The 113071-nt window shown below is 58.5% G+C and carries 108 protein-coding genes and 1 tRNA gene (1 of these 109 running past the window's edge); 60 read left to right on the top strand and 49 right to left on the bottom strand.

Annotated features, from left to right (window positions below; all coding sequences use genetic code 11):
* On the top strand, positions 1 to 243 hold the 3' portion of the coding sequence (mqo, locus tag HMPREF2875_RS08865; protein ID WP_070672231.1) for a malate dehydrogenase (quinone). It extends 1260 nt beyond the left edge of the window; the window shows 243 of its 1503 coding nt (coding positions 1261-1503); its start codon lies off the left edge, out of view; the stop codon is at positions 241 to 243.
* Between the two features lie 247 nt (positions 244 to 490).
* Here the strand turns inward: mqo and HMPREF2875_RS08860 are convergent, their stop codons facing one another.
* Together HMPREF2875_RS08860 and HMPREF2875_RS08855 are read right to left on the bottom strand one after the other, a co-directional pair.
* Entirely contained in the window at positions 491 to 1879 is a 1389-nt protein-coding gene (locus HMPREF2875_RS08860; RefSeq protein WP_070672229.1) for a protein adenylyltransferase SelO family protein, read from the bottom strand.
* A 1-nt stretch (position 1880) separates the two neighbouring features.
* Positions 1881 to 2699 carry a PhzF family phenazine biosynthesis protein gene (locus HMPREF2875_RS08855; RefSeq protein ID WP_070672227.1) on the bottom strand — a complete coding sequence of 273 codons (819 nt, stop codon included), beginning with the start codon at positions 2697 to 2699 and terminating at the stop codon, positions 1881 to 1883.
* Positions 2700 to 2750: 51 nt separating this feature from the next.
* Between HMPREF2875_RS08855 and HMPREF2875_RS08850 the strand changes: the two genes are divergently transcribed.
* A complete protein-coding gene (locus HMPREF2875_RS08850) occupies positions 2751 to 4064 on the top strand; it encodes a DUF4921 family protein (protein ID WP_210388179.1) in 1314 nt (437 codons plus the stop codon).
* Between the two features lie 4 nt (positions 4065 to 4068).
* Here the strand turns inward: HMPREF2875_RS08850 and HMPREF2875_RS13845 are convergent, their stop codons facing one another.
* Together HMPREF2875_RS13845 and yaaA are read right to left on the bottom strand one after the other, a co-directional pair.
* On the bottom strand, positions 4069 to 4233 hold the full coding sequence (locus HMPREF2875_RS13845) for a hypothetical protein (protein ID WP_210388178.1): 165 nt from the start codon (positions 4231 to 4233) through the stop codon (positions 4069 to 4071).
* A 58-nt stretch (positions 4234 to 4291) separates the two neighbouring features.
* Entirely contained in the window at positions 4292 to 5011 is a 720-nt protein-coding gene (gene yaaA, locus HMPREF2875_RS08845; RefSeq protein WP_070672225.1) for a peroxide stress protein YaaA, read from the bottom strand.
* Positions 5012 to 5043: 32 nt separating this feature from the next.
* On the opposite strand from yaaA, the gene HMPREF2875_RS08840 reads away from it, so the two are divergent.
* Both HMPREF2875_RS08840 and HMPREF2875_RS08835 read left to right on the top strand, forming a co-directional pair.
* Positions 5044 to 6813 carry a proline--tRNA ligase gene (locus tag HMPREF2875_RS08840; protein WP_070672224.1) on the top strand — a complete coding sequence of 590 codons (1770 nt, stop codon included), beginning with the start codon at positions 5044 to 5046 and terminating at the stop codon, positions 6811 to 6813.
* A gap of 26 nt (positions 6814 to 6839) precedes the next feature.
* Positions 6840 to 7223 (top strand): DoxX family protein, encoded by a 384-nt coding sequence (locus HMPREF2875_RS08835; RefSeq protein ID WP_070672222.1) that lies wholly within the window; start codon positions 6840 to 6842, stop codon positions 7221 to 7223.
* A gap of 9 nt (positions 7224 to 7232) precedes the next feature.
* On the opposite strand, the gene HMPREF2875_RS08830 is transcribed toward HMPREF2875_RS08835, so the two are convergent.
* Positions 7233 to 8102 (bottom strand): hypothetical protein, encoded by an 870-nt coding sequence (locus HMPREF2875_RS08830; protein ID WP_070672220.1) that lies wholly within the window; start codon positions 8100 to 8102, stop codon positions 7233 to 7235.
* Positions 8103 to 8139: 37 nt separating this feature from the next.
* Here HMPREF2875_RS08830 and rimP point away from each other — a divergent pair, with 37 nt between their 5' ends.
* The 9 genes from rimP (at position 8140) to HMPREF2875_RS08785 (ending at position 17417) form a co-directional block, all read left to right on the top strand.
* Positions 8140 to 8706 (top strand): ribosome maturation factor RimP, encoded by a 567-nt coding sequence (gene rimP / locus HMPREF2875_RS08825; protein ID WP_070672218.1) that lies wholly within the window; start codon positions 8140 to 8142, stop codon positions 8704 to 8706.
* Positions 8707 to 8709: 3 nt separating this feature from the next.
* Positions 8710 to 9726 carry a transcription termination factor NusA gene (gene nusA, locus HMPREF2875_RS08820; protein WP_070672216.1) on the top strand — a complete coding sequence of 339 codons (1017 nt, stop codon included), beginning with the start codon at positions 8710 to 8712 and terminating at the stop codon, positions 9724 to 9726.
* Between the two features lie 108 nt (positions 9727 to 9834).
* Complete coding sequence (locus HMPREF2875_RS08815; RefSeq protein WP_070672214.1) at positions 9835 to 10170, top strand: YlxR family protein; 336 nt, start codon at positions 9835 to 9837, stop codon at positions 10168 to 10170.
* A 109-nt stretch (positions 10171 to 10279) separates the two neighbouring features.
* Positions 10280 to 13033 carry a translation initiation factor IF-2 gene (gene infB / locus HMPREF2875_RS08810; RefSeq protein ID WP_070672212.1) on the top strand — a complete coding sequence of 918 codons (2754 nt, stop codon included), beginning with the start codon at positions 10280 to 10282 and terminating at the stop codon, positions 13031 to 13033.
* Positions 13034 to 13178: 145 nt separating this feature from the next.
* Positions 13179 to 13622 (top strand): 30S ribosome-binding factor RbfA, encoded by a 444-nt coding sequence (rbfA, locus tag HMPREF2875_RS08805; RefSeq protein WP_070672210.1) that lies wholly within the window; start codon positions 13179 to 13181, stop codon positions 13620 to 13622.
* Complete coding sequence (locus tag HMPREF2875_RS08800; RefSeq protein ID WP_070672209.1) at positions 13623 to 14585, top strand: DHH family phosphoesterase; 963 nt, start codon at positions 13623 to 13625, stop codon at positions 14583 to 14585.
* Positions 14586 to 15884: an MATE family efflux transporter gene (locus HMPREF2875_RS08795; RefSeq protein ID WP_070672207.1), complete on the top strand. Its 1299-nt coding sequence runs from the start codon at positions 14586 to 14588 to the stop codon at positions 15882 to 15884.
* Positions 15885 to 15928: 44 nt separating this feature from the next.
* Positions 15929 to 16750 (top strand): metallophosphoesterase family protein, encoded by an 822-nt coding sequence (locus tag HMPREF2875_RS08790; RefSeq protein ID WP_070672205.1) that lies wholly within the window; start codon positions 15929 to 15931, stop codon positions 16748 to 16750.
* On the top strand, positions 16743 to 17417 hold the full coding sequence (locus HMPREF2875_RS08785) for a 4'-phosphopantetheinyl transferase family protein (RefSeq protein WP_070672203.1): 675 nt from the start codon (positions 16743 to 16745) through the stop codon (positions 17415 to 17417). Before HMPREF2875_RS08790 ends, HMPREF2875_RS08785 begins: the two co-directional genes overlap by 8 nt.
* A 9-nt stretch (positions 17418 to 17426) precedes the next feature.
* Here the strand turns inward: HMPREF2875_RS08785 and truB are convergent, their stop codons facing one another.
* Positions 17427 to 18320 carry a tRNA pseudouridine(55) synthase TruB gene (gene truB, locus HMPREF2875_RS08780; RefSeq protein WP_070672200.1) on the bottom strand — a complete coding sequence of 298 codons (894 nt, stop codon included), beginning with the start codon at positions 18318 to 18320 and terminating at the stop codon, positions 17427 to 17429.
* Between the two features lie 37 nt (positions 18321 to 18357).
* Here truB and HMPREF2875_RS08775 point away from each other — a divergent pair, with 37 nt between their 5' ends.
* From HMPREF2875_RS08775 to HMPREF2875_RS08760, 4 genes are all read left to right on the top strand, one after another.
* Complete coding sequence (locus HMPREF2875_RS08775; RefSeq protein ID WP_070672198.1) at positions 18358 to 19338, top strand: bifunctional riboflavin kinase/FAD synthetase; 981 nt, start codon at positions 18358 to 18360, stop codon at positions 19336 to 19338.
* Positions 19339 to 20259 (top strand): nucleoside hydrolase, encoded by a 921-nt coding sequence (locus HMPREF2875_RS08770; protein WP_070672196.1) that lies wholly within the window; start codon positions 19339 to 19341, stop codon positions 20257 to 20259.
* 79 nt (positions 20260 to 20338) lie between these two features.
* Positions 20339 to 20608, top strand: coding sequence for a 30S ribosomal protein S15 (gene rpsO, locus HMPREF2875_RS08765; protein WP_039675855.1), 270 nt, complete (start codon positions 20339 to 20341; stop codon positions 20606 to 20608).
* 140 nt (positions 20609 to 20748) lie between these two features.
* A complete protein-coding gene (locus HMPREF2875_RS08760; RefSeq protein ID WP_070672193.1) occupies positions 20749 to 23028 on the top strand; it encodes a polyribonucleotide nucleotidyltransferase in 2280 nt (759 codons plus the stop codon).
* A gap of 88 nt (positions 23029 to 23116) precedes the next feature.
* On the opposite strand, the gene HMPREF2875_RS08755 is transcribed toward HMPREF2875_RS08760, so the two are convergent.
* The gene (locus tag HMPREF2875_RS08755; protein WP_210388177.1) at positions 23117 to 23785 is read right to left on the bottom strand and encodes an AMIN-like domain-containing (lipo)protein; all 669 of its coding nucleotides are present in this window, start codon (positions 23783 to 23785) and stop codon (positions 23117 to 23119) included.
* Positions 23786 to 24207: 422 nt separating this feature from the next.
* Between HMPREF2875_RS08755 and HMPREF2875_RS08750 the strand changes: the two genes are divergently transcribed.
* The 10 genes from HMPREF2875_RS08750 to HMPREF2875_RS08705 all read left to right on the top strand — a co-directional run bounded on the left by HMPREF2875_RS08750 (position 24208) and on the right by HMPREF2875_RS08705 (position 36841).
* On the top strand, positions 24208 to 24684 hold the full coding sequence (locus HMPREF2875_RS08750) for a hypothetical protein (RefSeq protein WP_070672192.1): 477 nt from the start codon (positions 24208 to 24210) through the stop codon (positions 24682 to 24684).
* Positions 24684 to 25001 carry a hypothetical protein gene (locus HMPREF2875_RS13530; RefSeq protein WP_141754606.1) on the top strand — a complete coding sequence of 106 codons (318 nt, stop codon included), beginning with the start codon at positions 24684 to 24686 and terminating at the stop codon, positions 24999 to 25001. Before HMPREF2875_RS08750 ends, HMPREF2875_RS13530 begins: the two co-directional genes overlap by 1 nt.
* Positions 24998 to 25393, top strand: a complete 396-nt coding sequence (locus tag HMPREF2875_RS08745; RefSeq protein WP_070672189.1) for a hypothetical protein — start codon at positions 24998 to 25000, stop codon at positions 25391 to 25393. The genes HMPREF2875_RS13530 and HMPREF2875_RS08745 overlap by 4 nt, the downstream gene beginning before the upstream one ends.
* A gap of 1565 nt (positions 25394 to 26958) precedes the next feature.
* Positions 26959 to 27705: a 4-hydroxy-tetrahydrodipicolinate reductase gene (dapB, locus tag HMPREF2875_RS08735; protein ID WP_070672187.1), complete on the top strand. Its 747-nt coding sequence runs from the start codon at positions 26959 to 26961 to the stop codon at positions 27703 to 27705.
* The gene (gene thyX / locus HMPREF2875_RS08730) at positions 27705 to 28454 is read left to right on the top strand and encodes an FAD-dependent thymidylate synthase (protein ID WP_070672185.1); all 750 of its coding nucleotides are present in this window, start codon (positions 27705 to 27707) and stop codon (positions 28452 to 28454) included. The genes dapB and thyX overlap by 1 nt, the downstream gene beginning before the upstream one ends.
* A gap of 70 nt (positions 28455 to 28524) precedes the next feature.
* On the top strand, positions 28525 to 29433 hold the full coding sequence (gene dapA / locus HMPREF2875_RS08725) for a 4-hydroxy-tetrahydrodipicolinate synthase (protein ID WP_070672182.1): 909 nt from the start codon (positions 28525 to 28527) through the stop codon (positions 29431 to 29433).
* A gap of 2 nt (positions 29434 to 29435) precedes the next feature.
* The gene (locus HMPREF2875_RS08720) at positions 29436 to 31532 is read left to right on the top strand and encodes a ribonuclease J (protein ID WP_083311896.1); all 2097 of its coding nucleotides are present in this window, start codon (positions 29436 to 29438) and stop codon (positions 31530 to 31532) included.
* A gap of 42 nt (positions 31533 to 31574) precedes the next feature.
* Positions 31575 to 32213, top strand: coding sequence for a TIGR03085 family metal-binding protein (locus HMPREF2875_RS08715; protein WP_070672179.1), 639 nt, complete (start codon positions 31575 to 31577; stop codon positions 32211 to 32213).
* A 77-nt stretch (positions 32214 to 32290) separates the two neighbouring features.
* Positions 32291 to 35542: a DNA translocase FtsK gene (locus tag HMPREF2875_RS08710; protein WP_070672176.1), complete on the top strand. Its 3252-nt coding sequence runs from the start codon at positions 32291 to 32293 to the stop codon at positions 35540 to 35542.
* 180 nt (positions 35543 to 35722) lie between these two features.
* A complete protein-coding gene (locus HMPREF2875_RS08705; RefSeq protein ID WP_070672174.1) occupies positions 35723 to 36841 on the top strand; it encodes a TerC family protein in 1119 nt (372 codons plus the stop codon).
* 55 nt (positions 36842 to 36896) lie between these two features.
* On the opposite strand, the gene HMPREF2875_RS08700 is transcribed toward HMPREF2875_RS08705, so the two are convergent.
* A complete protein-coding gene (locus HMPREF2875_RS08700; protein WP_070672172.1) occupies positions 36897 to 37187 on the bottom strand; it encodes a YciI family protein in 291 nt (96 codons plus the stop codon).
* 117 nt (positions 37188 to 37304) lie between these two features.
* On the opposite strand from HMPREF2875_RS08700, the gene pgsA reads away from it, so the two are divergent.
* The 4 genes from pgsA to HMPREF2875_RS08680 all read left to right on the top strand — a co-directional run bounded on the left by pgsA (position 37305) and on the right by HMPREF2875_RS08680 (position 39752).
* Positions 37305 to 37913: a CDP-diacylglycerol--glycerol-3-phosphate 3-phosphatidyltransferase gene (gene pgsA / locus HMPREF2875_RS08695; RefSeq protein ID WP_168165574.1), complete on the top strand. Its 609-nt coding sequence runs from the start codon at positions 37305 to 37307 to the stop codon at positions 37911 to 37913.
* Positions 37903 to 38379, top strand: coding sequence for a CinA family protein (locus HMPREF2875_RS08690; RefSeq protein ID WP_070672170.1), 477 nt, complete (start codon positions 37903 to 37905; stop codon positions 38377 to 38379). The genes pgsA and HMPREF2875_RS08690 overlap by 11 nt, the downstream gene beginning before the upstream one ends.
* Positions 38380 to 38424: 45 nt before the next feature.
* Positions 38425 to 38775 (top strand): helix-turn-helix domain-containing protein, encoded by a 351-nt coding sequence (locus tag HMPREF2875_RS08685; protein WP_070672169.1) that lies wholly within the window; start codon positions 38425 to 38427, stop codon positions 38773 to 38775.
* 140 nt (positions 38776 to 38915) lie between these two features.
* Positions 38916 to 39752 carry a PspA/IM30 family protein gene (locus HMPREF2875_RS08680; RefSeq protein ID WP_070672167.1) on the top strand — a complete coding sequence of 279 codons (837 nt, stop codon included), beginning with the start codon at positions 38916 to 38918 and terminating at the stop codon, positions 39750 to 39752.
* A 13-nt stretch (positions 39753 to 39765) separates the two neighbouring features.
* Here the strand turns inward: HMPREF2875_RS08680 and HMPREF2875_RS08675 are convergent, their stop codons facing one another.
* The 3 genes from HMPREF2875_RS08675 to HMPREF2875_RS08665 are packed head-to-tail and all read right to left on the bottom strand — an operon-like array spanning position 39766 to position 41677.
* Positions 39766 to 40380, bottom strand: coding sequence for an energy-coupling factor transporter transmembrane component T family protein (locus HMPREF2875_RS08675; protein WP_070672165.1), 615 nt, complete (start codon positions 40378 to 40380; stop codon positions 39766 to 39768).
* 4 nt (positions 40381 to 40384) lie between these two features.
* Positions 40385 to 41077: an energy-coupling factor ABC transporter ATP-binding protein gene (locus HMPREF2875_RS08670; protein WP_070672164.1), complete on the bottom strand. Its 693-nt coding sequence runs from the start codon at positions 41075 to 41077 to the stop codon at positions 40385 to 40387.
* 9 nt (positions 41078 to 41086) lie between these two features.
* Positions 41087 to 41677, bottom strand: a complete 591-nt coding sequence (locus HMPREF2875_RS08665) for a biotin transporter BioY (RefSeq protein ID WP_070672162.1) — start codon at positions 41675 to 41677, stop codon at positions 41087 to 41089.
* Between the two features lie 111 nt (positions 41678 to 41788).
* On the opposite strand from HMPREF2875_RS08665, the gene HMPREF2875_RS08660 reads away from it, so the two are divergent.
* From HMPREF2875_RS08660 to recX, 3 genes are all read left to right on the top strand, one after another.
* Complete coding sequence (locus HMPREF2875_RS08660) at positions 41789 to 42277, top strand: hypothetical protein (RefSeq protein WP_141754604.1); 489 nt, start codon at positions 41789 to 41791, stop codon at positions 42275 to 42277.
* Positions 42278 to 42543: 266 nt separating this feature from the next.
* Positions 42544 to 43677, top strand: a complete 1134-nt coding sequence (recA, locus tag HMPREF2875_RS08655) for a recombinase RecA (RefSeq protein ID WP_039675824.1) — start codon at positions 42544 to 42546, stop codon at positions 43675 to 43677.
* Positions 43678 to 43689: 12 nt separating this feature from the next.
* Positions 43690 to 44283 (top strand): recombination regulator RecX, encoded by a 594-nt coding sequence (recX, locus tag HMPREF2875_RS08650; RefSeq protein ID WP_070672158.1) that lies wholly within the window; start codon positions 43690 to 43692, stop codon positions 44281 to 44283.
* 34 nt (positions 44284 to 44317) lie between these two features.
* On the opposite strand, the gene HMPREF2875_RS08645 is transcribed toward recX, so the two are convergent.
* From HMPREF2875_RS08645 to gluA, 4 genes are all read right to left on the bottom strand, one after another.
* Complete coding sequence (locus HMPREF2875_RS08645; protein ID WP_070672156.1) at positions 44318 to 45256, bottom strand: amino acid ABC transporter permease; 939 nt, start codon at positions 45254 to 45256, stop codon at positions 44318 to 44320.
* Entirely contained in the window at positions 45256 to 45942 is a 687-nt protein-coding gene (gene gluC / locus HMPREF2875_RS08640; protein ID WP_070672154.1) for a glutamate ABC transporter permease GluC, read from the bottom strand. Before gluC ends, HMPREF2875_RS08645 begins: the two co-directional genes overlap by 1 nt.
* A gap of 82 nt (positions 45943 to 46024) precedes the next feature.
* Complete coding sequence (locus HMPREF2875_RS08635) at positions 46025 to 46912, bottom strand: glutamate ABC transporter substrate-binding protein (protein WP_070672153.1); 888 nt, start codon at positions 46910 to 46912, stop codon at positions 46025 to 46027.
* A 51-nt stretch (positions 46913 to 46963) separates the two neighbouring features.
* On the bottom strand, positions 46964 to 47692 hold the full coding sequence (gluA, locus tag HMPREF2875_RS08630) for a glutamate ABC transporter ATP-binding protein GluA (protein ID WP_070672304.1): 729 nt from the start codon (positions 47690 to 47692) through the stop codon (positions 46964 to 46966).
* 138 nt (positions 47693 to 47830) lie between these two features.
* Between gluA and miaB the strand changes: the two genes are divergently transcribed.
* Complete coding sequence (gene miaB / locus HMPREF2875_RS08625) at positions 47831 to 49402, top strand: tRNA (N6-isopentenyl adenosine(37)-C2)-methylthiotransferase MiaB (protein WP_083311895.1); 1572 nt, start codon at positions 47831 to 47833, stop codon at positions 49400 to 49402.
* Between the two features lie 22 nt (positions 49403 to 49424).
* Entirely contained in the window at positions 49425 to 50066 is a 642-nt protein-coding gene (locus tag HMPREF2875_RS08620) for an Rv2732c family membrane protein (protein ID WP_070672151.1), read from the top strand.
* Positions 50067 to 50091: 25 nt separating this feature from the next.
* Here the strand turns inward: HMPREF2875_RS08620 and HMPREF2875_RS08615 are convergent, their stop codons facing one another.
* A complete protein-coding gene (locus HMPREF2875_RS08615) occupies positions 50092 to 51168 on the bottom strand; it encodes a GNAT family N-acetyltransferase (RefSeq protein WP_070672149.1) in 1077 nt (358 codons plus the stop codon).
* Positions 51169 to 51192: 24 nt separating this feature from the next.
* Complete coding sequence (locus HMPREF2875_RS08610) at positions 51193 to 52509, bottom strand: DUF349 domain-containing protein (RefSeq protein WP_070672147.1); 1317 nt, start codon at positions 52507 to 52509, stop codon at positions 51193 to 51195.
* 132 nt (positions 52510 to 52641) lie between these two features.
* Here HMPREF2875_RS08610 and HMPREF2875_RS08605 point away from each other — a divergent pair, with 132 nt between their 5' ends.
* The 3 genes from HMPREF2875_RS08605 to dapF are packed head-to-tail and all read left to right on the top strand — an operon-like array spanning position 52642 to position 55033.
* Positions 52642 to 53268 (top strand): hypothetical protein, encoded by a 627-nt coding sequence (locus HMPREF2875_RS08605; protein WP_070672146.1) that lies wholly within the window; start codon positions 52642 to 52644, stop codon positions 53266 to 53268.
* Positions 53268 to 54185, top strand: coding sequence for a tRNA (adenosine(37)-N6)-dimethylallyltransferase MiaA (miaA, locus tag HMPREF2875_RS08600; protein WP_070672144.1), 918 nt, complete (start codon positions 53268 to 53270; stop codon positions 54183 to 54185). Before HMPREF2875_RS08605 ends, miaA begins: the two co-directional genes overlap by 1 nt.
* A gap of 11 nt (positions 54186 to 54196) precedes the next feature.
* On the top strand, positions 54197 to 55033 hold the full coding sequence (dapF, locus tag HMPREF2875_RS08595) for a diaminopimelate epimerase (protein WP_070672141.1): 837 nt from the start codon (positions 54197 to 54199) through the stop codon (positions 55031 to 55033).
* A 14-nt stretch (positions 55034 to 55047) separates the two neighbouring features.
* On the opposite strand, the gene HMPREF2875_RS08590 is transcribed toward dapF, so the two are convergent.
* Together HMPREF2875_RS08590 and HMPREF2875_RS08585 are read right to left on the bottom strand one after the other, a co-directional pair.
* Complete coding sequence (locus tag HMPREF2875_RS08590; protein WP_070672139.1) at positions 55048 to 55566, bottom strand: hypothetical protein; 519 nt, start codon at positions 55564 to 55566, stop codon at positions 55048 to 55050.
* Between the two features lie 35 nt (positions 55567 to 55601).
* Positions 55602 to 56375, bottom strand: a complete 774-nt coding sequence (locus tag HMPREF2875_RS08585; RefSeq protein WP_070672137.1) for a hypothetical protein — start codon at positions 56373 to 56375, stop codon at positions 55602 to 55604.
* Between the two features lie 121 nt (positions 56376 to 56496).
* Here HMPREF2875_RS08585 and hflX point away from each other — a divergent pair, with 121 nt between their 5' ends.
* Positions 56497 to 57972, top strand: coding sequence for a GTPase HflX (gene hflX, locus HMPREF2875_RS08580; RefSeq protein WP_070672134.1), 1476 nt, complete (start codon positions 56497 to 56499; stop codon positions 57970 to 57972).
* Between the two features lie 34 nt (positions 57973 to 58006).
* The gene (locus HMPREF2875_RS08575; RefSeq protein ID WP_070672132.1) at positions 58007 to 59287 is read left to right on the top strand and encodes a uracil-xanthine permease family protein; all 1281 of its coding nucleotides are present in this window, start codon (positions 58007 to 58009) and stop codon (positions 59285 to 59287) included.
* Between the two features lie 127 nt (positions 59288 to 59414).
* Here HMPREF2875_RS08575 and HMPREF2875_RS08570 read toward each other — a convergent pair whose 3' ends face one another.
* The 4 genes from HMPREF2875_RS08570 to HMPREF2875_RS08555 form a co-directional block, all read right to left on the bottom strand.
* Positions 59415 to 59954, bottom strand: a complete 540-nt coding sequence (locus HMPREF2875_RS08570; RefSeq protein WP_070672130.1) for a hypothetical protein — start codon at positions 59952 to 59954, stop codon at positions 59415 to 59417.
* A gap of 151 nt (positions 59955 to 60105) precedes the next feature.
* Positions 60106 to 60375: an HPr family phosphocarrier protein gene (locus tag HMPREF2875_RS08565; RefSeq protein WP_070672128.1), complete on the bottom strand. Its 270-nt coding sequence runs from the start codon at positions 60373 to 60375 to the stop codon at positions 60106 to 60108.
* A gap of 73 nt (positions 60376 to 60448) precedes the next feature.
* Positions 60449 to 62551, bottom strand: coding sequence for a PTS fructose transporter subunit IIABC (locus HMPREF2875_RS08560; protein WP_070672126.1), 2103 nt, complete (start codon positions 62549 to 62551; stop codon positions 60449 to 60451).
* Between the two features lie 22 nt (positions 62552 to 62573).
* Positions 62574 to 63545, bottom strand: coding sequence for a 1-phosphofructokinase family hexose kinase (locus tag HMPREF2875_RS08555; RefSeq protein WP_070672124.1), 972 nt, complete (start codon positions 63543 to 63545; stop codon positions 62574 to 62576).
* A gap of 236 nt (positions 63546 to 63781) precedes the next feature.
* On the opposite strand from HMPREF2875_RS08555, the gene ptsP reads away from it, so the two are divergent.
* On the top strand, positions 63782 to 65467 hold the full coding sequence (gene ptsP, locus HMPREF2875_RS08550) for a phosphoenolpyruvate--protein phosphotransferase (RefSeq protein ID WP_070672123.1): 1686 nt from the start codon (positions 63782 to 63784) through the stop codon (positions 65465 to 65467).
* 148 nt (positions 65468 to 65615) lie between these two features.
* Here ptsP and HMPREF2875_RS08545 read toward each other — a convergent pair whose 3' ends face one another.
* Together HMPREF2875_RS08545 and lexA are read right to left on the bottom strand one after the other, a co-directional pair.
* Positions 65616 to 66398, bottom strand: a complete 783-nt coding sequence (locus tag HMPREF2875_RS08545; protein ID WP_070672121.1) for a DeoR/GlpR family DNA-binding transcription regulator — start codon at positions 66396 to 66398, stop codon at positions 65616 to 65618.
* Between the two features lie 375 nt (positions 66399 to 66773).
* A complete protein-coding gene (gene lexA, locus HMPREF2875_RS08540; RefSeq protein ID WP_070672119.1) occupies positions 66774 to 67496 on the bottom strand; it encodes a transcriptional repressor LexA in 723 nt (240 codons plus the stop codon).
* Between the two features lie 835 nt (positions 67497 to 68331).
* Between lexA and nrdR the strand changes: the two genes are divergently transcribed.
* Positions 68332 to 68790 carry a transcriptional regulator NrdR gene (nrdR, locus tag HMPREF2875_RS08535; protein WP_070672117.1) on the top strand — a complete coding sequence of 153 codons (459 nt, stop codon included), beginning with the start codon at positions 68332 to 68334 and terminating at the stop codon, positions 68788 to 68790.
* Here nrdR and hrpA read toward each other — a convergent pair.
* Complete coding sequence (gene hrpA, locus HMPREF2875_RS08530) at positions 68787 to 72662, bottom strand: ATP-dependent RNA helicase HrpA (protein ID WP_070672116.1); 3876 nt, start codon at positions 72660 to 72662, stop codon at positions 68787 to 68789. The two genes, nrdR and hrpA, sit on opposite strands and share 4 nt — an antisense overlap.
* 94 nt (positions 72663 to 72756) lie before the next feature.
* Between hrpA and HMPREF2875_RS08525 the strand changes: the two genes are divergently transcribed.
* Positions 72757 to 73881: a hypothetical protein gene (locus HMPREF2875_RS08525; protein WP_070672114.1), complete on the top strand. Its 1125-nt coding sequence runs from the start codon at positions 72757 to 72759 to the stop codon at positions 73879 to 73881.
* Between the two features lie 88 nt (positions 73882 to 73969).
* On the opposite strand, the gene HMPREF2875_RS08520 is transcribed toward HMPREF2875_RS08525, so the two are convergent.
* Positions 73970 to 74941, bottom strand: coding sequence for a hydrogen peroxide-inducible genes activator (locus tag HMPREF2875_RS08520; RefSeq protein WP_070672112.1), 972 nt, complete (start codon positions 74939 to 74941; stop codon positions 73970 to 73972).
* Between the two features lie 159 nt (positions 74942 to 75100).
* Here HMPREF2875_RS08520 and HMPREF2875_RS08515 point away from each other — a divergent pair, with 159 nt between their 5' ends.
* Complete coding sequence (locus tag HMPREF2875_RS08515) at positions 75101 to 75694, top strand: peroxiredoxin (protein ID WP_039675772.1); 594 nt, start codon at positions 75101 to 75103, stop codon at positions 75692 to 75694.
* 46 nt (positions 75695 to 75740) lie between these two features.
* Positions 75741 to 76271 carry an alkylhydroperoxidase, AhpD family gene (locus HMPREF2875_RS08510; RefSeq protein ID WP_070672109.1) on the top strand — a complete coding sequence of 177 codons (531 nt, stop codon included), beginning with the start codon at positions 75741 to 75743 and terminating at the stop codon, positions 76269 to 76271.
* A 111-nt stretch (positions 76272 to 76382) separates the two neighbouring features.
* Here the strand turns inward: HMPREF2875_RS08510 and HMPREF2875_RS08505 are convergent, their stop codons facing one another.
* The 4 genes from HMPREF2875_RS08505 to HMPREF2875_RS08490 form a co-directional block, all read right to left on the bottom strand.
* Positions 76383 to 77093, bottom strand: coding sequence for a VIT1/CCC1 transporter family protein (locus HMPREF2875_RS08505; RefSeq protein ID WP_070672107.1), 711 nt, complete (start codon positions 77091 to 77093; stop codon positions 76383 to 76385).
* 148 nt (positions 77094 to 77241) lie between these two features.
* On the bottom strand, positions 77242 to 77619 hold the full coding sequence (locus tag HMPREF2875_RS08500; protein ID WP_070672105.1) for a hypothetical protein: 378 nt from the start codon (positions 77617 to 77619) through the stop codon (positions 77242 to 77244).
* A gap of 88 nt (positions 77620 to 77707) precedes the next feature.
* Entirely contained in the window at positions 77708 to 80269 is a 2562-nt protein-coding gene (locus HMPREF2875_RS08495; RefSeq protein ID WP_070672102.1) for a DEAD/DEAH box helicase, read from the bottom strand.
* Between the two features lie 100 nt (positions 80270 to 80369).
* Positions 80370 to 81404: a PAC2 family protein gene (locus tag HMPREF2875_RS08490; RefSeq protein ID WP_070672100.1), complete on the bottom strand. Its 1035-nt coding sequence runs from the start codon at positions 81402 to 81404 to the stop codon at positions 80370 to 80372.
* A gap of 361 nt (positions 81405 to 81765) precedes the next feature.
* On the opposite strand from HMPREF2875_RS08490, the gene HMPREF2875_RS08485 reads away from it, so the two are divergent.
* Entirely contained in the window at positions 81766 to 82923 is a 1158-nt protein-coding gene (locus HMPREF2875_RS08485) for a DUF4192 domain-containing protein (RefSeq protein WP_070672098.1), read from the top strand.
* Here HMPREF2875_RS08485 and galE read toward each other — a convergent pair.
* The 9 genes from galE to HMPREF2875_RS08440 all read right to left on the bottom strand — a co-directional run bounded on the left by galE (position 82880) and on the right by HMPREF2875_RS08440 (position 92708).
* Entirely contained in the window at positions 82880 to 83863 is a 984-nt protein-coding gene (gene galE / locus HMPREF2875_RS08480) for a UDP-glucose 4-epimerase GalE (RefSeq protein ID WP_070672096.1), read from the bottom strand. The two genes, HMPREF2875_RS08485 and galE, sit on opposite strands and share 44 nt — an antisense overlap.
* A gap of 2 nt (positions 83864 to 83865) precedes the next feature.
* The gene (locus HMPREF2875_RS08475; protein WP_039675759.1) at positions 83866 to 84546 is read right to left on the bottom strand and encodes a metal-dependent transcriptional regulator; all 681 of its coding nucleotides are present in this window, start codon (positions 84544 to 84546) and stop codon (positions 83866 to 83868) included.
* 388 nt (positions 84547 to 84934) lie between these two features.
* The gene (locus HMPREF2875_RS08470; RefSeq protein WP_070672094.1) at positions 84935 to 85948 is read right to left on the bottom strand and encodes a sigma-70 family RNA polymerase sigma factor; all 1014 of its coding nucleotides are present in this window, start codon (positions 85946 to 85948) and stop codon (positions 84935 to 84937) included.
* A gap of 195 nt (positions 85949 to 86143) precedes the next feature.
* Positions 86144 to 86902 carry a helix-turn-helix transcriptional regulator gene (locus HMPREF2875_RS08465; protein WP_246817078.1) on the bottom strand — a complete coding sequence of 253 codons (759 nt, stop codon included), beginning with the start codon at positions 86900 to 86902 and terminating at the stop codon, positions 86144 to 86146.
* Positions 86903 to 87027: 125 nt separating this feature from the next.
* The gene (locus HMPREF2875_RS08460) at positions 87028 to 88404 is read right to left on the bottom strand and encodes an L-serine ammonia-lyase (protein WP_070672090.1); all 1377 of its coding nucleotides are present in this window, start codon (positions 88402 to 88404) and stop codon (positions 87028 to 87030) included.
* A gap of 45 nt (positions 88405 to 88449) precedes the next feature.
* The gene (locus HMPREF2875_RS08455) at positions 88450 to 89811 is read right to left on the bottom strand and encodes an SLC5/6 family protein (RefSeq protein WP_371327566.1); all 1362 of its coding nucleotides are present in this window, start codon (positions 89809 to 89811) and stop codon (positions 88450 to 88452) included.
* Between the two features lie 351 nt (positions 89812 to 90162).
* Positions 90163 to 90606 carry a D-aminoacyl-tRNA deacylase gene (dtd, locus tag HMPREF2875_RS08450; protein ID WP_070672086.1) on the bottom strand — a complete coding sequence of 148 codons (444 nt, stop codon included), beginning with the start codon at positions 90604 to 90606 and terminating at the stop codon, positions 90163 to 90165.
* 55 nt (positions 90607 to 90661) lie between these two features.
* Entirely contained in the window at positions 90662 to 92203 is a 1542-nt protein-coding gene (locus HMPREF2875_RS08445; RefSeq protein ID WP_070672298.1) for a DUF7782 domain-containing protein, read from the bottom strand.
* Between the two features lie 55 nt (positions 92204 to 92258).
* Positions 92259 to 92708: a DUF3099 domain-containing protein gene (locus tag HMPREF2875_RS08440; protein WP_070672084.1), complete on the bottom strand. Its 450-nt coding sequence runs from the start codon at positions 92706 to 92708 to the stop codon at positions 92259 to 92261.
* A 48-nt stretch (positions 92709 to 92756) separates the two neighbouring features.
* On the opposite strand from HMPREF2875_RS08440, the gene HMPREF2875_RS08435 reads away from it, so the two are divergent.
* From HMPREF2875_RS08435 to HMPREF2875_RS08410, 6 genes are all read left to right on the top strand, one after another.
* The gene (locus tag HMPREF2875_RS08435; RefSeq protein WP_070672082.1) at positions 92757 to 93008 is read left to right on the top strand and encodes a DUF3039 domain-containing protein; all 252 of its coding nucleotides are present in this window, start codon (positions 92757 to 92759) and stop codon (positions 93006 to 93008) included.
* 124 nt (positions 93009 to 93132) lie between these two features.
* Complete coding sequence (locus HMPREF2875_RS08430) at positions 93133 to 94938, top strand: DEAD/DEAH box helicase (protein WP_070672079.1); 1806 nt, start codon at positions 93133 to 93135, stop codon at positions 94936 to 94938.
* Between the two features lie 173 nt (positions 94939 to 95111).
* The gene (dhaK, locus tag HMPREF2875_RS08425) at positions 95112 to 96113 is read left to right on the top strand and encodes a dihydroxyacetone kinase subunit DhaK (protein WP_070672077.1); all 1002 of its coding nucleotides are present in this window, start codon (positions 95112 to 95114) and stop codon (positions 96111 to 96113) included.
* A gap of 2 nt (positions 96114 to 96115) precedes the next feature.
* Positions 96116 to 96796: a dihydroxyacetone kinase subunit DhaL gene (dhaL, locus tag HMPREF2875_RS08420; RefSeq protein WP_070672076.1), complete on the top strand. Its 681-nt coding sequence runs from the start codon at positions 96116 to 96118 to the stop codon at positions 96794 to 96796.
* A 3-nt stretch (positions 96797 to 96799) separates the two neighbouring features.
* Positions 96800 to 97525, top strand: coding sequence for a dihydroxyacetone kinase phosphoryl donor subunit DhaM (gene dhaM / locus HMPREF2875_RS08415; RefSeq protein WP_070672073.1), 726 nt, complete (start codon positions 96800 to 96802; stop codon positions 97523 to 97525).
* Positions 97526 to 97653: 128 nt separating this feature from the next.
* On the top strand, positions 97654 to 98085 hold the full coding sequence (locus HMPREF2875_RS08410) for a hypothetical protein (protein ID WP_070672071.1): 432 nt from the start codon (positions 97654 to 97656) through the stop codon (positions 98083 to 98085).
* Positions 98086 to 98176: 91 nt separating this feature from the next.
* Here the strand turns inward: HMPREF2875_RS08410 and HMPREF2875_RS08405 are convergent, their stop codons facing one another.
* Together HMPREF2875_RS08405 and ppgK are read right to left on the bottom strand one after the other, a co-directional pair.
* Positions 98177 to 99661, bottom strand: coding sequence for an RNA polymerase sigma factor (locus HMPREF2875_RS08405; RefSeq protein ID WP_070672069.1), 1485 nt, complete (start codon positions 99659 to 99661; stop codon positions 98177 to 98179).
* Positions 99662 to 99862: 201 nt separating this feature from the next.
* Positions 99863 to 100648, bottom strand: coding sequence for a polyphosphate--glucose phosphotransferase (gene ppgK, locus HMPREF2875_RS08400; protein ID WP_070672066.1), 786 nt, complete (start codon positions 100646 to 100648; stop codon positions 99863 to 99865).
* A 314-nt stretch (positions 100649 to 100962) separates the two neighbouring features.
* On the opposite strand from ppgK, the gene HMPREF2875_RS08395 reads away from it, so the two are divergent.
* The gene (locus tag HMPREF2875_RS08395; protein WP_039675725.1) at positions 100963 to 101253 is read left to right on the top strand and encodes a DUF4193 domain-containing protein; all 291 of its coding nucleotides are present in this window, start codon (positions 100963 to 100965) and stop codon (positions 101251 to 101253) included.
* Between the two features lie 61 nt (positions 101254 to 101314).
* Here the strand turns inward: HMPREF2875_RS08395 and HMPREF2875_RS08390 are convergent, their stop codons facing one another.
* Positions 101315 to 101845, bottom strand: coding sequence for a DUF3093 domain-containing protein (locus tag HMPREF2875_RS08390; RefSeq protein ID WP_070672064.1), 531 nt, complete (start codon positions 101843 to 101845; stop codon positions 101315 to 101317).
* A 119-nt stretch (positions 101846 to 101964) separates the two neighbouring features.
* Between HMPREF2875_RS08390 and dut the strand changes: the two genes are divergently transcribed.
* The 5 genes from dut to dxs all read left to right on the top strand — a co-directional run bounded on the left by dut (position 101965) and on the right by dxs (position 107559).
* Entirely contained in the window at positions 101965 to 102441 is a 477-nt protein-coding gene (gene dut, locus HMPREF2875_RS08385) for a dUTP diphosphatase (protein WP_070672062.1), read from the top strand.
* A gap of 92 nt (positions 102442 to 102533) precedes the next feature.
* Positions 102534 to 103442 (top strand): DUF3710 domain-containing protein, encoded by a 909-nt coding sequence (locus HMPREF2875_RS08380; protein WP_070672060.1) that lies wholly within the window; start codon positions 102534 to 102536, stop codon positions 103440 to 103442.
* 27 nt (positions 103443 to 103469) lie between these two features.
* The gene (locus HMPREF2875_RS08375; protein ID WP_070672059.1) at positions 103470 to 104240 is read left to right on the top strand and encodes a DUF3159 domain-containing protein; all 771 of its coding nucleotides are present in this window, start codon (positions 103470 to 103472) and stop codon (positions 104238 to 104240) included.
* Positions 104233 to 105543: a class I SAM-dependent RNA methyltransferase gene (locus HMPREF2875_RS08370; RefSeq protein ID WP_070672056.1), complete on the top strand. Its 1311-nt coding sequence runs from the start codon at positions 104233 to 104235 to the stop codon at positions 105541 to 105543. The genes HMPREF2875_RS08375 and HMPREF2875_RS08370 overlap by 8 nt, the downstream gene beginning before the upstream one ends.
* A gap of 99 nt (positions 105544 to 105642) precedes the next feature.
* Positions 105643 to 107559 carry a 1-deoxy-D-xylulose-5-phosphate synthase gene (gene dxs / locus HMPREF2875_RS08365; protein ID WP_070672054.1) on the top strand — a complete coding sequence of 639 codons (1917 nt, stop codon included), beginning with the start codon at positions 105643 to 105645 and terminating at the stop codon, positions 107557 to 107559.
* On the opposite strand, the gene HMPREF2875_RS08360 is transcribed toward dxs, so the two are convergent.
* Positions 107556 to 108788 carry an HRDC domain-containing protein gene (locus HMPREF2875_RS08360; RefSeq protein WP_070672052.1) on the bottom strand — a complete coding sequence of 411 codons (1233 nt, stop codon included), beginning with the start codon at positions 108786 to 108788 and terminating at the stop codon, positions 107556 to 107558. The genes dxs and HMPREF2875_RS08360 overlap by 4 nt on opposite strands.
* Positions 108789 to 108825: 37 nt before the next feature.
* Complete coding sequence (locus HMPREF2875_RS08355; protein WP_070672050.1) at positions 108826 to 109491, bottom strand: DUF3000 domain-containing protein; 666 nt, start codon at positions 109489 to 109491, stop codon at positions 108826 to 108828.
* Between the two features lie 125 nt (positions 109492 to 109616).
* Here HMPREF2875_RS08355 and hemQ point away from each other — a divergent pair, with 125 nt between their 5' ends.
* A complete protein-coding gene (gene hemQ, locus HMPREF2875_RS08350) occupies positions 109617 to 110318 on the top strand; it encodes a hydrogen peroxide-dependent heme synthase (RefSeq protein WP_070672048.1) in 702 nt (233 codons plus the stop codon).
* A 33-nt stretch (positions 110319 to 110351) separates the two neighbouring features.
* On the opposite strand, the gene msrB is transcribed toward hemQ, so the two are convergent.
* The 4 genes from msrB to HMPREF2875_RS08330 all read right to left on the bottom strand — a co-directional run bounded on the left by msrB (position 110352) and on the right by HMPREF2875_RS08330 (position 112824).
* Positions 110352 to 110765, bottom strand: a complete 414-nt coding sequence (msrB, locus tag HMPREF2875_RS08345; RefSeq protein ID WP_070672046.1) for a peptide-methionine (R)-S-oxide reductase MsrB — start codon at positions 110763 to 110765, stop codon at positions 110352 to 110354.
* On the bottom strand, positions 110762 to 111958 hold the full coding sequence (locus HMPREF2875_RS08340) for a glycosyltransferase family 87 protein (RefSeq protein ID WP_083311894.1): 1197 nt from the start codon (positions 111956 to 111958) through the stop codon (positions 110762 to 110764). Before HMPREF2875_RS08340 ends, msrB begins: the two co-directional genes overlap by 4 nt.
* A gap of 11 nt (positions 111959 to 111969) precedes the next feature.
* A complete protein-coding gene (locus HMPREF2875_RS08335; RefSeq protein ID WP_070672043.1) occupies positions 111970 to 112620 on the bottom strand; it encodes a dihydrofolate reductase family protein in 651 nt (216 codons plus the stop codon).
* Between the two features lie 129 nt (positions 112621 to 112749).
* Positions 112750 to 112824 (bottom strand) — tRNA-Val (locus HMPREF2875_RS08330).
* Between the last annotated feature and the right edge of the window lie 247 nt (positions 112825 to 113071).

The following is a 113071-nucleotide window of genomic DNA, read 5'->3' as shown; positions in this document are numbered from 1 at the left end:
ACTCTTATCAACAACCCGGAGGGCAATATCGCTGGTTTGCTCGGCGCATCCCCGGGTGCCTCGATTACGCCGGCCGTGATGGTGGAACTGCTCGAGCGTTGCTTCGGTGAGCACATGATCCAGTGGGGCGACAAGATTCAGGAAATGATCCCGTCCTATGGCATCAAGCTCTCCAAGGATAAGAGGCTCTACAACGAGATGTGGGAGTACACCCAGAAGACTCTGCAGCTTGAGCAGAAGTAAGCATCCAGCCAACTCTCAGTAACTCGCAGGAAGCGTTCAGTGCGATGGGACGCTTCCTCAAGGCTCAAGCTCCATACTTATGTTGTGCGTTTGAGAGAGCGCATGCGAGAGATAGAGAGAACCCCAACCACGCGGGGCAGTCGGCCTGAGAAACCGACTGGGAGCGTGGCAGTGAGAGATAGAGACGCACCGGCGCCCCGAGACTCCGTTCCCTTTCCTGCGGAGACCTCGGGGCGTCGGTGCTTTTCTACGTGCCGCAGAAAGTCAGGTAGCCCTCGGTACCGCCAGGCTTTTCGTACTCAGGTGCTGCGTTGTAGGGATGGGTTGCGGTGTGGTAGAAGCGAGCAAACTCGGCTCGGTCAGCGAGTGCCTCTTCCACGAATCGCGGGCGAGGAATCACGCGTGGAACGGATCCTTCCAGTGCTGCGACATCGGGGGCGCTAGCGCAGTAACGATCGACGAACTCCTCGTCCCCAAAGAGTCCGTATGCTTCTGTGCGGTCTCCAGCGGCGGCCGTCACGAGTGCGCGGTGAGCACGCGTGAGATCTGGGCCAGCGGTTGTGAGTGCAGCGGTGTAGTCGGCGTAAAGCTCTTCCGGCAGCTGCAACCGTTGTGACACCTCCTTAAAGCGTGCCTGTTCATAGCGCTCTCCAAAGGAGTTGATAGCCTCCTGCGCCCAGGTGAGGGCGGTGTCTGGGGAGGCGTCGACAAGCGGCAGCAGTGACTCCGCCAGACGCGCCAAATTCCATCCCACCATGTCCGGCTGGCGGCCGAAACGATAGCGGCCCTGCGTATCAATGGAACTAAAGCACTCGTTAAGGTCATAGTTTTCGACGAAGGCGCAGGGGCCATAGTCGATAGTTTCACCAGATAGCGTGGTGTTATCGGTATTCATGACACCGTGGATGAAGCCTAACTGCATCCAACTAGCCACGGTGGCTGCTTGCGCATCCATGACGCGAGTGAAGAGTTCACGATAATCCACACCGGGGTAGTGGCGTTCAATTGTGTAATCCGCGAGCTTTCTCAGCAATCCTGGCTGCTGTGAGTGGGCAGCAAAATGGAAGGAGCCGACGCGAATGTGGCTCGATGCCACACGTACGAGTACGCCGGCTTCCTCAACAGTCTGGCGCTGGATGGGCCGCCCAGTGGCAATGACAGCTAATGACCGCGTCGTTGGCACACCGAGCGCATGCATAGCTTCAGAGAAAAGGTACTCGCGCAACATGGAGCGCAGGGTGCCGCGGCCGTCGGAACCGTAGCGCGAATAAGGGGTAACGCCGGTTCCTTTGGCATGGAGGTCCCAGAGGCCGGTTGGGTTCTGCGGGGCGGTGGGCCCGCTGATTTCGCCGAGAAGAAGCGCGCGGCCATCACCCATGGAAGGGTTGTACTGGCCAAACTGGAAGCCAGCATAGGCCATGGCATGGGGAGTGTCGGGACCGTGCCCAAGAAGGAACTCGAGGCCCTGTTCACTGCGCAGCCAGTCAGGGTCGAGGCCCAGGTCGACGGCGAGCTCCTCATTGAGGGCTATGAGTCGTGCCGCTGGCTGCTCTTCTCCGCGGGCAGCGGCAACCATACTGGGCAGGTGGGCGGCGAAGTCATGGTGGAGTTTAAAAGGGAGAGTCGAGTCAGCCATGTTAGGACTCCAGTGTTCCGCGCACACGCACGTGGGCTTCGCCACCGACCCAGATACTCGTGCCGTCATCCTCAATGAAGACGCGGCCATCGCGGCCGACCTTGCTTCCTTGGGCCGCCGTGTACTGCGCGGGAACGGCGTCCTTCGCGCGCAAGAACTGCGCTGCACCGCCGTTGAAGGAACCAGTGACGGGGTCTTCGAATTGTGCAGTGATGGCGCGGACCTCGTAGGCTGGGCCCTCGGCGTTATCGGTGCTGGAGTCAAGCCCCACGACACCAACCTTGACGCCTGGGGTCGGCGTGGGGTTAAGAGCGCGCACGGCATCAGCGGAACCGAGTTGGACAAGGCGCCAACCAGGGCCGTTGTCGACCCATCCGGAATCAACCACCTCGTCTGTGGAGATTCCCAATGCCGACAATGCTTCAGCTAGTTCCTCTTCTGATAACTTTCCCTCGCGCAGGAGAGGTGGGGTAGCGAAGGCAAAGCGGCCTTCTTCCTGGCGAACAGTCACCAGGCCCACTCCGCATTCTTGTACCAAGGTTCCGCTCTTGCCGGAGAGCTCCGCCGCGACGCGTGCGCTGCCCAACGTCGGGTGACCAGCAAAAGGGAATTCCTCGTAGGGAGTGAAGATCCTGACAAGGTAATCGGCAGCCGGATCGGTGGGCGAGCACAGGAAGGTGGTTTCTGAGAAGTTGGTCCAGTGCGCGATGCGCTGCATCTCTTCGGTACTTAAGCCATCAGCATCGGCAACGACGGCCAACGGGTTACCGCTGAATGGACCGGTGGCAAAGACATCTACTTCGAAGAATCGGTGCTGCATAGGCTCCCAGTCTAGTCGCATGGATATGTGTGGAGGTCTACGCTAGGCTGCATGAGCCAAGCACTCTTTAGCCGCGTCGAGCCAATCCAGACCATGGCGGATGGCACCGTAAAACAGGTCAACCCCTTTTCCGGAACCGAGGTGTGGACGGTGCCAGGTCGCGGTAACCGCCCGCTCGCGCGCCCAGCAAAAGACCCACAGCCGCTAGGTGCTGACGCTTACTCTCAGACCTGTGCCTTCTGCTCTGGTCGCATGCTTGATACCCCACCTGAGAAGTCCCGCATTCTTCCCTCCGGGGAGATTCAGCGCGGCCTTCTGCCGCAAGAGCTCGAAAGTTCACGTCCGGCCTTCAGGCGCGTGCCGAATTTGTTTGAAATCGTCTCCTACGACTACTGGCATGACAATTATGGTTTCACCATGGACGTCGACTTAGCACAACACAAGGAACGTTATGAAGCCGATGAGGCTGGGCGCGCGCACGTGCTGAACGTGGTGCGCACAAAGCTCACGGCGGCGGGTAAGGACGCCGAGCTTGACGACGATTCCCTGCTCGCCCTCGCCGATGGTTTCTTTGGCGGCTGTCACGACGTCATTATCGGCTCGCGTCACTTCGTCGACGGCGCCACGGACGATAGTCAACTGGCCTCCTCGGGCACGCTGAGTCCTGATGAGCACTTTTTGCTTACGACCTTTACTGCTGATTCGACCCGTGAGCTTTACCAACGTAACCGTTACGCTGCCTACGTGGCTGTCTTCCAAAACTGGTTAGCTCCCGCAGGCGCGTCCTTTGACCACCTGCACAAGCAGCTCGTGGCTATCGACGCCCTGGGCATGGCCGCTAACCAGGAGAACGCCATCTTGCGCGGGCACCCGAATATGTACAACGACTGGGCAGTGGGCTACGCCGCCAAACGCAATCTCGTAATCGCGGAAAATGAGTATGCAGTGCTCTTCGCTGGTTTTGGGCACCGCTATCCCACTTTGGAAATATTTTCCAAGTCGCCTCGCTGTGAGCCATGGGAACAAACCCCAGGAGAGGTTCGTGGCATGTCGGATCTCATCCACGCCGCGCATGCGGCAGTCGGACCAGACGTGGCCTGCAACGAAGAGTGGCACCACCGCCCACCAAGTGTGGACTTGCCGCAGCCGTGGCGCGTCATGATCAAGCTGCGTGTGTCCACACTCGCCGGATTTGAGGGCGGCACCAAGGTCTATATCAACACCATCGATCCGTGGGGTCTGCGTGACCGCGTCGTGGATGCGCTTTTCCGCCTGCGCGAACGAGGCGAAATTGCTTCCGGCATTGCCATTGCCACGGAGTGCGAGCTTAAGCGCAACAGTCTGCGCTATAACCCGTTGGTGTAGCGCGTCAATCTACGAGCGTTTGCTCACCACCAGAGCTTAAATACTCACGCAGATAGGGCAGGCCCAGTGCGACTGTGCCGTGGCGAGGAGCATCGATAAACCCTTGTTCTAGGAGGCGAGCCCTCACTTCGCTAGTCGACGTCGTTGAAGACTTCAATTCTTCAGCCATTGGATAAATGGATAAATGGATAAATTGCAGGGGCTGGATAAATAGATAAATGGATAAGTCAGACCACGAGGACTAGCTCACTGCCACGCAGCTCAGTGCTCATGCCAGCAGCCTCAGCAAAGCGTGCTGCATCGTCGATGGACTCCACCTCGCTGCCGTGGAGCGCGAGTACTCGAGCGAGTTCCCCCTTGTAGTGCTTGTTGAAGTGGGAGACCACCTTGCGTGAACCATCTTCTTGGACGGACTCCACCCGGACTGTAGCGGCCTCCTTGAGCTTGCCCAGCTGCTGGTAAGTACCAGAACGCATGTCGATGACAAGTTCCTCGGCGGCAAGCGCGCGCAGCTCGTCGCTAATGGCAGTACCCCAGTGTGACTTAAGAGTCTTCCCACCCAACTTCGTGCCGCCGGAGAGCCGGTAGCGCGGGATGAGGTCATCGGCGTGCACCAGACCAAATAATGCATCGCCTACGGCGAGGTAGCGCCGCGCTTCTGGGGGAAGGGAAGGGGCATCGAGGGCGTCGTACAGCACTCCGGTAAAGCGCTCCAGTGCAGGCATGGTGGGCGAGGTCTCCAACTGGCGGTTGGATTCGGCCTCCGCGCGTAATTTCTCCGAAATCTTCAGTACCTCGAGGGCCTCATCAACGTCGAGAGACTGAAGCTCGGCGGCAATCTCACGCCGAATGGGATTGAGCGCTGGGAAGGAGAGCCCATCCCAGTTGAGGGCGGCGCCGTTGCCGCCGTGGGCCTTTGTCTCAGATGGAGGGAGGATGATCAGCATGGCTACATGCTAGCGATGTAGACTGAGCAACCATGATTACACGTCTTTCTGAGCTTTTCCTCCGCACTCTTCGTGAGGATCCGGCTGATGCCGAAGTACCCAGCCACAAGCTTCTCGTCCGTGCAGGTTACGTGCGCCGCGTCGCGCCGGGCGTGTACACGTGGCTGCCGCTTGGTCTTCGCGCCATGCGCAAGATTGAGGACGTTATCCGTGAGGAGATGAACGCCATCGGCGGCCAAGAAGTTCTCTTCCCAGCCCTGTTGCCGCGTGAGCCTTATGAGGCCTCCAACCGTTGGACGGAATACGGCGATAACCTTTTCCGCCTCCAGGACCGCAAGGGCGCGGACATGCTGCTAGGCCCCACACATGAGGAGATGTTCACCACCGCAGTGAAGGATATGTACTCCTCCTACAAGGATTTCCCAGTCACGCTTTACCAAATTCAGACGAAGTACCGCGATGAGGAGCGCCCCCGTGCCGGCGTGCTTCGCGGACGAGAGTTCACCATGAAGGATTCCTATTCCTTCGACATGACGGAGGAGGGGCTCGATGAGTCTTATGCCCGTCACCGCAAGGCCTACCAGAATATCTTCGACCGACTAGAGATCGATTACGCGATCTGCAAGGCTACCTCCGGTGCTATGGGTGGTTCCGCCTCCGAAGAGTTCCTGGCTGTGTCCGAGGTCGGCGAAGATACTTTCGTGCGCTCTACCGAGGGTGACTACGCCGCCAACGTGGAAGCAGTAGTAACCCAGGCACCGGAAGAAATCCCCTTCGATGGTGTGCCGGAAGCGCAGGAGCATGACACCCCGGACGCCGAGACCATTGAGTCTCTGGTGGAGTGGGCACAGGGTGCTGGCATTACTGTCGACGGCCGCGAGGTCACCGCAGCGGACACCCTCAAGTGCATGATGATCAAGGTAGCCGGCCCCGCGGCCACGGAGGAAGAGAAGGAATGGGAGCTCGCCGCCGTGCTCATTCCGGGAGACCGCGGTCTCGATGAGAAGCGCCTCGAAGCGTCACTGGAACCGGCTGAGTTCGAGCTCGCAGGGGAGGAAGACTTCAAGAAGAATTCCTTCCTGGTCAAGGGCTACGTCGGTCCGCGTGCGCTTAACGCCAATGACGTCAGGGTTTATGCTGATCCGCGCGTGGTTTCTGGTACCTCCTGGATTACCGGCGCAGATGCCCCGCAGCGCCACGTCGTCGGTTGCGTAGCAGGCCGTGACTTCACCGTGGACGAGTTCATTGAGGCCGCCGAGGTTAAGGAAGGCGACCCTGCCCCGAATGACCAAGGCACGCTGACCCTGGAGCGCGGCATTGAGCTGGGCCACATCTTCCAGTTGGGTCGCAAGTACACCGAAGCCTTTGACGTGCAGATCCTCGATGAGAATGGCAAGCGCGCTGTTCCCACTATGGGTTCCTACGGCATTGGCGTGACCCGCATGCTCGCCGTGCTGGCGGAGCAGCGCCACGATGAGAAGGGCCTCAACTGGCCTGTGGCCGTAGCCCCGTACCAGGTGCATGTGGCTGTGGCTAATAAGGACGCTGCCGCCATGGAAGCCGGTCAGAAGCTTGTGGAGGACTTGGACCGTGCGGGCATCGAGGTGCTTTTCGACGATCGCCCCAAGGTCTCCCCAGGCGTGAAGTTCAAGGACGCCGAACTACTCGGCATGCCCTTTATTGCAATCCTTGGTCGCTCCTTCGCCGACGGCATCATTGAGCTGCGCATTCGCGGTGGAGAGACCCGCGAGGTTCCGGCTGACGAGATCGTGGATACCCTCACCGAGCTCATCCGCGGCTAGCTGACAGGAAGCGTACGCTTGCGGGCATGAGTTCACACAAACCCGCACTGACGTACCCGATGGCCGGAGCACTCTCCGCCATGGGCATCATGCACTTCGCTAAGCCGGAGCCTTTCGAGTCGATCATTCCGCCGCAGTTGCCGGGGTCGGCTCGCTTCTACAACTTCACCTCTGGTGCTTGGGAGGTGGTGACCGGTGGGCTGCTGGCCAACCCCTCGACGCGCAAGCTTGGTGGCCTGTCCGCCTTTGCTTTGCTGGCAACGGTGTGGCCTGCGAACTTCTATCAGGCGTACAAGGATCTTTCGAGTGGCAAGGCGTCCACTGGCAAGAAGATCTATCACGCGGTGCGCTTGCCGCTGCAGATTCCTGTTATGCGCTACGCCTGGTCGCTGTACGCGGACAAGAACTAGGCCACGCGCTTAGGCGGTGTGGAAGCGGTGCGATTGAGCAGCCACCGCTATGAGCCATCGCTGCCATGCAGCGGTGGCTTCAGCCTCGCTGTCGCTCTCCGATGCTGCCGCGGCGTGCGTCGCGGCATCGGTCCATTTCAACGTGTCATTGTGTGCTACCTCGTCGATGAAGGAACGAGCGGAGTCGGCATCATTCGGTAGTCCATCGGTGGGGGAGTCATAGGCAGCTGCCGGCTGGGGCACTGTGCCGAGCTGCGCGAGAGCCGCCTGCAGAAGCAGGATTCGGTGCTCATGCAGGGAGAGGCGCTCGTCAATGGTTTCCTCCAGATCGGGAGTGACATAAGAGCGCGCAAAGTCAAGGGCGTATACCTGCTGGTATTCCCATTCGAGTAGTTCCGCTGCCTGATCCTGCTCCGAGGTGGTGAGCTCGGGCGTATCACCCGGTTCCTCCCCATTCCAGGATTCGAGCGCAATGGCCTGAGCCACGACGAGTGCTCGGGATTCGGATGCGACATGGTCGATCTGCTCTTCGGTGGCGGCGGAGGCGTCGCCAAGCACGGCCGCAACATCGGAAGCCTCCCGCGGCTCAATATCGTGGTCGACCTCGCAGGAGCGTGGGGCTTTGCCTTCCTCATTGCGCCCACACAGACGCTCAATTTCCGCGTAGAGCTCCTCAGCCTGCTGTGCACGCAGCGACGCGGCATCGGCATCGATCTCCTTCAGAGCTTCAGAATCAGCACGTGCTGCCTGCGCCAGGGAGGCTAAGGCGGGGTCAGCGCGCGGTCCAAAATAATCCACGATGGCATCGGTGGCTTGGCAGCCACTTAGCCACGGCGCGGCACAGAGGAACAAGGCAGGTACTACTACTCGGCGGTTCACGCGATAGACCCTACCCGTGTGGCCTAGTCTAGAGCGCATGGCATTCCCAACACCCGCTCAACTTACTGACATCCTGCAACCGGTCGCTGCGTCCCGGGGCCTCGACGTTGAGGACGTGAAGACCACGCGTGCGGGAAAGAAATCACAGGTCATCATCCGCGTCGACGGTGACGAGCGCCCAAGCTCCGATGTCATTGAGGAATTGTCGCAGGAAATCTCTGCGTTGTTCGATGCGAAGGAAGATGCAGGCGAGCTCAATTTTGGTGCTGGCTACACCCTTGAGGTCTCGACTCCAGGCGTGGATTTCCCACTTACCGCCGCGCGGCACTGGCGCCGTAACCGTCAGCGTCTGGTGGGCTTTGCTCTTGTCGACGCCCCCGATACCACCCACGTCGCCCGCATCGGCGCCGTATCGGAGGATGGGGAATCAGTGGCGCTCATCACGACTGTGAAGAAGGAGGTGCAGTACCAGATTCAGCGATTGGAAAACCTCACCCGTGCAGTGGTAGAAATTGAATTTGCTCAACCTTCAGCACAGGAGCTGGAGGCGGCTATGCAGACGTTTGACTTCGCCGAGCAGAACTCGGCAACCCGAGAGGATTAATAAGTGAATATCGACCTAGAGGCACTTCGTACGATTCAGCGCGAGCGTGGCGTCCCCGTCAAGGACCTGCTCGAAGCCATCGCGGGTGCCCTTTTGTATTCCTACCTGGATTACCGTACTGAGTCTGCCGAGACTAAGGCAGCCGGAACGAAGTCCCGCGTGGACATCGATGCTGATACCGGCGCTGTGGCGGTCATCGTCACCGAGAGCGATCCGGAGACTGGTGAGGTCATCAGCGAATACGATGACACCCCGGAGAATTTCGGCCGCATTGGTGCTCAGGCAGTACGTGATGCCATCCTGCGCAAGCTGCGCGAGGATGAGGCCGAGCGTACCTACGACTCCTATTCTGAGCTCATCGGAACGGTTGTATCAGGCGTGGTCCAGCGCGATATTCACGCTAATAAACGAGGCGTCGTTGTGGTGCAGTTGGGCACCGAGCATGATTCGCAGGATGCTATTTTGCTGCCGGCCGAACAGCTACCGGGCGAGAAACTCGAGCACGGTGACCGCGTGAAGGCCTATGTCGTGGGTGTTAACCGAAACGGTGCCAAGGTTCAGATCACGTTGTCGCGTACGCACCCAGAACTGGTGCGTGGCCTCTTCGAGCTCGAGATTCCAGAAGTTGCTGACGGTGCCGTAGAGCTTATCGCCATCGCCCGCGAAGCTGGACACCGTTCCAAGGTCTCTGTTGTGGGGCACGCCAAGGGTCTCAACGCCAAAGGTGCGTGCATCGGACCGAAAGGTGCGCGCGTGAGCAATATCATGCGTGAAATCGGCGGCGAGAAGATCGACATTATCGATTTCAACGAGGACCCCGCCATTTACGTAGGCAATGCCTTGGCGCCCTCCAAGGTTGTCCGTGTGGAGGTCCTAGATCAAGAGGCGCAGGTCGCCAAGGTCACCGTGCCCGACTACCAGCTTTCGTTGGCTATTGGCAAGGAAGGCCAGAACGCCCGCCTTGCAGCACGTCTGACCGGATGGAAGATTGATATTCACTCCGACGCTGCACGAGACTAAACCGCGCCGGAATTAAAGGTTTGGCCCGTTTTCGCGTAGACTAGACAACGGCCCACATGCAGGAATGCTGTGGCGTAGTAATAGTGGCGGCGCAACGTAAGGAGTTGGATGTCTCAGGGACAACGACTCCGTACTTGTATCGCCACGCGCCAGAAGCATCCCGACACGGAACTGCTCAGAGTCGTCGCCGATAGGGACGATCCTGAAGGTCGCCGTGTCGTTCCAGACCCGCGCCGCACGCTGCCCGGAAGGGGAGCGTGGATTACGCCAGATCTGGAAGCAGTAGCGCTGGCGGAGCGAACTCGTGCCTTCAGGCGCGCGCTCCGGTTGTCCACTGATGTGGACACAGGTCACGTACGTGAGTACCTTGCTGCTCTGCAGCAGGTGCAGTCGGCGGGCGTTAGCCCGTGCGACCCAGAGTTAAAAAGGAAGACCGAACACTGATGAGCGCACAACCATGAAGCAGCATCAGCGATGAAAGTCCATAGCCATTAACTAGGGGTCAAGCCGTGTTCCGCGGCCTTGGCTCCTAGGACGATTAAAGAGGAGACAAGTGCCCGGAAAGCTACGCGTACACGAGTTGGCAAAACAGCTCGGCGTAACCAGCAAGGAACTACTCGCCACGCTGAAGGAACAGGGCGAGTTCGTTAAGACCGCGTCCTCGACCATCGAACCGCCGGTGGTGAAGAAGATGCGTGCGCACTACGAATCTAAGGAAGACCAGAGCGGGGAGAAAAAGGATAAGCCTGCCGCATCCGGTTCGAGTGCGAAAAAGCCTGCCGCGAAGAAGCCGGCAGACAACAAGTCTGCTGCGTCCGCCCCGAAGCCAGGCGCGGCCCCGAAGCCCGGAGCAAGCGCACCCAAACCGGGTGGTGCTCCGAAGCCGGGTGCAGCTGCACCGAAGCCAGGCGGAGCCCCGAAACCGGGCGCAAACGCGCCCAAGCCGGGTGGCGCCCCTAAGCCAGGCGCTCAGCAGAAGAGCACGGCTAAGAGCGGCGAACGCGCTACGCCACGTTCCATGCCGAAGCCGGGTGGTACTCGCCGCGTAGCCAACAACCCGTTCTCCACGGGTGGCTCCAGCGATCGCCCAAGCCCCGGACCGCGTCCGGGTGGCTCGAAGGGTCAGCGTCCCGGCGCTAAGCCGGGTGATACCCGTGGCAACAAGGGCGGCGGACGCCCGCAGGGTGAAGGCAACAAGGGCGGCGGTGGTCGTCGTCCATCGCCAGCCATGATGCCGTCTCACCCGAACCCGGCCAGCATGCCGTCGAAGGCCCCTGGCGGCGGAGGCGGCGGTCGTGGCCGTGGTGGTCGCGGTGGCGGCCCTGGCCACGGTGGACCCGGTGGCGGGCCTGGCGGTTTCCGCGGTGGACGCGGCGGCCGTCGCGGCGGCACCGCTGGTGCATTCGGCCGTCCTGGTGGCGCTCCTCGTCGTGGCAAGAAGTCGAAGCGTCAGAAGCGCCATGAGTTTGAAGAGCAGCAGAAGCACGAGGTAGGCGGCGTACGCCTGCCTGACGGTGGCGGCAAGGTCGTACGCCTGCGTCGCGGTGCTTCCCTGGCGGACTTCGCTGAGAAGATCGGTGCCGATCCGGCAGCATTGGTCCAGGCACTGTTCAACCTTGGTGAAATGGTGACCGCAACGGCTTCCGTCTCCGAGGACACTCTGCAGCTGCTTGGCTCTGAGATTAACTACGAGGTTCAGGTCGTCTCCCCAGAGGACGAGGACCGTGAGCTGCTCGAGTCTTTCGACCTCCAGTTTGGTGAGGACGAGGGCGGCGAAGAGGCTCTGGAGAAACGCCCGCCGGTCGTGACCGTCATGGGCCACGTTGACCACGGTAAGACCCGCCTGCTCGATACCATCCGTAAGACCAACGAAGGTGCGGATGAGGCTGGCGGCATTACCCAGGGCATTGGTGCTTACCAGACCACCGTTGACCTTGAGGATGGCGAGCGCACCATTACCTTCCTGGATACCCCTGGTCACGAAGCCTTCACGGCTATGCGTGCCCGCGGTGCCAAGTCGACCGACTTGGCCATCCTGGTGGTTGCTGCTGATGACGGCGTGATGCCGCAGACCATCGAGGCAATCAACCACGCCAAGGCTGCGGATATCCCGGTTGTGGTGGCAGTGAACAAGATTGATAAGCCAGAGGCATCCCCGGACAAGATTCGTGGTCAGCTCACCGAGTACGGTCTCGTACCGGAAGAGTACGGTGGCGACACCATGTTCGTGGACATCTCCGCTAAGAACAACATCAACATTGATGAGTTGCTGGAGGCAGTCATCCTGACTGCTGACGCCGCGCTGGAGCTCACCGCGAACCCGGACATGGACGCCCAGGGCGCTGCTATCGAGGCACACCTCGACCGTGGCCGTGGCCCGGTGGCTACTGTCATCATTCAGCGCGGTACGCTGCGCATTGGTGACTCCATCGTTGTCGGTGACTCGCACGGCCGTGTGCGCCGCATGCTGGATGAGTTTGGTAACGACGTCGAAGAGGCCGGCCCGTCCCGTCCGGTTCAGGTCCAGGGCCTTAACGGCGTGCCGGGAGCTGGTGACAACCTGCTCGTCGTTGAAGACGACCGCGTGGCACGACAGATCGCAGCACAGCGCGACGCCCGTAAGCGTTCTGCACTCCAGGCAAAGGCACGCAAGCGCGTGTCCCTCGAGGACCTGGATGCAGTGCTCAAGGAAACGTCGACGCTCAACCTTATTCTCAAGGGCGACAACGCCGGTTCCGTCGAAGCCCTCGAGGATGCGCTTCTGGAGATCGACGTCGACGACGAGGTACAGCTCAACATCATCGACCGTGGTGTTGGTGCCGTCACTCAGACCAACGTTTCCTTGGCAGCCGCTTCCGACGCCGTCATTATTGCCTTCAACGTCCGCGCTGAGGGTAAGGCCACCGAGGAAGCAAACGCTGAGGGCGTCGACGTGCGCTACTACACGGTGATTTACCGCGCTATCGAAGAGGTCGAGGCTGCTCTCAAGGGCATGCTCAAGCCCATCTACGAGGAGCGCGATACTGGCTCCGCAGAGATCCGCGCACTGTTCAAGTCCTCCGCTGTCGGCACCATCGCTGGTTGCATGGTTACCGAGGGCAAGGTCAAGCGCAACGGCAAGGTTCGCCTCGTGCGTGACGGCAACGTCGTCACCAGCGATGCGAAGATTGAGTCGCTGCGTCACGAAAAGGATGATGCCAACGAGATCAACGCCGGCTACGAGTGCGGTATGGTCCTGTCCTACCCGGACATTCAGGTAGGCGATATCATCCAGGCCTACGAAGAGGTCGAGGTCCCGCGCGACTAACCGCGCACAACAGGTTCGCCTGTGATTGAAGCCCAGCCAGAAATACTGGCTGGGCTTCGTCGTTCTTTGCGTGCGGTTTCGGCAGGCCGTGTCGGATCGGTATCCTAGACTAGTTATCACGAACAGAACTCAAAGGAGCATCACCATGGTTGATCACGCACGTGCGGCCCGCATGGCCAAGCGCATCCAGGCCATCGTGGCCAGTGCTATCGAACGCCAGATTAAAGATCGCCGCCTCGAATTGGTGACTATCACCGACGCCCGCGTTACCGGTGACCTACATGATGCCACCGTGTTCTACACCGTTCGCGGTAAAGATATTGACTCAGAACCCGACTTCGACCAAGCTGCTGAAGCCCTTAACCGAGCCAGAGGTCAGCTGCGCAAGATTGTGGGTGACCAGCTCTCAGTGCGTTTTACTCCGACGTTGTCCTTCGAGCTTGATACTGTCCCCGAGGCTTCCGCACATATGGAGGACCTCCTCGCCCGTGCCCGTGCACGAGATGAGGAGTTGGCGAAGCTGAAGGAGAATGCGAAGCCGGCTGGTGATGCTAACCCGTACAAGACCTCGGATAGGGAAGAGGACTAAGTGTCACGGACCAACTACGAAGCTGCAGTGGATGCGCTGGTGCAAGCCAGCAGCGTCTGCATCATTACACATCTGCGGCCAGATGCTGATGCAGTGGGTTCGGCGGCAGCGCTTACCCTTGCCCTGCGCCAACGCGGTAAGCAAACCCGCACAGTCATCGGTCAGCGTCGGGATATTTCCGCCAACCTGTTTTCTATTCCGACTGTGGATGAAATTGAGTTGGTAGATGAGCTTCCTATGGGCTACGACCTGTACGTCACCCTGGACTGTGGCTCGTTGGACCGTACTGGCTCGGTAGCGGACAGCATCGCAGAGATGGCCGCTGCCGGCCGTGTTTTGTGCATCGACCACCACTCCTCGAACGAGGGTTTTGGCTCGATTAACGTGGTGGATCCGGTGTGCGAGTCCACGACGGTCGTGCTGCTGGATATCCTCGATAGAATCTCCGTCCAGATTGACCGGGTCATTGCGCACTGCCTCTATGCGGGACTAGTGACCGATACCGGTAACTTCCGCTGGGGGCGTCCCGCCATGCATGACATTGCTGCGCGCCTTATGCTCTACGGGCTTGATACCAAGAACATCGCGCTTGAGCTCATGGATTCCAATACTGCCGATGACCTCCAGATGATCGGCCGTGTGCTTTCTGGGCTCACCATTAAGGAAGCAGGCGAGCACCGCCTCGCCGTGCTCTTCGTGCCCTATGAGGAAGTCATCTCCCACGCAGATTCTGCCATTGAATCCTTCGTGGATTACGTCCGTGCCTTGAAAGGCACTGATATCGGCGTCGTTTTTAAGGAACAGGCTCCCCAGGTGTGGGCGGTGTCTCTGCGATCGTCCGCCGTTAACTGTGCGGACGTGGCCCTCACTTTCGGTGGTGGAGGACACGTCCCGGCAGCCGGCTACACCGCGCACGGTACCCCTGAGGAAGTTACTGCACAGCTGGTAGGTGCGCTGACCTAGATGGCGCTCGAGCAACCAGTCAAGGTAACCGCCGGCGAGGTTTTTCGCCTCGCCATTCCCGCACTTGGTGTTCTTGCGGCTATGCCGCTGTACCTTTTGCTTGATACCGCAGTCGTGGGACGGCTTGGCGCCTCCCAATTGGCATCGCTAGGTGCGGCGGCCACCCTGCATTCGGTCGTCACTACCCAGCTCACCTTCCTTTCTTATGGTACGACCGCGCGGTCGTCACGCCTGTTTGGTGCAGGAAAACGCGAGGAAGCTGTGGCCGAAGGTGTCCAGGCCACGTGGGTCGCCGTGGGTGTCGGTATGATTTTGGCGACCATCATGTGGCTCTTCGCGGGAGTTTTCGCTTCTTGGCTGACCGGTAATCCGGAAACAGCTCAAGGAACAGCCCAGTGGCTGCGCATTGCGGCCTTCGCAATTCCTCTCACACTCGTTGAGATGGCAGGAAATGGCTGGATGCGGGGAGTGCAAGATACTCGAAAACCCCTGTACTTCACCCTCGCTGGCATGATCCCGGGTGCCATCGCGGTACCCATTTTCGTTCATTTTTGGGGGTTGCCGGGCTCAGCCGCTGCCACGGTGATGGGAATGGGCATCATTGCCGCCTTCTTCCTGTGGGAATTACGCCGAGAGCACTCGGGTTCATGGGAGGTGAAGTGGCACGTCGTGCGCCGCCAATTGGTCCTTGGCCGCGACCTCATCGTGCGCTCACTGAGCTTCCAAGTAGCTTTTCTTTCCGCAGCGGCGGTGGCTTCCCGAATCGGCACTGCGCAACTTGCCGCACATCAAATCATGATGCAGATGTGGAACTTCCTCGCCCTCGTGCTGGACTCGCTTGCCATTGCAGCCCAAGCGCTGACAGGTGCTGCCTTGGGTGCCGGTTCCACGCGCTATGCCCGCACGGTGGGCACGAAGGTGACGATGTACTCCACGTCTTTCTCCCTTGCTCTTGCCGCCATCCTGGCACTGGGTTCTGGTGTTATCCCACGTATTTTCACCACCAGCCCTGAGGTTCTTGACGTTATTTCTGGCCCCTGGTGGATCATGACCTTCCTTGTCGTGATCGGCGGAGTGGTCTTTGCTCTCGATGGCGTGCTCTTGGGGGCGGGGGATGCCGCCTTCCTTCGCACGCTGACCCTAGCGTCTGTGCTCGTGGGCTTCCTACCTGGCGTGTGGCTGGCGTATGCCCTTAATGCCGGTTTGGCTGGGGTCTGGGGCGGCATTGCAGCATTTATCCTTATCCGTATGGTGGGCGTGGTCTGGCGCTTCTACTCGATGCGGTGGGCACGGGTCTAACCCTGTGGTAAAAGTAGAGGGAATATTTATGTGAAGGAGGCACCATGACCACCCTGTGGGCCGTCTCCGATCTTCATGCCGCTGTACGCGTTAACGGCGACCGCATCGATGAACTGGTTCCTCCTGATCCCCGTGACTGGTTAATCGTGGCGGGCGACGTGGCCGAGCGAATCGACTTGGTTCTCAGCACTCTCGCTCGCCTGAAGAATCGCTATGCCACTGTTATCTGGGCGCCCGGCAACCACGAGCTGTTTTCGCGAGGACAAGACCTTTATAAGGGCCGAGATAAATACGACCGCCTCGTTGAAGGGTGCCGTGAAATTGGTGTCATTACACCAGAGGATCCTTTCCCAGTCTTTGGTGGGGTCACCGTAGTTCCGCTTTTTACTCTCTACGATTACAGCTTCCGTCCACCCGGAACTACGGTGGAGCACGCGCTGGCTAGCGCCAAGCAAAAACAGATTGTTATGACAGACGAATTCGCCATCGCACCTTTTGTGGATGTCCGCGCTTGGTGCTGGGACCGCTTGGCCTATTCCATCAAGCGGCTCTCCCGTGTGGAGGGAGAAACCGTTCTGGTTAACCATTGGCCTTTGGTCCAGGAACCAACGTTGTACATGCGCTGGCCCGAGGTGGCTTTGTGGTGCGGTACCCGCCACACGAGGGCGTGGCCACGGCGCTACAATGCCAAGGCTGTTATCTACGGCCACCTCCACATGCCGAACCGCACCAACATTGACGGTGTAGATCACATCGAGGTGTCGTTAGGGTATCCACGCGAATGGCAAGCGCATGGAGAGCTGCAGCCGTGGCCGTATCCAGTATTAGTGATAGATGAAAGGACGGGGAGGGCAGATCATGCTTGAACCTTTCCTGTTCCCGGAATCCGCTCGCTACTGCTACGTGCGTACCGATGACTCGTTCACGGACCTGCTCAACTACAACCACCTCTCCCCAGAGGAGCGTTCGGTGGTCTCCCAAGCTGTTGACATCCGCAAGGCTGAGTTTGGTGATGCCCGCTGGTGCGCTCACCGCGCCCTTGAAGAATTGAACTACACCCGCGCCGAGCCCATTCTCCGCGGGGAGCGTGGCATGCCGTTGTGGCCTGAAGGATTTACAGGTTCGATGACGCATACAGAGGGTTTGCGCGCTGCGGTAGCTGCACCTACGACCCACGTGCGCTCGATGGGCCTCGATGCCGAACCCGCTGAACCGCTGCCGGACCATGTTTTGACCATGATTGCCCGGGCAGGGGAGATGCCGCAGTTAACCCGGCTGCAGGAAGCTGGTGTTACGTGCCCCGACCGGTTGTTGTTCTGTGCCAAGGAGGCCACGTATAAAACGTGGTTTCCCATGACGCGGCGCTGGCTCGACTTCGACCAAGCCGAAATCGATCTGCGCCTTGACGGCACGCTCATCTCCTATATCTTGGCGCGGCCCACTCCGGTGCCGTTTATCACTGGGCGTTGGATTATCCGGGAAGGCTACGTCATCGTGGCTACCTCCGTGCCCGCACTCAACTTCGATAAGTAGCGGGGGCGCTTAAAGCGTCGACGGACGCGCCACAAACACAGTGGCTAAGCGCTTGCCCTTTTCCTTTACCAGTGCGATAAAACGGCCTTCTGGATCGACGGCGGCATAGGTTTCCTTCAACCCACGCGGCTGCAGCCATTTTCCCATAGCAAGGGCCCGAGCTTCGTCCGCAGTAACATCGAGGACCGGGTAGCTGCGAGCCAGCGCTTCATCGAGAGACAAGGACAACACGGGGTTTTCTTCAAGGGTGGAGAGGGGGAGGGCGTCGTCAAGCGTAAATGGCCCCACCTCCGTGCGGCGCAGTGAGGTGAGATGCCCGCCTACGCCGAGGGCCTCCCCGAGGTCGCGGGCGAGGGAACGAATGTAGGTTCCCGAGGAACACGACACAGACACGTCGAGGTCAACGAAGTCACCCTCGCGGCGCAGTTCCGTGACATCGAAGCGGCTTACTGTCACCGGGCGAGCGGGAATCTCCACATCCTCGCCGGCACGTACTCTCTCATGCGCGCGCTTGCCATCAATTTTGATGGCAGAGACGGCGGCGGGGCGCTGCATGATATCTCCAGTGAGATTGCTGATCTCTTGGGCAATGGTTTCCTCGCTCAGGTTTTCTGCTGATTCGCCCCAGGTGCGTTCTCCTTCCGCATCGTCGGTGTGGGTGGCCATGCCCAGGCGGATCGTCGCGTCATAAGCCTTCGTTGAAGCGACCATGTGGGCAAGAAATTTGGTACCTCGCTCCAACCCCACTACCAGCACGCCTGTGGCCATGGGGTCGAGTGTGCCCGCATGACCAACTTTGCGTGTGTGGAAATAGCGGCGGAGTTTTCCCACCACATCGTGGGAGGTCATACCTGCGGGCTTATCGACGACCACGAGGCCGGAACGTGCGAGCGGATCAGTCATGCCCTGTAGTCTAAGCCACAGGCAGTTGTGGGATAGCATGGTGCTCGTGGATATTTGGTACGGAATCGATAACATCCCCGCGGACCTCGGGCCGACCACGGTGACGATTGGCGTCTTCGATGGCGTGCACCGCGGCCACCAGCAGCTCATTACTAGGGCCGTCGACCATGCGCGTGCCAATGACTACCGCGCAGTAATGGTGACTTTCGATCCGCACCCGGTGTCGGTTTTCCTCCCCGAACGTGCACCGCTGGCCGTGGTTACTTTTGAGCGCCGCATGCAGTTGGCTGAAGAGATGGGTATCGACGCTGTGCTCGTTATCGACTTCACTCAGGAATTGCGCGGCGTTGAGCCCCGTCAGTACGTGGAAGACTTGCTCGTTGGCGACCTGCATTCGAAGCATATTGTGGTGGGGGAGAACTTCACTTTTGGTGCCGGGGCTGCGGGTACGGCGAGTGCTCTGGCAGAGTTTGGCGCTGAGTTCGGATTCGATGTCGATATCGTGCCGCTGCTGAACGACGACGGTGAGCGCATCTGCTCCACGAATATTCGTGCCGCACTTGATCGCGGCGATATTGCCCGCGCGAATTGGGCATTGGGGCGCCACTTCTCGGTGACCGGTCCCGTCGTCCGCGGCGCCGGGCGTGGTGGCAAGGAGCTGGGCTTTCCGACGGCCAACCAGTACTTCCCGGAGTCCGTTGCCATTCCAGCCGATGGTGTCTACGCGGGTTGGTTTGTCATTGAGCCCACCGATGCACCCGTTGAAGGCGATATGGAGCCAGGCGTGCCTTACCCGGCAGCTATTTCTGTGGGCACGAATCCCACGTTCGGGGATGAAGAGCGCTCGGTGGAGTCCTTCGTCCTTGACCGTGATGCTGACCTATACGGGCACGAGGCCACCGTCCACTTCGTGGACCATGTGCGCGACATGGAAAAGTTCAACTCTGTTGATGAGCTGCTCACCGCCATGAAGCGCGACGTCGCACGTGTGCGTGAGATTCTTGCCCAGGAGTCCTAAATGAAGATCATCCTCGACCTCGATACCGGCATCGATGACGCCTTGGCCTTGGCATATGCCCTGGCGCACCCCGACCTCGACCTCATCGGTATTACCGGAACCTATGGCAATGTGCCTGTAGAGCTTGGCGTGCGCAATGCACTTGCCCTCTTAGGGCTGCTCGGTGCTGACAACGTCCCCGTCTATACCGGGCCAACGAGGGAGGGATTCACCGTAGCGCCGATTTCCGCCTTTATCCACGGACGCAATGGCCTCGGTGAGATCCTGCTGCCCCCGCCGCGGCGTACCGCACAGGGCGACGCTGTGGATTTCCTCATCCAATCCGTCCGGGAACATGGGGAAGAGCTGGTGATTGTGCCCACGGGGCCGTCGACAAGCATTGCGGCCGCCATGCAGAAGGACCCGGACTTCGCACGCAACGCTCGCATTGTCATGATGGGCGGAGCGCTTACCGTGCCGGGCAATGTCACTCCCTTCGCGGAGGCCAACGTCTTCCAAGATCCGCAGGCCACAGATTATGTCTTCCGCCATGCACAGGACCTCACCATGGTGGGGCTCGACGTCACGCTGCGCACGCTTCTCACTACAGAACACACCGCGCAGTGGCGCACTACCCATGTAGGGCGGGTATATGCCGACATCGTGGGCTATTACATCGGTGCCTATGCCACGACATCGCCGCACTTAGGTGGCTGTGGGCTCCACGACCCCCTTGCCGTAGCTGTCGCCGCTGATCCGTCGTTTGTTGAGTGCATCGATCTCAACCTTCGGTGCGAGGAGAATGGGCGCACTATCGGCGACTCCGAACGCCTCTCTGCTCCTGCTACGACTCGCGTCGCGGTCGGAGTGGATGCTCCGCGCTTCGTTGATGATTTGATGTCGAAGCTCACCAGCCTCTATACTTCTACTTCGGCTTGCTGACTGCGGTCCACAGTAGTCACTAGCAGCGCTTCATCGCGCATTATTTCATGTGGACTGAAATACAATAGGAGATTTTTCCATGGCTTTGACCACCGAGAAGAAGGCAGAAATCCTCAAGGAGTTCGGCCTGCACGAGACCGATACCGGTTCCACCGAGGCACAGGTTGCCCTGCTGACCTCCCGCATCAACAACCTGACCGAGCACCTCAAGGGCCACAAGCACGACCACCACTCCCGTCGTGGCCTGCTGCTCATGGTTGGTCGTCGTCGCGGCCTCCTGAAGTACCTGGAGTCCAACGACGTTGATCGTTACCGTGACCTGATTTCTCGTCTGGGTCTGCGTCGCTAAGCACGCACCAGTTCAACCCCCGCACTCCCTGCGGGGGTTTTCTTATGCCATCTGGTAAAATCCTTGGACGTTGTCAGAAATACCGAATCGAAGAGGCGGCACCGAAGATCGCCAGGACACCTCCAAGGAGAGTCACAAACATGAGCGCTAGAAACGCCAAAAACACCAAGCACACTGCCAACAACACCGTCGAGTTCGCTATCGACGATGATTATGGCATTACCGAAGCCATCGCCACTTTGGACAATGGCGACTTTGGTACCCGCACCATTCGCTTTGAGACGGGCCAGCTTGCCCGTCAGGCCGGCGGTTCCGTGACCACCTATCTGGACGAGGACACCATGCTCCTGTCCACCACCACCGCGTCCAACCAGCCACGCGAAGGTTTCGACTTCTTCCCGCTGACCGTGGACGTCGAGGAGCGCATGTACGCAGCGGGCAAGATCCCGGGCTCCTTCTTCCGCCGGGAGGGCCGCCCCTCCACTGAGGCTATCCTGGCATGCCGCCTTATTGACCGCCCGTTGCGTCCGACCTTTGTGAAGGGCCTGCGCAACGAGGTCCAGGTTGTCGTCACGGTTCTCTCCATGGACCCGGAAGAGTACTACGACGTTGTTGCCATTAATGGCGCTTCTGCTTCTACCCAGCTCTCCGGCCTGCCGGTCTCCGGTCCTGTGGGAGGTGTGCGCATGGCACTCATTGCTGATGACAAGCACCCGAAGGGCCAGTGGGTAGCCTTCCCGAACAACGAGCAGCATGAGCGCGCCCTGTTTGAGATGGTCGTTGCCGGCCGCATTGTCAAGAAGGGCAACAAGGACGATGTCGCCATCATGATGGTGGAGGCAGGCGCCGGCGTGAACGTGGCTGAACGCATCAAGGAAGGCGCCCCGGCACCCCAGGAATCCACCGTGGCCGAGGGCTTGGAAGCTGCCAAGCCCTTCATCAAGACCCTGTGCGAGGCTCAGGCAGGTCTGGCTGAGCGCGCCGCGAAGGAGACCCAGGAGTTCCCGCTCTTCCCGGCCTACAGCGAGGATGTATACGAGGCAGTGGAGAAGGCAGCCTCCAAGAAGCTGCAGAAGCTGCTCACCATCCCGGGTAAGCAAGACCGTGATGATGCAACGAACGAGTACATGGAGCAGATTGAAGCCGATCTCCTTGACGAGTTCGATGACCTTGAGGAGGCGGATGCCTCCAAGCAGATCCGTAACGCCTTCAACGCTGTGATGAAGGATATCGTCCGTAACAAGATCCTCACTGAAGGCTTCCGCATTGATGGTCGTGGTGTTACTGACCTGCGTGACCTCGGCGTGGAGGTGGACCTTATCCCGCGTGCACACGGCTCCTCCCTGTTTGAGCGTGGCGAGACTCAGATCCTAGGTGTCACCACCTTGGACATGCTCAAGATGGAGCAACAGATTGACTCCCTGACCCCGGTGGAGTCCAAGCGCTACATGCACCACTACAACTTCCCGCCTTACTCCACGGGTGAGACCGGCCGCGTGGGGTCCCCGAAGCGCCGCGAGATTGGTCACGGTGCGCTGGCTGAGCGCGCCTTGCTGCCGGTTATTCCGTCTCGCGAGGAGTTCCCTTACGCTATCCGCCAGGTCTCCGAGGCTCTGGGCTCCAACGGTTCCACCTCCATGGGTTCGGTGTGTGCCTCCACCTTGTCCCTGTACAACGCAGGTGTTCCGCTCAAGGCTCCGGTGGCTGGTATCGCTATGGGCCTTGTCTCCGGTGAGGTCAAGGGTAAGGAAAAGTTCGTGGCGCTGACCGATATCCTCGGCGCCGAGGACGCTTTCGGTGACATGGACTTTAAGGTCGCAGGTACCTCCGAGTTCATCACCGCTCTGCAGCTGGACACCAAGCTGGATGGCATTCCATCGCACGTGCTTGCCGACGCCCTCGAGCAAGCCCGCGATGCCCGTTCCGCCATCCTCGAAACCATGGCTGAGGTTATCGAGGGCCCGGACGAGATGTCCGGCCTTGCCCCGCGTATCACCTCGGTGACCATCCCGGTCAACAAGATTGGTGAGCTTATCGGCCCGAAGGGCAAGACCATCAACACCATCACCGAGGAAACCGGTGCTGACGTCTCCATCGAGGAGGACGGCACCGTCTACGTTTCCGCCGCCACCGGTGAGGCTGCTGAGGCTGCCATCGAGCGCGTCAACAGCATTGCCAACCCGCAGCTGCCGAAGGTTGGCGAGCGTTTCCTCGGCACCGTAGTGAAGACTGTCGCTTTCGGTGCCTTCGTATCCCTGACCCCGGGCCGCGACGGCTTGGTGCACATCTCGAAGCTGGGCGGCGATGAGCGTATCGAAAAGGTCGAAGACGTGGTCAACGTCGGCGACAAGATCCAGGTCGAAATCGCGGACATCGATAACCGCGGCAAGATTTCCCTGGTTCCGGTTGAGGAAGACTAATTCCTAAACCTCATAAGCCAGAGCCCCGCTCTCCAGCTCGTTCACGGGCTGCGATGGCGGGGCTCTTAGCTTGTTGGGTGCCTAGCTGCTAGTCCTGGAAATCAAGTACAAGTCGTTTGGGGTCCTCGAGAAATGTCACCGAGTACGGAGTCCTTTTCTGCAGACCAATGATGAATTGCGATTGTGACTCAAATGAGCTGGTGTAGACCACTTCGCTCACGACTCCAGTTCCAGGAGTAGTTCCCTGCTGAATATGCCGTTCCTCAAGCTCAGGCGTAGATGACCAAGGAGTTCCCTCGATTCCGAGGTCGAGAAAAATGTTTCCTTTTGCCTCAACCGGGTAACCGGAGGCTTGCTGAGTTGGGCTTTCCGTGTAGGTGGTAAACCAGCCCGGTTCACCGTCCCCTTCAAGATCAATGACTACGCGGGTAAACCCATCATGGGCACCTACGCGCACATTAGTTGGCGTGAGATCTCCCAGCCGTTCGGGCATGTGGTGCTGATTTTCCAGCGCTGCTGTACCCATGCCCGCAAACTGTGCTGCAGTCATCGCCTCCGAGCTGCTTTGCGCTCCCGAGTCCTTTGGGGTCACTTTGTCACTGGCTGGAGCTTCAGAAACTCGCGGACTGGATTCAACCGAACTAAAAGCAGGTGAATTTGTGGTGTGCGAACCACCATCAGAGCATGCGGTGATGGTCAACGCACATCCGGCAATGATGACCCCGATGACGGTGGTCGGTGCAATCAAGCGAGCCATTTTTATCCCTTCAGCTGTGACAGCAGGATCCAGCTTCCTAGACCATCATAACGAGCAGCAACACGTGGGCATCACTGCCTAACCCCGCTGGACCCCGAGGGGCATTCTCAGGCCATCTAGCCTCCCTAACTCTTAAAAGTTCCGCTCAGTTCCAAAAACTGCGCCGACTTTTTACCATTAGGGAGGCTTTTCTTTATCTCCCTCCGGCCCCGGCTCCCGCGACCCTTCGTCGTTTGATTCGACGGCTTGGGGTTGTGCGGGGTGAGTTTTGGGTTCATCGTTTGTTTCGACGGCGCGGGGCTTATCCGTGTGTTCATCCTTCTTAGTTATGCGTACCGAACGGAGGTTCTATGGATTTGAGAGGACTTTCCATCTACTGTCATGAGTGAAGTGCATTCCCAACGCTAAGAAAGGTAAAGAATATGGTTAAAAAGTCTGCAAGAAAAGTTCGTTTGGCATTGGTTTGTGGTGCTGTCTTGGCTCTTGCCGCCCCCAGTAGCGCGTTTGCTCAGGATGCAGAAGCGACCTTGGATGGTGATACGGTTCCTGCTGCAGACAGTGAATCGGGATTTGAGTTGTCTTCCGGAGAAACCAAGACTGTAGACCTGTCGGATGCCAAGGAGAAACAGTCAGCGGAAATCCATGTGGAAGGTGAGCCGACTATAAGCTTCTATGATGCATCAAACACTGCCCCTGCGTGTGTGTCTGCTGAGCATCATCAAGCTGAGATCAAAATTCGGAATAATTGCCCTACACCTGTTCGGGTGAAAGTCATCATGACGGGTTGGGTGGGTTCTCAGGATATTGAGTGCACAGGGGTTGCCCCGGGCGCTGAAGAAACCGTTTCCAAGTTGAAGGTTCCAGGTATTACTCGCATCGATCGAGTGGAGAATTGCTAATGAAGAAATTACGTGCTTTGGCGCTTACACTCGCTCTTCCTTCTGCAGTGTTTGCTCAAACGCAAGTCGCGCAAGCAGCGGGTGTTGTTAAAAATGAACTAGGCATGATCACCATGAAATGCCAGGTAGTGGAGAATGCCCCCGGCAATCCTATTGTGGGCTTTGTCATAGGTAATCATCCAACAGATCCTAATGCTGCCAAATCCGATGCAAATTTGTATGAAAGCAAGTTTAACAATGCCCATAAGAGGCATTGCTATCCTCAGCGGAAGTACCGTCCGTCGGGTGCCTATGACACGAGTTGGAACCCTAAATGATGTCCAGCGAAATTACCCTGACAAAGACCTATTTCCTTGCGAGAGAAGAGGATTTGCCTCGGTTTTATCAGCGCTATCTTGAACGAGTGGAGCGCGTGAAACAGTTCACGACCGTCTATCTGGTCGCTGATGTGGAGATTGATGAGTCGGATTCCGTTGTGAAAAATAACTTGCTCCATGATCTCCAGGCTCAGAGTGATGAACCGGTTAACGAGGATGAATGGAATATGTATAGCTATTCCACCGCATTAGGGACGATCGACGAGCCTATTGAGCCTGGGGCGGCTGTGTCACGTTTGTGGGAGGACATGCTTTTGACCGACGATGAGGAGTGGCCTCGGTCTTTTATCAGCTCTGTTGATTTCGCGTCGTTTATGTCACGGCCGAAGTAACGGACTGGAAGCCGTTCGGTGCAGGTGGTGAAGTTTTGTCGAGGGAGTCACGCTTAACGTGACTCCCTGAGCTATTGTTCTCTATTTTTGTGAAGCTAACCCGTTAAGAACATTTGTTCCATCTTTCCAGAGAGTGTGTCTCCCTCCTGTTATATAATCAATAGTGCTTCGCGGGTTGAGCTAAGCAGTGATCTAGGACTCGACATCCTAGGTACCTTAGCAATAGCAGTGTTATACCTGATTGCTCTTTGGATTATTGAAAGTGTAGGTCAGCCTTTTTCAAAGAAGTTTCTTGTTTGCATAAATAAAGAAAAGGAGCAGAGAATGGGTCATAACAATCGCAGTCGCATTATCGCGTCAATTGAAAATATAGGTACTGGAGCAATCGGTAGCTCACTGCTCATGCTGAACTCGTGAAGCAAAGGTTAGAAGCCCTAGAACCGTTTATACGAATCTAGGGCTTCTTTGTCGTTTTAGAAATTTCGTGCGAGATCTTCCGGGTTATGATTGCGAAGCCTTCATGACCTGATGTCCAACGAGCCGTAGGCGAGGCGGGAGAAGGATACTCGTCATGCTCCTTCAAAGCGCGTGATAATCTGTCGTTTCGTTGGCGCATTAGGGTTTGCACACTCTAATGCGACCATTACTACATGGTGAAGATTATTCATGTTTCAGACCAGAGGTTACGACCGTTTCGTACGGCCAAGCAATTTGAGTTAACTGAGCGAGATCGGCTCCTCTTGACTGTTTGGTTGCGTTTGAAGCTATGGCGCGCGACCACGTTGCCAGGCTGTGGGGAATTTACGATTCGGGAGCTTGTAAGCGTCTTCGATTGCTCCGGGACAAAGGGTTCATTGACGATAAAAGCGTTTTCACGGGCTTCCCCAGCATTCTCACCATCACCAGCAAAGGCTGCAGGCACAGTAGATGGACGCACATTACTGATAAAGGAAATGTTGTCGGGGATTTCAAGCCTCCTCGCTTTAGCGCGGGTGGAACCCTGGCACACACGCTTTTGGTTATGGATTCAGCTCTATCCTGGTCAATTTATGCGCACACGGTCGTAAGCGAGCGAGTGATAAAGGCCCAGGACCGGTAAGCATCTCAGTAAAGGAAACCACCACCCGGTAGATGCTATCGATAGGTAAAAGGCGGATGCTAGGTGCTGTTATTATCCGGATTTTTTATCCCTACCGGACTGAAGCGTCCTGATGCTAAAGAAGGCGTCCGGCAGGATGGTGGTGCTCATTGGCGTATCCCCCGAGAAAATAGTGTTAGAAGAAGTGTTCTACAACTAATCCTAGTGCCGGCACAAACCAAAGTCTATAGCCTGCGGGGATAAACTTCGCTAACCAAGAAGCATGGGGGTGTTGAGTAATGCTTTAGGTTGTGTGTTCGACTCTTGTCGAGCTGGGGGTATAGGTTTTACTGATACACAACAACGGGGGTAGGTGAATGGTGCAATCGAAGAAAGATGGCGCCACATGCCCCTTTCTGAGCGCTGCATATCTTCAGGGATAGACTGGACACAATTGACCGCACGAACATGGATGAAGGGATTGTGTATGACTATCAAGGTGGGCGTTCTCGGCGCGAAGGGGCGCGTGGGGCAGGCAATCGTGGAGGGCGTCAACGCTGCAGAGGATCTGGAGCTCGTTGCTGAAATTGATCGGGATACTCCGTTGCAGCAGTTGGTTGATGCTGGTGCCCAGGTAGCCGTGGACTTCACCCAGCCGGCGTCTGTCATGGATAACCTTGAGTTCTGCACTCAGAACGGTATTCATGCTGTTGTCGGTACCACTGGTTTCGATGCCGAGCGTCTTGCCAAGGTTGAGGAGTGGACGAAGAAGGAGGGGGCTGGCCATGTTCTCATCGCTCCGAACTTCGCCATCTCGGCGGTTTTGACCATGGTCTTCGCGGCTCAGGCTGCGAAGTTCTTTGATAGCGCTGAGGTTGTGGAATACCACCACCCCAATAAGCTTGATGCTCCTTCAGGTACCGCTGTTCACACTGCCCAAGGTATTGCGAATGCGCGCAAGGAAGCGGGCCTTGATGCCATGCCGGACAAGACTGAGCAGTCGCTTGACGGAGCGCGTGGCGCAGACGTCGACGGCGTTCATGTACATGCAGTGCGTATGCAGGGAATGGTGGCGCATGAAGAAGTTATCTTTGGCACTCAAGGCCAATCCCTGACCATCCGTCAGGATTCTTATGACCGTTCCTCCTTCACGCCTGGTGTACTCGTTGGTGTACGGGAAATTGAGTCTCATCCAGGGCTGACCGTGGGCCTTGAGAATTACCTGGGGCTGTAATGGCAAAGGTCACTGAGCTTGATGTTCAGCTCATCGCGGCGACATCCTTTCACGCGCCACGGGGAGTGGAGTGGGAGGTGGATGAGGGGGCGTCGGACAGCGAGGCGTTAGTAGAATTTGCTGGTCGCGCTTGTTATGAGTCCTTCGATAAGCCAAATCCCCGGACGGCCTCCAACCAGGCTTATCTGCACCACATCTTGGAAGTTGGACACGACGCTCTGCTTGAGCATGCGACGGCTACGTTGTACATCCGCGGCCTATCGCGTTCAGCTACTCATGAACTGGTCCGGCACCGCCACTTTTCCTTTTCGCAGCTCTCGCAGCGCTTTGTTCACCCCGAGGAAACTGAGGTGGTGCTGCCGAAACTCATTGCGGAGGATGAACAACTTACCCGATTGACTCTGCAGGCGGCCGATGATGCTCGTTTCGTCTATGAAGAGCTCTTGGATGCTCTTGAGTCCAAACTCGAGCAGGAACCCAACGCGCTACTGCGGAAGAAGCAAGCGCGACAGGCTGCCCGAGCCGTTCTGCCCAATCTCACAGAATCGCGCATCGTCGTGACCGGAAACTACCGTGCGTGGCGGCACTTCATTGGCGCACGGGCAACGGAGCAAGCAGATACCGAGTTGCGCCAGCTAGCCGTGACGTGTCTCAAGTTGTTGCGGGAGCAATCGCCAGTGCTTTTCGACGATTTCAATATCACCACCCTCGCCGACGGCACCGAAATGGCATCCAGTCCATACGCCTAAGAAGAAATTTAAGACTCGCGCGCGGCCCCGATTCAGCTAACAGAGCACAAAGCGGGTAATCTTGACGCCTATGAGCACAGGTATGGCAGTACAGACGGGCGTCGACATCTTTGGACGCGTGGGCGTAGCCATGGTCACTCCCTTTGACCAGGCAGGTGCGCTGGACGTGTCTGCGGGGCGTCGCCTAGCAGCTCATCTTGTTGATAATGGCGTCGATTCTCTCATCCTGGCAGGTACTACGGGTGAGTCGCCGACGACGTCACTGGATGAGAAGCTGGAGCTGTTTGCAGCTGTGAAGGACGAGGTGGGGGACCGCGCCAAGCTGTGCGCTGGCGCAGGAACCAATAACACCGCTACCAGCATCGAGGCCGCACGCGCCTTTGCCGATGCTGGGGCGGACAGCCTCTTGGTCGTCACCCCGTACTACTCCAAGCCCTCCCAGGCTGGTGTGTATGCGCACTTCACTGCCGTAGCGGAAGCCGTAAACCTCCCCATTTGTCTGTACGACATCCCTGGCCGCTCGGGTATCCCGATTGAGACGGAGACACTTCTTCGCCTCGCGGAGGTGCCGAACATCCAGGCCGTTAAGGACGCCAAAGGCGATCTTGCTGCGGCCGCACCGCTTATCCAGGAGACCGGTTTGGCGTGGTACTCCGGTGATGACGGCCTGAACCTGCCGTGGCTAGCCCTCGGCGCCTCAGGTGTTATCTCCGTGATTGGCCACATCGCACCGCGCGCCCTGGCTGATCTCTACGTAGCCTTCGACGAAGGTGACGGTGCACGTGCACGTGAGATCAACGCGAAAACTTTAACCCCGCTCATCCAGGCACAAGGCCGGTTGGGCGGAGCAACACTCGTTAAGGCTGCCCTGCGCCTGCAGGGCATTGAAGTAGGAGACCCTCGCCTCCCAGTGTCCGCGGCAAACGCGGACGAGGTTGAGGCCCTCCGCCACGATTTGGAGAAGGCTGGAGTCCTTTAAGAATGACTGAACCCCGTAACCGCTCCCGCAAGGTAACCCGCAAGGCGGGCCCGCCTGCGGAGACTGAGACCGCCTCGAATGAGGCGGCTTCGCCGGTTTTCCAAGCGCCGAATGAATCGGCTGCGACTGGCACTAATTCGAACGAGTCTGACAACTCGAACAACTCAAATTCCGAGGACGGCAACCGCCGCTCCCGTTCCCGTGGTTCCCGCGGCGGCCGTGGCCGCGGCCGCGGTGGCAATGGTGGCGCTAACAATAACGGTAATAACGGCAACAACAATGGTGGTCGCAACAACGGCCGCAACCGCAATAACAACCGTGGCCGCCGCAACGTGCCTAAATCCATGCAGGGCGCGGACCTGACCAAGCGTTTGCCGGAACCTCCGAAGCAACAAAAGGATGCCCTGCGCATTTATGCTCTGGGTGGTATCTCTGAGATCGGTCGCAACATGACCGTCTTTGAGTACCAGGATGAACTTCTCATCATCGACTGTGGTGTGCTTTTCCCGTCCTCCGGTGAGCCGGGCGTTGACTTGATCCTTCCGGACTTTGGTCCGATTGAGAAGAAGATCCACAAGGTCAAGGCCCTCGTGGTGACCCACGCACACGAGGATCACATTGGCGCTATCCCGTGGCTTTTGAAGCTGCGCCCGGATATCCCGATCGTGGCGTCGCGCTTCACCATCGCGCTCATCGCTGCAAAGTGTAAGGAGCACCGCCAGAAGCCGAAGTTCGTTGAAGTCAACGAGAAATCTGATGTGAACTACGGCCCGTTCCGCTGCCGCTTCTGGGCAGTGAACCACTCGGTCCCGGACGCGCTTGGTGTCATGCTGGGTACCCCGGCCGGCAATATCATTCACACCGGTGATATCAAGCTGGACCAGACTCCGTTGGATAACCGCCCGACTGACCTCCCGGCACTGTCGCGTTACGGCGATGAGGGCGTGGACCTCATGCTGTGTGACTCCACCAACGCCAACATCCCGGGTGTTTCTGCCTCTGAAGGTGACATTCCGGCAACCTTTAAGCGTTTGGTTTCTGGAGCCAAGCAGCGCGTGATTATCGCGTCCTTCGCGTCGAACGTGTACCGCGTGCAGGCGGCTATCGACGCTGCCGTGGCTGCCGGCCGAAAGGTCGCATTCAACGGCCGTTCCATGATGCGCAACATGGAGATTGCGGAAAAGATGGGCTTCCTCAAAGTTCCGCGCGGCACCATCATCCCGATCGATGAGGCAGCCAAGATGGCTCCGCACAAGGTTCTGCTCATCACTACGGGTACCCAGGGTGAGCCGATGGCTGCTTTGTCCCGCATGGCTCGTCGCGAGCACCGTCAGATCACGGTCCGTGATGGTGACCTCATCATCTTCTCCTCCTCGCTCATTCCGGGTAACGAGGAGGCAGTATTCGGTGTCATCAACATGCTGTCCCAGATTGGTGCTGAAGTTATCACCAATAAGGAGGCCAAGGTTCACGCCTCCGGCCACGGCTACGGTGGTGAGCTGCTGTTCCTGTACAACGCAGCACGCCCGAAGAACGCCATGCCGGTTCACGGCGAATGGCGCCACCTGCGCGCGAACAAGGAGCTTGCAATTTCCACGGGTGTTTCCCGTGATCGCGTAGTCCTTGTTCAGAACGGTGTCGTGGTTGACTTGCGCAATGGCCGCGCCGAGGTCGTCGGCCAGATCCAGGTGGGCAACCTTTACGTCGATGGCGTGTCCATGGGTGACGTCGACGCGGACACCTTGGCAGACCGCACCAACTTGGGTGCAGGAGGCGTGGTGTCGATTACCTGTGTGATCGACAACCGCACCTCGCGTCTGCTCGAGCACCCAGCGGTCTCCACTACTGGTTTCTCTGATGACGACCGCGGCATCGTGCCGGAGGTCGCAGAGATGGTGGAGGATACCATGAACGATCTCGCCGCAGAGGGTGAGAACGATACCTACCGAATGGTGCAGAAGATTCGCCGTAAGGTAGCCAAGCTCATGTCGTCGAAGTACAAGCGTGAGCCTGTTATTTTGCCGACGATCGTTCCGACCAACTCGGACATCCTGTTGCCGGACGACGACGAGGTACAAGCCTCCCGCGAGTCGCTCTAAAACAGCGACGATTGCGCCCCAGCGTTCCTGCCATCGGTAGGTATGCTGGGGCGCATGTCGTTTTCATCTGCCGAGCGCGCCAAGATGGTGGCGCTGTTTCATGACCTAGGCCCCGACGCACCCACGCTGTGTGAAGGCTGGACTACCCGAGACCTCGCCGCACACTTGTGGGTGCGCGAAAACCGTCTTGATGCTTCCGCTGGGCTGTTCGTGCCGGCTCTCTCTTCGCGCCTTGAGAAGGCGACGGAGGAAGCGCTCAAACACGATTTTGACGAGCTGGTGGATGACTGGGGGAGAGGGGCAGGCAAGCTCAATCCTTTCCGTTACGCCGACAAGCTAGTTAACTCGGCTGAGCACTTTGTGCATCACGAGGACATTCGCCGCGCGAATGGACGTACCGAAGCGCGTGAATTTTCCCATGCTGCGCAGAAAGAACTGCTTCTTTCCCTGAAGACGATGGGGGCTGGGTTGCTGTCGAAGTCGCGCCGTCCTGTGGTGCTTGAGCCCGTTGGTTTCCCGCCCATCGTGGCAGCGGATAAACATGGTGTCGCGGAACAGGGTGACGACATCGTTCGCGTGCGTGGCACTGTGTCCGAAATCTTGTTGTGGGCGTTCGGACGCGATGCTGCACACGTGAAGATTGTGGGGGATAAGAGCGCCATCACTAGGTCAAGCCTCTAGGCTGAACCCGTTGGAAATTTCGCCACACGCGTGTGGCTTATGTTGTTAATGGTGCATTTGCTACTAGAGTGGCAGACATGTCTGTCAAAAACGCTCCGTCTCGCGCTTCCGGTCGAGGTCGCGCCGCCGATCGCTCGCGGCCGTCCGGCCGAAGCAATTACTCGCTGACGTCTGCAACTCGCGCTGCTGAGACCTCCGAAGAGAGGACCGGCAGCGCCTTTCGTGCCGTAGGGCGAGGCTTAGGAACCGTTTTTGGCGCGACCGCCCGCGGAATGGGTGGCATGGCGAGAGGCGTCGGCCATGGCTTGGCTGGTTTGAAACCGGTTGAATACAGTGACCGCGACGAGAATGTCTACGACGGTGACTATGATGCCTATGACGCTCATGAAGCAGAAGCGTACGAGGATTACGACGAGTTGAGGGAGCCAGGGGCAATTTCTGGGCGCGCGAAAAACAAGAAGGCTACGAACACCACACATGAAACAGCGGCTAAAGCGGCGTCAAAGAAGAACAAGGTGACCCGCGCGCGCGACGTTGATGGGGACGCAGCTACCACTGTCATGGATCGCCCGGTTTCAGCGGAGAAGAGCATTCGCATCTCGAACCCGGATGCTGTGGCCCTAGTGCTCATCGGCATCGCCATCATCCTGGCCTGTGCCACGTGGTTCCAGGTCGCGGGCATCATCGGTGAATACCTGACCGATGCCGTGCGCTACGTCATTGGCGCGGGTGCGTATGTCCTGCCTGTTGGCCTCCTGGCCGTCGCCATCGCGCTCATGATGGATTTTTCGGGTCCTGCTGGACATTTTAAACCCCGTGTCGTGGGCGGGACGTCGCTCATCATCGTGTGCATGCTGAGCCTGATTCATATTTTCGCCGGCCTCCCTGACCTAACCTGGAAGAATAATGCGGCCGGTGAAGCAGGTGGCGCCATCGGCTTCGGAATCGGTGAGCTGCTCGTTGCGGCTTTCTCCAGCTACGTGGCCGTGCCTCTGTTGTTCCTGCTCATCGTTTATGGAGCTCTCAATGTCACGGGCATTACCCTGCGTGAAGCCTATGACTTCGTAGCAGCGCAGTTCTCCGGCCTAGTGGATGGTATTCGTAACCGCAAGCAGGGCAGGGAAGAGGAGCTGCTTGACGACGTCCCCGAGGATGATTACGGCTACGTCACCGATGACATCGATGCGATTGCCGAGGGGCGCGAGCGCCCCGAACGCCAGTCTTATACTCCGCGTCCTCGACCGCGTCCGCGCCCGGTACAGGCCTACCCTGTAGCGGAGCCGGACGAGCATGCCACGGTGTCCTTCGATTCCGCGGCGTCCGCAAAGCCGGTACAGAACGAGCCGGTTCAGCAAGAACCGATCCAACACGGCCGTCCGTCCTTCGACTCTGAGCGCACGGCTCAGATTGATGACACAGACGAGTTCCCGGCAGTTCCGGAACCAGAGCCTGAATCTGCTCCGGCACCGAAGCCTGCCCCCAAGAAGCGTCCGCGCGTGGATGTCGGCGGGGCAGCCGGTGCGGCACTCGGTGCGGCGGCAGCGGGGACGTCGGCAAGCGCGGCCCAAAAGACTGCCGCTAGCGGTGATGTCGTGTCCGACGCGCATTCCGAGGCCGTGCGCCTCTTCCAGCAGCGTTCTGGACGCGATGCAACGACCGGCGCCAAGGTAGATGAAGAGCCGCCGGCACAGCAGGAAACCCCGGCAGAACCGAGCGGTGCTGAAGACACAGCACTCGGCGGAGGCTACGACGTCCCGACGACGGACTTGCTCACTGCCGGTAAGCCAGCCAAGGCTCGTACCGAAGCCAACGACCGCATTATCGAGGCCATTACTGAGGTTTTCGAGGAATTCAAGGTCAACGCCCAGGTCACTGGCTTTAGCCGTGGACCGACAGTCACGCGCTACGAGATTGAGCTGGGCCCAGGCGTGAAGGTTTCCAAGATCACGAACCTGCAGTCCAACTTGGCTTATGCCGTGGCGACGGATAACCTGCGCCTGCTGACGCCGATTCCGGGCAAGTCCGCCGTGGGTATCGAGGTGCCGAATGCTGATCGTGAGATGGTGCGCCTGCGCGATGTGCTCGATTCCCCAGCCCTACGCGCTGACAACGACCCCATGCTCATTGGTTTGGGCAAGGATATCGAAGGTGAGTACACGTCCTTCTCCGTGAAGAAGATGCCGCACTTGCTTGTCGCCGGTGCTACTGGTTCCGGTAAATCGGCATTCGTGAATTCCATGCTCGTCTCGTTGCTCACGCGCGCGACGCCGGAAGATGTGCGCCTCATCCTCGTTGATCCGAAGATGGTGGAGCTCACGCCGTACGAGGGTATTCCGCACCTCATCACTCCGATCATTACGCAGCCGAAGAAGGCTGCGGCCGCACTGCAGTGGCTGGTGGAGGAAATGGAGCAGCGCTATATGGATATGCAGGCAGCCCGTGTGCGCAAGATCGAGGACTTCAACCGCAAGGTCCGCAGTGGGGAGTACCAGGCACCGGCTGGATCGCAGCGAGAGATGCGCCCCTACCCGTACATCGTCTGCGTTGTCGACGAGTTGGCTGACCTCATGATGACGGCTCCGAAGGAGATTGAGGATTCCATCGTCCGCATCACTCAGAAGGCGCGTGCGGCTGGCATCCACCTGGTGCTGGCGACGCAGCGCCCGTCCGTCGACGTGGTGACCGGCCTTATCAAGACCAACGTGCCGTCCCGCCTGGCGTTTGCGACCTCCTCGCTGACAGACTCCCGCGTCATCCTGGACCAGGGCGGCGCAGAGAAGCTCATTGGCATGGGCGATGGCCTCTTCATCCCGCAGGGCGGGCGTCCGGTGCGTATGCAGGGCGCCTTCGTTTCCGACGAAGAGGTGCAGGCAGTTGTCGACGCCGCCAAGGCACAGGGCACCCCGAACTACACCGAGGGCGTGACGGACGACAAGACCTCCGAGGCAAAGAAGGAGATCGACGAGGAGATCGGCAAGGACATGGACGACCTCCTCGAGGCCGTCGACCTTGTAGTCACCTCCCAGCTGGGCTCGACGTCGATGCTGCAGCGCAAGTTGCGTATCGGCTTCGCCAAGGCCGGTCGCCTCATGGACCTCATGGAATCCCGCGGTGTGGTCGGCCCGTCCGAGGGCTCCAAGGCACGTGAGGTGCTAGTGAAGCCGGAGGAGCTCGACACTATCATCTGGATGATTAAGGGCGCAGATCCTGCTGAGGCGCCGAAGGAGATTCAGGACGCTGAGGCTGACAGTGACAGTGCAGACGCCTCGAGCGATGACGACACACGCACCGTCCAGATCAACGCCAACCCCTCTGCAGGTGCGTTCTAGATTCCGTGTAGGATAGGACAAGTCTTGGAGGGGAGTACCCCACTCTTCGGCGCTGATCGTCAACACGGCAACTGCGAGACGGTTCCCGGTCGCGTCGGCTAGCACTGCCTCCGTATGGAGGCTGCTAGCGGGGGAGACCTCCGGTCTTTGTAGCCACGCCGACCGGAGGGATAGGGCACTATGCATGTACCACTATGGGTCTGGGCCATCACCATCGCGGTGATCCTGGGCTTCTTTATTTTCGACTTCTACAGCCACGTTCGTTCACCACACGAGCCCACCATTAAGGAATCCGGTGGCTGGACACTGTTTTACATGGCAATCGCCGTCGTCTTTGGCGGTGTCGTGTGGGTGTTGTGGGACAGCGAACATGCAGCGCAGTTCTATACCGGTTGGGTAACGGAACAGGCACTGAGTGTGGACAACCTATTCGTCTTCTCTCTCATTATGGGGTCTTTCAAAATCCCGCGCAGGTATCAGCAGAAGGTGCTGCTCATTGGCATCGTGCTGGCGTTGGTCTTCCGCCTCGCCTTCATTTTGATGGGTGCGGCTATCATCGCTGCCTGGTCTGATGTCTTCTACATCTTCGCAATCTTCCTCATCTACACAGCGGTGAAGCTGCTCATTGATGAGATAAATGGCACGCCTGAGACCGATCCCAATGACATGCTGGTGGTTAAGTGGCTGCGCAAGGTGGTACACGTAACCCCGCGCTACCACGGCGACAAGCTCACTCACCGTGAAGAATCCGGTGAGAAGAAGGGCAAGTTTGCTCTGACACCACTCTTTGTGGCCTTGGCGGCCATCGGGCTTATCGACGTCATGTTTGCCTTCGACTCCATCCCCGCCATCTATGGCATTACGTCGGAGCCCTTCTTGGTATTCACCACCAACGCGTTTGCCCTGATGGGTCTGCGCCAGATGTTCTTCCTCATTGATGGCCTGTTGGACCGCCTTGTTTACCTGTCTTATGGCCTGGGTATTATCCTGCTCTTCATCGGCGTCAAGCTGCTGTTCCACGCCTTGCACGAAAACAACCTGCCGTTTATCAATGGTGGCGAAAACGTCAGTGCGGTTCCGGAAATTACGACTCTTACCTCACTTTTGGTCATCGTCGGAGTTCTCGGCATCACGGTGTTGCTTTCGGTGTGGAAAGACAAGCGCGATCAAGCCCAGGGTGGTGTGGTTATTTCCCACAACCACTACGACTGGGATGATTTTGGCAACAAGATCGTCCGCAACAAGGAGGGTGAGCTCGTCGGCAAGGCGGACGAGCTTCCGAAGTCTGAGCTGCCCTAAAGAGGCGCTCTAGGCGAAAGCGCCGCTCTAGGCAAGGCCAAATTGGGCGGGGAGCCTAGAAGGAGTTAATGACGGGGTTCCACTCGCGGAAGGCGCGGCCGGTGACGGCACCCTCGGTGTAGAAGGGATCCTGGTCCATAAGCTTGATAACCTGAGCCACTTCGATGGATTCGTCTTCAAACTGGAGCACGATGAGTGCGCCACCTTTCGAATCTGTGAATGGGCCCGAACCGCAAACCTGGCCCTTCTCATGCAATGCGCCAATGAACTCGCGGTGCTGAGGGCGAGTCTGGGCGATGATTGGGTTATTCGGGTTGTACTCATAGGACACTGCGAAATACTTCATGCACTCCATGCTAGTTCGCAGCGAGTGCGTGAGAGGGCCGTTCAGAATATGGGTAGGGAGGGTGCTACCTCAGTTGTGACGTTGTGGCACTCAGGGTGGGGTGCTCACGGTAGGATGATGGGCGTGAAGAATTCCCAGGATGCGCAAAACCAATCTCATGCCACGGATGTTAATCCCGAGGTATCCAATTGGAACCTGCCCAACATCCTGACGAGTGTGCGAATCCTTTTCATCCCGCTTTTCGTGTGGCTCGTGCTTGGCGGGCACGATTGGTGGGCCTTCGGCTGTTTCGTGGCTCTCATGATCACGGACAAGCTAGACGGTGATATTGCGCGGTCGCGGGGTCTTGTCACCAACTTTGGAAAGATCGCTGATCCCATTGCGGATAAGGCGCTCATGACCGCGGCCTTTGTGTGCCTCAACATCATTGGCGTGTTGCCGGTGTGGGTGACCGTTCTGATTCTCGTTCGTGAGTTTGGCATTACGATCTGGCGCTTTGTCCTGCTGCGTCAAGGTAAGGTCGTGCCGGCTTCCCAAGGTGGAAAGCTCAAGACGGCACTGCAGACATTGGCGGTGGCACTCTACCTGTGCCCGTTGCCTAGCTGGATGGACGTCCCCAGCTTTATCGTCATGATTGCCGCTGTCATCGTCACCGTTGTCACGGGTATTCAGTACCTCATCGACGGCTACAAAGAAAATAGAGCGGGGCACGCCAATGGCCGTTGAGAGCGACCTTGTCGCAAAACTTCGCGAACGCGGGGAGACAGTGGCGTTCTGTGAGTCCCTCACTGCCGGTCTCGCAGCGGCGAGTATAGCTAGCGTGCCTGGGGCATCTGCAGTTTTACGCGGTGGGTTGGTCACGTATGCCATTGAGGTGAAGGCGCACTTCCTTCACACGTCGGTGGACCGCCTCGAAGAACAGGGAGTTGTTTCTGCAGACACGGCCGTGGAGATGGCGCACGCAGCGTGTGTGGAAACGGGCGCTGACTGGGGCATCGGGCTTACCGGCGTGGCTGGGCCAGATCTGCAGGAGGGAAAACCTGCAGGGACGGTGTACGTGGGGCTGTACCGGAGGGACGTCGTTAAGCGCGGCGTTCTCATCGAACTCGATGAGGGAGAAAGAAACGCCATTCGCGCCGCCGCTGTAGAGGCGTCCTTGAGCCTGCTTCTATCAACTATTCAAGAAAAGTAGGCGATTTTGGGAACAAGAAGGGGCGCTCGGCCGTTATACCGAGTGATGAACACTTCAGTTGCACTTCTTGAAAAACCCACTCCGGCAGTAGCCCGGACCGCAGAGCAGGCTCCAGAGCCGCTTCTTCGTGAGGCGCTGGGGTTGACGCTGCGGGCCTTCCGTGCGGATAAAGGCGTGACTTTGCGTGAACTCGCAGGTGTGGCGCGTGTGTCCCCGGGGTACCTTTCGGAGTTGGAGCGCGGACGCAAAGAGGTTTCCTCTGAGCTTCTGGCATCGGTGTGCCATGCGCTTGATGTCAGCGTGTCTGATGTCCTCATTGAGGCAGCCGGATACATGGCATTGCCGTCGATGGATGAAGAGCTAGCCTCCACTGCGCCGGCTGCATCGGAACTTTAAGCCCTATCCCACATCTGGATTTAATCGGCGACGCATTTCCATTGGCTTCGCTACTATTGGACGGGTAGAACATCCACTCGGTGAGTGGCGTAAATAATCAACGTGAACATTCCTAACTGCTGAGAAAGGCATCTTCTGTCATGGCGAACCCATTCGTAAAGGCGTGGAAGTACTTGATGGCTCTCTTCGATTCCAAGATTGAGGAGAACGCGGATCCGAAGGTACAGATCGAGCAGGCCATCGAAGAAGCGCAGCGTCAGCACCAAGAGCTGTCCCAGCAGGCAGCTGCGGTCATTGGTAACCAGCGTCAGCTGGAGATGCAGCTCAACCGTCGCTTGAGCGAAATTGAGAAGCTGCAGCAGAATACCCGCAATGCCCTGAACCTCGCGGACAAGGCCCGCGCTGAGGGCGATGTACAGAAGGCTACGGAGTACGAGAAGGCCGCTGAGGCTTTCGCCGCCCAGCTCGTGACTGCAGAACAGTCCGTGGAAGACACGAAGAAGCTGCACGATCAGGCACTGCAGCAGGCAGATCAGGCTAAGAAGGCAGTCGAGCGCAATGGCATGGCCTTGCGTGAGAAGGTTAATGAGCGCTCGAAGCTGCTGTCCCAGCTGGAGCAGGCCAAGATGCAGGAGAAGGTATCCGAGTCTCTGAACTCGATGAACGAGCTCACTGCTAACGGCAATTCTCCGTCCCTCGATGCCGTGCGCGACAAGATTGAGCGCCGTTACTCCAAGGCGCTGGGCCAGGCAGAGCTGGCTGAGAACTCCGTATCTAACCGCATGCAGGAAATCGAGCAGGCAGGCGTGCAACTGGCTGGCCACTCGCGCCTCGAGCAGATTCGCGCAGAGATGAATAGCACCAAGGCTGTGGAGGGCAACTCTCAGCAGGCTATTGGTGCGGGTGAGAACAACGCCCAGCCGAGCGCGGCCGATGATGCTGTCCAGGCCCGCCTGCGTGAGCTGCGTGGCGAGTAAGAACTGAGAATTTCTAGTCGCCGACGCCGCGTGCGTGAAGGGCCTCGCCCATAGCGCGGGCGCGGCGAATAGAGCGAATGATAACCGGGGTACCGAATGCGGTCAGTGAGGCCGTGGCACCCCGGGCTTTTCGTGCGTCAAGTACTTCGAGGACAGTGCCAAGCATGAGTGGCAGGAGGCGGATGGTGAGAGACATTGCCAGCGTGATGTTCTCTACGGGCACACCCAGTTTGCCAAGAGGTGCGAGAGCGCGGTCGAAAGAGTCCATCATCTCCGAAACCTTCGTGGTGAGGGTGAGCAGTACGGCCGCGGTGACGGCCACATAGACCGTAAGAAACATGATCGCTGCCGAGGTGAGATCTTTCTGCCACCATTGAAATGCTGCGAGCGCTACCAGCAGATAGAGCGGGGGAGCGAGCTGACCTACTGCCACCCGGAGGGGGATGTGAGCGACGGGGAAGAGGATGAGAGGAATAGCAAGGCTCAAGCCTGCCCACGCAATCGTCTTCACTGCTAACGAGGTGACGAGGATGAAGGAGATAAGGGCGAGGAACTTCACCGCAGCAGGGATGCGGTGAATAATCGTGTCTGCGTCGACGTAAAAGCCGAGGGGGATGTTCTTGGGCATGATTCTAGAGCGGGCGTGAGGCCATGAGCCTGGTGTAGAAGGGGAGGACCTCATCGGGAGGCCCATCAGCGGCGACGTGGTGCTCATCGATGCATATCACGCGGTCGAAGTCTGAGAGAAAGTCCAGGTCGTGGGTTACCACAATCAGTTGCTGTTGAAGGCTCTTGAATTCGCGGCGAATGCGATCGCGATTACGTAAATCCAGTAACGTCGTGGGTTCATCGGCGATGATGACGGTGGGTTCCATGACGAGGACGGCAGCGAGGGCGAGCAGCTGCTTTTGCCCGCCCGACAGCGTATGGGGAGATTGGTCAGACAGAGGGGTCAATCCAAAACGATCAAGGACAGCATCAACCCGCGCAGCTCGTTCCTCTTTGGATAACTTGAGCCTGCGCAGCGAAAAATCCACGTCATCCCGTACATTTGGCATGACGATTTGGTTTTCTGCATCGGAGAAGACGAAGCCCACCTTGCGGCGAACCTCTTTGCCGTGCTTGGCAACGTCCACTCCGTCCACCAGCACGGTGCCTTCCGTTGGCTCCCCGAGGCCGTTGATGAGTCGAACGAGGGTAGATTTGCCGCCGCCATTGGCGCCGATGATGCCGATACGCTGCTCGTTCAACGTCATCGAAACGCTATCAAGGACCTTCTTATCGTCGAAGGAAACGGAGACGTTGTGAAAATCAATCTGAGGCACGGCGGCAGCTTAGTTCTGGGCTTGTAGCTGTGGTTTCTGAGCGCGGCGCCCCATGAGATCTGGGAAAGCGGCGTGGACACCGGCTGCAATGGCGACCATGATGGCTACCTTGATGAGGTCCGGGACGATGAACGGTCCCTGGGCCAGAATCGCGGCGCCAAAGGACATATCAGAGCGAACCATGAGACCGAGGCTGCCGCAGAGATACTGGATAGCAAGGCCAATGATGCCGGCGATAGCGAGCGTGAAAATCATGCCGCCCTTATTCCGCGGTGCGCGGTAGGCGATGAGACCCGCGATGGCGGGGGCAATGATGTAGCCGACGAGGTATCCCACGGTGGGGCCGGCGATGGCACTGAGCGCGCTGCGGCCACCAGCCAAGATAGGAAGGCCTACCAGGCCGAGGGCCATAAAGAGGAGGCCAACGAAGAAGCCACGGCGACCGCCCAGGACGAGGCCGGCAAGAATAATGACGGCGTTCTGGATGACGATCGGCACGCCCGCGGTTGGGGTGGGGATAGACACAAACGCGAAAACGATGATGAGTGCGGTAAAGACTGCGACGTAAGCGATGTCGAGAGCGACAGAATTCTTTTTCATGGGCCAAAGTTTATCTAGTAGGAGAAGTTAGCAGCAAATGGGCACTTTTGAACACCGTTCAAGCTTGGCTTTTGGGCGGCGAAACTACCCCATACGGGGTACTCTCTGGGCATGACTAAACTACGGGCAATAAAGGTAGCGTGCAGCGGTGCGGTCATCGTTGCGACTTCGGTGGTGATGTCGGGGTGTTCGCTTATTAACTCGGCTAACGTGATTGAGAATATCGATGCTGCTGCAGGCGTTGCCGACGGTGAAGTGGGAGAGGTCACGATGCCTGTCGGTGATATCTTCGATACCCAGTATCAGCGCGTTATTTTTATTTGCTCAGGTGCCACTGAATCCGATGTTGATGAAGCTAGTGGTGGAACCTGGCAGGGAGGCTCTGATGAAGATGATGAGTGGTATCCGCCATCGCGTGGCACCGTGGAGATTTATCGCGACACTGAAGGCTCGGGATTCTCCAAGTATGTCACCTCTTTCGCTCCCGAAGACGATCTTGATGTGTGTCGAAACATGGGCGGTGTTGTTGCCGTGCTGCCGGCAAGCGAAGAAGTGACCTTTGTGCGCTCCGAACAGGATGGCCCCTGGGTGAAGCAATAGTAGTTCGACATGCCAGGGATGAGAGTCGCAAATCGAACACTTGTGTGTGTATTGTGAGTGGGGAGTCCGCTAGGGGCGTTAGAGTACCGTCGTGGTGTGAAACAAAAGCGAAACCGCAGTTGTTGACAGACCTGGGAACCGAAGCCTCTGTGCGGCAGTCTAATTTGGTGACTCCCGCGTCAGCGGCACGAAAACCGCATTAAAAATCAGCTATCACACCAGTTATCGCTCATCGTAAAACACTCGACAAAGTAGTGAGGAAGTAAATGGCTACGAAGAAGAAGTCCTCGGCAGCAAGCAAGGGTGACGATCGTCAGAAAGCCCTTGACGCCGCAATGTCCATGATTGAAAAGGATTTCGGCAAGGGCGCTGTTATGCGCTTGGGTGACGATGATCGCCCGCCAATCCGGGCTATTTCTTCCGGTAACACTGCCATCGATATTGCCTTGGGTGTGGGAGGATTCCCGCGCGGGCGCATCGTGGAGATTTATGGCCCTGAGTCCTCTGGTAAAACCACGGTGGCTCTGCACGCTATTGCCTCCGCACAAAAGGAAGGCGGTATCGCGGCTTTCATCGATGCTGAGCATGCCCTCGATCCTGAGTATGCACGTCTTCTGGGTGTGGATACAGACAATCTTTTGGTTTCTCAGCCGGACACGGGTGAACAGGCACTGGAAATTGCGGACATGCTCGTGCGTTCCGGCGCTATTGACATCATCGTCATTGACTCCGTAGCGGCACTGACGCCGAAGGCGGAGATTGAGGGTGAAATGGGTGACAGCCACGTGGGCTTGCAGGCTCGCCTGATGTCCCAAGCACTGCGCAAGATGACCGGTGCCCTGTACAACTCTGGGACGACCGCCATCTTCATTAACCAGCTGCGTGAGAAGATTGGCGTGATGTTCGGTTCGCCGGAGACCACCACCGGTGGCAAGGCGCTGAAGTTCTACGCCTCCGTGCGTTGCGACATTCGCCGCATTCAGACTCTAAAGGATGGCCAGGACGCCATTGGTAACCGCACCAAACTCAAGATCGTGAAGAACAAGGTTTCCCCGCCGTTTAAGATTGCGGAATTCGACATCATGTATGGCGAAGGTATTTCACGCGAATCCTCCATCATTGATCTGGGCGTCGAGCACGGTTTCATCAAGAAGTCCGGTTCGTGGTTCACCTATGAAGGTGACCAGCTGGGGCAGGGCAAAGAGAAGGCCCGCAACTTCTTGAAGGAGAATCCAGACTTGGCGGATGAGATTGAGAAGAAGATCTTCGTCAAGCTTGGTGTAGGGCCAGCCGCTGCTGAGGCAGGGGATGACGTAGCCATGGATGTTCCTGGCGCAGATGATCCGCTGACTGATGAGTCCGTCGGCTTGGTTCCGAACGTCGACTTCGACGACGACTAAGCCGCGTCGGAGATGGTCCAACCCTCACTGGAGAAGATAGAGAAGCTGCGCCAAGCACTCGAAGACTATGAATCGGGTGCTGCGGGCGGACAGCTCATTGATGCCGAGGCCGAGGAGGCAAAGGCCTCAGTGCGCTCCCGAGCACTACGGCTTCTTGACCAGCGGGCGCGTTCGCGCGAAGAACTACGCGAACGCCTCCTTGCAGCAGAGTTCGAGCCGGATGTTATCGATGCGGTCCTTGATGATCTTGCGGGTGTGGGCCTTATTAATGACGAGAGCTTCGCACGCGAGTGGGTACGTCAACGGCATGTGCGTCGTGGCAAATCTGCACGCGCCTTGAACATGGAGCTCAAGGATAAAGGCGTCGATGCTGCTGACCGTGCGGTGGCTTTGGAACAAATCACCGAGGAATCGGAAGAAGCAGCTGCCCGCAAGGTGGCGGAGAAGAAGGCGCGGACGCTCAAGAAGGTGCCTGCGGACCGGCATGAGCGCGACAAGTTCCTCAGACGAATAGTGGGGACGCTGGCACGCCGCGGCTACAGTCACAGCCTGACGATGCGAGTATCCATCGAGGCATTGGATGCCCGCATCGCTGAACTGACCTGAGCCGCACCCCGCTAACTGCTGTAGATCAACAGGTTTACTCGGCTGGGTTGCGGATTTCCGTGTAGCCCTTCGAGTGCCAGTCCACGTTGACGTTGTCCTTGGTATCGAGGCCTTGGTCCGGCTGCTCAGGGACCTTCGCCACAATGTTTTTGCGGGCACGACCAGCGCGCAGCTGGCGCTCAATGCGCTCGGCCAGAAGGCTGAGCCCCCAGTTGATGAGAATCATGATGATGGCGACGACAACGAGCGAAGCTAGGTAGTTCTTGTTATAAGACGCCGATTGGATACCGGAGCGCACCACCTCGACGTAGCCAATCTGGTAGCCCAAGGCAGAGTCCTTGAGCGCGATGATCATCTGCGAAATCAATGCCGGCAGCATAGCGGCCACTGCCTGCGGGAGCAGGATGGTGAGCATGGTTTGATTGTGCGAAAGGCCTAGTGCGCGGGCAGCCTCCGTCTGGCCCTTGGGCAGGGACTTGATGCCCGAGCGAAGAATTTCTGCCACCACCGAGCCGTTGTACAGAGTCAGGGCAAAGACTACGGCGCTGAATGCTAGGTGCTTAGACGGCACGACGTCATAAATGGCAAAAAGCTGGTAGGCGAAAATCATGAGCAGCAGTACGGGAATGGCACGGAAGAATTCGACGACCACTCCGCACACAGTGCGGATGATGACGTTCTCACTCAACCGGCCGAGCCCGAAAATCACGCCGAAAATAATGGCGAAGACAATCGAGGCCACTGCGGAGAAGATAGTTCCCCGTAAGCCAGGGATGAGGTACGTCGTCCACGTCTGACTATTGAGAAACGGGGACCATAACTCGGACGCGAGCTGTCCACGCTCATGCAAGGTGGACAGCACCCAATAAAGAACCGCTGCAGAAAGTACGAAGGTGATGATGGTGTAGATGAGGTTGCGACGCTTGCCTTTGGGGCCAGGGGCGTCGTAAAGCACTGTTGCACGTACAGACATTATTTCTTCACCGCCAGAGTCTCAGAAAGCTTGCCCAGTCCAAGTCCCATGGGCAGGGTCAGGAGGATAAAGCCGACCGCGAAGATAAAGAAGATGAGGAACAGCTGGCTGGCATGCATCTCAATCGTGGACTTCATGAGCAGTGACGCTTCGGCTACGCCAATCACTGAGGCGATAGTTGTGTTCTTAGTGAGTGCGATAAGCGTGTTGCCCAGTGGGACGATCGCTGCGCGGACCGCTTGTGGGAAAATGATGGTGCTGAACGTCTGTGTAAAGCTCAACCCCAATGAACGAGCTGCCTCAGCCTGGCCAAAGTCCACGGTGTTGATGCCGGAGCGCAGCGACTCCGCTACGAAAGCCGAGGTATAGAGGATGAAGCCTAAGATGGCGAGGCGGAAGTTATTGTCCACAAGGAATGTCGCAGAATCCCTACTCGCCAGCGCTAAGCCCAGGTTTTGGTAAAGACCAAAAGAACAGAACAGAATAATGAGCGTGAGTGGGGTATTGCGCACCATTGTGATGTATGTAGTGGCAATCCACCGCAAGATGCTGACCGGGGAGACACGCATTGCGGTGAGAATGGTGCCTAGAATCATCGCGCCAATGGCGGACCAGAAAGTCAGTTGGATGGTGAGCCAAAAGGCCGGCCATAGATTAGGGCCAAGTGCAGCCCACATGGAGTCCATAAGATTCTCCTAGGAATACGTCTGCGCCGAGGAACAGAGTGGCCTCGGCGCAGACTACGGGAAAGGCGTAGGTGACTAGTGCTTAGGATTCGAGGAAGGAAAGGTCACCGATGGTGGCTTCGTCGATACCTTCGCCCTTGTCCAAATTCTCAGACACGAGCTTGTCGAATTCACCGGAGGAATGCAGCTCCTCCAATGCCTTATTGACGGCGTCGGTAGCTTCCTGGTCGTCCTTCTTCAGACCTGCACCGTAGTATTCGTCAGTGAACGGCTTGCCGTCCTTTTCCAGCTCAACCACCTTGAACTTGCCTGGGTTCTGAGCCGCGTAACCATTGAGAATCGTGGCATCCGTCGTCATGGCGTCCACGTTGCCCTGGCTCAAAGCCTCCACGCAGGAGGAGTAGGTGTCGTACTCCTGCAGCTGAACGCTGGGGAGGGCTTCCTTGACCTTCTGGGCTGGAGTCGAGCCGGTCACTGAGCAGAGAATCTTGCCGTCGAGTCCATCCAGGCCGGTGATGTCTGAGTTATCTTCCTGGGTAAGCAGTGCCTGGTGCGTAACGAGGTATGGGCCGGCAAAGTTGACCTTCTCGGCGCGTGACGCATTGATGGAATAGGTAGCGGTAATGAGATCGACCTCGCCGTTCTCAATGAGGGTCTCACGCTGTGCAGACGGGGTCTCACGCCACTCGATTTCTGGCTCTTCCCAGCCATTGGCCTCGGCGATGTGGTTTACCACATAGGTCGCGATGTCCACATCGAGACCGGTCATGGAGCCATCGCCTTCACGCAGACCCAAGCCTGGCTGGTCGAATTTGGTTCCGAGCGTGACGTTACCTGCCTCAATGTGAGCAAGTAGGCCTTCACCACCACCGGCGGAATCAGCGGAATCGCCACCACAGGCAACGAGTAGCGAGCTCGAAGCAACGAGGGCAGCAACGGTGGCGGTGACGCGGGTAAAGGTGCGGGACATGAGATTCTCCTTGAATAGAGTGAGATGGAAAGTTGTGTGAGGTAGTGACGGTTAGTGCTGCAGAATCTTGCCAAGGAAGTCCTTGGCGCGATCCGACTGCGGGTTGGTGAAGAAAGATTCTGGGTCGGTGTCTTCGACGATGCTTCCGTCGGCCATGAAGAGGATGCGGTCAGCAGCGCGCCGCGCAAAGCCCATTTCGTGGGTGACCACGACCATGGTCATGCCTTCCTTGGCGAGGTCCGTCATGACGTCCAGAACTTCATTGACCATTTCTGGGTCAAGAGCCGAGGTCGGCTCGTCGAACAACATGACCTTGGGGCGCATGGCCAGTGCACGGGCGATAGCCACGCGCTGCTGCTGGCCACCAGAGAGTTGAGCGGGGTATTTCTCGGCTTGGTTAGCAATACCCACGCGTTCCAGCAGCTGCATGGCGAGGTCCTCAGCCTCCGATTTCTTCATCTTGCGCACCTTTATCGGACCTAGTGTGACGTTGTCCTTGATTGTCTTGTGCGGAAAGAGATTGAACTGCTGGAAGACCATGCCCACGTCGGCGCGCAGCTTGGCTAGCTCGCGGCCTTCTTCGGGGAGCTGGGTGCTGTCTATGGAGATGCTTCCTTCCTCGATGGTTTCGAGGCGGTTGATCGTGCGACAGAGCGTGGATTTTCCGGAACCGGAGGGGCCGAGGACGACGACCACCTCTCCGCGGCCGATCTCCAAATTGATATCGCGGAGAGCATGGTAATCGCCGAAGTATTTGTTGACTCCGGAGATTTCAATCATGGGACGCTTCGTGTTAGACATGCCACACCCCCTTCGTGAAAGTGAACTGAATCATAGGTAGAAGAATAAGGGGTGGGGAAAGGGGATGATGCAACTTTGGGTAACGAATGTATAACGCTTGGCTGCGTGCGAGGCATTATGAGTAGTGGGACGTGGCCGTTAGAATGTCCCCACGTGAGCACCCCTGTAACTGAACACCAGCCCCGCACCTATGAGGTGCGCACCTTTGGCTGCCAGATGAACGTGCATGATTCTGAGCGTATTTCCGGCCTTCTTGAAGAGGCCGGCTACATTGCCGCACCTGCTGACGTTGAACCGGATCTCGTTGTTTTCAACACCTGCGCGGTGCGCGAAAACGCTGATAAGCGCTTGTACGGAACGCTGGGCGCGTTGAAGAAGACCAAGGAGAACCACCCCGGCATGCAGATTGCCGTCGGTGGCTGCTTGGCGCAGAAAGATAAGGACACTGTCCTCGATCATGCGCCGTGGGTGGACGCTGTCTTTGGTACCCACAACATGGCGGCCCTGCCGACACTGCTGGAGCGCGCCCGTCACAATGATGAGGCCCAGGTGGAGATCGTCGACTCCCTCGAGGCCTTTCCCTCCGTACTGCCGGCCAAACGAGAGTCCGCCTATGCCGGCTGGGTTTCGGTATCAGTGGGCTGCAATAACACCTGTACTTTCTGCATCGTGCCTTCTTTGCGTGGTAAGGAAGAAGACCGCCGACCCGGCGATATCCTCGCTGAAGTCCAGGCGCTCGTGGACCAGGGTGTGTCTGAAGTGACCTTGCTGGGCCAAAACGTCAATGCCTACGGCGTAAACTTCGCGGATTCGGACATGCCACGTGACCGTTTTGCTTTCTCCAAGCTGTTGCGTGAAGTGGGCAAGATTGAAGGCTTGGAGCGTCTGCGCTTTACCTCGCCGCATCCAGCGGAGTTCACCTCAGATGTTATTGATGCGATGGCAGAGACCCCGTCTGTGTGTCCGCAGCTGCATATGCCGCTGCAATCAGGTTCGGACAAGGTACTGAAAGACATGCGCCGCTCCTACCGTACGAAGAAGTTCTTCGGCATCCTCGATGAGGTGCGCGAGAAGATGCCGCATGCGGCCATCACCACCGATATTATTGTGGGTTTCCCAGGGGAGACCGAAGAGGACTTCGAGGCCACCATGGATGTAGTGCGCCGCGCGCGTTTCGCTTCCGCCTTCACCTTCCAGTATTCACCTCGACCGGGCACCCCGGCAGCTGAAATGGAGGATCAGATCCCCAAGGAAGTTGTCCAAGAGCGTTTCGAGCGCCTCGTCGCGCTGCAGGATTCCATTCAGGCGGAAGAGAATGCCAAGCTTGTGGGCACCGACGTTGAGTTGCTTGTCCAAGCAGAGGGTGGCCGCAAGAACGATGAAACACATCGCATGTCCGGCCGTGCCCGCGATGGCCGCTTGGTGCACTTCGCGCCTGTCGACGCCACGGGGAAGGACATCTCCGACGAGATTCGCGCCGGTGATGTCGTCCACACCACAGTGACGGACTCTGGTTCCTTCTTCCTCGTCGCCGATTCCGGAGTAACCGAGCATCGCCGCACTACGGCTGGTGACATGTCCGCGGCTGGTCAAACGCCTACTACCGCACCGATTGGTGTGGGGTTGGGTCTGCCGGGCGTCGGCAAGCCTAGCGCCCCAGCCGCGTCAGCCGACGCGTGTGGTTGCTAAGGGGAGAGTAGGCTCCACGTACATGAGTGATGACCTGAATGCCGTGCAGGACGCCGTTGCCGCTGAGCGCCGTGCTGCCAAGACTATCGAGCTCGGTGCTCACCGCTATGCGCTCATCGTTTCGGTGGTGTTGTGGATAGCGTATCTGCTCCTTCCGTATGCCGGCGAAGCTCATGGCTGGGAAGCACTCATGTTGGGAACAACCTCTGAGGGTGTCAAGATTTCGCTCGTGGAGGCAATCAGCGCATGGTTGGCATTGGTCGGCGTGGGAGTGCTCACGACCGCCACCATCGTGACGCGGCGCACCGCTCTGGCACTAGTGGCCTGGATGATGACCACGGTTTCCTTCTTCGCGAACCTCTGGGGCTTTTGGTACCGCGACAGCGCAGCGGACGGCGCCGGAATTGGCATGTACGTAGGCGCGCTATCCACGTTTATCGCCTTCATCGTCTACTGCCAGGTGGCGCTTCGCCGCAGCCCGGAGCAGCTCGCGGCAGCAGAACGGGTGCGCGAGGTTTCGGGACAATTGGATCATGTAGGTGTTCTGCAATCGGAGGCCGCAACAGATGTTCCGGCCGAAGAGAATCCGCTGCTCATCGATAACCGTCGCTCCCAAGCGGCCTCCCGCCACCGCCGTCAACAGGAAGACTCTGACGACAACTAAGGCGTGGTTATACCGACTATCCCTTCTACACGGTCAGCTCGTAGGCGCTGCTGGCAGAAATAGCGTGTGCGCCTAGCCGCGCATATAACGCATTCATGGCGGGATCGGCATCCGCGACGGAGCAGTAGGCGCGGCGCACATCGGGCCAGTGCTGCGCCACCGCATGCTGAGCATGCTGTTTGGCACGCGTGGCGAGCCCGCGGCGACGGTGTTCACGGTCGGTGACCGTGAGCGTCCACTCGCAGACCTCTGGGTCAGCATCGCCATGTCGGGAAAGTTCCGTAAGGGCGACGACGCTGCCGTTCTCAATGAGCCCGACGAGCAGCGTGTGAGCCCCGCGAGAGCGAAGCCGTGCATGCGCCTCAGTGAGGCGTTGGCGCGTCCACACAATGGGCTCCACGCTTAAGTCACCAAAGATGGCGTCGGTGGAGGCGACAGTGAGCAGCCGGAGGACGTCATCGAGAAACTCCTCTGGGATGTCATAGTCCGCCCACACCTGCGCGCCGAGCACTGGGGGAGTAGGGCTGATATCGACATACAGCTGATGCTCGGCGTGCTTAGGCTTAAAACCCAGCTCAAGGTAGGCCTGCGACATCGGATCGTAGGTATAGTCCGCATCCGGTGGGTACAGCATGCCTACTTGGGCGGTGCGGCGACCGAGCTGGCGGGTCAAGCGCAGGGCCTGCTGCGCAAGTGCACGCGTTACCTCGAGGGCATCGGGCTCCAGCTCTTCCCCGGGCAGGGGCAGGAGTTCCGCCGACAGTACACATTCGATATCGGCGTTCTCGGTTTCCTCCAGCAGCGGCAGGGAAATGTGGATGAAACCATCGAAATCGATCTCCGGGCTGGGCTCCGCCGCGGAAATTACAGGAAGCCCGAGCTCACCTGCCTCACCCAGCGCGGAATCAGTCAACCCAAAAAGCAAGGTGCGGGACTCTGTTGAGCCTTGGAGGCGCTGGAGTACGCGGCGCGGGGAGCCACTTGCAGCCGGATCACCGCTGGCTTCTTGGGCTGCAAGGTTGGCATCAAAGACGAAACTTCGCAGACAATCCGCCGGTTCAGCATGGGCTGAGCCCGGCGGGGCGACAATCTGAACAAACACCTCAGTGGTGGTTGATGAAGACGTTTACTTGTCGTTGACAGCAGCTGCGGCAGCGTCCGCGAACTCCTGCCACTGAGCCGCCTGAGCGCGAAGGTCCTCGGCCTTCTTAGTGTTTCCCTTCGCCTCTGCAGCGTCTGCCTGGGCGGTAAAGTCATCGACCTTGGCCTGGAACTGGGCTACGCGGGCCTGGGCCTCCGGATCAGTGCGGCGCCATTCGGAGTCCTCAGCTTCGCTCACGCGCTTTTCCAGCGCAGAGATTTTTGCCTCATACTCACGAACCTGGTTGCGCGGGACGAAACCAATCTCTTCCCACTTCTCCTGCAGCTCGCGCAGCTTGGCCTTGGCTCCATCGATGGACTTGGACGGGTCAATCTGGGAGTCATACTCCTCAATGAGCGCATCCTTGGCCGCGGCGTTCTCAGCGAATTGCTTATCGCGCTCGTCGTTGACTGCGTTGCGGGCATTGAAGAAGTAATCCTGGGCTGCGCGGAACTGGGCCCAGAGCTTATCGTCCACCTCGCGTGGAGCGCGGCCAGCTGCCTTCCACTCCGTCATGAGATCACGGTACGCGCGGGCAGTCTCACCCCAGTTGGTGGATTCCTTGATGGCCTCGGCGCGCTCTACCAGTTCCTCCTTCTTAGCGCGGGCAGCTGCGCGGTTGCGGTCCAGCTCGGCAAAGTGAGAGCCGCGACGGCGGTTGAAAGAATCGCGAGCGCGGGAGTAACGCTTCCACAGTGCATCATCGGTCTTCCGGTCGATGCCGCGGATCTGCTTCCACTCTTCCAGAATGGCGCGGATGCGATCACCGGCAGCCTTCCACTCAGTGGAGTTCGCGGCGATGTCCTCTGCCTCAGCGGCGAGCTTCTCCTTCTTTGCAATGGCTTCTTCGCGGCGACGGGCCTTATCAGCTTGTGCCTGCTCCCCGGCTTCGACGGAGTGCTCGATAACCGCTGCGAGGCGCTTGTCCAGAGCGGCGATATCGCCAATGACGGCCTGAGTAGGGAGAGACTCGCGCAGTTCGGCAGCGGTGGTCTTGATAGAAGATGCATCCCCCGGGTGGGCATTCAGACGCGACTCGAGCAGCTCAACTTCTGTAGACAGGTCGTCGTAGCGTGCGCCGTAGTGAGCGAGTCCTTCCTCCGGAGTGCCGGCTTGCCAGTCACCAATCTTGCGCTCGCCCTCAGGGGCGTTGACATACACCGAGCCATCAGCGTCGACGCGACCCCACTTGGCCGGGTCATTCTTCGGGGGCTGAGCGGGGCGTGCTGCCGGTGCGGAGGGCTTAGGGCCGGAACGAGCGCCTTTGCGGGGCATTGCTCCAGGGCTAGGGATAGCGGACATGGTAGGAAACCACCTTCGGTACAATCGCGCCGCGCGACACGGCTGCCAGAACTTATGTGACACAACACTACCGTTTCCGCCGCGCAGTCGCGTGCTAACCCCACATTTGTGACCATTATAGGATGGGAGTTGATGCAGAATCTCATGATTATGCCGGCCTCACCGGCGCTAGCAGAAGAACTCTCACCGGGCGACGATGCTTCCCGCGCACTCCTGCGTGCCGCATGCGAGCTGGCTTGCGATGCCGCGCGCGTGATTACTGGCGGCGCCACTCCACTACCCGTAGATATTGTGGGCTCCCGCGATCCGCGCTGGCGCACTGAGCTTCCGGGAAGCTTGCGCGCATGGGGCGCCCCACAGGTCAACGTCGGTGGCGGGCAGTACCTCCCGGAGCTCATGGCTCGCTATGCCCTTACCCAGGCGCTGGGCACAGAGGGCTTTGAAGTCGTGGATTCACGGTCCGATATTGAGGAAATCAAGGACGGGCGGCTGACGGTGGTGTGCATCGACGGCTCTGCTGGATTGACCGACCGCGCCCCGCTTGCTTTGGTGGACGGCGCGCGCGACGCGCATTTGTGGTGTGAATCGGTCTTATCCGGAGCGGACGTTCACTGTGATGAGGAAAAACTGCGTTCAGCGGGAGTTCTGGAAACCGACTTGTGGGCACAGCTGGCGACTGTGCACCCACATTATGCGGAGTTGCGGGCAGCCGATTCCACCCTCGGCGTTGGCCGCTATGTAGCGGGGTGGCAGCGCTGATGAACTCCTCTGCGCCAACCCCCATCGCGGTGGTGGGGCCCACGGCCTCCGGAAAGTCTGCTCTGGGTGTGTCACTTGCCCACGAGCTGGACGGTGAAGTCGTCAACGTGGATTCCATGCAGCTCTACCGCGGTATGGATATTGGCACCGCCAAGCTGACACTGGAAGAACGTGAGGGGATTCCGCACCATCAACTTGATGTGTGGGAGGTGACGGAGACCGCGTCCGTAGCACGCTACCAGGCAGCCGCTATCGCTGATGTGGAGGACATTCTCTCCCGCGGAAAAACTCCGATCTTGGTGGGCGGTTCGATGCTGTACGTGCAATCGTTGGTGGATAATTGGCAGTTCCCGCCGACCGATCCCGCGGTTCGTGCTCGTTTTGAAGCCCGCCGCCAAGAGATTGGCACCGACGCTTTGCATGCAGAGCTCGCCGAAATCGATCCTGCCGCAGCAGCAATCATCGAGGACAAAGACCCCCGTCGCACCGTGCGCGCCCTGGAAGTCATCGAGCTGACCGGCAAGCCGTTCAAGGCCAGCCAGCCGCCCAAGAACGCGCCGCCGCGGTGGGGTACGCGAATCCTCGGGCTTCGCACTGAAGCTGAATGGCTCAATCCCCGTATTGATCTGCGCAGTCGCCTCATGTTCGACAACGGCCTCGTCGAGGAAGTTGAAAAGCTCCAGACTCAGGGCTTGGTCGCAGACTCCACAGCTGGGCGGGCCATCGGCTACGCCCAGGTCCTCGATGCCCAGCGCGGGGAGCTGACCTGGGACGAGGCCATTGAGCGCACCATCACCGGCACGCGGCGTTATGTGCGTAGGCAACGCGCCTGGTTTAACAGGGATAAGCGCATTTCGTGGTTGGATGCCGCCGGCGATACACGGGAAGAAGCTTTGCGTGTCCTGGAGAGTCGTTAGACTCTACAAATATGAACTTTGCCAAGGGACACGGAACTGAGAACGACTTTGTCATTGTGGAAGGAACACAGCCCCTTCCACCAGAGAAAGTCCAGGCCCTCTGCGATCGTCGCGCCGGTATCGGCGGCGATGGCGTGCTCCGCGTCATCCGCGCTGGAGAATTGCTGGCAGCTGGTGACATCGACGAGCTCGCGCCGGGCATTGATGCGCAGGACTGGTTTATGGATTACCGCAATGCCGACGGCTCAGTAGCAGAAATGTGTGGCAACGGTACCCGCGTCTTTGCCCACTGGGTGCGCTCCCGTGGGCTGGTGGACAAAGACAATTTCACGGTGGGTACTCGTGCCGGAGCCAAACGTGTGACCGTTCACTCTTTCACTGAGACCGATGCTGAGGTCAGTGTTGAGATGGGCCCGGCTACTGTGCTTGGTGTGTCCACAGCGTCGATGGCGGGGGAGAAGTTTGCGGGCCTTGGCGTGGATATGGGAAACCCACATTTGGCTGCGGTTATCCCAGGGCTGAGCGCGGAGGCATTGGCGGAAAAGACCCTTGAGCAACCAGTAATTGACACCGAGTTTTTCCCGGCGGGAGTGAATGTCGAGATTGTGACTCCGCTGGAGGCGGGCGCTGTTCACATGCGAGTCTTCGAGCGCGGCGTCGGGGAGACCCGTTCCTGCGGTACCGGCACGGTGGCGGCTGCACGTGCCGCGCTTGCCGACGCCTCCCGGGCAACCGGCACCGTCCGTGTCATTGTCCCCGGTGGTGAGGTCACAGTGGAGATTACTGAGGACGGCTCCACACTCACTGGGCCATCGCGCATCGTGGCTACCGGAGAGACGTCGCTGTAGTTAAGACGGGGCGTCTATTTGTAATCTGTGCCCAGCGCCAAGGCAGCGCGGCGCGCGGCCAGCCAGGATTCCTTGAGTTCCGCCGCGCGTTCATCGGCCACCTTGAGCAAGGATTCCAGCTCGCTGGTTTCGACATCGGGGGCGTTAATCCGCGCATTGAGTCGGCGAAGGAAACGCTGCGCTCCATGCATCTCGTAGTGAAAGGCCTCGATGGAGGGGTTGGTGCAGTCGACGTCGACAAGCGCTGGGCGGTGCAGTGTGCGATCTGCCAACGCATCTGAATCCTCGCTCGTGGCGAAGGTCGTGTAATCCTGGATGACGTCGGTGATGTCCTCGACCGTTAAGGCGATGGAGGCGCGGAGGGCCGCGTGTTCCGAGGCGTCTGGGCGGGCGCCGGCGATAAGCCACAGCGCTCCGCACACAAGAAAGGCGAGGATGACTCCCGGCAGCTTCAGCGTCACTACCAACACTACGGCCGTGACCGCAGCGAGGAGCAGAGCAAGCCTGCGACGCTGAGATGCGGAAAAATTCATGGGAACAACTTTACGGCATTAGTTCTCTCGGTGGCTTAGTGGCCGCCGCAGCCACAGCCGCCGGAACCGCAGCCGCCCTCGCCACCACAGCCGCCAGTCGGCATCGCAATCGACGCAGTCAGCATCGCCGTGCCCGCCAGTACAGAATCCTTGGCTGGCAGTTCACCAAAGCTCTCGGGGAGGCACAGGTCAAACGGGAACACACCATCCATGACCAAGTGCATAAAGCGCTGTCCGGTGAGCTGGTTGTGGCGCCACTCTGATTCCATGACTCGCGCAGCAAAGGTGCAGCCCGGGGTCGGCGCGGCAGCTCCCGAACCAGAAGCGACAATCTGTGCGCCCTGGGATTCAAAGGCGGCGGGGTAGGAGCCCTTCTCGGACTCGTAAGCCTCTGCGGTTTCAAAGTGCGTAACGTCGAGACCCATTGCGGTGAGTTCCACCTGTTGCCACTGCTGCGTGTCTTCGTCGACAAGCAGCGGGCCCTGGGCCAAGTTGGCGGTGGCCTGTGCCAGGACGGTGCCGAAAGGATCGATGATGTCAAGGTAGGCGAGAACGTCATTGATCATCGAGACATGCGCAAAGCCCTGAGTGACGGAATCGAAACCAATGAAGGTGGCGAAAGGCTCGACCGCCAAAATGTTGAGCTGCGCGCCGGAAGCATCCGCAAACTGGATAAGCTGCCCGCCGCGTACCTCGCCGGTCACTGCCAGCTGATTGGTGGAAATCGCGGCCTCCACGGCGTCCTGCCAGCGCTCGTAGTTCAGGCCAATGGCCTGCATCTCTGGGTGGGTCTTCTCGTTGACGGTCATGTCGACTATTGTATCCGCCGCGAGGAGGAGTCAAAAATAGCCTTGAGAAGCTAACTCACCTCAGTCTTCGCACTCACGCAATTCCCGTTTTGGCACGTCGACGTGCAAGAATAGGGAGCATATGACGAAACAAACCCATGATGAACTCCTCGCGCAGGCCTTTGGTGAGCCTGCCCCCGCGCCGCAGGATCCGACGATTGGTGACTTGGACCTTGCCGAGCGCAATGCCTTCCGCCGTGTGACGCGGGAGACCACCATCCGTGCTGAAGACACCACTGACGGATACGAGGTGGAATACCGAAAGCTCCGTCTGGAGCAAGTGATCCTCGTTGGTGTGTGGACCGAGGGAACCGTGGCCGAAGTGGAGGCCACGATGGCTGAGCTGGCAGCCTTGACGGAAACTGCTGGCGCAGAGGTGGTGGAGGCGCTCTACCAGAAGCGTGAGAAGCCCGACCCAGGAACCTATATTGGCTCAGGCAAGGCTGCTGAGCTCAAGGATATTGTGGCCGCGACCGGTGCCGATACCGTCGTCTGCGATGGTGAGCTCACCCCCGGTCAGCTCTCTGCTCTCGAGCGCGCTCTCAACACGAAGGTCATTGACCGCACCATGCTCATCCTCGATATCTTTGCGCAGCACGCGAAGTCCAAGGAGGGTAAGGCACAGGTCTCCCTGGCGCAGCTGGAATACCTCTACACGCACACGCGTGGTTGGGGTGGCAATCTTTCGCGCCAGGCAGGTGGCCGTGCCGGTTCCAACGGCGGTGTGGGTTTGCGTGGTCCTGGTGAAACCAAGATTGAGACGGACCGACGTCGCATCCGTACCCAGATGGCGCTGCTGCGCAAAGAACTTAAGGCGATGAAGACTGCCCGCGAGGTCAAGCGCGCGAAGCGCCAGCGCTCCACGGTGCCGCAAATTGCGATTGCTGGATACACCAATGCTGGAAAGTCCTCTCTCATCAACGCGATGACGGGCGCAGGCGTGCTGGTTGAGGATGCCCTGTTCGCCACGCTGGATCCCACGACGCGCCGAGCCGAGCTTGCCGACGGTCGCCAGGTAGTCTTCACCGACACCGTCGGTTTCGTGCGCCACTTGCCGACGCAGCTGGTGGAAGCCTTCAAGTCCACGCTGGAAGAAGTCCTCGCCGCAGATCTCATGCTGCACGTAGTTGATGGGTCTGACCCGTTCCCGCTCAAGCAGATTGAGGCGGTGAACAACGTTATCTACGACATCGTGAAGGAAACCGGCGAGGAAGCTCCGCCGGAGATCATCGTGATCAACAAGATTGACCAAGCCGATCCACTCGTTCTGGCAGAGCTGCGCCACGTGCTCGATCGCGACAATGTGGTCTACGTGTCCGCAAAGACCGGCGAGGGCGTGGACGAGCTCACGGCACGCGTGGAGCTTTTCCTTAACTCCCGCGACGAGCACGTGCATCTGCTTATCCCTTTTACTCGTGGTGACGTGGTGGCGCGCCTCCACGCGGAGGGTACCGTGCGCAGTGAGGAGTACTCGGGGGAGGGCACGCTTGTCGACGTCCGCCTCCCAGCCTCCGTCGCCGCCGAGCTAGCCGAGTTCCGCGTGGAGGATTCCGCTTAGGATTCGGCGCTCGGGTGGGCCATAATAAAGGCTCGTGAGTATCTTTTCCTGGGACGTCCATGGGGACGGAAAAACTATTAAACCGGGTGCGGTTGTTGCGCCCGAAGAACGATTGAGCTGGGGCCGCACCATTGGCATCGGCATGCAGCATGTCGTGGCCATGTTTGGCGCGACGCTGCTTGTGCCCACGCTGACCGGTTTCCCGGTCAACACCACACTGCTCTTCTCTGGTCTGGGAACAATCCTGTTCCTAATGATCACGCGCAACCGCTTGCCCTCCTACCTGGGCTCGTCCTTTGCGTTCATTGCACCACTGACCGCCTCGCAGCAGTACGGCATCGGTGCGCAAGCTGGCTCGGTCCTCGTGACCGGCCTGGTTCTTGTGCTCATCGGTTTCGCTGTGAAGGCCGCTGGCCGCAAGGTACTTGACGCAGTCATGCCACCCGCGGTTACCGGCGCCATCGTGGCACTCATCGGCCTAAACCTGGCGCCTAACGCGGCCTCCAACTTCTCTAGCCAGCCCCTCGTGGCCACCGTGACCCTGGCGGTCATCATCTTGGCCACTGTGGCTGGCCGTGGCATGGTCTCGCGTCTGTCTATCCTCATCGGCGTTGTTGTGGGATGGGCCTTCGCGGCCGTCACCGGCAACCTGGGGGAGGGCGCCGTGGAATCTATTCGTGAGGCTGCCTGGATTGGCGTCCCGCAGTTCCACGCCCCAGAGTTCCATGTCTCCGCCATCCTGGCGGCGCTGCCGGTTCTCGTCGTCCTCATCGCTGAGAACGTCGGCCACGTCAAGGCCGTCTCCGAAATGACGAAGCGCGACCTCGACGATCTGGCAGGCGATGCCCTTATCGCTGACGGCCTCGCGACCTCCCTAGCTGGTGGCTTCGGTGGCTCCGGCACCACGACCTACGCTGAGAATATCGGCGTCATGGCTGCAACTCGCGTTTATTCCACGGCCGCGTATTGGGTTGCCGCCATCACCGCTATCGCGCTGGCTTTCATCCCGAAGTTTGGCGCACTCATCTTCACCATCCCTACCGGCGTATTGGGTGGTGCCTGCCTGGTGCTCTACGGGCTCATCGGCATGCTCGGCGTGCGCATCTGGATGGATAACAAGGTCAACTTCAACAACCCTGTCAACCTCACCGCCGCGGCTGTAGCGCTCATTGCCGGCATTGGAAACCTCACCCTCGACGTTTTCGGTGTCACCTTGGAGGGCATCGCCTGGGGATCGGTGGGCATCATCGTGCTGTACCCAGTCATGAAGAAGCTCTACGAGTCCGTCGGTGAGGGACAGCACGCCAAGTACTAGCTAGGACGTGTGCTGCCTCCGTGGGGCATTGCTTCCGAGGCAGGGGTGGGAGCGGAGTAAAGGCACCATTTGGAGCCGCTTTCAACTAAAACCCCAGGTGAATCCGTGCAGGAAACTGCATAAGGTGCTATTGCTCTGGTACTTTCCACTGAGGCTTCAGCCTCGCAACGAAATCGTCGTTCAGCCAGACATCATCACTGCCGTTTCGAGCCTGTACGTAGTCAAGCAGCTCTCGCACCGTCTGCACATAGACCTCGTCTTCAGTATGAGTCGGCCACGTGACGTTTTCGGGATGGGTGAAATCTGCCTTTCCAATTGGATAGTCTCCAGCTAGCTGATCGGCCCAGAGGAGTGAGGCAACTCCGTGATGGAGCGTATCGGTATCGAGGTCGCTGCGGAACCGGGTCAACGCTCCCATGACTTCGTAGCCCAGAAAGGCCAATCCCTGTTCGCGTTCAGTCTCAATGGCCAGCACGGTATCGATGGCCAGCTTGTGCCTAATGAGCGCGACGACGGTGAATTTCGGTTCTTTCCACATGCCCTCGTGCCGGTAATGATTCTCGGAAGCGGTAAAGCTATCCAAGCGCGGGGCTAAGCATTCCGCAATCAGCGCCAGATTCAGCGCTTCGATGCCGAAGTCTGAGGGCGTTATGGGCTGGTCGGTCATATCTTTGACACTAACACAGCGGGTCACTTCATCGAGCGGCGATGAAAAAGATGCAGAGTCCGAGACGCCCCAGAAAGGCGAAACAAAAAGCTCCCGCCACCCTCAACTATGAGGGAAGCGGGAGCATGCGCTTCAAGCGACGAGGCGCTGTTTAGGAAGCGTCGAGGTCCTGCTCGATGAGGCCAGCAATCTTCTCAACAGCCTCTTCGTTGTCGGAGGTCACAGTGACCTCGTCCCCCTGCTCGGCGCCGAGAGCCATAATCATCAGGGAAGAAGCAGCATCGGTCTCATCCTCGTCATCGTCACCAACGAGGGTCAGGAAAATGTCCTCATCAAACTCAGCAGCGGCATCAGCAATGATGGAAGCCGGACGTGCGTGCAATCCGACGGAGGAACCAACCTTGACGGTCTTAGAAGCCATGATGATAGTCCTTTCGACTTAAAGATTTTTCGTGGTTTCAAGTCTACGCGCCTTCTAAGAAAGACGGCGCAGTTTATGCGGCAGCCTTGGCGGTTTCTGCCTTCGCAGCAGCCTCTTCGGCGGTCTTATTTGGCCAGAACTGCTTCATAGCGATGACAGCGATGGCCGCCACCGCCACGCCCGCGAGGATGGCCACGAAGTAAGCCCATGCAGGCTCGATTGCGAAGATGACGAAGATGCCGCCGTGCGGAGCGCGGGACATGACACCCAGCGCCATCGACAGTGCGCCGGTGACCGCACCGCCGAGCATCATGGACGGGATGACGCGAAGCGGGTCGGCGGCAGCGAATGGGATAGCACCTTCGGAGACGAAGGACAGGCCCAGCAGCCATGCGGATTTGCCGTTCTCCTGCTCCGCCGGGGTGAAGAGGTTCTTGCGCACGAAGGTAGCGATAGACAGTGCGATGGGGGCGACCATACCGGAGGCCATGACAGCGGCCATGATCTTCATGGAAGCTTCGTCACCGGTGGACAGACCTGCGGTGGCGAAGAGGTAAGCGGCCTTGTTGACCGGACCGCCCAGGTCAGAGCACATCATGAGACCGAGGATGATGCCCAGCAACACAGCGGAGGAGTCGGACATGGAGGCGAGCCAGTTCTGCAAACCGTTCATGATGGCGGCCAATGGAGCACCGAGTAGCAGGTACATGAGCAGACCAGTAATCATGGTGGCAAGAAGCGGAATGATGACGACCGGCATGAGGGAGCCGACCCAGCGTGGGACCTTCCACTTGCCAATCCACATGGCAACGAAACCAGCGATAAGACCGGTGACCAGACCGCCGATGAAGCCGGCGCCCAAGGTGACGGCGATGGCGCCGCCGGCGAAGCCCGGCGCAATGCCTGGGCGTCCCGCCAGTGCGAAGGCAATATAGCCGGAGAGAGCCGCGACAATGAATCCCATCGCCGCTTGGCCGATGGCGAAGAGCACGGCGCCAAGGTAGAGACCAAGGCCTGAGTGCTTGAACGTCATCGTTGCGCCGTCGACCACTACGTCATGGCCAGGCAGGTTCGTCAGCGAGTAGTCGGTGGTGATGGCCTGCCATCCGTTGGCTACGTCGTAGCCGCCAAGCAAGAATCCCAGCGCCAGGAGAAGGCCGCCTGCGGCGACGAAGGGCACCATGTAGGACACGCCGGTCATGATGGCTTGCTGGATGCGCTTGCCCCAGCCGAGGCCCTCGCCTTCCTCTTGAGCGTTCGAGGAAGCGGCACCAGCAGTGCCTGACACCTTGTGAGCGTTCGGGTTCTTCGAGGCAGCAATAGCCTCGTCGATCATTACGCCCGGTTCGTTAATGGCGCGTTTGACTCCGGATTCGATGACCGGCTTACCTGCGAAGCGCTCACGGTCGCGCACTCCGACGTCGGTGGCGAAAATGACGGCGTCAGCATTCTCGATGACGTTAGCGGACACAGCGGTGTTGTTGGAGGAACCTTGCGTCTCAACGGTGAGCTCGACATCGTCGCGCTCTTCGGCGGTCTGGGTAAGGGCATCAGCAGCCATGTACGTGTGCGCGATACCGGTGGGGCAGGCAGTCACAGCGACGATGCGCGTTTTCTTCGAACCCTTGGCCTCGTCCGTGGAAGCGGATAAAGAAGTAGAAGCGGGAACAGTGGCGCCGGCAGCCGCAGATTCTGCTGGTACAGCCTTCTTTTTGGGCTTTTCAGCGTTGACCACGTCGAGAACGACCTTGACGATTTCGTCCTTGGTCTCTGCGTTGCGCAAGGCCTCGAGGAAGTCCTTCTTCACTAGCGCGCGGGCTAGCTTCGAAAGGATCTTCAGGTGTGCCTTGCCACCGCCTTCCGGAGCGGCGATGAGGAAAACCAGCTGTGCGTCACCATCGGGACCGGAGAAGTCGACACCGCGAGACAAGCGGGCAAAGGCCAGAGTTGGTTCGGTGACTGCTGCAGAACGACAGTGGGGAATGGCGACGCCCCCGGGAACGCCTGTGCCAGCCTTGGCTTCACGAGCAATGGCAGGTGCGGCGAGCTCATCGACGCTGCTAGCGCGGCCGGTATCATGAACCAGTGTGGCGAGGTTAGTAATGACGGATTCGATGCTGTCACCGAAGTCGGCATCGAGCGCCACGAGGTCGGTGGTAATAAGATCGGATGCCATGCTTATGCACTCCTAACAGGTGCTATAGGGCGGGCACTGCAGAAACTGCAGTTTGATCGATATCGAGTTGTTCTGGGGAAGGCAGTTGAGTCCCAGGCAGGGAAGCGGCCGCGGAACCATAAGCGACAGCCTGTCGCAGCGCCTCCGCGTATGAGGAACCGTTTCGGCGCGCGAGGATGTATCCAGACAGGGATGAATCACCCGCGCCCACTGTGGACTTCACGCTGATTGGCGGGGGAGTAGCGACCCATGCTTCATCTGCGGTGACGAGCACGGCGCCAGCTCCGCCGAGGGTGACGAGCACCTCAGGGATGCCGCGTTCGACGATGACTCTTGCGGATTCCACCACACCACTAAAATCACCATTTTCGGCGTTGGCCTCCAGCGCTTCGCCATCGACGCCCGCAAGCTGACCCAGCTCGAGGCCATTGGGCTTTATGAGGTCTGGGGCCGCGGTGCTGAGGTTCTCACCCAAGGCCGCCATGGGGGCGTCGGAGGTATCCACAGCGACGCGGAGCTCAGGGTTGGCGGTGCGAGCAACGCTCATCAGTTCGGTGTACCACTCGGTGGGAACTCCCCGCGGAAGAGAGCCTGACATGACGAGCCACTCGGCTTGTGGGGAATGTTCCTTCAGCGCAGCAGCGATAGCGCTGCGGTCCTGTGCCGTTAGTGTGGGGCCCGGGCCGTTGAGCTTCGTTGTGCGACCGTCAGGTTCGGTGAGGGTGGTGTTGGTGCGAACGGTGCCGTCGATAGGCACTGCGTGCACAGGGATGGAGTCTGCGGCTGCTAGAGCGAGGAAGTGATCGGACGCCGCCGCTGGTAAGAGGGCAAGGCTGTCGACGCCTGCCATCGTTACCGCGTGGGTTACGTTGACTCCCTTGCCACCTGCGACATGGGAGACAGATTCGGCGCGGTGAACGGCACCCGGACGTATGGATTCGTTCAGAGAGATCGTGGCGTCGATACTGGGGTTGGGGGTCAAGGTAAGGATCATTCTGGACAATCGTCCCCTTTCGCAGTGTGCGTATATTGGGTGCCAACGCGCTTCGCGGCGTTTGGTGCCACGACGCGGGTTGCCCCAGTCAGCGACAAATAGATGTTGCTTCTATTCCGATTGTTGTCTGATTGTGCCCGAAAGTCAATAGAATCACTGTGGTTTTCGTTGCATTTTCATCCGACTTGTGATGATCTGGGGTAGAGAAACAATCGTCTCCGTTAAGGAAATGTGTCATGGAAACCGCATCCCCATCCACCATTAAAGGAACCGGAGTTGTTGCCGGTGTTGCATACGCCGAGGCAGTGTGGGTTCGTCCCCGTCCAGAACTACCCCAGGCCGGTGAAACCATCGCGGAGGACAAGCGCGATGCTGAGTACGACCGTTTTCTGGAAGCCGTCGATGTTGTGGCCAGCCGCCTAGAGCAGCGAGCTGCCGGTGCCGAAGGCCAAGCTGCCGAGGTGCTCGGCGCTACGGCCGGCATGGTGAAGGACCGTGGCTGGCACAAGGCAGTGCGTAAAGGAATCCGTGGTGGCAAGAACGCCGAGTATGCCACCGTGGGAGCCACGGACAAGTTTGTCACGATGTTTGAAGCCGCTGGCGGTGTTATGGCCGAGCGCACGACGGACTTGAAGGACGTGCGTGATCGTGTGATCGCGCAGCTGCGTGGTGAACAGGAACCGGGCCTGCCCATGGTTGAAGGCGAGGCTGTTCTGCTTGCAGACGACCTGGCCCCCGCCGATACCGCTACCCTGGACACCTCCCACATCAAGGCTCTCGTCACTGAGCTCGGCGGTCCGACCAGCCACACGGCAATCATCGCCCGTCAGCTCGATATTCCTTGCATTGTGGCAGTCGGCGCAGATTTGCGCACAATCGAAGCTGGTACCCAGGTCTTTGTTGATGGCTCGGTGGGCACGGTTGCACTTGGTGCTGACCGTGAGAGCTCTCTTCAAGCGGTGGAAGAGTACCGCGAGAAGGCTGCACGTGTTGCAGAATGGCGTGGCCCAGCGCAGACCAAGGATGGTCACCGCGTGCAGTTGCTTGCCAATGTCGCCGATGGAAACGCTGCACGTATTGCCTCGGACTCTCAGGCAGAAGGCATTGGCCTGTATCGTACAGAGCTCTCCTTCCTCTCTGCGAGCGAGGAACCGACAGTTGACGAGCAGGCACGAATCTACGGAAAGGTCTTCAATGCCTTCCCTGAATCCAAGGTTGTTGTTCGCACCCTCGATGCAGGCTCGGATAAGCCAATTTCTTACGCCACCCTAGATTCTGAGGAGAATCCAGCACTGGGCGTGCGCGGACTGCGCGTGGCTCGCGATAATGAGGCACTGCTCACCCGTCAGCTTGACGCTATTGCTCAAGCTGCAGCCAACCGTGGTGAGGAGGCAACCACGTGGGTTATGGCTCCGATGGTCGCCACCGCTGTGGAGGCGAAGTGGTTTGCAGATCTGTGTCGTGAGCGCGGACTCACTGCTGGAGCCATGATTGAGGTTCCTGCAGCGGCCCTCATGGCCGACACCATCATGCCGCACTTGGACTTCGTGTCAATCGGTACCAATGACCTTACGCAGTACACGATGGCAGCAGACCGACTGTCACCGCAGCTGGCCTACTTGACCGACCCATGGCAGCCTGCTGTTCTGCGCCTTATTCAGCACACATGCGTGGTGGGACGTGACAACAACGTCCCGGTTGGTGTGTGTGGTGAGGCGGCAGCTGATCCGATGCTGGCCTGTGTTCTTACTGGTTTGGGTGTGACCTCGCTGTCGGCTGCATCGACTGCTGTCGCTGGCGTTGGAGCACAGCTGGCTGAACTTACCTTCGAGCAGTGCGAGAAGATGGCGGAAGCCGCCATCAATGCGGAGGGCCCAGCCGAGGCCCGTACGGCAGTTATTGCTCTGCTAGAGGAATTCTAAATACGCCCACCGTGCCTCTAACGTGATACGAAAATCCGCCCCAGCCCTTGACTATAAAAGAGAAGGGCTGGGGCGGATTCTTGCTGTCGCTAAATCGGAAGGTCGAGCCGAACCGATAGGCAAAAATTTCATGCCCCGGTGAGGCTCTTTATTTGTCCTTGGCGATGATGACGTCGATGTCGTGATCCTTGAGAGCCTCGATGAAGGTCTCAGGTGCAGCTGCATCGGTAATGACAACGTCGATGTCATTGAGTGAAGCAAAGCTGACCAGGTAGTCGTTACCCAACTTGGAAGAGTCGCAGAGAACAACGACTCGATGAGCGTTAGTCACGAATGCTGATTTGATCGCAGCTTCTTGAGAATCAGCAGTGGATAGACCATGGTCGATGGTCAATGCGTTGGTACCAATAAAAGCAACGTCGGCGCGCATAAGTGCCATAGTGCGAAGGGCCGTATCGCCAACGACGGCTTGAGTAATGGCACGAACGGTACCGCCGAGCAGCTGCACGTCAGAAACCCCATTGCTGGCTAGAGAAAGGGCAATGGGAAGACTATTAGAGACTATATTGAACTGTCCAGCAGAGAAGCGCTGCCCAATCAGGTCAGCGAGGGCGTTAGTCGTTGTGCCTGCGTCGAGGAAGATACTGCCGCCATCCGGTAGCTGATCAAGAGCAGCTCGTGCAATAGCCATCTTTGCGCCAGTTGCAGAGCGTTGGCGCGTGTCCAGAGTGAACTCTGCGGTCTGAAAGGACTGGGAGGCCACAGCGCCGCCGTGGACGCGGTGAACAACGCCTTCGCGGTCGAGGACAGCAAGGTCTCGGCGGATGGTTTCGGCTGTGACGTCGAACCGTTCAGAGAGTTCGGTGACGTTGACTCGACCTTCCACGGCGGTCAATGAGGCAATCTGGCGACGGCGCTCTTCGGCGTACATAGTTCCTCCCTTTGAGGGGCTCCATGGGGTTGGTCGCTGCGCCAAGTCGGAATGGAGTAATCCGCGAGGCGGCTTAGCGGACGGAGCAACACGCGTTGCTGTGATGTTCCCATTCTCCCATTGAGTGCGGGCAAAACGGAACTAAGCAAAGAGAACTACACATCAAAAAGGCTTAATTTCTTGCCTAAACTGGCTCTGTACAGCGAATTTGGGAATCTGTGATCTTGGCCGCTAAACGGGCATAAATCGGACATCTACACACACAAGGGGGTAGGAGAAAAGATAAAACCCGCTCGATATGTCCACATGGAGTGAGGCAAGAAGGGTAAATCGAGCGGGGTAATGATAGGTGGAGGAGAGGCGGGTGTGTGAGGGTTAGAGCTTGCGGAACACCGAGACAACCTTGCCCATAATTTCCGCCTCGTCACCTTTAATGGGTGAATATGCGTCGTTGTGCGGAAGGAGCCATACGCCAGAGGAGTCACGGTGAAACTCCTTGACGGTGGCCTCTTCGCCGTCGAGAAGAGCCGCTACAAATTCGCCCTCTTCCGCTACGGACTGGGAACGGATAATGACCCAATCGCCATTTAGGATTCCGGCATCTTGCATGGAGTCACCCACAACCTGCAACATGTAAAGTTCCCCATTTCCTACGATGTCATCCGGCATTGGGAAATAGGTGTCGATGTTTTCTTCCGCAGTTATGGGGGAACCTGCGGCGATGCGACCTACTACTGGGATGTATGTTGGCGCCGAAGCTTCCTCAGGAATATCTCCAGTTGCAAATTCGACGACGTTTTTGGTGGCGCCGGTCTTGCGGCCGGGTTTCTTGGAATCGTCAGCGTTAGGGAAGTGGCGAACATCGACGGCGCGTGGCTTGTTGGGATCGCGGCGCAGGAAACCCTTCTCTTCGAGTTGCTTGAGTTGGTAGGCCACAGAGGAGGTGGATTGAAGTCCGGTGGCATCACCAATCTCGCGAATGCTTGGCGGATAGCCACGCAGCATCACGGCATCGTGGATCACTTCGAGAATGCGGCGCTGGCGAGCGGACAGAGATTCGAGAGTGGGTTGGTCGCTCTTCTTTGCTTTGCGGGCCATGTTTTCTCCTGGCTGACTCGAGGGATGGCGGTAGGGGTGTTTCTAGGGTGACGTAAACGGGGTAGAGCATTTCGAATGCCTGTCTCCTTTCTAGCATGGAAAGAAAAAATGTTCGACAGTTGCCACGCAAATATGGACAAACTTTCGAGAGGGTGTTATAAATCGAACATACAGACCAAATCGAACGATTGGGCGATGACGGTGTTCGAAGGTGTCGGAGCGGTTTTCTACACTGTAGCCATCATCGTCAGCGAATAATTGCAATCTGAAAGGTAAGAACATGGCTATCGTACTTAATGCCCCGAACAAGCACGGCTTCTCTCGCAACGAGGGAAGGACTTCTCGTCCTGAAATTGTCCCGCCAGCAGCTGTGTGGGAGCCTGCGGTTGCACAGTTTGCGCCAAGCCGCTCGCTACAGACTTTGCCTAGTGTTCGAACTTTATCTCCACTAGATAGAACACAAGAGCGTGACGTTAGGCGCTCTCGCTATTGTGCTTCGAGCGTAAAGTCGGGCTCGAACCGCCGGTTAGGAAACTCGAACGTAGGTAACTATGTTCTTGGTGCAGTCTTCGGTGCTGCTGTATTCGTCGGAACCGTGTGGGGCGGGCTGAGCATCGACAGTGAGGTGTCGTCGGCACCGACAACAACGCCCGTTACAGTGGCAACTTCGCACTAGGGACTATCAGAGGACTGGTAGGTACCCAGGCGGGTGAGCAGTGAGTAGACTACGAGGCGATAAGCTGCGTCTTGCCCGCTGATTGTAAGACGGTCCTTCTTTTGGGCTCGTTCACTCGGAAAGGCGCATTTGTGTGACCACGAGGAAGGATGCCGAGCCGTGTATTGCCCGTTCTGTCACAATGAACAGTCGCGCGTTATTGACTCTCGCGTAGTTGATAGTGGTACCTCGATCCGCCGCCGTCGAGAATGCACTGCGTGTAAGGGTCGTTTTACCACTGTTGAAAAAGCCGTTCTGCTGGTGGTTAAACGCAATGGCCTTGCCGAGCCATTCAGCCGTGACAAACTTATTCGCGGTGTTCAGCGAGCCTGCCAAGGCCGCGACGTCAGCGACGATGCATTGAAGAAGCTGGCCCAGGAGGTCGAGGAAACCATCCGCAGCCATGGTTCCTCCCAAGTCAATGCCAATGACATCGGTTTGGCTATCTTGGAACCACTGCGTGACCTCGACGAGGTTGCCTACCTTCGTTTCGCGTCGGTCTACAAGTCCTTCGAAAGCGCGGACGACTTTGAGTCAGAGATTCGTCTCATGCGCCGCCGAGATAGGGACTCTTTCTAACGCAGTTTATCGGCCGCTTTCTGTACTCGGCGCAGTGATACAGCGTGAGCGGTGCCTAAACGCTGTGCAAAAAGCGATACGCGCAGCTCCTCGATCATCCAGTAGATGTCCTTGACCTCACGCGTTTTTTCACGCCCCGCGGGTAAAGCACGCAAACGATTGGTCAGGTAAGCCTTGGCCTCGTCAATGTCAGCCTGGCGGTCAGCGTCTCGGTCCGGATCGAGGTTCATGTCCTCGAGGCGGATCCGTGCGGCCTGGATGTAGCGTGGGAGGTGACGCAGATGCTGAATGCCGTGGACCGTTAGAGCATTGGATGGAAGCAGGAACTCGAGTTGCGCGCGTATGTCGTCGATAGCTGGTCCTTCCCAGTGCTTCAGTTCTGCCGAGAGGTTGGAATACTCGGCCAGGCCTGGAGCAATCGCTACTACCGACTGTCGCACGCGACCTGGTACCTCTGGCTTAACTGCGTTGAGAAGTGCGGTGAATTCCGCAGGACTGCGAACAGGGCCGCCCTTTTCCATCATGATGTCCCGCACGGCGGCGACACGGGCGTCATTAATTAGCCCATCTGCTCCTCCGTGTGGGTAGGCGTCAACAGCCACGCGCTGCTGCAGCGGTAGGCCCTTGACCATCTGTTGTGTGTTCACGGAAATCTCACGGAGCAGCAACGTGAGAGTAGTGGTGATCATGGAGGCGTCGGCAGCCGCCTTGGTGGGATGCACTTTAAGGGCGACTCCTTCCTTGGTCGCCACAAGTGCCGGGTAGGCAGTGACTTCATGGCCATCTACCACGGTGGTAACTTCCTCATCGATGCTGCCCAAAGTGTCGTCGGACCATTCCTTGACGGCCTTGGATTCAGATTTGCGGCCCACGCGGGATACAGAGGAAGAAATATGTCCCGCCTGTCGTTGGACCAATTCCTTGAGGTCACGATCTGAATCAATGATTTTGCCGCGTTTATCCACCGCGGCGAAATTCATACGCAGGTGCGGGTCCAGCTGGTCAGGGCGGAAATCGCTGGCATTGATGCCTTGTCCGCCCATCTCTTGTAGAACTGCTGCGAGCTGCTCGGTGATGCGCCCTTCGTAGGGCAAAAGCTTGGGCAGTGCTCTCTCAGCAAATTCCGGTGCCGGGACGACGGTACGGCGCAAAGCCTTAGGCAAGGAGCGGATGAGTTCGGTGATGAGCTCGAGGCGAAGGCCAGGAACGAGCCAATCGAAGCCCTCGGCGTCGAGGCCTGCAAGCAGCGGTACAGGGACCATGAGGGTAACGCCGTCCAAGGGGTCGCCCGGCTCAAATTTGTAGGAAAGGTCGTAATCAATACTGCCCTTGAGCCAGCGATCCGGGAAGGCCTCTTCAGTGACGTCGTGGTCATCGTCAAGAAGCTTTTCAGGGTCAAAGTCAAGCACATGCTTGTTCTTCTGCTTCTTCCACCAAGAGTCGAAGTGTTTCGCCGTGGTGATAGTCTCCGGGATGCGCTGGTCGTAGAAGTCGAACAATGTGTCCTCGTCGACGACGAGACCACGCCGGCGGGCCTTTTCCTCGAATTCTGAAGCTTCAGCGAGCTTGCGCTTGTTGTCATGGAAGAAGTGGTGGTGGGTGGTCCAGTCGCCGTCGACAAGCGCGTTACGAATGAACATATCGCGAGCCGCAGCCTTATCTACATGGTGATAGGGCACCGTGCGGTCAGCTACGACAGTGACGCCATACAGCGTCGAACGCTGAGTTGCCACTGCGGAGCCACGCTTGCGTGACCATGTGGGATCAGAATAGTTGTGTTTGAGCAGATCTTTCGCCAGCTTTTCCACCCATGCTGGGTCGATTGCGGCGACATCGCGCGCCCACAGCCGAGAGGTCTCGACTAGTTCAGCGGCCATGAGGAACTCTGGAGGTTTCTTCGCCAGCGCGGAGCCAGGGAAGACGAGGAAGCGGGTATTCCGCGCACCAATGAATTCCTTGGAATTGCCGTCGCGGGCGCCAATGTTGGAGAGCAATCCAGACAGCAGAGACATATGGATGTCATCGGGGCGCCGTTCTGTTCCTTCCTGTGCCTTCCACCCCAGTTGCTTGGCCACGTCACGCAGTTGGCGCACGAGGTCGAACCACTCGCGGATACGCATATAGTGCAGGAAATCCGCTTTCATCCGCTTGCGGAAGGCATTGCCGCTCATTTCCTCGCGGGCTTCCTGGACAAAGTCCCAGAGGTTGAGCATGGACAAAAAGTCTGAGGTCTTGTCCTTGAACCGGGCATGGGACTGGTCCGCTTGAGTTTGCTTGTCTAGGGGGCGCTCGCGCACGTCTTGGATAGTCATGGCGGCGACAATGATCATGACGTCGGTAAGGCAGCCTGACGTATTGGCCTCGACGAGCATGCGGGCCATCCGCGGATCGACTGGAATACGCGCCAAGTCTCGTCCCACGTGAGTCAAGACGGGAAGGCCATCTTTTTCTTTGTGCTGGAGCGCACCCAGTTCATGCAGGAGAAGCAAACCATCGCGTACGGCTTTAGGCTCGGGAGGCTGGACGAAAGGAAACTCCGAAATATCGCCTAGCCGTAGCGAAATCATCTGCAGAATGACGCTGGCCAGATTGGTGCGCAAAATCTCCGGGTCGGTGAACTCAGGGCGGGACAGGAAGTCCTGCTCGCTGTAGAGGCGAATGGCAATGCCGTCAGCCACACGTCCACAACGGCCAGAGCGTTGGTTGGCGCTGGCCTGGGAAATAGGCTCAATAGGCAGACGCTGGACCTTGGTGCGGGTGGAGTAGCGCGAAATACGCGCGGTGCCGGTGTCCACGACATAGCGGATACCGGGAACAGTCAGTGACGTTTCGGCAATGTTGGTGGAGAGCACGATTCTTCGCCCGCTATGCGGGGTAAATACTCGGTGCTGCTCTTGGTTGGACAGTCGTCCAAATAGGGGAGTGACTTCTACGCCACGCCAGTGGCGGCCCTCGATGGCTTCCATAGCATCGCGGATATCGCGTTCACCGGGGAAGAAACAAAGGATGTCGCCTTCGCCCTCGGCCATGAGCTCTTCGATGGCCTCACACAGGGCGTCCAAGGGATCGATATCAATGGTTTTGCCACCAGATTCAATCTCCAATGGACGGTAACGGATCTCTACCGGGTAGGTGCGTCCGGAGACCTCGATGATGGGGGCAGGTTCACCATCGGCGTCAGCGAAGTGCGTGGCGAAGCGCTCTGGATCAATAGTGGCAGAAGTGATGATGACCTTAAGGTCTGGCCGTTGAGGAAGAAGCCGCTTGAGGTAGCCCAACAAGAAGTCAATGTTGAGGGAGCGCTCGTGGGCCTCGTCGATAATGATGGTGTCGTAGGCGTTGAGGAAACGGTCGCGCTGCATTTCTGCAAGCAAAATACCGTCGGTCATGAGCTTTACGGCCGTGGTGGAGGACACCTTGTCATCGAAGCGAATGGCGTAACCAACAGATTCCCCGATGGATTGACCGAGCTCGTCGGCGATGCGCTCAGCGACCGTGCGGGCGGCAAGACGGCGGGGCTGGGTATGCCCAATGAGACCACGGCGCCCGCGGCCGAGCTCCAGACAGATCTTGGGAATCTGAGTTGTCTTACCGGAACCAGTCTCACCGGCAATGATGACCACCTGGTTGTTCGCGATGGCCTCGGCGAGGTCCTCCTTGCGGGCGGTAACGGGAAGCTGCTCTGGGTACGAAATTACCGGCACACCAGCGTCGATGGCGGCCACTCGCTTTTGTGCTGCGGCAATATCTGCGCCAATTGCTTCGAGGGCCTTTGGGGCGCGGGCTTTACGGAGGCGGCGGCGGAATGCGCGTTCATCACTCAACGAAACGTTAGTGAGAGCGCTATAGAGTTCATCGCGAGTTGCAGTCATAATCGCCCTAAAAGTCTACTCGCTCATGGATTATCGTGAAGTTGTTGGTACGCTCGTGTTGTCTGTGTGACCAAAGATGTAAAGGACACAAACAATGACTAATCCCTTTGACCCTAAATCGGAGGACAATTCCTCCAACAACGGTTTCGGCAACGGCGCTAACAACGGTGCTGGAAACAACGGTGGATTGCCGCGTTATGAGACGACAAACCACCCGGAAGACCAGGCAGGTTTCGGCCAACCTGGCGGATACGGCGCCAACGGCGGCTATGGCTCGAATGAGGGTTTCGGTGGAAACTCTCAAGATGCGGGACAGCCAGGCGCTAACGCCTATGGTGCAAGCCAAGAATATGGCGGCTATGGTGCCTACAACACCGGCCAGCCAGGCTACGCTGGTGCTAACTATGGTGAGGACGGCAGCTACGCGGGCCCCGGCCCACAGGCAGGCCCAGCCTACACCGGCCCGGTGAGCGCTATCGAGGCTATTAAGTGGGGCTTCGGTGCTGCACTGAAGAATCCGGTGCTCTGGATTCTGGGTGCCTTCGTGGTCGGAATCGTTCAGGTTGTTCCGCAGATTTCTCTGAGTATCGTTCAGCAGAACGGCGATAGCGTGGAAACAGGTCTGACTGTCAATTTCCTGTCGCTTCTCGTGAGCATCCTAGCCTTGGTAATCAGTTTGATCGTCTACCGCTTGGCATACCGCGAAATTGACACGCCTAAGCCGACGTGGGGCACCCTCTTCCAAGGTATTCGCTGGGTGCAGCCGTTGGTCGTCAACCTCGTGCTGGGTGTGCTTGCGGCTATTGCCATGGTGATCGCCATTGTCGCAATCTTTGTCTTGGGCTTCGGCGGTGCTGCGGCGACGGGCTCCGGCAGCATTGAACAACTCGAGGAGGGCCAAGTCCTGGCCCTCGTGGGCTCTGTGTTTGGCGGACTGATTGTGGTTGCACTCATTGCATTGTTCATTCAGCCTTTCTTCACCCTTATGCCGTGGTTGGCTGCGGATACCTCCTCCATCGGTGAGGCATTCTCTCAGGGCCTGAAGCTGGGCAAGCAGAACTACAGCCACATCCTGCTGCTCCTCGTACTGTCGGGCCTTCTCGCTGCGGCTTCTGTAATTACTCTGGGCTTGGCACTTGTGGTCATCGGTCCGGCATTGCAATTGGCTACGGCGCATCTGTGCCGTCAGTGCCAAGGACGCTACGCGCCGGCAGCGTAGATAAGAGTCTGCCTTAGTGGGTAGGTGAGAACGCCACCTCTTTCTCCACGCGTCATAGCGTGGCGGCAAGAAGGTGGCGTTTGTCGTTTTACTCGTGAGGGGACGTGACGGGGATAAGTGCGCGTGAGCGTTCCACCGCTGCCTGGTAGGCAGAGGTGACCAGTGAACCGAAGGCGTGAAACTCTTCGGCGCGCGCTGCGGACGACCGGAACGTCAGGCCTACTTGTCGCTCGGCGGTGACGGCAGGTGCAAAACGCGCTACTGCTAGATCAGGGCTCGTGCATTCGGTTGCCAGCGCTGACTCGGGCACGAGCGTGGTACCGAGTCCGCCCATGACGAGCTGCAGAATGGTGGTGAGTGATGATGCGCGGGTGACTGCATTCGTTGCTTCGGAGGGGTTAATCTTGGCCCGCCGGCAGAGGTCGAGCGCCTGGTCGCGGAGGCAATGGCCATCATCAAGCAGTAATAAGTCGAGGTCTTCGAGTTGCTTTAGTGTGAGATCGGAGCGCCCTGCTAGAGGGTGCTTGGAGGGCGTAACGACAGTGAAGTGCTCAGCGTAGAGCGGCACTTCCACCATGCCGGCGGCCTCCGTGGGAAGGGCCGTAATGGCGAGGTCGATCGTGCCTTCACGAAGTTTGTCGAGCAAGTGTTGAGTCTGCTCTTCCACGAAGCGCGGTTCGAGTTCGGGGTAGACCTCCGTGATGGACTGGAGGAGTTCCGGGAGGATATACGGCGCGATAGTGGGGATGACGCCAATGGTCAAGGGGCCGGTGAGCGTACCATTAGCCCCGCGGGCGCGGGCGAGGAAAGCATCGGAGGCCTCGAGGGCCGCCTTGGCAAAGGGGAGGAGCTCTTCGCCAACGGAGGTGACGATGACTTTTCGGGTAGAGCGCTCGATGAGTTGTATGCCGAGGCCCTGTTCTAAGGCGACGAGGGCTTGTGACAGGGATGGCTGGGAGATGTCGAGCTTGGACGCTGCGGTTCCAAAGTGTTTATTCTCCGCGATGGTGACGAAGGTGCGCAGCTGGGCTAGCGTCGGACGATACTCCTTATTGTTCATGCCTATAACTCTAACACTTATAAATAAGTCAAACTATTGACTTGCGAAGAAACTGTTGGCATACTTGGCGAGTGAGTGGCTATGCGTCTGCGTGATGACACACTGGCGTGTGGTTACAGAGATTTGCATCACAGTTTCTTCAAGGAGTTGACCCTTTCTATGTCTATCCTGACCGTCGGCGAAAAGTTCCCCGAGTTCGAGTTGACCGCGCTCAAGGGCGGCGATCTGCACGACGTAAACGCGAACCAGCCGGAGGACTACTTCGAGCAGGTGTCCCTGGATAAGTACCGTGGCATGTGGAAGGTTGTGTTCTTCTACCCGAAGGACTTCACCTTCGTGTGCCCGACTGAGATTGCTGCCTTTGGCAAGCTGGATGAGGAATTTCAGGACCGCGATACCCAGATTCTCGGCGGCTCCACCGATAATGAGTACGCACACTTCAACTGGCGCGCTACCCACCCGGAACTCAAGGAAGTTCCGTTCCCGATGTTCTCCGACATTCGCCACGACCTGATTCGTGCCCTCGGCGTGGAGAACGCCGATGGTGTGGCAGACCGCGCCACCTTCATTATCGACCCGGATGGCGTTATCCAGTTCGTCTCCGTGACTCCAGATGCTGTGGGCCGCAACGTTGATGAGGTTCTGCGCGTGCTCGACGCACTGCAGTCGGAAGAGGTCTGTGCCTGCAACTGGGAGGCTAATGACCCGACGAAGAACATCAACAAGCTGGACGTCGTTCAGTCCGCCCTCTAACCAGAGGTCGCTGTCTAAACAGAGTGCTCTCGAAAGGAGACCCTCAGTGTCTATTGATAACTTGAAGTCCGCACTTCCGGCTTATGCCAAGGATCAGAAACTTAACCTTGGTACCCTTTCTCGCACCACCGAGCTCAACGAGGAGCAGCTGTGGGGCAGCTTGGTTGCTGCTGCAGCCGCTACCCGCAATGACCAGGTGCTCAAGGAGATCCTGGAGGATGCTCGCGAGCACCTGAGCGAGGAAGCTATTGACGCCGCCCTCGGTGCCGCCACGGTGATGGCCATGAACAACGTGGCCTACCGCGCGAAGAGCTGGTTGGGTGATGACTATGCACAGGTGAAGTTTGGCCTGCGCATGAACATCATCTCTAAGCCAGGTGTTGACAAGGCCACGTTCGAGCTGTGGAACACCGTAGTCTCCGCCATTAACGGCTGTGAGCATTGCCTTTCTGCCCACGCTAAGACTCTGCTCGAGGAAGGCATGGCCAAGGAACAGATTTGGGAAAGCATCAAGGTTGCCGGCGTGGTCCAGGCTGTAGCTCAGGCGCTGCAGGCTGAGGCCGTACGTAACGCTTAGAGGCGAGCCTTTACCGCTTAATCCACGAAACGTCCCACACCGTAGTAGCGGTGGCGGGACGATTCTGCATAGGAGGATGTGTCGGAGTCGGTTGAGATCTGTGAGGCGGAGTTAGCCCACGACTCCGCCAAAAGCAACGCCGATTCCGTAGGTGATGGCCAACCCCAAGGCGCCACCGATAACAAGGCGCAGAACCGAACGGGTAGTGTCGGTGCCTGCGAGGCGGGCGGATACGTATCCGGTGACGGCGAGGGCGATGAGCGTGACAATGGCAACGGTGAATGGTGCTGTTGCCTCCGGTGCAAGGAAGATGGACAGCAAGGGCAGGCAGGCGCCTGCCAAGAAGGACACGGCTGACCAGAACGCTGCATGCCATGGGTTAGTGAGGTCTTCGCCGTCGATGCCGATCTCTAAGCGCAGGTGGGCCTCCAGGAGTCTGTCTTCGGCGGCAATTTCACGCGCTGCAGTGTCTGCAGTTTTCCTGCCCATGCCATAGCTGGAGAGCATGGTTACCAATTCCTCGTGCTCCTGCTCGGGAAGTTCCTCAAGCTCGCGCGTTTCCTTGGTGATCATCATCCGCTCAGAATCGCGCTGGGCAGAGACAGATACGTATTCGCCAAGCGCCATCGAGGCGGCGCCGGACACGGTGGCAGCGAGACCAGCAGTGAGGATTGCGCTTGCCGACGCCCCCGATCCCATCACGCCTAACAGAAGTGCGGCGACGGAGACAATACCGTCGTTAGCGCCGAGTACACCCGCCCGCAGAGAATTCAGCCGCGCGTTGTGGGACGCGCCGTGGGGCTCGTTGCTATGAATGGTCATGGCCTGTTCCTTTACCCAGCTCGGGTTCTCAGTTGTCTAGAGAACTCTCACTTTCTCAGTATCCCCGCTGGTCACAGGCTTGTAAAGCGTGTATAGGCTAAGCTGAGCGGTGGTAGCGCAGCCTTAGATGAGGTGGGTGTAGCTAGCCTTAGACAACAGTTCCGGTCCATTCTCCGCAGGACATGCCGTCTACGGAAAGGCCCAAGGTAAAAACTTCGTCCTGTAGGTCGAAGTGTGAGGATGGGATGGTCACGGCCAGCGCTTCTGGGGTGTAGGTGTATTCATAATCTACTTCCCGCCGAATGTCGCGTTCATCTTCCCCAAAGGATGCGATGTCCATAGATTCTAAGTGCTCATTGTCAAAGCGAATGGTGAGCTCTAGGTTGACGGTGTGGAGGGAAAAGACCACGTCACGGTGATGGGGGAGGCCGCCGAGCAGCCAATGTACCGTGACTGCTTCCTCATGCCTATCGAAGTGCACGCCGGCGAGGCGAATGTTGGTGGCTGGAGAATCTGGTCGAGTCATAGCGCCACCCACTGTACTCTTTACGTGAAAGTGAGCGCGGAGTATTCAGGCTTTGTCAGGTGGAGTCTATTAATGTTCCGCTGAGTTTTTAGTACTCTACGTGCAGCTCAGACAGGCGTACCTCGCCCGCTTCATCCGACGCGTCCAAATCCACGGTGCCGACGATCTGGTAGGAATTGTCGTCTTCAGGATCCTTGAGGATTTGGCGCACAGTCCACGACCGCGCTCTCGATGCCGCTGACATGTCGCCCTTGTCGAGTACGAAGTATTCGGGGCCACGTGCAGCCGGACCGACGTCAATATCGTCGTAATCGTCGAAGTACGCGTCAAGAGCCTCACCAAAGTCCGGAACCTCATCGAGATAGTCCAGCAGCTCGGCCAGCCGGTCCTCCTTCTCCAAAGCAAAAAGCTGGGCAAGTCGGAAGAAGTAATTGCGGACCATGATGCTGAAGGCACGCTGGTTTGCTGTCAGTGCCGTGGGATCCTCTACCCCGAAAGCAAGCTCTCGGTCTAAATCCTTCTGGGAGATAGGGGAGTCTTCGCCAGCCATTTCTGCCCATTCATCGACCAACGAAGAGTCCACCTGGCGAATGAGCTCACCGAGCCACACGATAATGTCCTCAAGCTCCTCGGTGAGGTACTCCTCAGGGATGGATTGCTTGAGCGTGCGCCAGGCGTCGGTGAGATAGCGCAGAATAACGCCTTCCGAACGAGCGAGGCCGTAGGTCGCGACGAGGTCCGAGAACGTCATGGCGCTCTCCAGCATGTCACGCACTACCGACTTAGGCCGCAGCTCAAACTCTTTAGCCCACGGGTTGGTCTGGCAAAAGGTCTCATATGATTGCTCGAGGAGCTCCTCCAAGGGCTTGGGCCACGTGATGTCTTCCACGATAGCCATGCGCTCGGTATAGTCCACGCCCTCCGCCTTGAGCGCTGCGATCTCTTCGCCTCGCCGCTGCTTTTGCTGGGCAATAAGCACTTGGCGCGGGTCATCAAGTACAGACTCGAAAACAGAAATGACATCGAGGGCATAGGACTCCGACTCAGGGTCCAGCAAAGTCAGTGCGGCAAGGGCAAAGGGGCCTAGGGGCTGGTTGAGAGCAAAGTCGCGCGGCATCTCGCGCACCACGTGGTATGGCCGGCCGTAAATATCGAGCCCCTTGGTGGACTTTTGGACCACTCCGGCATTCAGCAGGCCGCGGAACAAGCTAAGCGCGGTAAGAATGTCCTCGTTCTGACGAGCACGGGTGTTGTGGCTAGTGCGCAGCAGGTGCTTGAGATGCTCATAACCGTTGCCGTGGCGAGCTAAGACGTTGAGCAACATAGAGTTCGAAACCCGGAACTGGGAAGTGAGTTGTTCGGGTTTGGCGTCGATAAGCCTGGCGTAGGTCTTCTCCGACCAGGAAACCTCTCCCTCGCGTGCGGACTTCTTCTTTAGTTTTTTCAGGCGCGCCGGGTCATCGCCCACGCGGCGGCGGGCCTTGGCGTTCTCAATCTCGTGCTCTGGTGCCTCGACGACGACCGTGCCTTCCGTATCGTAACCGGCACGCCCGGCGCGGCCTGCGATCTGGTGGAACTCACGAGACTTAAGGATGCGCTGGCGCGTGCCGTCATACTTGGCCAAGCCCGTCATAAGTACCGTGCGGATGGGGACGTTGATGCCCACGCCCAAGGTGTCCGTGCCACAAATGATCTTGAGCAGGCCCTTTTGTGCCAAGCGCTCGACTAGGCGGCGGTACTTGGGCAGCATTCCTGCGTGGTGCACGCCAATGCCCTTGCGCAGAAGCTTGGACAGGTCCTTGCCAAAGGTCGTGGTGAAGCGGAAGGCACCGAGCTCAGCGGCGATGGCTTCCTTTTCTTCCGGCGTGATGATCTTTGACAACGAGGTCAGCGCCTGGGCGCGCTCGGAGGCCTCGCGCTGGGAGAAGTGCACCACGTAGACGGGTGCCTTACCAGACCCGAGGAGCTCTTCGATGGTCTCGTGCACGGCGGAGAATACGTAAGAGAAGTCCAATGGAACTGGGCGGGTGGTGCCAGCCACGAGGGTAGTGGTTCGCCCAGTGCGCTCAGTGAGGTCCTTCTCCAACCACGCAGTATCACCGAGGGTGGCAGACATGAGGAGGAACTGGGCCTTGGGCAGCTCCAGAAGTGGTACCTGCCAAGCCCAGCCACGGTCTGGTTCGGAGTAATAGTGGAACTCATCCATGACCACTTGGTCGATGGCGGCCTCTGCGCCATCGCGCAGCGCAATGTTGGCCACAATCTCCGCAGTAGCGGCGATGATGGGCGCAGAGCCATTGACGGTGGCGTCACCGGTCATCATTCCGACATTCTCTGGACCGAAGATCTCACACAGGGCGAAGAACTTTTCACTCACAAGAGCCTTAATCGGCGCGGTATAGAAGCTTCGCTGCCCACGAGCAAGCGCAATGAAGTGCGCGGCGTTAGCCACCATGGATTTACCGGAACCAGTCGGAGTGGCGAGGATGACGTTATCGCCGGCGAGGATGCCAAGGGATGCCTCTTCCTGGGCGGAATACAACGAAATCCCCCGGCCGGAGGTCCATGACTGGAAGGTGTCCCAAATGGCCTCATCAACCATAGACTCGGGGACTTCGGCGAGATCGGGCAACATCTGAGAAAGGTTCACCAGTCCCACCTTAGGCGAAAGCATGAGTGGCTACGCACAGAGCCGGGTCACGCATGACAATAGAGAACGAAGATGAAAGGCGCAGGTAGAGAATTATGACCTATACGTCGTCGCCTAGGTCGGTATCTCCTGCGCCGGACTCTGGGCCTTCGTTTTTGCCGAAGTTATCCTCACGGTCGTCGATATTCTCAGCGAGAATATCGGGATCGTCGTCGAGGCCCGCGAGGAAAGCTTCGAAGTCCGCGCCAATCTCCTCACCAGTAGGCATGTGTTCTTCGCCCGGCATGATGGCTTGTGGATGGCGCTTACGGTAGCGCTCCATGTACGCGTCATACTGCTCTTCGAGCTGGTTGACCACGCCGGCGATTTCTTCTGAATCGACGACCTGTTCTTCCAATTGCTGGTTGATGCGGTCAACGTCGGCTTCAAGGCTGCCCAGCGGAATGTTGAGGTCTACTGCGGACGCAACGGAATCCAATAGACGAAGCGTAGCTGCCGGGTACGGGGATGCCGCCAGGTAATGCGGCACGTGGGCCGTATAACCAGCGACGTGACGACCCTTCTTATCCAAAGCACGCTCGAGGTAGAGAGCGGCGGCCCCCGGAACCATCATCGTGGACTCCATGCGCACCATGGAGTTAAGGAGTTCAGGCGCGTTGCCGTGTGCAGTGACAACCGTGGGTCGAGTGTGCGGCACCGGCATCGGGGCGGAGTAGAGCATGATGGTGTTCTTGATATCGAACTTTTCCACCAAGTTGACTACGGCGTCTGTAAACGCCTCCCACCGCAAATCCGGCTCTGGTCCCGAAAGCAACAGGAAAGGCTTTCCAGAGTTATCGCGCAGTACCTTGATGCCGAGATCAGTGTTTTCGATCTCCACGGTGCGGTCATGATCAATGGTCACAGCCGGACGGCGTGAGCGGTAATCGATAAGCTCGTCATTGTTGAAGGATGCCAACTGGCGGTTCTCCAAAGCAGCCTTCAGGTGGTCCGCGCTAGCCTCCACGGCCTGCCCGGCATCGGCGTAGCCGTTCATAGCCACGATCATGGTGGGGCCGTTGCCTTCAGTGGAATCGTCCTTGACCGCCGGAGCGGGGTACTCCAGCTCATACATGCGGCGCTGTTCTCCCTGCATGGTTGTAGTGACTCTCCCTTCGTGTCCGGCGCTTAGTTTCGAGCGTACGGACTTCATCAGCGTTCTGTGGCGTGCAACGCTGTGGGGCTGCCGCCTATTCCCAGCTTCCCTCCGGCCCGACAAAGTCGATCTCACATGCGAGAGGCTGGTGAAAACTCGTGTTGATCGATCTAGCATGCCACAGAAGCAAAGATCGTGCCACGCTCTGCCCCGTGGAGGTGCCAGTGAGCAGAGCCTGCACTGTGGATAACTCCACCATTGTGGCTTCCACGGGGAGGGGTCGGGGAGGTTTATCCACAGAAATGACAGGAACTGCAGCACGGTTCTGGCGTGGCTGCAGCGCCTGCTTCAGGCTGAAGACATGAGTTCTTTTGCAGCATACACAGACAACACCCCACCGATTACAACCCCTGGCCACCTACTTGCGAATATCCCAGGTCTCCTAGGTTTCTATCCCGCGGAGTCGGTCATTTTCATGGCCATCGATACCACTCCACGTGGGCCTGCCATGGGCCCCATTGCGCGTGTCGATATCGCAGACGCTCAGGAGGTTCTTCCAGATATAGCCGCCGCGCTTGCAGAGGAAGCCCGTGAAGGAATCTTTGCTTTCCTCGTCTCGCATCGCCCGCTAGCAGAGCTCGCTGAGATTTCCTGCTGGCTCTACAACTTGGACCGAGTCCGCGATGGCATCGATATCGACGCAGCATGGCACGTGAGGGAGATTGCGCGCGGCGAGCACTATGCCATGCTCCACGGCATGGTGAGTACCGATGGTAGTGGTCCAATGAAAAAGTGGGTTGAGGGGACGGTGCCGGCGCTTACCGACGCCCCCACGATGCGCTCCTGCGTTGACCACAATGTCGTTCCGGAGCTCAGCCGCGAGGACTTCTTCTCTACCTTTGCTCGTGGAAACACGCATTTTGATGCCCTCGAGGCGGAAGCCCTTGGGCGGCAAGCGCGCGATAGCGCAACGAGATTGCGTGCCCGCGTAGCGGCGGAGGAAAGCACCACACGCAAGGAGCTGGTTGACAATTTTCTCGATGATGTCCGCTGGACACTGAACAAGGCAACCACCGCCGAGGAAGCGGCAAGGAATGTCGAGCTGCTTCAAGCATGTGCGCTGTGGATGTCAACCACCTGGACCCGGGACTTGGTAGTCGGTGAATGTACGGATGCGGGGGAGGCGGCCGCTAGCCTATTGCTGGCTACCGCGCGCACATTCGACGGCGAAATCAGAGCGAATGCATTGACGCTTTTCGCGCTGGCACAGTTAAAGCTCGACTGGGAAATCCATGCAGGGCCCGCATTGCAGACGGTGGCAGAGGAATTCCCTAGTCACCGTCTAGGTTCGTTACTGTGCCAGGCCTACCGCTATGGATTGCACGAGAAAATGCGTGACACCATTCGCAGTGGGGCTCAAGAGGCCTATAACACCGCCGTCGGCAGGGCAGGTGGAGCCCCAGCAACTCCCGTGACTAGCGATGTGCGGAGTGAGCCCGCTCGCCGAGCTGCCGGGTGAAGTTCCATGCATCGGTGACAATTGTGGTGAGATCAGTGCGGCTCGGACTCCACCCGAGCTCGGCTTTGATCTTGTCAGAAGAAGCTACCAGTGTTGCCGGGTCACCGGCGCGCCGGGGAGCTAGCTCTGCCGGGATGGGGTGGCCGGTAACCTCGCGGCAGGTTTCAATAACCTGCTTGACGGAATAGCCATCGCCGGAACCCAAGTTATAGATGCGGTGGGTGCCTTCAGAGTTGGTGCTTAGCGCCAACACGTGGGCATCCGCAAGGTCACGGATGTGGATGTAATCGCGAACAGCGGTGCCATCAGCAGTGTCGTAATCATCACCGAAGATGAAGATCTTATCGCGGTGCTCCAACGCCACCTGAAGGACTAGCGGGATGAGGTGGGTTTCGACCTCACGGTTCTCACCAATGGTGCCGTAGGCACCGGCCACGTTGAAATAGCGCAGAGAAGTAGCGCCCAAGCCATAAGCCTTGGCAAAAGACGTGATCATGTCATCGATAGCGAGCTTTGAAGCACCGTAAGGATTGGTGGGCTTAGTCGGCATCGCTTCTGTAATCGGGACCTGCTCCGGCTCACCATAGGTAGCAGCTGTTGAGGAGAAGACGAGGTTCTTGACATCGAACTCCCGCATAGCGTTGAGAAGCGTCAACGTGGTGACCACGTTGTGCTGCCAGTACTCAGCGGGTTTCTCTACGGACTCGCCGACGAGAGACCGCGCGGCAAAGTGAAGAACGCCCTCGAAACCGCCCTCGGAAAGAACGGAACGAGCCACATCCGCTACGTCACCTTCCACGAGACGGGCCTGCGCGGGAACGGCATCCCGATTGCCGGTAGAAAAGTTATCGATGATTGTGACGTCGTGGCCTTCTTCCACAAGGACCGCAGCGCACACGCTACCGACGTATCCAGCGCCACCAGTGACCAGAAGCTTCATAGCTACTTCACCTCGACGCGAATTGCGTGGGCGAGATCATCGACTAACTCAATCGTCTTACCGTCTTCGGTGCTCAGCGTGATGGAGCCGTTGTTATTCACCACGGTCACCGGTGAGCCAACCTGAAGTCCGGACGCATAAAGGTCACGGAAAGTGGAATTATCCGCTTGGAGGACCTCGTTGATCTGCACGATTGTGGCTTCAGTTTCTTCACCCTTGGGCAAATCGATAGCTCGGGTTCCTAGCTCGAGCTCAGCCGGGGAGGCACCGAGCTGTGCCAGACCCGGAATGGGGTTTCCGAAAGGCGAGCGAGAAGAATCTTCGAGAACTGCGACGACGCGCTTTTCCACTTCCTCGCTCATGACATGTTCCCAACGGCATGCCTCATCGTGAACCTGGTGAATATCCAGCCCCAGCACATCGGTTAGCAGGCGCTCAGCGAGGCGATGCTTGCGCATGACGTTGGTAGCCAACTCGCGCCCTTCGGCGGTGAGGTCAAGGCTGCGGTCGGTGCGCACATGAAGGAGACCGTCGCGCTCCATTCGCGCCACGGTCTGTGACACAGTAGGTCCAGACTGCTCGAGGCGCTCTGCAATACGGGCACGCAGCGGGGTAATGCCTTCTTCCTCGAGCTCGTAAATGGTCCGCAGATACATTTCCGTGGTGTCGACTAGGTCCCTCACGTGGGCTTACCTTTCTGCGTTATGGCGGTTGGAGTGGGCACAGAGCGCTAGCAGCGGCTAAGACAACATTCTAGGCGGATACCTCGAGCGTGTACCTGCCACGCAGGCTTTCTGCGTCCACATAGGTTGAAGCGCGGTAATAGCAATCTATTAAGAGAATAACTTAAACAATAGCGTATTCCGTGGCTCACAGAGCGCTGGTTGCCCCAGCATTGACTCGGGGTCTTGTTGGGAGTTGGCAAAGGGGCTAGGTGAGAAACGACGAAAGCCACCGAGCGTCGACCTCCCGGACCCCGTGGTTAGTCGACACAGGATAGGAGGGATGTCTCGATGGCTCTCGCCACATCTGTGGGCCGTGGCCGCTGGTGGGCGGTCACTGCAGGTTTTCTTAGAGCGCGTATTCGCGGAGACGGTCGGCACGGTTGCCATCACGCAGCTTGGCCATGACCTCACGCTCAATCTGGCGGACGCGCTCACGGGACAGACCAAACTTGCGGCCAATCTGGTCCAAGGTGCGTGGCACACCGTCATCGAGGCCGTAGCGTAGGCGAATAACGTCCTGTTCGCGCTCTTCCAGGGAACCAATGACAGAGCGGATATCAGAATGGCGCATGGAAGCAACGACTGCAGTCTCAGCGTCAGTAGCCTCAGCGTCCTCGATGAAGTCACCCAACGGGGCCTCTTCATCGGTGCCTACCGGCATATCGAGGGAAACCGGGTCACGGGACTGGCGCAGCAGCATCTCAATCTTGGATTCTTCGATGCCAGATTCCTCAGCCAGTTCCTCGTTGGTCGCCTCACGACCCAGAGACTGGTACATCTCACGCTTGATGCGGGAGAGCTTGTTGACCTGCTCCACCAAGTGCACAGGAAGGCGAATGGTGCGAGACTGGTCAGCCATGCCGCGGGTAATGGCCTGGCGAATCCACCACGTGGCGTAGGTGGAGAACTTGAAACCTTTGGCGTAATCGAACTTCTCCATCGCACGAATAAGTCCCAGGTTGCCTTCCTGGATGAGATCCAGCAGCGGCATCCCGCGGCCGGTGTAGCGCTTTGCCAGGGAGACCACGAGACGCAGGTTGGCTTCAAGGAGGTGGGAGCGAGCCTTCTTGCCTTCACGGGCCAGAATCTTCAGGTCACGCTTCTCGGCGCGGGTCAGCTTGTCCGCATTAGCCAGCTTGTATTCGGCGTAGAGACCCACCTCGATGGCCTGGGCCAGTTCAACCTCGTCCTCGGCGCTCAGCAGCGCGGTTTTGCCGATGCCATTGAGGTAGACGCGGACAAGGTCCGCAGACGGATTGTCATTAGTTTGGTTACGGCGTGAGCCGCGATCTACTTCCTGTTCTTCATCGAAAGTGGCAGCTGCGGTGCCAGTGGCGGTGTTGGCTGATGTGTGGGTCATCGTGAAGCCTCCTGAGTTGTTCGCCGGGTTCAAGAGATACAACGTTGCTCCACGCGGTTGAGTTCCCTGAAAAGCTGGGAATGCTCAAAACAGCGCAATCCCCGCGGTAGGACTCCACCTTTTTGGGGGAGTCGCACCGCGGGGAGAACATGTGCTCAGTGGCACGTTAGCGACGGTGAGTCATCACACTCGCCTCTAGCCACGCACCGTAACGAGGTATCGGTAAATCGTGGGCTCCGAGACTCCGAGACATGAGGCTGCCGCTGCAATCCCGCCCTTGAGGAGGAAGAACCCTGCGTCTTCCAACTCGGAGACCACCTGAATACGCTCGTCGCGGTGCATGCGTGAGACATCCGTTGTCTGCTTGGAAATTACAGAGTCGAGCATTGAATCCAGCAGCTGCTCAACGTTTGTTCCCAAAGACTCGCTGATTGGTTCTTCGGCAGGTTCTTGTTGATCCGGAACCACGGCCATGGGGCGCGGGGGCTGAGGCGAAGCCCCAGGATAACCGCTAAAGGCCTTTTCCTTGTCGAAAGCCGGATCCTCAGCGTTGCCAATGAGGGTATTGGCGGCTTCGCGGATGTGAATCAACTCCGAAACATCGACGTTGATGCACAGCATGCCACGCATGTGGCCGGTTTCATCGCGTATGAAGTAGCTGGATGATTGGCAAATTTTTCCTTCGGCGTTGACCGCTCGATATCCGGTCATCATGGGGACGGCGGCGGCATCGCCCTGTTTCATGAACCAGAGCGCAAAATCTGTAACTGGGCCACCAAGCTCGCGGCCGGAAATGTGATTATTGGCAATAGCAATGATGGACCGGTCGGGTACATCGAGATCATGGAGAACGATCTCGGTATTAGGGCCCATGGCCTGACCGAGAAATTCGACGAGTGGTATGTACTGCTCGAGGATATTTTCTTCGGAGGCATGGCTGCTAGAGAGATTCATTAGCTGAAGCATGTCCTTATATTCCTGTCAGTTTATAGAGAAGTTACCACACGAAAGCGGTGAGCCGAGTGAACACAAGCCGCAAAATGCTGTGCTCACCCGGCTCATCGATTCTTAGGAGGGCTCTAGCCGCATACGGCGACTGGCGGGTGGACTGCTAGTGCCAGACCGCCTTGCGACGTCTCACGGTATTTGGCGTTCATATCCTTACCAGTCTTGTACATGGTCCAAATCACTTCATCGAGGGATACGCAGGGCTTGCTTTCCCGCTCAAGGGCCATGCGAGCTGCAGTGATGGAGTCAACAGCAGCGACAGCATTGCGCTCGATGCAGGGGACCTGAACCTGGCCTAAGACCGGGTCGCACGTTAGACCGAGCTTGTGTTCCATGCCAATTTCTGCGGCGACGCACACTTGCTCTGGGGTGGCGCCCATGAGCTGTGCAAGACCACCAGCAGCCATGGAACAAGCGACGCCAACTTCGCCCTGGCAGCCAACCTCAGCACCTGAAATGGACGCGTTCATCTTGTAGAGGGACGCAATCTGGTTGCAGGCGAAGATGTAGTCTGCAAACATTTCTTCAGTGACAGGTTCGACGAACTTGTCGTAGTAGGCAAGCACCGCAGGTACGACGCCGCAGGCACCATTAGTCGGTGCGGTCACGACGCGACCGCACGCGGCGTTCTCTTCAGAGATAGCCAAGGCAAACATATTGACCCAGCTCAGAACATCGAGACCATCGTCATGATGATCGCTTTGCTCGAGGCGACGCTTCAGCGCAGCGGCACGGCGCGGCACGAGTAGTGAGCCAGGCAGCGGGCCGTCGGTAGAGGAGCCACGCTCGATGCCGGTAAACATGACATCGCGCACCTTGCCCAAGTGCTCAGTGACTTCGTCCTGTGAACGCAGTGCTAGCTCATTAGCCAGCCCGAGCTCGGGCAGAGTCATTCCATTGCGCTCACACAGCTCGAGCATCTCTTCGGCGCTGGAGTACGGGAAGGGGATATCCACCTTGTTTGAACCACGCATTGCGAAGTCTTCTTGCTTGACAATGAAGCCGCCGCCCACTGAGTAGTAGGTCTTGTGCAGGATGTCTTCCTCGCCAGCGAAAGCAATGAGGCACATACCGTTTTCATGCATCGGGAGGTATTCATCGTGGAAGAAGAATCCTCCTTCCTTCGGGAAATCAACCTCATGAGTTCCACCGAGCATGAGCTTCTCGCTACTGCGAACTTGTTTTACGAATTCGGAGATGCCGTCGATGTCAACGGTTTCAGGCTCTTCACCGGCGAGGCCGAGAAGGATGGCTTTGTCTGTGGAATGGCCGATACCGGTGAGGGAAAGGGAGCCGTAGACGTTAGCCTGAACCCGGGTGACCTTGTCAAAGAGGCCTTTTTCTTGCAGTTCGTCAACGAACGCCTTGCCTGCCTTCATTGGCCCCAGCGTGTGGGAGCTGGAGGGGCCGATGCCAATCTTGAACATATCGAAGATGCTGATGAACATTGTTCTTTCCTTGAATCCTCTGAGTGTTTCTTGTGGGGCCAGTTCTTAGAAGGCCTGGACGATGGAGTAGATGATGGTGGCCAGTGCAACCAGGCCCATCACGAATACGAAGTAGTTGGAAGCCTTGCCCTTGAAGCGCTGTAGTGCAGGAACCTTGTGGATGGCGACCATCGGGATGATGAAGAGCATGATGGCAATCGTCGGGCCACACAGGGTTTCAATCATGCCGAGGATGGAGGGGTCAGCCCAGGCAACGAGCCAGGAGGTGACCAGCATGAAGATGAGGGTGATGATGTTGAGCTTGCGCAGGGATTTGGCGTCATCCTTGTTGGCCTTCTTGCTGCCCTTGATGATGAGGCCCTCGAATCCTTCAGCAGCACCGAGGTAGTGGCCGAGGAAGGACTTGGCCACGGCAATCATGGCGATGATGGGAGCAATCCATTGGATGATCGGGGTGTCGAAGTGGTTTGCCAGGTAGGACAAGATGGTGATGTTCTGGGCCTTTGCTTCAGCCAGGTGCTCAGGGGAGAGGCTGAGTGCGCAGGAGAAGACAAAGAACATGACCACAACAACCATCAGGATTTCCGAGCGAAGCAGAGTCTTGCTGGCCTTAACCTCGGCGTACTTGCCGTAGGTCTGGCGGCGGTCAACTGCGAAGGAGGAAATCATCGGCGAGTGGTTGAAGGAGAAGACCATGACGGGTACGAGGAGCATCAGGGTAACGCCCAGGCTGTGGCCGGAAGCCTCGCGAGCGACGCTCAAGTCGAAGGACTCAAACAGAGCGGTATTCCACTTCGGGATGAGGTAAATGGAGAGCAGAACGAGGACACCGATGAAGGGGTACACCAGGTAAGACATGACGTGAACGACGACGTCCTTACCCATGCGGACAATGAGGATGAGGCCACCAACCAGCAGCAGCGAGGTGAGCCAGCGATCCGGTGGTGTGATTCCCAACTGGTTCTCCAGGAAGGAGTTGACCGTGTTGGTGATGGTCACCGAGTACACGAGAAGGATGGGGTATACCGACAGGAAGTACAGGATGTTCATCAAGACGCCGGCCTTGATGCCGAAGTGCTCCTCGACGACGTCCGTGAGGTCACCGTCGGGCTTGGAGCTGGAGAGTACGAAGCGGGTCATGCCGCGGTGTGCCCAGAAGGTCATGGGCAAAGCAATGACGGTCATGATGAGGAGCGGGATGATGCCGCCGATACCGGCGTTGATGGGGAGGAAGAGGACGCCGGCGCCAATGGCGGTGCCGAAGAGGGAGAGCATCCATACGGTGTCTTCCTTATTCCACTTCGGGGCGCCTTCGCGTCCTTCAAATGGGGTGTCGATACCGGGGACGGAAGATGACTGTGCTGATGAAGGAGATGAACTCTGTGAGGTCTTGAGAGCCTCAGGCATCTCTGCGTGGTTTTCGGGGTGTTGGGCCTTGTCGTGATTGTGTCGCAATACTGAGTGAGACATTGTCTTTCCTACTGTCCTAGTGGTCGATCGAAGCGATTGGGCTTCCACAACCTTGTAGTGAGAAAAGATTCTCATCTGCAATCTTGTTGTACAGGGCGTGAGAATGACTCTCACACTTACTGCGTATACAGCCCGTTTGCTTCGCTGTGCCCTCAGTATAAGCCGGAAGTGGTGAGAAATGATAATAAATTATCGCAGCGGAAGCAGGAAAATTATCACACTCGCTGAGTTTGCTTTTTTAGTTCTTTTATGTATTGTTCAACAAAATTGGACGGCTGGACTTTAAAACTAGGTCTCTACCAGCACTGTAAATGGTCCTTCGTTCACCGAAGACACACGCATCATGGCGCCAAACTGACCAGTTTCGACGCTGAGTCCACGCTCCTTCAAGTGGGTAACGATGGCGTCGATGACCGGTTCTGCTTCGTGTCCTGGTGCAGCATCAGACCAGGAAGGGCGTCGCCCTTTCGCGGTGCGACCATAAAGCGTGAACTGGCTAACGACCAATACTGGGGCTTGAGCTTCGAGTACCGAACGCTCGCCTTCCAAGATGCGGAGCTCCGCGATCTTGCGTGCCATTTTCTCCGCACGAGGGTGCCAGTTGTCGAGGTCCTCAGTGGAGACACCAATGAGAGCTAAGAGCCCGCCAGTGTCGGGACATTCGATTGAGCCAACGATGTCTCCATCAACGGTTACTGAAGCTTGGGACACACGGGTTAATACTGCACGCATGGTGGGCGAAAAGTTACCTTTCTAATAAAGCGTTGACTGCGATTTTGTATAGCAGCTAGTCGGTATGTGAAAAAGCCAGCAGCTCGGTCGGGATTAGAAGACCGTGGCGGATCAGATCGACGATGGCGGGGAGGGCGGCGTCGACAAGCGCGGCTTCGTCATAGCCCTGCGCGGCAGCATAAAGCTCGATGGTCTCGCCAATGCTCAAACCGTGCGGGTTTAAGCCGGCCACGATGGCTGCCAGGTGCTCGTCCACATCATGCTGCCAACGGGGGCCATCGGTGCGCGTTAGGCGCAGTGCAGCGCGGGTAAAGCCCATACCCACCTCAGTATCGGGAAGTGCGACATCCTCACGGGCAACGCCCGGGCGCAGCTGTACGTGTGCGTCTTCCAACTCGCCGGGCACAAGCCCACGCAGCCACTCCACTCGGGCAAAGTATTCCTCGACTTCGGGCCCGAGCGGATCGACAACCGGCTGGGTCATGGTCTCCGCCAAGATATCGGAGGGCTCATCATCCCCAATACGCTGAATGGCTACGAACCCAAAGCCAATTCCGGTGACCTCGTGATCATGGAAGTGCTGCAACCATTCCCGTGAACGCTCTTGGCCAAGGGGGCTTCGCACATCGATTGACTCATCGGCCAACCACGTGGACACGTAGAGGGCAGGATCAGCCACGTCGCGCTGAATGATCCACGCAGCCACCCCGGTATCGGGCAACCACGAGGCAACTCGCTGTTGCCAGGATTCATCGCCCTGGTGGACCCACGCAGCCAGCAGGTGGGCGGTACCACCTGGGGTGAGATGCTCCGCGGCGTGCGAGACCACGAGCTCACTAGCGCCATCAAGGTTGAGGCCGGAATCGCGATAGACATGGCCCACCTCCGGCAGTCCCACGACGAAAGGCGGATTGGCCACAATACGGTCGAAGCGCTCCCCGGCTACCGGCTCAAACCAGGAGCCTAGGCGCAGATCCACACGCGGAGTTGCACCCGCAGCCGCGACCGTGGCGCGAGCAAGATCAAGTGCGCGCTCGTGCACGTCTGTTGCCACGATGCGCTCGGCAGAATCCAGCTGGCCCAGCAATTGCACACCGGAGCCAGTGCCTAGATCAAGCACGGAGGACACCGGGGACGTTGGGGTGGAATGTAGTAGAGAAAGGCTTGCAGAACCTACGCCCAAGACATGGTCAGGACCCGGCACGTGATCCACCAAGGAGGCATCGACATCAGAGAAGACCACGCGGTTGCGTCCCACAATGATATGCGGGCGGATGTCGTAGGCGATGAACACGGTGCCGTGCTCATCGGTCTGCGCTACGCCCGAATCGAGAAGTTTGGCGGCAAGGCGCGCCCCCAGGACCTCTGACAGCAGCGTGGCCGGTACGTGCTCGTGCAACACGAAGATTCGGATGAGGTGGTCTAAATCGGTAGTGCCGTTGGCACCCAGCGCCACCGCGGCAGGTTCGCCACGATGCAAAGCCTCTGTGTACTCTGGGCCCAAGTGCCCAGCTATCCCATCAGCGTTAAAGCCCGCCGTGTCGAAGACCTGGACTAGTTCGTCAGCGAACTCAGCGATGGGATGATCCGGGTACATCTGCGGGCCAAAAGGTGAAGAGTCGGAGATATTCACAAAAACTCCTTACAAAGCTCTAGTCGTCGTGGTCAATCGTGTCAGGTTGTGGTTTGTCCGGCGCGCCGGGCAACGCACCGTGGTTCTGATGCTCTAGTTGCGCGCGTTGAGCTTGCGCCATTTGTCGTGCTAGCGCAGGTTTGTACAGCGACTTCTCGCGCTTGTCTTTCTTCTGCCCACGGCTATTGCCAATGACCACTGCAATCCACGGCAGCGGGAAGGTCACAGCCACGACAAGCGCAGCCGGAATCCACCATTGCCAGACATAGGCCAAGACTCCGGCGATGATGAGGGAGGGGATGCGCAAGAACTGCAAGACAAAGTAGGTAACCTCGCGGCGATGGCGATCTTGCCCGGGGGCGAGTTTGGCTGTGGTGATGAGGTAGCGCTCACGGCCAAACGCCCGACCGCGTCGTCGCCCCGATTGTGGGGTGCGGTCTGCGTTATCACGCGAGTTCGAAGGGGTCATGGTCACAAGCGTAGCGGGAGGACTCGCCAACTTCGATACCGATACGGCATGATAGGGGGCGTGAGTACGACGACTAAGACTATTGAACGCCCAGATGTTCGCGAGGATACGTCAACCAATGACGACACCCCGAAGTTCTTTCATTACGTCAAGAAAGACCAGATCCTCGATTCTGCGGTCAACGGCAAGTACGTCGTTGCCCTGTGTGGTGAGACTTTCCCGGTGACCAAGCAAGCCAAGCCTGGTTCACCTGTGTGCCCTGACTGCGAGCGCGAATACAAGAGCCTGCGCCGCCGCTAGTAACACGTCGTCTTCCCTAGAGGAGGACGAAGCGCGCTGTGTCTCGCCCGAAAAGGAGGCGCAGCGCGAGGAACGACATACAGCATCGGGTTTTGGGAAAAGTAGAGGGGGATAGTCGCTGACCGTGTCGACACAGTCATCAGCACAAAGATTTGCCAATAACGGTTCACTCCGTGTGTGGCAGCGAGCCGCATTGGATAAATTCCTGGCCACCAAGCCGAAGGATTTCATGGCGGTGGCGACTCCTGGCGCAGGTAAGACTACCTTCGCGCTGCGTGTTGCCACCGAACTCATGGCGGATCGCACCGTCGAGCGCGTCATCGTCGTGGTGCCAACGGAGCATCTCAAGGTTCAGTGGTCTGAATCCGCTTCCCGCGTGGGGTTGGCTCTGGATCCGAAGTTTACTAATTCCTCCGGCGTGAATCCCGCGATGGACGGCGTGGTAGTGACCTACGCCCAGGTGGGTATGCACCCCTTCAAACATCGCGCGGTGGCCTCGGCGCGGCGCACGTTGGTGATCCTCGATGAGATCCACCATGCCGGCGACGCCAAGAGCTGGGGCGACGGCGTGCGCGAGGCCTATGACGATGCCGAACACCGCTTAGCACTGACCGGTACTCCTTTCCGTTCGGATGATTCGCAGATTCCCTTCGTGCGCTATGAAGAGGACGGGGAGGGGCACTTGGTGTCCCGCTCCGATCACACCTACGGCTATGGCGATGCGCTTGCCGACGGCGTCGTGCGCCCCGTCGTCTTCCTTAGCTACTCGGGCGAGTCCCGTTGGCGTGACAGCGCGGGCGAGGAACATGCAGCGCGCCTTGGAGACATTCTTAACCCCGAGCAAACAGCCCGCGCGTGGCGCACGGCCTTGGACCCGAAGGGCGAGTGGATCCCCACCGTTCTTCAAGCAGCCCACACTCGTTTGATGCAAATGCGCCGCAACATGCCGGATGCCGGTGGCCTCGTGCTGGCTACCGACACGACCACCGCGCGCGCCTACGCGAAGATCCTCAAACAGATTTCCAACACCCCAGTCTCCGTCATCTTGTCCGACGACCCAGGTTCCTCCGCACGCATCGCAGAGTTCTCTGAATCCACGGATGAGTGGATGGTGGCCGTGCGCATGGTGTCCGAGGGCGTTGACGTTCCCCGTCTCGCCGTGGGTGTTTACGCCACCTCGGCGTCGACCCCGCTCTTCTTCGCCCAGGCCATCGGTCGCTTCGTGCGCTCCCGCATGCCTGGCGAGACAGCCTCGGTCTTCCTACCTTCTGTGCCTGTTCTTCTCGGACTTGCCGAGAACATGGAGAAGCAGCGCGACCATGTCTTGGGAGGGGAGAAGAACCCCGACAAGGAAGGCTGGGACGACGAGCTTCTGGAGGACGCTAACCAAAAGAAGACCGAGCCCGACCTGCTTGAACCCTCGTACGAGTCCCTTGGCGCCGAGGCGGAATTCTCCGGCCTGCTCTACAACGGCTCGCAGTTCAACACCGGAGCCATTACCGACGAGGACGAGGATTTTCTGGGAATTCCCGGGCTTCTCGACGCCGACCAGGTCAAGGACCTCCTGCGCAAGAAACAGTCGGAGGAGATGGACCGGCGCGAAGCCGAGGAAAAGGCGCGCCGGGCAGCGGAGGCAGCGGAGGAGCAGCGCCGCAAACTCTATGGCACCCCGCATGCGCCGAAACGTGGAGGGCAGGGCGGTGCCGCGGGGACGTCGGCAAGCACTGGCGGCTCTGACGCGGGCGTGGTGGATGAGATTTCTGCGCTGCGCAAAGAGCTCAACACGGTGGTATCCATCACCGCACAGCGCACCGGCCGGCCGCACGGCGCTATCCATACCGAAGCCCGTAAGGCTTGCGGTGGCCCGCCCACTGCGCTTTGCGACGCCGAGCAGCTGCGCCAGCGCATCGAGTACCTGCGCAAGTGGTAGCAGGTCCTTAAGGACACGACGGTGACGAGACGGCGCCGCGACGGCGCCTGGCTAGTGCAGCGATGAACTCCCTGCCCCGAAAATGTGAACGGTGTAACTGTTTTCTGCGCGTGTAAGCTCGACATCATCCTGCCCATAGGCCTGTGGCTTAAGAGAATCCAAGGAGATGGATGATGAAGAAGCTCATCAATTCACCGGAGAACGTTGTTGCCGAATCAGTAGAAGGTTTTGCACAGGCGCACAGTGACATTGTCACGCGCGCCACGGATCCTCTGTTCGTAGCCCGTACAGAGAAGAAGGAAAGCGGCAAGGTCGCCATTGTCTCCGGCGGCGGTTCGGGACACGAGCCACTCCATGCGGGGTTCGTTGGCCACGGCATGCTCGATGCTGCTGTCCCCGGCGCAATGTTTACGTCACCGACGCCGGATGCTATTCAAGCCGCGACTGACGCCGTCAATGCCGGCGCGGGCGTGCTCTACATTGTGAAGAATTACACGGGGGACGTCCTCAACTTCGACACTGCAGCTGAACTCGCCGAGTTCGATGACATTGAGGTCAGCCAGGTCATTGTGGATGACGATGTTGCTGTTGAAGACTCAACCTATACCGCGGGCCGCCGCGGTGTGGCAGGAACTCTCCTCGTGGAGAAGCTTGCGGGTGCGGCTGCCGAACGTGGTGATGACCTCGCTGCGGTAACAGCTGTGGCCAAGAAAGTAGTGGAAAATACCGCGACCATGGGCGCAGCACTGACCGCATGTACGGTGCCGCATGTGGGCAAGCCTTCCTTTGATCTGGGTGAGGACGAGGTTGAACTGGGTGTCGGTATTCACGGCGAGCCCGGCCGGAAAGAGATTCCGTTGATTTCAGCTGATGACGTGACGGATCACCTGTTGGACCCCATCCTGTCGGACCTCAAGCTCGGTGAAGGCGAGCGCGCCATCGTCGTGGTGAACGGCATGGGGGCCACACCTGCCTCGGAGCTCTATGTGGTCTACCGCCGTGTGGCTCAACGCCTCAACAATGACGGCGTGACCATCGAGCGCTCCCTCGTGGGTAATTTCGTCACCAGCTTGGATATGGCCGGGTGTTCCGTCACCGTGATGCGCGCTGACGATGAGGACGTGGCGCTTTTCGACGCCCCCTGCCACACCGCCGCACTACGTCAAGGGATGTAATCATGACTAACCTTTCAACCGCTTGGGCTCAGGCCTGGATGAAGAACTGCGCCGCCGCGGCTCATGAACACCGAGACGAACTCATTGAGCTCGACCGTGTGATTGGTGATAGCGACCATGGCGAAAACGTTGACCGCGGCTTCCGCGCCGTGGTGGACAAAGTCGAGGAAGAGATAACGACAGAGGGCTCTACCGTTGCTGACGTACTCAAACTTACCGCTAAGACTCTGATGTCCACCGTTGGTGGTGCCTCCGGCCCGCTGCTGGGTACAGCGTTTCTGCGTGCGGCCAAGGCTGCAGGCTCAGGCGACCTCGATGCGGCCACGACCGCAGCCATTATCGACGCCGCCGCAGAAGGAATCACCACGCGCGGTAAGGCAACAGAAGGCGAGAAAACCATGGTAGACGCGTGGGCCCCCGCGGCACGCGCTGCCCGTGAAGCGGCGGAGTCCGGACACAGCCCCGCTAATGTTCTGCGCGCGGCTGCCGATGCCGCCGCGGAAGGCGCCGAAGCTACTATTCCGATGGTGGCGACGAAGGGCCGCGCCTCCTACCTAGGCGAGCGATCCGCAGGGCACAAGGACCCCGGTGCGGCATCGACGGCGCTCTTTCTTGCCGCGGCTGCCGACGCCGCGAGTGCTGCGCCTGGGGACAACGGCAGCACCACAGCCCAGGAGGATTAAGCCATGGCACAACCGCACGTTGGTCTCGTCCTCGTGTCCCATTCTGCGAAGCTTGCTGAAGGCCTAGCGGAACTCGCCGCCCAAATGGCCGCGGACGTCACCATTCTCCCTGCTGGTGGACTCGAGGGCGGTGCAATTGGCACCTCCTATGACCTCATCGAGTCAGCCATCAATGATCTCCTCGGCCAAGGACTCGGCGTGGTTGTTCTCACTGACTTAGGCTCGGCCACGTTGACAGTCGAGTCCGTGCTCGAATTCCTCGATGATGAGCCGGTGACCTTTGTTGATGCCCCATTGGTGGAGGCTGCCATTGCTGCCGCCACGGCGGCGCAACAAGGCGATGACCTCGCCGCCGTAGCCACGGCGGCGGCCAAGGCTATTGATGTCTTTGTAGCATCGAAACCTGCTGGCACGACGGCATCTACTGAATCCGAAACCGATGTGGACTCAACACCAGCGACGAAGGAATCATATTCGCGAACTGTCACAGTGGCTGACGCAGCAGGACTGCATGCCCGGCCAGCCTCGAAGGTCGCTGCAATGGCCGCCGAGGCCGACGGTGACATCATCATTTCCTTTGATGGGGAAGAAGTGGAAGCAGATTCGGCCATGATGCTGATGTCTCTCGGCGCTGCCCGCGGCGCGTCCGTCACTGTCAGCGGTGAATCTGGTGACACTTCAGTTATCGACCAGATTGCTGATGCTATTGCACAAGGACTCGACGATTAGTGTGCAGGGCTAAGGCCTAGCTTCCCACTACCAGCGGGGGACACTGCCCGCTGGTAGTGCTGTGTTCTTGGTGATTGGGTACCGTGTGAGATGAATCCCAGTTGAGTTTCTTCGAAAGTGGTGACCTGATGAACCAGCCCAACGCAGTGGATCCTTATGGCCACACTGGTAGTTCCTACAACGCGCCGACTGCTGATGCCTTTGGCGCCACCCCAAGCGCCGGTTTCCACTCCACGCTTTATTCGCCACCGCAGACGGAGAAATACTCACGACCGAATCCGTGGTCTCCTTGGGCGCTTGCGGTGGCGGTAGTCCCGCCGGTGTTCATCATTGTGTTGACGCTTTTTGTGTCTTCGGCGGGTTTTCTGCTGTCCATCCTGACAATTGGAACTGGGTTGGCTGGCGCGGCTTTGGGTGGTTTGGCGTTGATCTTGGCCGAGGGGCGCCGACCCGAGCATAAGCGCCGAGTCATGGCGATTGCTGCACTAGTTATTGGCATCGGTTGGGCCATAGTAGGTCCATTCGTGCCTATGGCCATGATGATTGCTTTTGGTCTTTAGCCTTAGTTGCTTAAAACGCGAAACGGGCGAGGAAGGAATAAGCTTCCTCACCCTTTGTCATCCCCGCATCTTCGCGTGGACTCACATGTGGCTAGTCCAGGTAGTCGCGCAGGACTTGGGAGCGCGATGGGTGGCGCAGCTTCGACATGGTCTTGGACTCGATCTGGCGAATACGTTCGCGGGTAACGCCGTAGACTTGGCCGATTTCGTCTAAAGTGCGCGGCATGCCATCGGTCAAACCGAAGCGCAGGCGAACCACGCCAGCCTCACGCTCGGAGAGGGTCGTCAGCACATCCTGAAGCTGATCCTGCAACAAGGTGAAGGAAACCGCATCGACGGCGATAACTGCTTCGGAGTCTTCGATAAAGTCACCAAGCTGGGAATCGCCCTCGTCACCAATGGTCTGGTCCAGGGAGATGGGCTCGCGAGCATACTGCTGGATTTCCAGCACCTTTTCTTCGGTGATGTCCATTTCCTTGGCCAGCTCCTGCGGGGTGGGCTCACGGCCCAAGTCCTGCAGCAGCTCACGCTGGATGCGGCCAAGCTTGTTGATGACCTCCACCATGTGCACCGGAATGCGGATGGTGCGGGCCTGGTCTGCCATGGCGCGGGTAATAGCTTGGCGGATCCACCATGTGGCATACGTGGAGAACTTGTAGCCCTTGGTGTAGTCAAACTTCTCGACGGCGCGAATAAGACCCAAGTTGCCTTCCTGAATGAGGTCAAGGAAAGCCATGCCGCGGCCGGTGTAGCGCTTGGCCAAGGACACCACGAGACGCAGGTTCGCTTCGAGAAGGTGGTTCTTAGCCTTGCGGCCATCACGAGCAATGGCGCGCATGTCACGCTTTTCCATGGGGGAGAGCTTGGCAGCCTTATCGCCTTCGGCGCGGGCCTTTTCCATCTCGTCCATGCGGTACTGCGCGTAGAGGCCGGCCTCAATGCGCTTGGCTAGCGAGACCTCCTGCTCCGCGTTGAGCAGTGCGACCTTACCGATCTGCTTGAGGTAGGCGCGAACGGAGTCAGCAGACGCGGTAAGTTCCGCGTCCTTACGCGCTTGGCGCAGTGCAGCCGACTCGTCTTCATCCCAGACGGAGGAGCCATCCTCCTCGTCCTCGTCGTCAGCATCCTCGCCTTCCAGATCATCTTCGTCGCCGAACTCGTCATCATCGTCGATGTCAGCGTTGTCCGGGTCAAAGTCCAAGTCCACGTCGTCGGCAGCGTCAGCGTCCAAGTCATCAGTCTGGTCCTCGATCAGATCCTCATCAGACTCGGTTGCTTCAGCATTCTCCTCCGGAGACGTCGCCTTTTTAGCGGCTGACTTACGGACGGTCTTCTTGGCTGCCTTCTTTGTAGCCTTCTGAGCAGACTTGCGAGTGGTTTTCTTAGCCGTCTTTTTGGCCGCCTTCTTGGCAGTCTTCTTAGCTGTTTTCTTCGCAGTCTTTTTAGCCGTCTTCTTTGCTGTCTTTTTAGCGGTTTTCTTTGCCGTCTTCTTGGCGGTCTTCTGTGCAGGTGCAGATGCCTCGGCGGTGTTCTCGCCTTCACCGAGTACCTGGTCTGAAGAATCAGTGGCTGCCACGTACGCCCTTTCGACTTGCTCTCTGTGTGGAAAATATGGGGAAGCGCAAAGTCATCGCTACTAGTCCCCGATGCTAGCCCGCCTCCGAGATGAGCAGGAGAGGCGCGCCGCTCAAGATTGGGTAATCGACAGCCCAGTATAGATCATTTTCTCCTGCTGGCGGTGACTGGGGTCAACTGGGAAAGTTGAACGCTGCTCTGATTATGGGCGAATACCTTCCTTTGCCGCCATGGCAGCGCCGACAATACCCGCGCGATTGCGTAGCTGAGCAGCCACAACTGGAGTTTCAATGCTGAGGTGTTCGCCCCACTTGTCAAATTTGCGGGAAATGCCACCGCCGATGACAAACGCGGATGGGTTAAACAGAGCTTCGTATTCATAGAGCACCCGGTTCACGCGTTTAGCCCACTGCTTGGTCTTGAGGGCCTCGCGTTCCTTGACGGCGGAAGACGCTTGGTGCTCTGCCTCCTGCTCGCCCACAATGAGGTGTCCAATCTCAGTGTTGGGGAAAAGCTGGCCGTTGAGTAGGAACGCAGAACCAATACCTGTGCCAAGCGTAAGGAAGATTACCGGGCCTGTGCGGGCCACGTCGTCACCATAAGCAACTTCGGCGAGGCCGGCTGCGTCGGCGTCGTTAAGCACCGTAAAAGGCGTATCAAGGTACTGGCTAAACAACTCTTGGGCGTCGATGCCAATCCAAGATTTGTCAATATTGGCGGCACTGCGAACGACCTGTTCTTTGACCACAGCGGGCATGGTGATGCCCACGGGGCCATCCCAGCCTTTCTCAGCGACTATCTGTGCAATAACTTCGGCAACTGCCTCCGGAGTGGCTGGCTTGGGAGTAGCAATCTTGAGGCGGTCTCCCACGAATTCTCCAGTGGCGAGGTCTACTTCGGCACCCTTGATTCCGGAGCCGCCGACATCGATACCGAAAGAGTGGCCCTCATGGTGAGGCGCTTGGTGCTGTGAGTGTTGCGCAGTCATGGTGACTAGTTTAAGCAACTGTCTCGCATGATGTGCGAGCATTGCGGTGTCATTTTGGCGTGGCATCGACGACATGGGCGGCGCCTAAAAGAGGTGTAGTGCCTTCTATGTGAGGTGGATCAAGGTAATTTTTCCTGGCCGGAAAAGCCACGTGAAAAAGTCACTGTACTGGGAAAACATTTCCGGAGTGTGGTGTGGGGGTGGAGGGAATTCTGCCCCCGCGGCGAGGTGAGTGTGACAGTAAGGCGTGCGTGGTTTAGGATGCCGTCGATAAATACACATTCCCATCGATCTGACACACAGGGGCGAACACTATGGCCACCGATTATGACGCACCGCGTCGCCGCGCTGAAGACGAGCTTGAGGCTGACTCTCTCGAGGGCCTCAAAGCAGCGGAAAATGACAACAATGGCATGGATGATGACGGCGAAATCGTTGAGGCATTCGAGCCGCCGTCAGTCGACCTGACCGGCGAAGAGCTCAACGTCACCGTCGTTCCGCGCAAGGAAGACGAATTCACCTGCTCGGTATGCTTCCTCGTCCAGTCCAACAAGCGCTTGGACCACGAAGAGAACGGCGAGCTTGTGTGTAAGGACTGCGCCTAAAGCGCCGCATAAATATGTCGCCCTTTAGCGACTGTGGGCACAATGGGCACTGAGGGCATAGTTAGCTAGTCGCATTCGCTCCGGCTTGGTCAGGGACGAAAACAGCAAGTAGCTTCTCGGAGTTCTTTGAGCCAATGAGCCAATAGGGGGTGGGGTCCTCGGGGTCATCAAGGACGAGCATGACGTGCTCGGGAACCCAGCCGTGAGTGACAATAAAAGCTGCTGGGTCCAACTGCGGGCCGAGAGCGTTGCGACGTGCGGTGGCGGGCACCGCAGTGCTCCGTGAAACCACATCGTGAGGAAGCTGCGCTTCCTTGACCGTCAGCCATCTCGTGCCGTCGCTGTCTTGCTCTACTTGTACAACAGTGCTGGACCATGTCAGCAATACCCATACAGCGATGGCGGACAGCAGGATGGCGGGAATGATGACCCACAGAATTCCGCGGTTAAGGCTGACCGTTGCTGTGCTAATCACCACAACGAATGCTGCCATTAGCCACCAGTACCACGGCACCCACTGGCGCTCGCGGTAGAGAACGACCGGGGAATCAGCAGCAGGGCTCTGCTCGGCAGGCGAGGAACTGGAAGTCATGGCCCTCGATTCTAGTCACCACTCGATGAGGGAGCCTAACCTCCCAGGGGAGCATGTTGGCCGCGAGCACCCCCTGCCACGTGGTCCCCAGTAAGAGGGGACAAGGTAGGCTGGGCCGAGTGAATGAGCAACACCCCCTTGTAGATCCGGTAAGTCCTTTTGGTGATGTCAAGGTCAAGCGCCTTGATAAAGAGCTTCCGTTGCCAAAGCGCGCCCACCGAGGCGATGCTGGTGCGGATCTGTATGCCGCACATAATGTCACCTTGCGTCCCGGTGAGCGCGCCCTAGTTGGAACCGGTATTGCCCTTGCCTTGCCGCTAGGCACGGTGGGATTGGTTCACCCACGCTCAGGTTTGGCCGCGAAACATGGCATCTCCGTTACCAATACCCCGGGGACTATTGATGCGGACTACCGCGGGGAGATTAAGGTATGTCTCATTAATCACGATCCAACCGAGACTTTTGAGGTTGAGCGCGGTATGCGTATCGCGCAGCTCATTGTGCAGCGCGTAGAGCTGGTGGGCTTTAGCGAGGTTGAGGAGCTCGATGACACCACACGCGGCGACGGTGGTTACGGTTCCACCGGCGTGAACTAGGACCCCTGTACATCCCCCCGGTACACACTAAAACAGCACGCACTGAAACGAACACCGTGCGTACCACACCGATTAGCAGAAAGGCACAGACAATGGCGTTGTGGCCCTTTGGCAAGAAGAACAAAGAGAACAACTCAGAGAGCACTGTTGAGCGCGATGAGGCAGCATCGGGTGCTGCCGCACCGGCGCACGAAGACACTGATGCTAACGCTTCGCACTCGGCAGGCCCCGTAAGCGAGGACTACGATATCGCCGATAGGGCCGATAGTGCCGCAGGGTTGGGAGTTAAGGCCGTAGCCCACGACGCAGTCAACGGCGACATGGGCCCCTACGATGGCGACACCGTCGATATTGCTGAGTTCAACTTCGAAGATTTCTCTGTCGGCTTGCTCGACCTTGGCTCGATGCGTATCCCGCTTCCCAAGGGATCCCAAGTACAGGTAGAGATGGGCCAGGATGGCCCCCGTATGCTTCACATCCTCACCCCGCATGGTCGGATGACTCCGGTGGCTTTCGCTGCCCCGCGCACCCCGGGCCAGTGGGCGGAATCCGCCGCCGACATCATCAATGGCTTGGAGTCTGATGGCTTCTCTGCCCACCCAGAGAATGGGCCATGGGGTTCGGAAATCGTTGGCACTAGTGACAAGGGTGGCATCCGCATTATCGGTGTGGAAGGCCCGCGCTGGATGTACCGTCTCACGCTGGCAGCCCCGGCGGGGAAGGAAGAGGAGCTGGCTAAACTCGGCCGCGAAGTCGTTGCCCGCACCTTCATCTACCGTGGTGAGGACCCGATCCTTGCGGGTAGCTCCCTGCCCGTGATGTTGCCGCAGCAGCTGGCGGAACAGGTTTCGCAGGCCCTTCAGCAGCGCCAGCAAGAAGCGGCGGCCAACAACGCAGACGCCGGCACCCCAGAAGCTTCCAACAGCCGCGAGAACGAAACTCGTGCCGAAGCCCAGGCTCGCGAACAGCTGCGTGAGCTCGATGACACGGATAAGAACTAACCCCACCGACAAGGACCACTCACCACCGTGACCACACCTAACCCTGACGCGGATAAGCACGAGGCCGCTAATTCTCTGGACAACGAAGGCGCTGCGCTGGACACATCGCAGGAAGAGTTGGCGACGGCAGAGCCAGAAGCTGAACCTTCCCTCTTGGAGCAGATGGGCGGACTAACGGGCCTAGTCTCAGCGACGTTGCCGGTCCTCGTCCTCATCCCGGTGAATAACGTTTGGGGCTTGGGGCCAGCGCTCATCGCTGCCTTAGGTGTGGCGTTGCTTATTAGCGTGTGGCGCCTCCTGCGCAAGGAAACTCTCCAGCCGGCCTTGTCGGGTCTGCTCGGAGTAGGTATTTGCGCGGGCATCGCGTGGTTTACAGGGGATGCCAAAGGTTACTTCCTTTACGGAATTTGGATGTCATTGGCGCTCTTTATCGTCGCGGTGATATCCATCATTGCGCGCTGGCCATTGGTTGGCGTGGTGTGGAAGGGCCTCAACGGCGATGACATGAGTTGGCGCACGATTCCGAAGGCTCGCCGCGCTTATGCGTGGGCTACGGCCGGCTGGGCTGTGGTTTTCATCGCCCGCTTCGCTGTGCAACGCGCGCTGTACGATGCCGACGCGACGACCACCCTGGGTATCGTCCGCATCATCATGGGCTGGCCGCTGACCGGTGTCGTCACCCTGCTCACCGTGTGGATGGTGCGCCGCGCCAATGCGGCCGTGGACGAAGCGTCAGAAAACACCGAAGACGCCATTACTGAGGACGCCACCACTGAGAAAGAGACCATCGATGACTAATCCTGACGCCACCGCATCTGCCGCTGAAGCGGCTCAACGCGTCACAAAGGGGCAATCCTTCGATATCACCATCGAGCGGATGGCGCATGGCGGAGTCGGCATCGGTGCCGCACCGGATGGCCGTGTGTGCTTCGTTGCGGGAGGCTTTCCCGGAGATCGTCTCACCGTGACCGCACGGAAGGTCAAGAAGGCATTTATAGAGGCAGAACGTGATGCGGTAATCGAGCCAGGGGAGTACCGCGTGGAGTCCTCGTGCCCGGCAGCACAGCAAGGAGCCGGTTGTTGCGATTTCGCCGAATTGGACCCAGCCGCAGAACCGGGAATCAAGGTTGAGGTCTTGCATGACCAAATTCGCCGCGTTGCGCGGATTGAGCACACTCCCGAGGTTGAGAGCATCGACTTAGAACCGCAACGAGGATGGCGAACTCGGGTACGGTTGGGCGTCGACAAGCAGGGGCGTGCTGGTACCAGAAAACGTGGTTCGACCGAACTCATCACGGACGTTGCCTGTAGCCAACTGGTGCCGGGGCTGGTCGACGGTCTCGTTGGCCCCGATGCCCGTACTTTCACACCTGGTGCGGAGGTCATTGCGGTCATGGACAGCGATGGCAACCGTCACGTCGTCGAGTCTCGTAAAGCGCCGCGCGGACGCCGCATCGAAACCGTGCGAGAGGTCATTGAAGCCCCGACAAAGAATGTGGTGCAACGAGCGGATGGCCATGAATTCCATTTCCCGCCCACGGCTTTTTGGCAGGCACATATCGCAGCGCCTGATACCTATACCCGTATTGCACGTGAGTGGCTCGCACAAGCGAGCGGTGATTCTGCGCAGCGAGACGACGCACGAGTGGATGCCAACGAACCGATCGTGTCGTGGGATCTTTATGGCGGTGTGGGGCTGTTTGTACCAGCTCTAGCGGAAGTTTCTGCCCCGCAGGGAGGGCACACGACTGTGTATTCCATTGATTATTCGCCCGCAGCTTCTGGGGCACAGCCAGGACTTGAAGGAATCGATGTGGAGTTTCGCACCGCCAAAGTCGAGGAGATTGCGGCCCAGCTACCGAAGCCAACCACTGTCATTTTGGATCCTCCGCGCACCGGTGCAGGAGCAGACGTTATCGCTGCGGTAGCCACGGCGGAGCCACGCAACGTGCTGCACGTTGGCTGCGACCCCGCCACCTTTGCCCGTGACCTGGCTTCGTGGTCGGAACACGGCTACCGCCTACACCGCTTAGCCATGGTCAACGCTTTCCCGGGAACCCATCATTTTGAGACTTTGGCACTCCTCGTCCCTGCGGCCTAACGCGGATGAGATGCATGGACTAGTGATTGTCGTGTCACGTACATAAGCGGGTACGGTGGTAAGGAAAGTACGAACGATGAAGGGGTTGACGGCAGCGCTATGAGCATTCTGGATTCCATTGAATCGCCAGCCGATCTCAAGGCTCTGAGCAAGACGCAGCTGGCCGAGCTCGCGGCGGATATCCGCCAGCGCCTCATTGAAAAGGTGTCTGTCACCGGCGGCCATCTTGGCCCTAACCTGGGTGTGGTGGAGCTCACCGTGGCGATTCACCGCGTCTTTGACTCCCCACGAGACCCCATCGTCTTCGATACTTCCCACCAGTCTTACGTGCATAAGATGCTGACCGGCCGCACCGCGCAGTTCGATACGCTGCGTCAGAAAGGTGGTTTGTCTGGCTATACCGACCGTACTGAGTCAGAGCACGACTGGACGGAGTCTTCGCACGCATCGGCCGCACTGTCCACGGTGGACGGCCTGTCCAAGGCCTTCAAGATTCGAGGCGAATCGCACCGCAACGCTGTGGCAGTCGTGGGCGATGGTGCTTTGACCGGCGGCATGTGCTGGGAAGCACTGAACAATATTTCCGCTGATAAAGACCGCAACGTGGTCATCGTGGTCAATGACAATGGCCGTTCCTATTCGCCCACTATCGGCGGTTTGTCGGAAAACCTCGGTCGTATCCGCGCACAGCATGGTTATGACGAGTTCATGGAATTGGGCAAAAAGCGCCTAAAGTCCATGGGCTGGGTTGGTGAGCGTACTTTTGATGCCCTTCATGCCATGAAGGAAGGCGTTAAATCCACCGTGATGCCCACGGAGATGTTCCCAGAGCTCGGAATCAAGTATGTCGGCCCTATTAATGGCCACGACATTGATGCCGTTGTCCGTGCGCTGAGCTATGCCCGCGATTATGAGGGACCCATCATCGTCCACACGGTGACGGAGAAGGGGCACGGCTTTGCTCCGGCTGTCAATGAGCCGAAGGACCAGATGCACTCCACTGGTGCTATTGACCCGGTTACCGGTGTGTCCAAAGGCCAGAAGCAGCCGGGGTGGACCGCAGCCTTCTCCGAAGAGCTTATCAAGGCCGGACAGGCCCGTGAAGACATTGTGGCAATTACGGCAGCGATGGCTGGACCTACCGGTTTGGCACCTTTCCAAGATGAATTTCCGGACCGCTTCTTTGACGTCGGAATTGCTGAGCAGCATGCTATGGCCTCTGCTTCCGGTTTGGCTTTGGCCGGGATGCACCCGGTGGTGGCGGTGTATTCCACCTTCCTCAACCGCGCGGTGGACCAGGTCATTATGGACATTGCCTTGCTCAAACAGCCGGTGACCATCGTGCTCGATCGCGCGGGCGTGACCGGTTCCGATGGCCCGTCGCACAATGGCGTGTGGGATATGGCGTTTATGAGCATTGTGCCGGGTATGCGCATTGCCGCGCCACGTGATGGTGCTCGGCTCCGCGAGCTCTTCAACGAGGCTATCGCTATTGATGATGGCCCCACTGTCGTCCGGTTCCCCAAGGGCAATCTGCTTGAGGATACAGATGAACTCAAGCGCTTGGATGATGGCGTGGACATCCTGCGCTATTCCGACGACGCTGACGGCGCGGCGACCGATGTTCTGATTGTCTCTGTCGGCGCTATGAGCACCCGTTCCCTGGGTGCTGCTGAACTGCTTGAGGCACGCGGCTTCAACGTCACGGTGGTGGACCCGCGGTGGCCAGTGCCCGTTCCGCAGTCCATTGTGGCGCTCGCTGCCGACCATGACCTTGTCGTGACTGTCGAAGACGGCGTGCTGCGCGGCGGCGTGGGCTCCATGGTCGCTGAGGCTCTTGATGCAGCAGACGTGGATACTCCGGTGCATCGCCTCGGCATACCGAGCACCTTCCCGCGCCACGCCAGCCGTGGAGAAATCCTCGAAGAGTTCGGTATTACCCCGCAAGGCATTGCGCAGTCGGTCGAGGAGTGGGTTGCTGTGCGCAGCGACGAGGAAGGCTCAGGCGAGGCCTAACCACGGAAGGCGTGGAGGCCGTCTGCGATGAGCGGGGCGGCAAGCTCTACTTGCCACTCGCGTGCACCTTGAGAGAGCAGGAAACCTGGAATGTCGGCAGAACCAGAAATCTCACCGGCCACTCCGCCTTCAGGTCCTAGGGCAGCCCATACGGCTGCGCGGACCAGGCGGGGCTTGAGGATGAGCTCGTAGCTCATGGTGAGCTCGTCACCAAGTTCTTCAAAGCTCCCGCGTATGTCTTGATATACCGACCAGAGCTCGGGGAACTCGCGGGTAAAGACCGATTTTGAGGGCACCGGTTGCGGGCTGCGTAGCTGTACCGGCCACTCTTCTTTGGGGCGCTCTAGCGCCGTGGTGACGGCATCGAGCCACTGCAGCGTCGCTCCGCCGCGGCGACGTGGAAAGCCCTTGATTTTGTTGATCTCGTAGGGCGTGGTGGGAACGCGGCGCGCGATCTCCACGAGCACGCGATGGGGAAGCAGACGATTGGGAGCGATGTCCTGCGAACGCGCACTAGATTCGCGGCGTTGCCACAGCTCACGGGCCACGGCAAGCTGCTCGCGCGAACGCAGGGAGGATATGCCTTTGAGCTCGCGCCACGAACGCGGCTCTGGTGCGGTGATGCCAGCATGTTCGGCAGCGATGTGGTCGAATTCTGCGTAAGCCCAGTCCAGCTTCTCCTCCTCTGCGAGGATGTCGCGCAATGCTACTGCCAGTTCGTTGAGAAGCTCGACGTCGAGTGCCGCGTAGTTGCGCCACTTCTGCGGGATGGGGGTTTCGGACCAGTCGGAATCGCCGTAGCCCTTCTCCAATTCGACGTCGAAAAGCTCCAGCACCATGGCACCCAGGTTTGGGTGGGCAAAACCTGCGAAGCGGGCGGCTAGCTCTGTATCGAAAAGCGTTCCCGGGTAGAGTCCCAACCACGCCAACGAGGGAAGATCAGAAGGCGCGGCGTGGATAACCCAGTCTTGGCCAGTGAGAACGGGGGCGAGTGCGGCGCTAAACTCCGCGCGGCGATTCTCTGGGGCTAGCAAGACCGTTCCGGCGCCTTCCCGGCGAATCTGCACGAGGAAGGCGCGGTCATCGAAGCGGTAGGCGGAGGCACGCTCGGTATCGATAGCAAAAGGGCCAGTACCGGCTGCCAGTCGGTCAGCAGCTGCGCGGAAGTCACGCGGGGAAGTGAGGACCTTCGGAGTACCATCTTTGGGCACTTGGCGCAGTTCGGTCATCCCTGAGCCTCCTCAGTGAAATTGTGTATCGCAGTGCTTAGCGGCCGAGCTCGGCCACGCCCTCCGGCGGCAGGCCAGCCACGAGAGCAAGTACCTGGGAAAATGCTTCGACGTGAGGTGCCAAGTCGAGTCCCTCAGCAGTCCAGGACGCACGCATCTCAAGCTGGTAAGCGCGCGGCGGACCGCCGATTTCACCAAAGCGCACCGAGGAGGTTGACGTTACGGTTCCACCCAGATTGGTGTGGGTAGCCTCGCGCAGCTCGAGGGACTCGGTGAGCCACTCCCAGGCGACGTCGGGAAGCAGCGGATCGCCGGCTACCGAATCCTCCAGGTCAGCCTGAATATAGGCGACAAGGCGCATGGCACCTTCCCACGCTTCTTCAGCGCCAGGATCGTGCAACAAGATGAGACGGCCAAACGCATCGCCCTCGGAATCGGTAGGAACGATGTCTGCGTCGTGGTGTCCGCGCTCGACTTCTAAACCAATGGCGTGGCTAAACGGTGCAAGGCGCTGCGGAGGACGGATGGTGCCCAACGTGATCTCAGGGCGCAGCTGCGCAGCATGGAGGGACTCAACTGCCTCTGTGAAAGCGGCCGGAGTCGCCGGCTCTGCAGACTGGGAGCCGTTGGCGGACGAAGCACGATCGTGCAGGTTGGTCGGTGCCCCTGCCAAGGTGCGCGAAGAAACGTCTGAATTGCTCACGGGAAACAACGTATAAGTTCTGTGCCGCAAGCGGGGGAAGGCGCGCCGTGGGCTAGTGGCGCACGGCAAGGTCTACAACTTATGATGGATAGGAATTTTAGTCGCTTCCGAGCAAGGAGAAAAGCATGTCGAAGGTCAACTTCAACGAGCTCAATAAGGTCCAGCGGTATTCGCAGCACGCAGTATTCCAGGTAATTCCTGGCGCGCTAGGCACCGAGCGTGAACAGGCCATTGCGCAGGCACAGAAGTTTTTTGCTGACCTCGAGCAGGCTGGCGTTGTGACCGTGCGTGGCGTCTATGACCTGTCCGGCATGCGCGAATCTGCCGACTTTATGATTTGGTGGCATGCAGAAGAATTCGCCGACATTCAAAAGGCTTTTGCTGATTTCCGCCGTGAGACGGTCCTAGGCCAGGTGTCTGAGGTGACGTGGGTAGGCAACGCCCTGCACCGCCCAGCAGAGTTCAACAAGTCCCACTTGCCGTCCTTCATCATGGGCGAGGAGCCCGGTGAGTGGATTTCCGTCTACCCCTTCGTGCGTTCCTACGATTGGTACACCATGGATGAGGAAAAGCGCCGTCGCATCCTTATGGAGCATGGCATGCAGGCCCGAGACTACCCGGACGTTCGCGCGAACACCGTGCCGGCCTTCGCTCTTGGTGACTACGAATGGATCCTTGCCTTTGAGGCTTCTGAGCTGCACCGCATCGTCGATCTGATGTACCTCATGCGTTACACCGAGGCGCGCCACCACGTGCGTGAGGAAATCCCGTTCCACACGGGCCGCCGCGTCAAGGATGTTGCAGAGCTTATCGCGATTTTGCCTTAAGGGCAGCGATAGCGCCGATAGCCGGTTGACGGTTTAGCCTTCGACCGGCTTTTCTTCGAGGGTAAGGCAGATGGAGTTGATGCAGTAGCGCAGGTCGGTAGGGGTATCGTAGCCTTCGCCCTCGAAGACGTGGCCCAAGTGCGACTCGCAGTTGGCGCACAGCACCTCGACGCGGCGCATGCCAAGCGAGTTGTCTTCGCGTTCGATGATGTTGTCTCCCGCGAGAGGGGAGAAGAAGGACGGCCAACCGCAGTGGGACTCGAACTTTTCGGTAGATCGGAAAAGCTCGGTGCCGCAGGCCTTGCAGGAATACACACCTTCGGTGGTGGTGTTGGTGTATTCGCCAACGTGTGGGGGCTCGGTTCCGGCCTCACGTAGGACGTAGTATTCCTCGGCGGTGAGGCGCTTGCGCCATTCGGTATCCGCAATGAGCTTGAAATCGGTCATGCGGGGATTTTATCGCTCTTGTTCGCCTTCCGGCCACCATTGCGTTCAGATATCCACCAGCCGATTACCGACGCGGCAGTGACCACAATGAGCAAACCCCACCCGATGGTGGCGATGAACACACTCATCCAATGTGCGGCGGTGGGCATGCTTGTCGACGTCCACTCGAACGGCGCCAAGAATAAAAATGCCGCCAACCATGCGCCCCACGTGTGGAAGACCGAGCGATGCAGCAGAACCGTGAACATCATGGGGAAAAGCCACATGGAGTAGTACTGCTGTCCTAGCGATGACAGGAAAAAGATTCCGGCCATGATGACGCCGGTGGTGCTCAGTGCCCAGAATTCGGGCTCGGAATCGCGCCAGCGCAGCAAACCAAGGATGGCCACGGCGCACAAGACAGCGAACAGCAGCCATATGGGGTAGTAGAGGGCTCCTGGCATGTCGAAGTAGGCCTTTACGCCTGGCCACGAAGCATTCGCATAGTCACGTGTCGTGGAAAGATAGGGCAGAAGTTGCTCGCGGAATCCCTTAGCGCCCGGAATGAGCGGCCAGGCAATGAGGTTGGCAGTGATGGGCACGGCTAGGCCGAGGCCCAATGCCCACCACCGGGTGCGCACGAGTGCGAGGAAAAGCAGCGGCGCGAATTGGGGTTTGACCAGAATGGCTAATCCGAGACACAGGCCTGCTGCCCAGCCGTGCTTTTCCACAAGGACGAGAAAGGCTGCCATGGCCAGCAGCAGTAGGCCGTTGATGTTGGTGAACACCAAGGTGTTAATGACGGACTCGGAGGCAAAAGCAGCCGCGATGCTGATGGGCAATACTGGGCCGCGCAGGCTATGGCCCACATAGCGAGTGAGGAGCGCCAGTGCGGCGATAATGGCTACAGCATTGGCGAGGATGAAAGCGTAGCGTGCATGGTCCTCCGAAACGATACCCATGGGAGAGAGTAGTGCGGTTGCTCCTGGGTTGTAGAGGTAGAGCGGTTCTACGGAGGAATAATCCTGCTCATATACTGGCGCACCATCCCAGAAGCGGCGAATCGCACGATACACCGTGCCGAAGTCATCCGTGACCGTCCCTGTAAAAGCAAGGACGACAACACGGTGAAACACGAGAACGACGGCGGCCGGCCACGCGGCGGCTGTCCACAGACGGGCAGGGGTCGGGGGAGAGGAGGCCAGAGAAGTCACGGCAAGAGAGTTTACGGGGTTGATATGCGCCGGTAGCGCAGAAACACCGTGCTGTCGACAGGCGTGACGTTTTCGAGCTCCAAGCGCAGTGCGGGCGACGTCGCGCTGCCGTCGACAACAGGTTTTTCCACTGAGGGTGACAGATGCGGATCCATTGTCAGGTACAGCTTGTCCACAAGTCCAGCTTCAATGAAGACAGAATAGACTGACGGTCCACCTTCGCAGGAAATTCGTGTAGCGCCGCGTGCACGAAGAGCCTCGATGGCTTCAGTGACCGTGCCAGTACCAGTGCTCACAATCTCCGCACCAGCTGTAGCCAAGGCGTGTGCCTCTTCGGAGTCCGCACGATCCTCTGGGGTGAGAATAATGGGACTGCCGGCGATGAATTCCTCGAATCCTTCAAAATTAAGGGAATGGCTAAAGACGGCGAGGCGCGTGCTAGTCGACGCCTCATACCCCTCCGCCTTCACCGTGCCCGAGCCAACCACGGCAACGTCCGCCCACTCACGTAGCGCGGCAAATAGCTTGGCATCGGCGTCATTTCCCATAGGGTCCGAGGTTCCGTCAATAGTCGCCGAGCCATGGAGAGTGCTGACCGTGATAAGGCGAATGCCCTCGCTATCCGGGCCCAGCAACGAGTTAATGAGTGCGGTGTCATCCATGACGCCCGAGGGTACGTGGGCTAGCTGCGGCCAGCTACTTTGTATCCATGGTCCAGCTACTCTGTATCCATGTTGTCCCCACATGCCGTACTACACAAACAACTAAACCCGCAGCATAGCTGCGGGTTGTGGTGGTTCTAGCTGGGATTGAACCAGCGACCTTTCCGGTGTGAACGGAACGCTCTCCCACTGAGCTATAGAACCTCGGTGCAGCCCTTAAGCTACACCGCAGTTGGACTAACCCCCTAATCGCCCAGCTCAACCAGATTTTCGCCGAAAATGAGTCTCAATCACATCGGTGTAATCTTCGCTCTTTGGTAGTTGGTGGAATTATTGCCGTGGGCTGCGGATTTGGAAACTGGGACGGTGCACGATAATGTCTTTACTCGCACCACGGCACACTAGCCGGGAAGATGCAATGCGGATGTAGCGCAGTTGGTAGCGCATCACC

This window comes from Corynebacterium sp. HMSC078H07, from assembly GCF_001812805.1.
Classification (GTDB): domain Bacteria; phylum Actinomycetota; class Actinomycetes; order Mycobacteriales; family Mycobacteriaceae; genus Corynebacterium.
Note: the sequence above shows the minus strand (reverse complement) of the source record. Positions and strands in the feature narration are given on the sequence as shown.

Bases quoted from the DNA above. Each gene is read 5' to 3' on its own strand.
- dxs (WP_070672054.1), top strand. From the start codon at position 105,643: ATGAGCATTCTGGATTCCATTGAATCGCCAGCCGATCTCAAGGCTCTG.
- pgsA (WP_168165574.1), top strand. From the start codon at position 37,305: ATGGGCGTGAAGAATTCCCAGGATGCGCAAAACCAATCTCATGCCACG.
- HMPREF2875_RS08335 (WP_070672043.1), bottom strand. From the start codon at position 112,620: ATGGATGACACCGCACTCATTAACTCGTTGCTGGGCCCGGATAGCGAG.
- HMPREF2875_RS08790 (WP_070672205.1), top strand. From the start codon at position 15,929: ATGACCACCCTGTGGGCCGTCTCCGATCTTCATGCCGCTGTACGCGTT.
- yaaA (WP_070672225.1), bottom strand. From the start codon at position 5,011: ATGCTGATCATCCTCCCTCCATCTGAGACAAAGGCCCACGGCGGCAAC.
- dapF (WP_070672141.1), top strand. From the start codon at position 54,197: ATGAACTTTGCCAAGGGACACGGAACTGAGAACGACTTTGTCATTGTG.
- HMPREF2875_RS08455 (WP_371327566.1), bottom strand. From the start codon at position 89,811: ATGCCTGAGGCTCTCAAGACCTCACAGAGTTCATCTCCTTCATCAGCA.
- HMPREF2875_RS08520 (WP_070672112.1), bottom strand. From the start codon at position 74,941: ATGAACAATAAGGAGTATCGTCCGACGCTAGCCCAGCTGCGCACCTTC.
- HMPREF2875_RS08645 (WP_070672156.1), bottom strand. From the start codon at position 45,256: ATGTCTGTACGTGCAACAGTGCTTTACGACGCCCCTGGCCCCAAAGGC.
- HMPREF2875_RS08860 (WP_070672229.1), bottom strand. From the start codon at position 1,879: ATGGCTGACTCGACTCTCCCTTTTAAACTCCACCATGACTTCGCCGCC.
- HMPREF2875_RS08370 (WP_070672056.1), top strand. From the start codon at position 104,233: ATGACTAATCCTGACGCCACCGCATCTGCCGCTGAAGCGGCTCAACGC.
- HMPREF2875_RS08395 (WP_039675725.1), top strand. From the start codon at position 100,963: ATGGCCACCGATTATGACGCACCGCGTCGCCGCGCTGAAGACGAGCTT.
- HMPREF2875_RS08720 (WP_083311896.1), top strand. From the start codon at position 29,436: ATGACTGAACCCCGTAACCGCTCCCGCAAGGTAACCCGCAAGGCGGGC.
- HMPREF2875_RS08485 (WP_070672098.1), top strand. From the start codon at position 81,766: ATGAGTTCTTTTGCAGCATACACAGACAACACCCCACCGATTACAACC.
- dhaL (WP_070672076.1), top strand. From the start codon at position 96,116: ATGACTAACCTTTCAACCGCTTGGGCTCAGGCCTGGATGAAGAACTGC.
- dtd (WP_070672086.1), bottom strand. From the start codon at position 90,606: ATGCGTGCAGTATTAACCCGTGTGTCCCAAGCTTCAGTAACCGTTGAT.
- HMPREF2875_RS08380 (WP_070672060.1), top strand. From the start codon at position 102,534: ATGGCGTTGTGGCCCTTTGGCAAGAAGAACAAAGAGAACAACTCAGAG.
- HMPREF2875_RS08850 (WP_210388179.1), top strand. From the start codon at position 2,751: ATGAGCCAAGCACTCTTTAGCCGCGTCGAGCCAATCCAGACCATGGCG.
- HMPREF2875_RS08710 (WP_070672176.1), top strand. From the start codon at position 32,291: ATGTCTGTCAAAAACGCTCCGTCTCGCGCTTCCGGTCGAGGTCGCGCC.
- HMPREF2875_RS08505 (WP_070672107.1), bottom strand. From the start codon at position 77,093: ATGACCATTCATAGCAACGAGCCCCACGGCGCGTCCCACAACGCGCGG.
- dhaK (WP_070672077.1), top strand. From the start codon at position 95,112: ATGAAGAAGCTCATCAATTCACCGGAGAACGTTGTTGCCGAATCAGTA.
- galE (WP_070672096.1), bottom strand. From the start codon at position 83,863: ATGAAGCTTCTGGTCACTGGTGGCGCTGGATACGTCGGTAGCGTGTGC.
- HMPREF2875_RS08785 (WP_070672203.1), top strand. From the start codon at position 16,743: ATGCTTGAACCTTTCCTGTTCCCGGAATCCGCTCGCTACTGCTACGTG.
- HMPREF2875_RS08685 (WP_070672169.1), top strand. From the start codon at position 38,425: ATGAACACTTCAGTTGCACTTCTTGAAAAACCCACTCCGGCAGTAGCC.
- HMPREF2875_RS08525 (WP_070672114.1), top strand. From the start codon at position 72,757: ATGACTAATCCCTTTGACCCTAAATCGGAGGACAATTCCTCCAACAAC.
- HMPREF2875_RS08435 (WP_070672082.1), top strand. From the start codon at position 92,757: ATGATAGGGGGCGTGAGTACGACGACTAAGACTATTGAACGCCCAGAT.
- gluA (WP_070672304.1), bottom strand. From the start codon at position 47,692: ATGATTGAAATCTCCGGAGTCAACAAATACTTCGGCGATTACCATGCT.
- HMPREF2875_RS08445 (WP_070672298.1), bottom strand. From the start codon at position 92,203: ATGTACCCGGATCATCCCATCGCTGAGTTCGCTGACGAACTAGTCCAG.
- HMPREF2875_RS08700 (WP_070672172.1), bottom strand. From the start codon at position 37,187: ATGAAGTATTTCGCAGTGTCCTATGAGTACAACCCGAATAACCCAATC.
- HMPREF2875_RS08690 (WP_070672170.1), top strand. From the start codon at position 37,903: ATGGCCGTTGAGAGCGACCTTGTCGCAAAACTTCGCGAACGCGGGGAG.
- HMPREF2875_RS08715 (WP_070672179.1), top strand. From the start codon at position 31,575: ATGCTGGGGCGCATGTCGTTTTCATCTGCCGAGCGCGCCAAGATGGTG.
- truB (WP_070672200.1), bottom strand. From the start codon at position 18,320: ATGACTGATCCGCTCGCACGTTCCGGCCTCGTGGTCGTCGATAAGCCC.
- HMPREF2875_RS08515 (WP_039675772.1), top strand. From the start codon at position 75,101: ATGTCTATCCTGACCGTCGGCGAAAAGTTCCCCGAGTTCGAGTTGACC.
- HMPREF2875_RS08440 (WP_070672084.1), bottom strand. From the start codon at position 92,708: ATGACCCCTTCGAACTCGCGTGATAACGCAGACCGCACCCCACAATCG.
- HMPREF2875_RS08750 (WP_070672192.1), top strand. From the start codon at position 24,208: ATGGTTAAAAAGTCTGCAAGAAAAGTTCGTTTGGCATTGGTTTGTGGT.
- HMPREF2875_RS08815 (WP_070672214.1), top strand. From the start codon at position 9,835: ATGTCTCAGGGACAACGACTCCGTACTTGTATCGCCACGCGCCAGAAG.
- HMPREF2875_RS08610 (WP_070672147.1), bottom strand. From the start codon at position 52,509: ATGTCCGCTATCCCTAGCCCTGGAGCAATGCCCCGCAAAGGCGCTCGT.
- HMPREF2875_RS08590 (WP_070672139.1), bottom strand. From the start codon at position 55,566: ATGAATTTTTCCGCATCTCAGCGTCGCAGGCTTGCTCTGCTCCTCGCT.
- HMPREF2875_RS08560 (WP_070672126.1), bottom strand. From the start codon at position 62,551: ATGGCATCCGATCTTATTACCACCGACCTCGTGGCGCTCGATGCCGAC.
- lexA (WP_070672119.1), bottom strand. From the start codon at position 67,496: ATGGCCCGCAAAGCAAAGAAGAGCGACCAACCCACTCTCGAATCTCTG.
- ppgK (WP_070672066.1), bottom strand. From the start codon at position 100,648: ATGACTGCGCAACACTCACAGCACCAAGCGCCTCACCATGAGGGCCAC.
- HMPREF2875_RS08665 (WP_070672162.1), bottom strand. From the start codon at position 41,677: ATGAAAAAGAATTCTGTCGCTCTCGACATCGCTTACGTCGCAGTCTTT.
- dhaM (WP_070672073.1), top strand. From the start codon at position 96,800: ATGGCACAACCGCACGTTGGTCTCGTCCTCGTGTCCCATTCTGCGAAG.
- HMPREF2875_RS08360 (WP_070672052.1), bottom strand. From the start codon at position 108,788: ATGACCGAACTGCGCCAAGTGCCCAAAGATGGTACTCCGAAGGTCCTC.
- gluC (WP_070672154.1), bottom strand. From the start codon at position 45,942: ATGGACTCCATGTGGGCTGCACTTGGCCCTAATCTATGGCCGGCCTTT.
- thyX (WP_070672185.1), top strand. From the start codon at position 27,705: ATGGCAAAGGTCACTGAGCTTGATGTTCAGCTCATCGCGGCGACATCC.
- HMPREF2875_RS08460 (WP_070672090.1), bottom strand. From the start codon at position 88,404: ATGTTCATCAGCATCTTCGATATGTTCAAGATTGGCATCGGCCCCTCC.
- HMPREF2875_RS08545 (WP_070672121.1), bottom strand. From the start codon at position 66,398: ATGTACGCCGAAGAGCGCCGTCGCCAGATTGCCTCATTGACCGCCGTG.
- HMPREF2875_RS08500 (WP_070672105.1), bottom strand. From the start codon at position 77,619: ATGACTCGACCAGATTCTCCAGCCACCAACATTCGCCTCGCCGGCGTG.
- HMPREF2875_RS08680 (WP_070672167.1), top strand. From the start codon at position 38,916: ATGGCGAACCCATTCGTAAAGGCGTGGAAGTACTTGATGGCTCTCTTC.
- HMPREF2875_RS08570 (WP_070672130.1), bottom strand. From the start codon at position 59,954: ATGACCGACCAGCCCATAACGCCCTCAGACTTCGGCATCGAAGCGCTG.
- HMPREF2875_RS08635 (WP_070672153.1), bottom strand. From the start codon at position 46,912: ATGTCCCGCACCTTTACCCGCGTCACCGCCACCGTTGCTGCCCTCGTT.
- HMPREF2875_RS08835 (WP_070672222.1), top strand. From the start codon at position 6,840: ATGAGTTCACACAAACCCGCACTGACGTACCCGATGGCCGGAGCACTC.
- HMPREF2875_RS08490 (WP_070672100.1), bottom strand. From the start codon at position 81,404: ATGCAGGGAGAACAGCGCCGCATGTATGAGCTGGAGTACCCCGCTCCG.
- miaB (WP_083311895.1), top strand. From the start codon at position 47,831: ATGAGTAGTGGGACGTGGCCGTTAGAATGTCCCCACGTGAGCACCCCT.
- hflX (WP_070672134.1), top strand. From the start codon at position 56,497: ATGACGAAACAAACCCATGATGAACTCCTCGCGCAGGCCTTTGGTGAG.
- HMPREF2875_RS13530 (WP_141754606.1), top strand. From the start codon at position 24,684: ATGAAGAAATTACGTGCTTTGGCGCTTACACTCGCTCTTCCTTCTGCA.
- HMPREF2875_RS08755 (WP_210388177.1), bottom strand. From the start codon at position 23,785: ATGGCTCGCTTGATTGCACCGACCACCGTCATCGGGGTCATCATTGCC.
- recX (WP_070672158.1), top strand. From the start codon at position 43,690: ATGGTCCAACCCTCACTGGAGAAGATAGAGAAGCTGCGCCAAGCACTC.
- HMPREF2875_RS08660 (WP_141754604.1), top strand. From the start codon at position 41,789: ATGACTAAACTACGGGCAATAAAGGTAGCGTGCAGCGGTGCGGTCATC.
- HMPREF2875_RS08705 (WP_070672174.1), top strand. From the start codon at position 35,723: ATGCATGTACCACTATGGGTCTGGGCCATCACCATCGCGGTGATCCTG.
- HMPREF2875_RS08775 (WP_070672198.1), top strand. From the start codon at position 18,358: ATGGTGCTCGTGGATATTTGGTACGGAATCGATAACATCCCCGCGGAC.
- dapB (WP_070672187.1), top strand. From the start codon at position 26,959: ATGACTATCAAGGTGGGCGTTCTCGGCGCGAAGGGGCGCGTGGGGCAG.
- HMPREF2875_RS08605 (WP_070672146.1), top strand. From the start codon at position 52,642: ATGCAGAATCTCATGATTATGCCGGCCTCACCGGCGCTAGCAGAAGAA.
- HMPREF2875_RS08390 (WP_070672064.1), bottom strand. From the start codon at position 101,845: ATGACTTCCAGTTCCTCGCCTGCCGAGCAGAGCCCTGCTGCTGATTCC.
- recA (WP_039675824.1), top strand. From the start codon at position 42,544: ATGGCTACGAAGAAGAAGTCCTCGGCAGCAAGCAAGGGTGACGATCGT.
- rimP (WP_070672218.1), top strand. From the start codon at position 8,140: ATGGCATTCCCAACACCCGCTCAACTTACTGACATCCTGCAACCGGTC.
- msrB (WP_070672046.1), bottom strand. From the start codon at position 110,765: ATGACCGATTTCAAGCTCATTGCGGATACCGAATGGCGCAAGCGCCTC.
- HMPREF2875_RS08470 (WP_070672094.1), bottom strand. From the start codon at position 85,948: ATGACCCACACATCAGCCAACACCGCCACTGGCACCGCAGCTGCCACT.
- HMPREF2875_RS08465 (WP_246817078.1), bottom strand. From the start codon at position 86,902: ATGAATCTCTCTAGCAGCCATGCCTCCGAAGAAAATATCCTCGAGCAG.
- rbfA (WP_070672210.1), top strand. From the start codon at position 13,179: ATGGTTGATCACGCACGTGCGGCCCGCATGGCCAAGCGCATCCAGGCC.
- HMPREF2875_RS08770 (WP_070672196.1), top strand. From the start codon at position 19,339: ATGAAGATCATCCTCGACCTCGATACCGGCATCGATGACGCCTTGGCC.
- HMPREF2875_RS13845 (WP_210388178.1), bottom strand. From the start codon at position 4,233: ATGGCTGAAGAATTGAAGTCTTCAACGACGTCGACTAGCGAAGTGAGG.
- HMPREF2875_RS08855 (WP_070672227.1), bottom strand. From the start codon at position 2,699: ATGCAGCACCGATTCTTCGAAGTAGATGTCTTTGCCACCGGTCCATTC.
- HMPREF2875_RS08795 (WP_070672207.1), top strand. From the start codon at position 14,586: ATGGCGCTCGAGCAACCAGTCAAGGTAACCGCCGGCGAGGTTTTTCGC.
- miaA (WP_070672144.1), top strand. From the start codon at position 53,268: ATGAACTCCTCTGCGCCAACCCCCATCGCGGTGGTGGGGCCCACGGCC.
- HMPREF2875_RS08675 (WP_070672165.1), bottom strand. From the start codon at position 40,380: ATGCCCAAGAACATCCCCCTCGGCTTTTACGTCGACGCAGACACGATT.
- HMPREF2875_RS08410 (WP_070672071.1), top strand. From the start codon at position 97,654: ATGAACCAGCCCAACGCAGTGGATCCTTATGGCCACACTGGTAGTTCC.
- HMPREF2875_RS08565 (WP_070672128.1), bottom strand. From the start codon at position 60,375: ATGGCTTCTAAGACCGTCAAGGTTGGTTCCTCCGTCGGATTGCACGCA.
- HMPREF2875_RS08555 (WP_070672124.1), bottom strand. From the start codon at position 63,545: ATGATCCTTACCTTGACCCCCAACCCCAGTATCGACGCCACGATCTCT.
- HMPREF2875_RS08585 (WP_070672137.1), bottom strand. From the start codon at position 56,375: ATGACCGTCAACGAGAAGACCCACCCAGAGATGCAGGCCATTGGCCTG.
- hrpA (WP_070672116.1), bottom strand. From the start codon at position 72,662: ATGACTGCAACTCGCGATGAACTCTATAGCGCTCTCACTAACGTTTCG.
- HMPREF2875_RS08620 (WP_070672151.1), top strand. From the start codon at position 49,425: ATGAGTGATGACCTGAATGCCGTGCAGGACGCCGTTGCCGCTGAGCGC.
- HMPREF2875_RS08745 (WP_070672189.1), top strand. From the start codon at position 24,998: ATGATGTCCAGCGAAATTACCCTGACAAAGACCTATTTCCTTGCGAGA.
- HMPREF2875_RS08760 (WP_070672193.1), top strand. From the start codon at position 20,749: ATGAGCGCTAGAAACGCCAAAAACACCAAGCACACTGCCAACAACACC.
- ptsP (WP_070672123.1), top strand. From the start codon at position 63,782: ATGGAAACCGCATCCCCATCCACCATTAAAGGAACCGGAGTTGTTGCC.
- dapA (WP_070672182.1), top strand. From the start codon at position 28,525: ATGAGCACAGGTATGGCAGTACAGACGGGCGTCGACATCTTTGGACGC.
- hemQ (WP_070672048.1), top strand. From the start codon at position 109,617: ATGTCGAAGGTCAACTTCAACGAGCTCAATAAGGTCCAGCGGTATTCG.
- HMPREF2875_RS08840 (WP_070672224.1), top strand. From the start codon at position 5,044: ATGATTACACGTCTTTCTGAGCTTTTCCTCCGCACTCTTCGTGAGGAT.
- rpsO (WP_039675855.1), top strand. From the start codon at position 20,339: ATGGCTTTGACCACCGAGAAGAAGGCAGAAATCCTCAAGGAGTTCGGC.